Source organism: Streptomyces sp. RLA012 (genome assembly GCF_056270325.1).
Genome location: NZ_JBWDPA010000002.1, coordinates 9,044,743 through 9,160,085, shown reverse-complemented (window position 1 = coordinate 9,160,085; position 115,343 = coordinate 9,044,743). Strand labels below are relative to the sequence as shown.

Here is a 115,343-nt window from a genome sequence, read left to right as displayed (position 1 = left end):
CTCCTTGATTCCGGCGGCGATGCCGGAGGCGGTGAAGCCCTTGGCAGCGGTGACGCTCACGGTGCGACTCCGATCGTGGAAAGACCCGTTTCCTCGGGAAGCCCGAGGGCGATGTTCATGCTCTGCACGGCCCCGCCGGCCGTGCCCTTGGTCAGGTTGTCGATGGCACTGATCGCGATGATGCGGTGTGTCGCCCCGTCGTACGCGACCTGGACCTGAACGGCGTTGGAACCGTAGACGGACGCGGTGGCGGGCCACTGCCCCTCGGGCAGCAGATGGACGAAGGGCTCGTCCGCGAACGCCTTCTCGTACGCGGCCCGTACGGACTCGGCGGTGACCCCCGCCTTCGCCTTCGCGCTGCACGTGGCGAGGATGCCGCGGGGCATCGGGGCGAGCGTCGGGGTGAAGGAGACGGTGACGGGCTCACCCGCCGCGCCGCTCAGGTTCTGGATCATCTCGGGGGTGTGCCGGTGGACGCCGCCGACGCCGTACGGGGACATGGAACCCATGACCTCGCTGCCCAGCAGATGCGGCTTGGCGGCCTTGCCCGCGCCGGAGGTCCCGGACGCGGCGACGATCACGGCCTCGGGCTCGGCGAGCGCGGCCGCGTACGCCGGGAAGAGGGCGAGGGAGACGGCGGTCGGGTAGCAACCGGGCACCGCGATGCGCTTGGACCCCTCCAGCGCGGCGCGGCCGCCCGGCAGTTCGGGAAGGCCGTACGGCCAGGTGCCCGCGTGTGCGGAGCCGTAGTATTTCTCCCAGTCGGCCGGGTCCTTGAGCCGGAAGTCGGCGCCCATGTCGACGACGAGGACGTCCGGGCCGAGCTGCTCGGCGGCGGCGGCGGACTGGCCGTGGGGCAGTGCGAGGAACACGACGTCGTGGCCGGCGAGGACGTCCGGGGTGGTCTCCTGGAGGACACGGTCGGCCAGTGGCAGCAGGTGCGGCTGCAGTGCGCCGAGGCGCTGGCCCGCGTTGGAGTTGCCGGTCAGGACGCCGATCTCGACCTCGGGGTGCGCCAGGAGCAGACGCAGCGCTTCGCCGCCCGCGTACCCACTCGCTCCCGCCACTGCTGCGCGTACCGCCATGGAACCCTCCTCCTAGATGGCATGACTATACGTTTCCATGCACGTTTATGCAATCGACTGTCGACGATCACCTCGGCCGGGGTGCGCTCTCGGCGGGGGCCGCGGCGGCGGTGAGGTAACGGGTGAGCATGGCGACGAGTTCGTTCTCGAACCGGGGGAGATCGACCGGGTCCGGGGCGGCGACGAGGTGGTGGACGACGAGTTCGACGACGTCGACGACGAGCCGGGCGGCGATGTGCGTGTCGGCCACCCGGACCTCGGGGTGGCCGACGAGCAGCGCTTCGACGTAGGCGACGCACTCCCGCTCGAACTCCCGGACCATGGCGAGCGCCCCCGCCGTGTGTGGGCCCTGCTCCGCCGGCACCCGGAGCAACTCCGGGTGGTCCCGGTGGCATTCGACCACGGACCCCACGAGCAGACGCATCACCTCCTCCAGGGAGTCGGGAAGCTGTTCCTGGAAGAGGGACCGGGCGTGCGAGATGCCGATGCGAAGGTGGGAGGTCATCAGCTCGGCCAGGATCGCGTCCTTGTTCGGGAAGTACTGGTAGAGCGATCCGATCGAGATCCTCGCCCGCTCGGCGATCCGGTTGGTGGTGCCGACGGCATAGCCGTGGTCCGCGAAAACGTGAGCAGCGGCGGTGATGATGCGCTGCCGGGTCAGCTCGGCGCGCACCTGTCGTGGCTGTTTGCGCGGCTGCAGCCGTCGTCGTCGGGGCGGGCGACGAGTTCGGCGCGGCCGGGCTCGGCCGGTACCGGGACAGCGCGAGCTGGGTGGCACCGGGCGCCGGGCGCGAGCTGCCGCGGGGATGACCCGAGCAGGCGTACGGATACGCCGGGTGGGGCCGGGTCAGGAACGGGAGCCGCGGGGCTGAGCGGGGCGTGCCGTGTTCTACTCCGTGCTCTGCTGCGCGTTCTGCTCCTCGCGCTTCTCCTTGATGCGGGCCTCTTCCTTGCGGACCTCGGCCTGGGTGGCGCGCTCCCGGCGCAGCCACCCGGGGTCCTCCTGCTTCAGGGCGTCGATCTGCTCCGTGGTGAGGGCCTCGGTGACTCCGCCCCGGGCCAGCCCGGCGATGGAGATGCCCAGCCGCGCCGCGACCACGGGCCGGGGGTGCGGGCCGTTGCGCCGCAGCTCCTCCAGCCACGCGGGCGGGTCGGTCTGCAGGGCGTTCAGCTCGGCGCGCGAGACGACGCCCTCCTGGAACTCGGCGGGGGTGGCCTCAAGGTACACACCCAGCTTCTTCGCCGCGGTGGCGGGCTTCATGGTCTGGGTGGTCTGGTGCGACGTCATGTGCCAAGGGTATCGAGCGTGTGCGCGACCTCCGACCACGACCGATAGCCTGGCGAGGTGACAGGCTCGGAAGTACCCCCTTCGTTCCGGCTCGCCTATGTCCCGGGAGTGACGCCCACGAAGTGGGTGCGGATCTGGAACGAGCGGCGGCCCGACGTCCCCCTGACGCTGGTCGCGGTGTCCGCCGCCGAGGCGTTCGACACGCTGCGGGCGCGCGACGCGGACGCCGGATTCGTACGGCTGCCGGTGGACCGGGAGGATCTCAGCGCGATCCCCCTCTACACCGAGACGACGGTGGTCGTGGTTCCCAAGGACCACATCGTGGCGGCGGTCGACGAGGTCACCTCCGAGGACCTGGCCGACGAGATCGTCCTGCACCCCCTCGACGACACCCTCGACTGGGAGCGTCCGCCGGGAGAGCCCGCCTTCGAGCGCCCCGCCACCACGGCCGACGCCGTCGACCTGGTGGCGGCGGGCATCGGGCTCCTCGTCGTCCCGCAGTCCCTCGCCCGTCTGCACACCCGCAAGGACCTCACCTACCGGCCGGTCACCGACGCCCCGGAGTCACGCGTCGCGCTGTCCTGGCCACAGGACGCGACCACCGACCTGGTGGAGGACTTCATCGGGATCGTCCGCGGCCGGACCGTCAACAGCACACGGGGACGCTCGCAGGCCCCGGCGGCGGCCCCGGCTCCGTCGAAGGCCAAGCGTCCCGACGCGGGCGGCGGCGCACGGCGCAAACCCGCCGCCGGCAAGACGACCGGCAAGTCGGCGGGCAAGAACCCGCGCGGCGGCGGCTCCGGGGGTGCCAAGGGCGGCGCCAAGCGGGGCAAGCCCCGCCGCCGCTCCTGACCCGGGTCCGGACGCGTCGCCCGACAACCGTGCGACAGCCCGCCGCTTGCCCCGCGGACACAGCTCGACCGTAGATACGGCTTCTCCGTAGATACAGCTCGACCGCGGACACAGCTCGACCGTAAATACAGCTTCACCGTAGATACAGCTCGACCGTGGACACAGCTCGGTCGTGAACGCAGCTCGGCCGCGGACACAGCTTGACCTGGAGCGCGCTCCAGGTTCTACGGTTTCCTCATGACCAGCGGACAGCCCCTCCCGCAGGAGCCGACGCTCACGATCGCCCAGGTCGCCGAGCGCACCGGTCTCTCGCACGACACGCTCCGGTACTACGAGAAGGCCGGCCTGATCGAACGGGTCGGCCGGACCACCGGCAACCAACGGCGTTACGAGGCGGCCGACCTGGCCTGGCTGGAGTTCCTGCTCCGGCTGCGCGAGACGGGCATGCCGATCGCGGAGATGCAGCGGTACGCACGGCTGCGGGCACGAGGCGACACCACGGTCCCCGACCGGCTGACGATGCTCCGTGAGCACCGCGCCGACCTGGAGGACCGTATCCGCGCCCTGCGGCGCAACGCGGCCGCCCTCGACGACAAGATCGACCACTACGAACGGCTGCTCGACCAGCCGGGATCGGACGACCTCACATGACGCTCATGGACACCGCCACCACCCGCGAGGACCGCTTCGAACACGGCCTGGAGGTCCTCCAGCGCATCGACGGTGAAGCCGGCCGGCGGGTCATCGACTCGCTGTCCGACATCAACCCCGAACTGGGCCACCAGATCGTCGCCTGGGGCTTCGGCGAGATCTACTCCCGGCCCGGACTGGTCCCGCGCGACCGCCAGTTGGTGACGCTCGGCATGCTGACCGCCCTCGGCGGCTGCGAGCCCCAGCTCTACGTGCACATCAACGCCGCCCTCAATGTGGGCCTGACCCCCGAGGAGATCGTCGAGGCGCTGCTGCACTCGGCGGGATACTGCGGCATGCCGAAGGCGATCAATGCGACCCTTGTCGCGAAGAAGGTCTTCGCCGAGCGCGGGCTGCTGCCCGTCGAACAGCAGCCCGCGCCCCCGGCTACCTCTGTCTGATCCGCAGGAACGTCACCGAGTTCACCGCCTCAGCGCTCAATGCTTCGAACGGCAAGATGGGGAGGGGGTCGGAGCGCGTCCATGGGCCGCGCAGCATCGCATGGGACGGAGAGCGGGACGGTATGGGTGAGTTCTGGCCAGTGGTGGACGTGCTCTCGTATCTGGCGGGGAGCTGGCGGGTGGAGCGCGCGGTGCGGGATCAGGCCGGTGGTGCGGAGGGGCGGTTCACGGGGACGACGGTTTTCGGCCCACTGGAGGAATTCGGCCCGCTGGAGGAAACCGGATCTCCGCACGGCCTTCTGCACCAGGAATCCGGCACGTTCGTGTGGCAGGGCACACCTCGGCCCGCCGAACGGACCCTGCGGTTCCTGCCGGGGCCGACCCCGGCGACGGCCTTCGTCCAGTTCTCCGACGGCCGCCCCTTCCACGACCTGGACCTGACCACCGGCCGGCACATCGCCGACCACCCGTGCGCGGCGGACCTCTACCGGGGTGAGTTCACGGTGCACGGGGAAGGCAGCTGGCGCACGGTGTGGCGGGTGGGCGGACCCGCCAAGGACCTCGTCCTCACGACCGACTACACACGGCTGCCCTAGACGCGCTGCATCAGGGCTTCGAGGCGCAGGTTCCAGCGGCCGCTGCTCCCGGTCAGGGTGATCGTCGACAGGGGGCGCACATCGATGTTCCAGTACGCCGACGGCTGGGCCCGGAGCGCGTAGACGAGGGCGGCCCGTACCACCGAGGGTTCGGCCACCGCGACGATCCGGCCGCCGTCGTCGGCGGGCCGGGTGTCGAGCCAGCCGCCGACGCGGGAGACGAAGGACATCAGGGACTCGCCGCCGTGCGGGGCGGAGCGCGGGTCGGCGAGCCAGGCGTCGACCGCCGAGGGCTCGCGGGCCATCGCCTCGCCCAGTGTGAAGCCGCGCCACCGGCCCATGCCGCAGTCGCGCAGCGCGGGCTGGACCATCGGCGCGTAGCCGAGGGCGTCACCGGTGGCACGGCTGCGCGGGGTCGGTGAGCAGTAGCGCAGCTCGGCCGCCGCCAGCGGCACCAGCTCGGGGGCGGCGCGCTGCACGTCGTCCCAGCCGGCCTGGTCCAGCGGCCGGTCGTCCTCGAAGCGTTCGGCGAGCAGCGAGGAGCTGCGCGCGGCGGCGACGAACGTGACCCGAAGATGCATGCGGCGATCGTGGAGCCCGGGACTCCGCAGGTCAAGGGGTGTTACGCAAGGTATATAGGGTATATACGGCGTGCTGAAGCCGAGCTTCGCGTGGTCGCCGTGTGCGCCGTCCGTGGCGAGCAGGATGCGGCTGAAGGCGCGAGGCGGCGACGGGCTTCGGGGGCGCGGGAAACGGCGCGACCGGCCCCCGCCCACCCGCGGACGCAGAGCCGGGGCCGGAGCCGAGGCCGGGGCCAGGGCCGGAGCCAGTCAGCCCAATACCTCGTCGCACGCCCCCCGCAGACGTCGTACCCCCTCCGTGATCTCCTCCGTGCCCGCGACCGCCGCGAAACTCAACCGGAGGTGCGCGGCGGGGGGTTCGGCGCTGAAGTAGGGGCGGCCGGGAGTGACGGCCACACCGGCGCGGAGCGCGGCGGAGACCAGCGCGGACTCGTCGGTGCCGTCGGGCAGGCGCAACCACAGGTGGTAGCCGCCGGACGGGACGTGCGGCAGGTCGAGTTCGGGGAGCGTCACCCGCAGCGCGGTCGTCATCGTGTCCCGACGGTTCCTCAACTCGGCCGCGACGGCGCGCAGATGGCGGGGCCAGGCGGGCGAACCGACCAGTTCGAGGGCGGCCTCCTGCAGCGGGCGCGGCACGAACAGGGTGTCGACGACCTGGATGGCGCGCAGCCGCTCCAGGACCGGTCCGCGCGCGGCCAGCGCGCTCACCCGGAAGCTCGGCGAGGCCGCCTTGGTCAGGGAGTTGACGTGCACGACGACGCCGTCGGGGTCCTCGGCGGCCAGCGGGCGCGGCAGCGGGCCCGCGTCCTCGTGCACGAGACGGCGTGCGAAGTCGTCCTCGATCACGAACGCGCCCGCCTCCCGCGCGATCCGTAGCACCTCGCCCCGGCGTTCGGGGGCGAGCACGGCGCCGGTCGGGTTCTGGAAGAGCGGCTGGCAGACGAGGACCCGGGCGCCGGTGGCCCTGAAGGCGTCGGCGAGCAGGGCCGGTCTCACCCCGCCGGGGTCCACCGGCACCGGAACGGGACGCAGTCCGGCCGCGCGGGCGATGGCCACCATGCCGGGGTAGGTGGGCGACTCGACCAGGACCGGGGCTCCCGGCGGGGCGAGGGCCCTGAGCGCGGTGGTCAGCGCGGACTGGCCGCCCGCCGTGACGAGCACCTCCGCGGCGGTGATCGCGCCGCCGATCCCCCGCGCGAACCACTCGCGCAGCTCCGGGAGCCCGTCCATCGGCGGCCGGGACCAGACGCCGGGGCGGCGGCCCGCCCGGGACAGGGCCGCGCCCATGGCCCGCTCGGGCTGCAGCGAGGGGTGCAGATAGCCGCCGTTGAACTCGATGACGCCGGGCGGCGGGACGGCGAGCGCGACCAGGACTCCGGAGGCGTCCACCGTGCGCGGGACGAGTTCCGTCGCGGCGTCCGCGCTCAGCGCGACCTCCTGCCAGGAGGTGTCCCCGGCGGGCGCGGCGGCGGGACGCGGGCGGGCCCGGAACGCGCCGGCTCCCGGCCGGGTCACCACCAGCCCCTCGGCGGCCAGCTGCGCCAGCGCCCGCGACACGGTCACCGGGCTCACCCGGAACCGCTCGACGAGCTCACGGCTCGACGGCAGCTTTCCACCGGGTGAGTAGCGGTTCAGCTCTCGCCGCAGCTGATTCGCCAGATTTCCCACACTGCTACGCTCGTGCATGAGAGCAGAGAGTAGCGCTATCGACCAGACGGGGATAGCGGTCAACAGCACCCCCGGCCCGCACACACCCGAACTCCGCAGCCCCGACCGCAGCCCTGACCTCCGGACCGACCGCCGCACCCCCACGGACCGGCGCTCCGGCACCCTTCAGGCCGCCCTCGGCGTCGCCGTCTTCTCGCTCACCTTTCCCGCCACCGCCTGGGGCCTCGAAGGCTTCGGCCCGTGGTCCCTCGTCGCCCTGCGCTGTGTCCTCGCCGCCGTCATCGCGGGCGGCTGTCTGCTGGCGCTGCGGGTGCCCGTACCGGCCCGGCGGCACTGGGCCGGACTCGCCGTGATCGCCGCGGGCGTCGTGTTCGGCTTCCCGCTGCTGACGACGCTCGCGCTGCAGACGTCCACCACCGCCCACGCGGCCGTGGTCGTCGGACTGCTGCCGCTGACGACCGCGCTGCTGTCGGCGCTGCGGACCGGGGCGCGGCCCTCACGGTTGTTCTGGGGCGCCGCCCTCGCGGGCGCGGCCGCGGTGATCGCGTTCACCGTGCAGCAGAGCGGCGGGGCGCTGAGCAGCGCGGACGCCTATCTCTTCGGGGCGCTGCTGATCTGCGCGGCGGGCTACACGGAGGGCGGCCGACTGGCCCGGACCATGCCGGGGTGGCAGGTCATCGGCTGGGCGCTGGTGCTGTGTCTGCCGCTGTCGGTGCCCGGCGCGCTGGTCGCGCTGTCGTACGAGCCGGTCCACCTGTCGGCGCACAGTGTGGCGGGCCTGCTGTGGGTGGCGGCCGCATCGCAGTTCCTGGGTCTGGTCGTCTGGTACCGCGGCATGGCGGCGATCGGCATCCCGAAGGCCAGCCAGTTGCAGCTGGCACAGCCACTGCTCACACTGGTGTGGTCGGTACTGCTCCTCGGCGAGCAGCTCACACCGGCCGCGCCCCTGACGGCGGCGGCCGTGCTGATCTGCATAGCGCTCACCCAACGGGCGCGGGGCTGAGCAGCACGCAGGGGCCGGGCCAGCCGGCCGCACCAGCCGTAGAATTGTGGCCACGGACCGCTCTCCCCCAACGGACCGCTACTCCCGCAGATGACGAGGAGACCCTTCACATGCATGCAGACGTGGGCGACAAGCTCGTGCAGCACGGCAGGGTTGTCGGACAGCACGACAAGGTCGCAGAGATCACCGAAGTAATCGGCACCGAGGGCACTCCCCCGTACCGCGTCCGCTTCTCGGACGGGCACGAGGCGGTCTGCTCACCGGGCCCCGACTCCGAAATCCGCCACAAGGGCGAGGGCGAGGGGCGATAACTCAGCGCGCGGGTTCCGCCGACCGCTGATAGTGGTCGGCCACGACCCGCGCCATCGCACCGACGCGGTCGACTCCGACCTCCTTGGCCGAGAAGAAGACATGCCCGCGCACCTGCGGCTGGTCGCGGGCGAAGGCGAGGTGCCGGGAGAGTTCCGCCGGGTCCTGCCAGGCGGCGGTCTGCGCCGGATCACCGGCCTTGTAGAGCGCCTCCCCGACGTACAGCCGCACGTTCGTGCCCTCGGTGACCGCCGCCCACCAGGGCACGAGCTTCGCGTAGTCGGCGGCGGCGAAGCCGAGGTTCCAGTAGATCTGCGGGACGATGTAGTCCATCCAGTTCTCCCGGACCCACTTCCTGGTGTCGGCGTACAGATCGTCGTACGTCTGCACGGCGGCCGCGGTGTCCGAGCCGAGCGGGTCGGTCGTGGCGTTGCGCCACACCCCGAAAGGGCTGATCCCGAACCGCGCGGCGGGCCGGATCTGCCGGATGCGGGCGGCCGTCTCCCGCACCAGCCGGTCAATGTTGTCGCGCCGCCAGGCGGCCCTGCTCGGGAAGCCCGCGCCGTGCGCCCGGTACGCCGCGTCGTCGTCGAAGACCTCGCCCTCGACGGGGTAGGGGTAGAAGTAGTCGTCCCAGTGCACGCCGTCGATCGCGTACTTCCGCACCGCGTCGAGCATCGCGTCCTGAACGAACCGCCGGACCTCGGGCAGCCCCGGGTTGTAGTAGAGCTCCCCGCCGTACGGCACGACCCAGTCGGGGTGCTCGCGCGCCGGGTGCGTCGCCACCAGCCTGCCGGGATCGGAGTGGAGGGCGATCCGGTACGGGTTGAACCAGGCGTGCAGTTCCAGGCCGCGCGCGTGGGCCTCCGTGACCGCCGTGCCGAGCGGGTCCCAGCCGGGGTTCTCGCCCTGAACGCCGGTGAGGTACTGCGACCACGGCTCGTACGGCGAGGGCCACAGGGCGTCGGCCGTGGGGCGCACCTGGAAGAACACGGCGTTGAGGCGGCGGTGGACCGCCGTGTCGAGGTGGTCGAGGAGTTCGGCGCGCTGCCGGGCGGCCGTGAGACCGGTCCGCGAGGGCCAGTCGCGGTGGGAGGCGGTCGACAGCCACATGCCCCGCAGCTCCGTGGCCGCCCGCGACCCGCCGGGTCTGGCGGCACCCGCGGTTCCCGGGGCATCCGTGGCGTCGGCGTCGGTGGTGCCCGGTGCGGTCACCAGGTCCCCCACGGTCGCGAGACCCGACAGCGTCGCCAGCGCGGCCAGTGCGAACGCCCGCCGTGACGCCCGCCCCGCCCCCGTCATCCTCTCCACGACGCCACGCTCCTCAACGCTTCTCCACGCTCCGGATCCACCCGGTCACGGGCCGTCCCACGCCACAGCATGCCCGACCCGGCCGATCGATCATCGATACTTCGGAGTAACGTGCAGAGGACCGGCACGATCGGAGCAGGCACCGAACAACGGGGGTCCTGCCACAGTCGTAGATCAGCGAAGGGGACGATGTGACGGACACCGCGGGAGACATCACACGCGTCGGAGTGGTGGGCTGCGGCCAGATGGGAGCGGGCATCGCCGAGGTCTGCGCCCGCGCCGGGCTCGACGTCAAGGTCGCCGAGACCACCGGTGAGGCACTGGAGATCGGCCGTACCCGGCTGTTCAACTCCCTCTCCAAGGCTGCCGAGCGCGGAAAGATCTCCGCGGACGAGCTGACCGCCACCCAGGACCGGCTGAGCTTCACCACCGACCTCGGCGAGTTCGCCGACCGCGACCTGGTGATCGAGGCCGTCGTCGAGAACGAGCAGGTGAAGACCGAGATCTTCCAGGTGCTCGACCAGGTGGTGACCCGGCAGGACGCGATCCTCGCCTCCAACACCTCCTCGATCCCGCTGGTCCGGCTCGCCGTCGCCACCTCGCGCCCCGACCAGGTCGTCGGCATCCACTTCTTCAACCCGGCCCCGGTGCAGCAGCTCGTCGAGCTGATCCCGGCGCTGACCACCTCCGAGGGCACCCTCAGCCGGGCGCAGCTGTTCGCCGAGAAGGCTCTCGGCAAGCACGCGATCCGCGCCCAGGACCGCTCCGGGTTCGTGGTCAACGCGCTGCTGATCCCGTATCTGCTCTCCGCGATCCGGATGTTCGAGTCGGGCATCGCCAGCCGCGAGGACATCGACAACGGCATGGAGCTGGGCTGCGCCCACCCGATGGGCCCGCTCAAGCTCTCCGACCTGATCGGCCTGGACACGGTGGCCTCGGTCGCGTACTCGATGTACGAGGAGTACAAGGAGCCCCTGTACGCCGCTCCCCCGCTGCTCCAGCGCATGGTGGACGCGGGCCGACTGGGCCGGAAGACCGGCTCCGGCTTCTACTCGTACTAGCGATTGCGGCGACGTCGCCAAGTGGCGCTGTTCCAGGGCGAATTCACCCAGACCAGCGCCCACGGCGGCGCCGCCGTCGGGTGACTCTCGCGGCGCCCGCCAGGTCCCCATCCGCGCGTCCTCGCCCAGCCCACGTGGACTGCACGGGAACACGGCCTATTGGGCGGCATCGACCGACACCAAACCGACCCTGACCTGGGACTTTGCGTCTTTCGAAGCTGTCAGGGCCTTTCCCGCTTACTCAGTGAAATATCCCTGGAAAGTCCCCGGGACAGAGCTGAAAGTCCCTGAAAAGTCCCTGGGAAGTCCCTGGTTCGGAGCGGCCCGACCAGCGCTTGTGAGCCCCGCGCCGGTGTCGCGGGCAACTGGATTCGGACCCGAGACCTACGCATTACGAGTCAGCACATGATCTTCTTGGATCATCTCAACCTTACTCACACTGCGTGATACCAGCAGCCAGGGCGGTCAGGGCGGTGGTGGTCCGGTTCCAGTCTGCTGTGGCTGGAGTGGCTGCTGCGCCGTTGAGGGCGGCTGAGCGGCGGGTGACGGTGACAGCCGCTTCCAGCAGCAGACGGTGCAGTTCGCTGCCTCTTTGTGGGAAAGAGGGTGCAGCAGCCACGACGCCCAGCCTGTCGTGGGGCGCTTGGCTGCCGTCCGCGGTGCGGTATAGCTCGGTGGTGATGTGTTGCCATAGAGGTTCAGGTGGTCCCTCTCCGGTGCTGAGCGCGGCGAGGGCAAGCCGTAGGCGGGCTTCGTTGAATGTCAGGCGGTGGCGCTGTTCTTCCTGCTCGCGCTGTTGCCGGGCTTCTTCCTCCGTGCGGGTGTCCCACCGTGCGGTGGCGACCTTCAGGTCCGGGTAACGCTCGCGCAGTTCAAGAGCGGACGGCAGGTCCGGATCCGCTGGATCGGGCCACGCAGTCACCAGCAACGCGGCGTACTGGTGGGCGTCGGGGCTCAGCGTGGGCCACTGCAAAGTCCAGTACACCGAGTCATCAGGGGAGAACAGGGCGGGGCTGCCTGGCTGGGACAGGAGCCGGGTGACCTGGTGGTCATCACCGCGTTCCAGGACACGCTGGCCCAGTTCTCGGCGGATGCCCGGCCGGGTCAGGAGCACCTCGCCCACCGGTTGCGCAAGCTGGTGCCGGTCGTCGAAATCGGCACGTCCCGCCAGAGTGAGCAGGGCATCGGCGGCTTGGTCGAGCCGCCTGTTCCGTTGTGCAGAGTCGCTGTTGGTGTCGTCTTCGTCGAAGAGCGCGATCGCCTGGGCGAGGATGCGAACCGGCAGTCGCACGGACAACTGCGACTCGCCGGACAGGGTCAGGCCGGCCCGGGGGTGCCGCGAACCCAGAGTCCGTGTCGCCCACGCTACCGCTTCGTCGACGTCTTCGGGTCTCAGCAGGTTCGGAACCTTATGGATCAGGAGCCATGCGGAACGGACCTGCGTGGGGTCATCGGCAGGCGGGATCAGGTCCAGAAATTCTGGCAGCCGCAGATGCTGCGGCCACAACCGCTCCAGCGCGGCCGCCGCCAGGTCCGCGTCACCGCGCCAAGCCAGCGCCCTCAGCAAGGCCAGCCGCGCCGGGTCTTGTTCCAGGACCGGCAGCCTGCCCAGGTCCGCATCGTTGTGCTCGGCCAATGCCCTGAGGCGGGCCACATGGTCCGCGTCCAGTTCGTCGCCGAGTGCTTGGACGGCTAGGCGGCGCAGTTTCGGATCGATCCCCTGTGTCTCGGCCCCTGTCAGCAACTGGTCGTTGAGCTCGGGTAGTTGGCAGGCTCGCGCGATGCGGAGCACCGTGGAGAGCAGCGGAGGCGCAGCCGGGAGGGACAGATGAGGACGCAGCTGAGCGGACAGCCCTGGGTGCTTCAGGCGGTGCAGCACCCATCGGTCCAGTTGGACCGTGTCATCGCTGGACACTAGGTCGAGGAGCCGGTCCACTACGGCCTCGCGCTGCTGATCGCGGAGTGCGGTGAGGTCAGCCAGCAACAGCACTTCGGCATCGTGCCGCAGGACTTCGGCGAACAGCTCTGTATCGTCCACCACCCGCCATGCGGCCACCTCGCGGTGCCGTGCCACAACATGACGGGACGTTCCGTCACCGATCCATAGCAGCTGCCGCTGCGCGGCGTCGTGCATGTGGTGCCGTGCCAGGAACTGGGCAGCCAGGTACTGCTGGTAGCTGTCCTGGGCGAAGGCCCAGCGACGCAGTCCGACCTCGACCATCAGCCCGGAATCCACCAACGCCAGCAGTTCCTGCATCCCGCAGTGGTAGGAGACCCCCGCCGCTCCCGGCTCGTCACCGCCGTCAAGATCAGCCAGTGCCACGTCAGTCTCCATGGCAATCGGGGCGTCATGGATTGAACCGCCCCGTGTCGAATAGAGACTCGATTTCATGAAAGGGTCGAGTCATGGCACGACCTTCCCGTTACCCCCTTGAGCTCCGCCGTCGTGCGGTGTGCATGGTCTCCGAGGTGCGCGACGACCACCCGAACGAGACGGCCGCCTTGCAGGCGGTGGCCGAGAAGCTCGACATCGGCTCGCGCGAGACGCTGCGGAACTGGGTGAAGCAGCACGCGATCGACGCGGGCCAGAGTCCGGGGACGACGACGGAGGAGTCCGCCCAGCTCAAGGCGTTGAAGAAGGAGAACGCCGAACTCAAGCGGGCCAACGAGATCCTGAAGGCCGCGGCGAGTTTCTTCGCGGCCGAGCTCGACCGGCCACACACACGCTCGTAGCGTTCATCGAAGAGCACCGGGACCGCTTCGGCGGCGTCGAGCCGATCTGCAGGACGCTCACCGAGCACGACTGCAAGATCGCCCCTTCCACGTATTACGCCCACAAGAAACGCCTTGAAACTCCCTCCGCCCGTTCCGTGCGCGATGAGGAACTCAAAGAACGGATCCAGGAGGTCTACACGTCCAACTACCGTGTCTACGGGGCCCGGAAGATCTGGCGCGAGCTGAACCGGCAGGGACATACGGTGGCCCGCTGCACCATCGAGCGTCTCATGCGCGAACTCGGCATCACCGGCGCCGTCCGCGGCAAGAAGGTGATCACGACGATCACCGATCCGGCCGCCGGGCGGGCCCCGGACCTTCTCGACCGCGACTTCGTCGCCCGTGCCCCGAACCGCTGCTGGGTTGCCGACTTCACGCATGTCGCCGCCTGGAGCGGTGTCGTCTACGTCGCCTTCGTCGTGGACACCTTCTCCCGGCGCATCGTCGGCTGGTCCGCCTCCACCTCCAAGAAGACCCAACTCGTCCTGGATGCACTGGAGATGGCCCTGTGGCAGCGCGACCGCGAGGACCGCCGGCACACTCCGGGGCAGCTGATCCACCACTCCGATGCCGGGTCGCAATACACGTCGTTCCGCCTCGCCGAACACCTCGACGCGGCCGGCATCGCGGCGAGTATTGGATCAGTCGGGGACGCATACGACAACGCCCTGATGGAGTCCACGATCGGTCTGTACAAAACCGAGTTGATCAAACCCCAACGTCCCTGGAAGTCGCTCTCCCAGGTCGAGTTGGCCACCGCCGAGTGGGTCGACTGGTACAACCACCGGCGCCTCCACGGTGAGATAGGCCACGTTCCACCCGTCGAGTACGAGGCCAATCACTACATGGAATCCACGAAACCCCAGGTCACAACCACAATCTGAGATCTCTACCGAACCCGGGGCGGTTCAGGAGGCGCCGGGCGCCTTTGGCGTGAATGTCGTAATGAGGTCGCATGCCAGCCTCAGCACACCGTCGACGTCGGTGTTGTCAGGATCGGCGAGCCAGGCCAGGACGACTCCGTCGAAGAGAGAGACCACGAATTGCGCGACGACAGATGTGTCGGCGGGCAGTTTGGTGTCGGTAGCGGTCATCCAGGCGGACATGGCCTCGATCCCGAGGGATCGGTAGGAGGTGTACAGATCCGTGGCCACGTGGGCCATCCCCGGCTTCCGTAGTGCCCAGGTGGTCATCTCGTACGGCCTGATCTGGCGGCCGCGTTCGCTCTCTTCGATGACGCGGAAAGCCGCCCGAAGCTGGTCGAGGAGGCTCTTTCCGGCCTCGCTGGCCGTGGCGACGGAATTCTGGAGCTCGGCGATGTCGGCAGTGAGTACCTCTTGGAGGAGCTCGTCCTTGTCCGCGAACCAGTAGTGGACGAGGCTGCCAGGTACCTCTGCCTCTTCGCCGATCCGTCGAATGGTCGCTGCCGCAATACCCTCCCTGTTGATGACGCGGGAGGCGGCTTCGATCAGCTCGGCGCGCCGACCGCTGTCACGGCGTCGGCTCGGTTCACGTTTACTCGCCATAGCCCCATGCTCTCACATTTTGATCAATCGATCTGAACGCTTGACCTGAACGCTTGACCAAGCCAGACTCGTTTCAGCCCAAGGGGGAAAGATGCCATGGCGAGTGAGGCAGTTGGCAGCGACCGGAGAAGATCCCACGACGGGGCGAGACTGAGCCGCGGCTGGGTGGTGTTCCTCTTTGATCGCCGCTGCGGCGCCGATGGCCGCGATGGTGGGAAACGTCCCTCTAGCGATCCGCTACGGGAACGGAGCAGGGGTGCCTGCCGTCTACGTGATCGCTTCGGTGATGTTGTTGTGCTTCTCCGTCGGCTATGTCGCGATGAGCTGGCGGGTGGTGAGCACCGGCGCGTTCTGCACCTACATGGCCCGCTCTCTCGGCAGGCCGGCCGGTGTCGCCTCGGCCTACGTGGCGGTCATTTACTACACCGCTCTGACCATCGGCATGGTCGGCGTGTTCGGTTACCTCAGCGGCCTGGTCCTGGCCAGTTCCGGCATCGACCTGCCCTGGTATCTCAACAGCGCCGTCGCGCTCGTGCTGGTGGCCGACCTGTGGTGCTGCGTCATCGCACCGGTGATCTGCGCGGTCGGCCTGGCCGCCGCGTTCGTGCCGGCCCTGCTGAACTACCTGACACTGACCGATTCGGGCAACGCGGGTGGTCAATACCGACCCGTTGATACTGTGCGCTGCGGCGGTCGCGGGCGTCGTCACGTTGCTATTGCGCCGTCGGGCGACCTGTGCCGCTGGCACAGCCGGAGGTCCGTGCCCGCCGGCACATCACTACCGCGAGCGTGTGACCTATAAGCGAAGCTACTGCTTGGTGGGTGCCGGGCCTGCGGGCCTGGTTCTGGCCCGCAGGTTGCTCGTTGAAGGCGTTCGGTGGCATCACCGGGGCCGTCGAGACACCGAACGCTACGGAACATTCAAGAAACGTTTCTCTGAAGAAGCGCTCGCCAACCGCCCCGCGTTGCCGGCCCCGTCTCCAAGCCTCGGGCCTGCTGCAAGGCTGCTGATCTCCGCGTTCGGCGGCGGCCCGGTGGGCGGAGGAGTGGCCGATGCCCGGGAACAACGGTTACCGCCTGCTGCCTGCGATCTGATGCGGGTGAGCCGGCCATTCCCAAATCTAACGTTTTACACTTCAACACCCTGTAGGAGGAGTCGTGAAGTCGGTGCGTGCGGCGGTGCAAGCCCTGGATCCGCTCACCAAGGCCGGTCTGACGGCATGTCTGGGGGCAGGTCCGCAGGTCACTCTGACGGCGGTGGAGGAAGCCGAGGCCGTGGTGGTTGCGGTCAACTCGGTCGACGCCTCGGCGCTGGATCTGCTGCGTAGTCTGACTGCACCTGCGCAGGCGCGTTTCGTGCTGGTTGCGGACGGCGGCTGGCACGCCGATCCGGCCGCTGTGGCAGAGCATCGGGTGCGGGCGGTGCTGTGGCGAGCAGAGGCGGATGTCGCGGCGCTGGTACGCGCGGTGCGCGTCGTGGCGGTCGGGCAGGCGTGTCTGCCCCCGGTCGTCCAGGGCCGACTGCTGGATCAGCTCGAATACATCCAGCGTGAGGTCCTCAACCCCAAGGGCCTGACTGCCTCTGGGCTCAATTGCCGGGAGATAGACGTCCTGCGTCTGGTCTCGGAGGGAATGACCCTGTCCGAGATCGCCGACAGCCTGAGTTACTCCGAGCGGACCATCAAGAACATCGTGTCCGCCGCCATGATCCGCCTCGGCATGCGCAACCGCGTACAGGCAGTGTCGTACGCCATCCGTGCCGGGCTCATATGACCGGCGGCTTCGGCATCACCAAGTTGTACGCCGCCCCGGATGATTGCCTTGGGGCAACGCCAATCCCGGGCAGACAGAATCGGTCTTCGACGAGGTCGCCACCCTGCTGAACCTCAAGGCGGACCTGCTGTTCTTCCACACCGCCAGCACCTGCTTCGAGCTCGAGGAACCCGACGCCCCCATCGCCGGCGACGATGCGGGCCGCCCCGGCGAGAAGCTCCGCTCCGGATCAGCGGAGGTCAAGGCCGCCCTGTCTCGGCAGCCGCCGTTACACCGAGATTGCCGAGAACATGCGCGTCAAGGAAGTGCGGATCAGCGACACCGACCGGTGCGTCATCTGACACAACCCCGAATCGACCGAACGCGACAAGCACATGCTCGCCCAACTCATCACCTTCCTCCGGGAGTTGGTCGCCGACACCGGCAGGCTCAGCCACTTCAAGCGGGGCGAACTGCGCGGGAAGATCTCCGACAAGCCCGGCCTGAACCGCTACCTGCGCATGACCCAAGGCGGCAAGCTCCGCATCGACACCGCCAGGATCAAGACGGAGGAGGACCTCGACGGCAAGTACCTCCTGCGCTACTCAGACCAGAAACGCCCTCCAGGCGGCCAAACCCATGTCCACGCGAGTCAGATCCCAGATTCGTTCGGCACTCCAGGCCACCGAATTACGTCGAACTCGAGAGCAAGGCAGTTGACTTTTACCATCGGACTACGACCAACCCGACCTGCCGTCACCCCACGCCACCGCCGGAATTGACGAACTACCAGTAGCAAACCGCAGGTGGCCCTGCTGCCTGTGTGGACGCGGTAGGCTTGTCTGGATTGTTGGCAGGCCGCCCCAGATCCGCGTTCGGTATGGTCGCTCTCTCCACGGCCGGGGGCCGTTCTCCCGTGCATAGAGTCGGTGTGACGGCTAACCGACCAGAGAGCTACGGAAACACATGTGAGGTAGGTCACCTTTCGGGTGGCTGGTGGGAAGGCGCCCATGACTGAGCACCATAAGGCTCAAGTCACCGTCGCCATGGAGGCCGAGGCCGGACCGGGATGCGGCTGAGCAGGCCGGTGCCCGGCATGATGGTGCTGCCAGGCATTCGGGGGCTCGTGGCCTTGCGAGGCCATATGCAAGGAGGAACGCGCGTGTCACGCCAGGTACTTACGGTCAGCCCGGAGGGGCCCGACGGCTTTCGGACGATCGGTGAGGCCCTGACCAGGGCGCGCAGTGGCGCGGTCATCAGCGTGGCTCCCGGCACGTACGCGGAGAGCCTTACCATCACCACCGCGGTCACCATCGTGGCCGAACAGACCCGCGGCAGTGTGCAGATAGCCCCGCGTCGCGGCAGCGCGCTGGTACTCAAGGGCGACGCGGTCATGCTCACCGACCTGGTGTTCCGCGGACGTGACGAGAAACAGCCAGTCATCGACGTGCCGAGCGGGCAGGTGGCCATGCACGGCTGTGAGATCACCGGCTCCGCGTGGACGGCCCTGCTGGCCCGCGCAGGCGGTTCGCTCGCGCTGCGGGACTGCCGGGTCAGTAATCCGAGTGGTGCCGGAGTGGTGGTCACCTCCACGATGGAGAGTTCCGTCGAATCCTGCAGCATCGAGCACCTGGGCACCTCGGGGGTGGTCATCGGGGAACGGGGCCGGGTCACCCTGCGTGGCTGTACCGTCCGCGATGCCCGGGGCAATGGCGTACTCGCCAACGGAGAGGCCCAGGGGTCGGTCGAGGAATGCGACATCTCCTCGACCGACAAGCCCGCCGTCGCCCTGGAAGGAAACAGCACCACCCGGGTGCTGCGTACCGTGGTGCACGACACCAGTACAGGAATTCAGCTGGCCAGCCAGGCCAGGACGGAGCTCGAGGACGTGCGTGTCACCGGCACCACCGGCGCCGGCATCGTGGTCAGCGGCGGCAGTGACCCGGTGGTCCGCCGTTGCCGTACGGCACGCACCAAGAGCCATGGCCTCCTGATCACCGACCGCTCCCGGGGGACCTACGAGGACTGCTGGCTGGACGCGGCGGAGGCCTCCGCCCTGCGGGTGAGCGGACACTCCTCTCCCGTCCTGGTCGGCCTGACCGTCAGGGACTGCGCGACGAACGCGGTGTTGCTGGAGGACGAGTCGGCCGCCGAACTGGACCGGCTCGATGTCACCGACGCCCAGGGAACCGGCATTTCCATACGCACGGGCGCCAACCCGCTTGTCAGGCGTGCCCGCATCAACGCCCCGGGCGGCCACGGCGTGGAGATCGTGAAGGACGGCCGGGGCCGGCTGGAGGACTGCACCGTCGAGCGGGCCGGTCGATGCGGCATCAGGGCCGCGGATGACGCAAACGTCTACATCGGTGGCGGAGCGGTCCTCGCACCCGCCGAGAGCGGCTTGTCGATCGGCGCCGACGGCATCATGACGGTGCGAGACCTGGAGATCACCGAGGCCGAGGAGTCAGGTGTCACCGTCGAGGAGGGGGGCGAGATGACCGCCACCCGGCTCCGGGTGGCCGGTAGCGGCCGGCACGGGCTCCTGGTCGCCGACGGCGGACGTGGTTCGTTCAACTCCTGCGAGGTCAGCGATAGCGAGGGTGACGGCCTGCGCATCGAGTCCACCGAACCGGTCTCGGTGGCCAACTGCACCGTCCGGGACAACGGCGGCGGCGGACTCGTCCAGTCCCGGCCCGGTGAGCGGCTGGCCGTCGACGGACTGACCAGCACCGGCAACGGCAAGGGCGACGCCTGGGGACGCGGCGGGACCGGCGCCGGTCCCGCCGGCGAGGACGCACAGCTCAACCGCGAGGATGGGCCGCTGGCCGCCCTCGACGCCCTCATCGGCCTGGACAACGTCAAGCACCAGGTGCGTACGCTGGTCAACCTCACCCGTCTGGCCCAGCGCCGCGCCGAGCTCGGCATGCCCGTCCCGCCGATGGGCCGTCACCTGGTGTTCGCAGGCCCGCCAGGCACCGGCAAGACCACCGTGGCCCGGCTTTACGGGACGATCCTGGCCGAGCTCGGCGCACTGCGTTCGGGACACCTGGTCGAGGTCTCGCGGGCCGATCTGGTGGCGCAGGTCATCGGTGGTACCGCTATCAAGGCCACCGAGGCGTTCAACCGTGCTCTGGGGGGCGTGCTGTTCGTCGATGAGGCCTACACACTTCTCTCCGACGGCCGCGGTTCCGGCGCCGACTTCGGCAGGGAAGCCGTCGACACCCTTCTCAAGCTCATGGAGGACCACCGCGACGACGTGGTCGTGGTCGCGGCGGGCTACTCCGCCGAGATGCAAGCTTTTCTGGCGTCCAACCCCGGTCTGGCATCGCGTTTCTCCCGGACTGTGGAATTCGAGAACTACGCGGTGCCCGAACTCGTGGCGATCATCGAGAGCATGTGCGCCGCGCACCAGTACGTGCTCAACGAAACCACTCGCAAGGCCCTCGCCGTGCACTTCGAGCGTATGCCCAAGGACGCGGCCTTCGGCAACGGCCGTGCCGCTCGCCAGGTGTTCGAGCAGATGGTGGACCGCCAAGCGTCCCGGTTGGCCACGCTCACGGACATGACTGACCAGGACCTCCAGCTGCTGCTCCCCGAGGACGTCGGGGAGGAAGCCGCTCGTGAGGCCGTCGGCAGTCCGGACGGTGACCCGTTGGAGCGCCTGGGCGACCTGGTGGGCCTGGCAGCCGTCAAGCGCGACGTCACCGACCTCGTCAACCTGCTGTCCGTCACCCGTCAGCGGGAGGCCGCGGGGCTGCCCGCGCCGCGCATCAGCCATCACCTGGTCTTCACCGGTCCGCCGGGAACCGGAAAGACCACGGTGGCGCGGCTCTACGGCGAGCTGCTGGTCTCGCTGGGTGTGCTGCCGCGGGGTCAGCTTGTCGAAGTGGCCCGTGCCGACCTGGTCGGCCGGTACGTGGGCCACACCGCACAGCTCACCCGGGAAGTCTTCGACCGGGCCCTGGGAGGCGTGCTGTTCATCGACGAGGCCTACACCCTCACCCCGACGGGGCCGGGTTCCGGGTCGGACTTCGGGCAGGAGGCGGTGGACACCCTGCTGAAGCTCATGGAGGACCATCGGGACGAGGTGGTGGTCATCGTCGCCGGCTACACCGCGGAGATGGAGCGCTTCCTGTCCTCCAACCCAGGCCTTTCCTCGCGCTTCTCCCGGCGGGTGGAGTTCGCCGACTACTCCTCGGACGAACTGGTCACCATCGTGCGCCAGCACGCGGTCGGCGCCGGGTACGAGTGCGTGCCGGGCACGGGTCAGGTGCTGCGCACCTACTTCGAGTCGCTTCCGCGTGACCGGGCCTTCGGCAATGCGCGGCTCGCCCGGCAGGTCCTGGAAGGCATGATGACGCGTCAAGCTGGCCGACTGAGCTCGATGGCCGCCCCTGGGCTGGACGACCTGCGGCTGTTGCTTCCCGAGGACGCCCTGCCCGGGAAGAAGGCGGTGCACGAGTGACCCGACCGCAAGACGGCCCGCGCCTGCGCCCCGGCGGCCCGGGAGCGGGGCTCGTGGCGGTCACCACATACCCCTTCTTCTCCCGAGGTTGACATTATGCGCCGCTCCAGGCTCCGCCACGCATTGCTGGCCCTCGTTACCCTTCTCTGCGCGTCCATGGCGGTGACCAGGGCGGCGGCTGAGGCCGACGCCGCGTCCGGCGACACAGTACGACTGCCCGTGATGCCGTCCCGGCTGGCGGCCGGAGCCGCCTGCACCGGCGGCTCCGCCACGGTGGCCAAGGCCGTTTCCTGGGAGGAGCAGAACCTGCAGCTGACCCGGACCCGGCAGTTCGCTACCGGTGCCGGGGTGACCGTGGCCGTCGTCGACACCGGGGTCTCGCTCAAGGCACCCGCCCTGGTCGGCCGGGTCACCGCCGTGGGCAGGGCGGGCGAGGACTGCGTCGGCCACGGCACCTTCGTGGCCGGGCTGATCGCCGCCGCGCCCATGGACGGTGTCGGCTTCTCCGGAGCGGCCGGCCGGGCACACATCGTGGCTGTGCGGGGGACGGACGAGCGAGGTACGGCGACCGATACCTCGGTCGCGGACGGCATCCGGGCGGCGGTGAACGCCGGGGCCCAGGTCGTCGAGGTATCCCCGGCCCTGACCAAGAGTTCCTCCAACCTCCACGACGCGGTCTCCTATGCCGCCCGCCACGACGCCCTGATCGTGGCCGCCGCGGCTCCCGACACCCCGCGCGACGGCACGTCCTCCGCCCCGCCGCCCGGGGACTACTGGCCGGCGGCCGAAACCGGCGTCCTGTCCGTCGTCGACGTCGATGTGCAGGGTCGGCGCCCGCCGGCCGCGTACACGCCCCGGCACACCGACCTGGCCGCGCCGGGCGACGGCGTGCTGGGCATCGGTCCCAAGGGCCGGGGCCACTTCATTGGCTCCGGACCGTCTCTCGCCGCCGGTTACGCCGCCGCGGCAGCGGCCCTGGTACGGTCCGCCCACCCTGGGCTGTCCGCCGCCGAGACGGCACGCAGGCTGATCACCACCGCATATCCGGCGGACGTACCCCGGCTCGACCTGTACGGCGCGCTCACCTCGGTGCCGGGAGCATCTCCCGACCGGGCGGCGCCGGGCGACGGTTCCTGGCCAGCGCGTGTGGAGACGGATGAAGCCGGCGCCAGGGCGACGCGACGTGCTTTGGTGCTGGCGGGTGCCGGCGTCTGCCTGGTCCTGGTGATCGCCTGGGTCGCCGTGGTCGCCCCGAAGGGCCGCGCCCGCCGGTGGCGCCCGGTCGGAGACGAAGCCTCCACGCCGAGTTGACAGAGGCGATACCTGTCCTCCGCGGGTGAGTCGACCAGGCTCACTCCGCCGCCGGCGTATCCCGACGCGATATCGCCCTGCGCAGTGCTCCGAGCCCCGTGCCCGGTGAGGTACTCGAGGTTGTTTGCGCCCAATGCTTCAGTGCGGCGAGGCACAGCGTCACGGACCGCACATCGATAGGCGGGCCGGTGAAGACGTCTGCGTCACTGCCGAGTTCACGGTCAACCCCGCTCACCAGGTGCTTCAGCCCGGATCCACCGGCTTGATTCCCGGTTGATCGTTTCGGGGTCGCGCAGGCCGTGTCGGGGCTGAGTTGCGGATTCGGGCATGGGGTGGCCGCTGGTCTACCCAGCTCTTCCACTTTTTCCACAGGTCTCGGGCCCTTTCGGGCAGGTCGGTCAGGGAGTCAGAGGACGGGTGGTGCATGCACCGTGCTGAACAGCTGGGCGAAGTCCTCGCCCCAGGGCCAGCGTTCGGGCAGGTGCAGGGTGAGGCGGCGGGCGGATCGGGCCAGACGGGCGGGCACGTTGATCAGGTGGTCACGGATGGTGGCGGTGGTCGCCCTGGCATGGAATGTTCCGGCCAGGGCGCCGGCGGCGCGGGTCAGATTGTGTGCCAGGGCCGCCAGGGCGAGCCACGCGGCATTGGCCTGGAAATGCCCGGACGGCGCGTGGGCGAAGGCGCTGTTCTTGACATCGGCGATCACCTGCTCGACGACAGCGTGCCGACGGTGATCACGCTCGGCATCCCTCAAGGCGAGCGGGGAGTCGGTGAACGCGGCGTGGTAGCGCCAGGTGTTGAACAGGGTGCCCTGCCCGACGGGGACGGCGTCAGGGTTCAGGCGCTTGACGCGGCGCACGATCAGACGGGCGGTGACCTGCTGCTTCTTCGGCTTGGAAGTGAACGCGGTGTAGGGGACCTCGGCTATCTCTGCGTCGGAGATCCAGCACTGGCCCTCCTCGTCCCAGACAGCCTTGGGGTACTTGATCGGCGTCCAGGCGGTCTCGTCGATGTGGGCGATGGCGGCCTTGACGGAGGCGTTCATCCGCACGGTGACGGAGAAGCGGGCACCCAGAGCGCGGCAGGCGTTGATGACGTCGGCGCCGTAGAACGCGGAGTCCGCCCGCAGTACCAGCAGGCCGCTCGCGCCGCAGGCACGGGCGGTGCGGATGGTCTCGGCCACGAACGCTGCCGCCCCGCGCGCTGAGTTCGAGGGCCCTTTACGCAGCCTGGTGGCGGCGATCACGGGGGCGGACAGGGGTGTGGAGACGATGCCGAGCAACGCGTTCAGGCCCTTGACCTTGCTGTATCCGTAGCCTGCACCCTGTTTGGCGTAGCCGTAGGTGCGGCGGATGGTGTCGTCGATGTCCACGTAGGCGACCTGGTCCGCGCCGGTCAGCAACGGGGTGTGACGGGCCAGTTCGGGCAGGAACCGGCGGGCCACGGCATGCAGTTGCTTCACATGCCCGTGCGTGAAGGAGCGCAGGAACGACCCCAGCGTGGACGGGGCCCGCACCCCGGAGAACAGGCGGCCCATCGCGCCATGCCGCAGCCGGTCCATGTCCTCGATGCTGTCGGCGCCCGCGGCCATGCCGCCCACCAGCGACATCAGCTTCGCGGCGGGGAAGGCGCCGGTGCCGTCCTTCGAGACCGGCAGCCTGATGTGCTCCCCGGCCAACGCCGGCAGACCGCACCGCTCGGCCAGCCGCACCACCGGCTCCAGCCCGCCGTACGCGACCAGGTTCGGATCATCGAACGTGGAAGAGACCGCCGCCGCGGCATGGGAGGATTGCATCTCGGAAGTGCCTTGCCGATCGTGCCTGATGTGGTCCTAGAGAAACCCCATCATCGCAGGTCACAAGGCACTTCTTCGTTTCCGGAGAAACTATCCACAGGCATCAAGCCGGTGGATCCGGGTTCAGGAGTGCTTCGGTCGGTGCCGGATCCGGATTCTGGCGCCGTATCGGGCGGCGGCAGTGTCGTCATCACGCCCCCTGTCTGTTGGGAATGCTCCCGGAGGGCTGAGCGGGTCCCCGGCGCCCGTTGCCGGGTGACGGGAGGATGCCTGGCGCGGAGCAGTGTACGGAGAGGCGGAGTTCCAAGGACCAATGGCTCAGACGTCACTCACCTGTGAGAAGTCGTTGTCCCACCGGACGTGATGGTTAAGTTTCCGCTGTTCAGGCATGATCCCGACGTCGTTGCGGGAGGGTTCGGGCGATCAGTTCGTTCTCGACCATGCGGAGATGACCGGTGACATCGGTGAGGGGGCTGCTGGAAGAGCGCGAGACGGCTGCCCGGGTGCGGGCGGAGGAGCTTCGCGTGGAAGCCGATCGGGTTCTTGCCGAACTCAGGGAGGCGGAGGCGGTGTTGGAGCACCGGGTGATCGCTCGAATGGAGCTCGCCGAGGCCCTGGCCGCTCCAGCCGTAGCGGCGGAGGCGTCGATGGATGAGTCGCGACCGGTGTCGGCCGAGGCGTCCGCGGAAGCAGGAACGGCTCCGGTCGCGGGCTGGATCGTCGTCATTCCAAGACCGCGCGATGGTGTGATTACGGCGGTTTCAGGGCCCTGTGAGTTGACCGCTACCCTGCTCGATGGCCTGGCTCGCGCGGCGGAGTCGGGCGGTGGAGTCGTCGAGCTGCGCCAGCGCTTCGCTCTGCCCCTGCTGCTGGGAATCCTTGGCGAGTTCCTCGGCGTCGACGCCGAGGACCGGGACCGGTTGCACGGCATGCCCAACAGGGCGTGGCAACCGATATCGACGCGCAAAAGGGTCATCGCCGCCGAGCGTGAACTCTTGGCCCTCCTCGGGGAGATTGCCGCCGCCAAGGCCGAGTAACCCGGTGATGTTGGACAGCGCGGGCCCGATGTTGACTTGTACCGGCCGGTTCAACATCGCTTGCCCCAGCCCCGCGAGGCGACTCACCCGTGGCACACCATGATGCCGCCCCCCTTGATGCGGGTGCGGCGGGCGCCCGCGCGACCTGACACGCCTTGGCCTTGGCGGGTGCGGACGTCGGCCTGGTCCTGGCGATCGCCTGGGCCACCGCGCCCGCACCGTTGGGGTGTGCCCGCCGAGGGCACGCAAGAGCCGCGCCCGCCGATGGCGCCGGCCGGGACAAGGCGTGGCCGCCCCTGAGCCGACCGACGACCGGCCGGCCCTACTGAGGAAGTTTCATCGTGATTCGTGCAGGTCAACGGCCCTGGCGTGACGGGCGGTTGGGCTGCTCGCGCATGTCACGAGCGTGATCGCGTCGGGGAGATCATCTGTCGGCCCGCTTCGGGTCGTCTTCCTCGGATCTCCTGCACGCTGCGCACTGGTGCCCCTACCGTGCGTGCAGGGTCGCGACGGCGGCCCCGCGAAGGGAGGGGACATGGCCCAGAACCTGATGGTGTGGCTGATAGAGCGCCGGGTGGTGCTGGAAGAACGCGCCGCGCAGCTGCGCAAGCAGTTGACCGACACCGAGGCCGAAGTGGCCCGGCTCGGGGCCGCCGAGGTCGTCTACCAGCAGTACCAGGAGGATGCCGAGGCCGGGCACCCTGACGCCAGGGCCTGGCAGCAGGCCCTGGAAGAGGCCACCGGCGGCACGCCCGCGGCGCCCCCGCGGCCCGTGGGCACGCCCGGAGCCGCCGGCCAGCTGCTGATTCCCCACCACGGCCCCGACACCGGCACGGACGACCTGCCCGCCGAATACCAGAAGATCATGGAGATCGTCGCGGGCGGCGACAGCCCGCTGCAGGCCAAGGACGTGGCCCGCGAGCTGGGATTGGATGCGGTGCCGGCGAAGGTGGAGCCGGTGCGCGGGAAGCTGCGGAAGCCGACCGAGCGCGGCTGGATCACCCGCACCTCCGCCGGACGCTACCTGCCCCGGTAGCCCGCGACCGACCTGCCACAACGGCCGATTCGGGCCGCAACGCAAGCACCCCCGGCGGGTGTTGGTCCATGCGTGAACAAGAAGACCGGCCCCGCCGAGGGCGACACCGGCCTTGTCTACTCCGTCCGCCTGCCGCTGTCCAGCGCGACCGTCAACCGCGTGGCCGGCCTGATCCGCGCCCACCGCAGACAGATCCGCTCCCGGTGGCGCAAGCTCGACGCCGGGCAGATAGCGCTGATCGTGCTGGCCCACCTGCGCAACGACGAGCGCCTGGCCGACCTGGCCGGCGGGAACGCGGTCTCGGCCTCCACGGTGCGGCGCTGGGTGCTGGAGGTGCTCGGCCTGCCGGCCGCACGTGCCCCCCCGCCTGGACCGCGCGCTGGCCAAGGTGGCCAAGGACAGCGGCTGCGTGGTCCTGTTGGACGGGACGCTGATCCGTACCCGGCGGCGCAGTGGGCGGGCGAACCGGAAGAACTACTCAGGGAAGCACAAGGCGCATGGCCTGCTGTTTCTTGCCCTGACCGATGCGAAGGGGCGGATTTTGTGGATCTCCTCGGCCCGCCGCGGCGCCTGCAGCGAGATCACGGCGGCCCGCTACGAGAAGCTGTGCGCGCGACTGCGCAAGCTGGAGCTTGCAGCGGTGGCCGACCTGGGGTTCGTCGGTCTGGACGAGGGGGCCGAGGAGCAACCGGCGGTCATCACAGGGTTCAAGGCGAGCGGCGGCAAGCGCCTGTCGTCACCGAAGAAGATCGTGAACCGGCTGATCAGCAGCCTACGGGCGCCGGTCGAGCACGGCTTCGCGAGCCTGAAGACCTTCCGGATCCTGACCAAGGTGCGCATGCATCCGCGGCACGCGACCGCGCTGGTGCGGGCCCTGCTGGTGCTGACGCACCACCAGGTGGCTCCGTGACCGATGATCTCCCCGCAATGATCACCGTGATGAGCTGCGCGAGCACCCCAACCACTCGTCACACCAGGACCGTTGACCTGCATGAATCACGATGGAACTTCCTCAATGAATGGCCGCTCAGCCGGCGCTCCACTTCTGGTTGCTTTGGCCGTTGCAGTCCCACAGCTGCAACCGGGCGCCGTTGCCCGTCCGCTGGTCCGTCACGTCAACGCACTTGTCCGCCTGCGGGTTGACCAGATCGTGCCCGGAGGTCAGACGGAACTGCTGAGCGGGATTGCCAGTGCAGGGATGCAGCTGGATCACCGCGCCGTCAATGGTCCAGGCATTGGCGACGTCCATGCACAGACCCAGGGCACGCACAGTCCCGTCACTCATGAAGCGCCAGGTCTGCTGCGCGGATCCGTTGCAGTCCCAGATCTGCAGCGGCGTACCGTCACCCCCGGCGTTCGTCACATCGATGCAGCGGCCCGAGGCGTAACTCCGGATGGAGACGCCGGCGACCTTCTCGGAGCCGCCGGAGAATGTGTCTGGGGAGACGTTTGACGAGGGCTTCTGCGACCCCGACCCGCCGGTCGTCGTCTTCCCGGTAGCTGACGAGGCGCCACTGTGGCCGGCCGACTGCCTACCCGTGCCGCTCGTGGAGTGGTCCGCACCGGACCCGGAGTGCGCTCCCGGGTCCCCGGTGTCATGCGGAGTGGGAGAATGCTTGGCCGGACCGGTCGCTGCGGGCATGCCGCCGTGGGTCGGGGAAGCCGATCCGACGGCACCGTAGACGCTTCCGTCCCCTGGGGAACCCAGGACAGTCCCGGGCGTCGCACCGATCGGAGCCGCGTGGGCGTCATCACCGTCACCGCCCACCAGAAACGGTACGGCCATCAGGAGTGTTCCTACGATGGCCGCTCCGGCCAGCAGGCTCTTGTGCGGTCGCCCTGGCGGATCGGCCGGCGCGGCCTCGGCCATGGCCTCGGGTGCCTCTTCCGCCTCCTCCACGTCGGTGGCGGTGGCGCTCTCCGGCCCCGCCTCGCCCACGTCAGGGGCGGTGGCAGTGGCTCCTGCCGCGTCCGGCTGCTGCGCCGTTGTGGCGAGCGGGGATACGGGCTCCGGCCCGAGAACAGACTGTGTCGCGCCCTCGGCGGCCGACGGAGCCTGGGCCGTTCCGCCGACGACGACGGCCTCTTCCGCCTCCGGTGAACTCACTGCCTGTCCTGTGCGGGGCACCGTCGTGCCCGTGCCCGGTTCCGCGGCCTGGGCAAGTTCCTGCTGGGGGCCCTGAGCCCCTGATGATCTCATAGTGTCCTTTCCAACGGCCAAAGGGGGGAAAAAGGGTGACGAGATGGTGTTCGGGCGGTCCGGTGCCGGTCCCGCGACCGCTGTGGGAGGCCACAGGACCGGGCCGCCGCCTTGGGGGGGCGGGCTGGCGGCCGAAGGTTCACAGCGGGCGGGTCACGTCCCGCTGCGCCTGCCCGTGGCGGCATCGCCTGCCTCCACACGCTCCGTCCGCTCCACCGCCGGATCCGCCGAGGTGGTCCGCACGGGCCGAGATGTAGTGGCGGGGCCGGTGCGGTGGCCGGCTGCGGCGCAGCCATGCCGGAATGCGGTACAGCGACCGGGTCTTGCTGCGACCGCTCGCTGACCCACGCCTTCGCCTCGAACAACCCACCCTGCTGCAGCACCGCCTGCCGCAACGCCTCGTACCGCTGCCGAGGCGATCTGATCGGCGACCCGGGCAGCGTCCGCGATGCGGGCCGGATCTGCGGCACAAGTGTTGGTGTCAGGCATCGTGCCCCTCCTCCATGCCGTCGCCGATCTCGTCACGCAGCCGGTTCCTGGGGTGTCGACCAGGCGTGCTCTGCGGAACATCCGGGACACCAGGACCGAAGATCTCGGCCCAGTCGATGTCCACTCCCGTCAGTTCGGGTACCGCACCGCTCGGTTGTGTGAAGGGCTGGAGCGTCTCCATCACATGAGCGGACATCTGTGTCCGGGCACGTTCCGCCGCCTCGAGCACACTGGCGGCGAGTTCACCAGCCGCCATGGTCCGGTACTTGCCGTCCAGGAATCTGAGTGCCGTCAGCTCGCCCTGATGACCGACCGTGACCTCGACAGCCCGGTCCCTGGAGCGCACGGTGAACGAGGCCTGGCGCAGTTCCGCCTCGGCCCTGGCGACCCCTTCCTGGATCGCTTCGAGTTCGGCCACCGCCTGGGCCAGCCTCTCCTCGATCGACGCCAGGGGCGCCGCGGGCTCCTGAATCCTGTCGTTGCCGTCGCTCATCGTCCGATCACCGCCGGAGCTCCTCCATCGTCCGTGCCCCACACGTCCTCGTCCTCCTGCACCCAGCCGGACCTTTCGCGGTCGCCGGACTCGGTGGACTGGCCGCCTTGACTGCCCGGAGCGCCCATCGGGAGATAGGGCGTGGATGCGGTGACGGGCCGTCCGCCTCGGGTGAAGACCACGTCCTCTTCCTCGTCGGCCACCGCGGCACGCGACCTCGCCCTGCGCAGGGTGGCGCCGTCGCTGTCGCTCAGTACATTGCGGACGCGTTCGTTGTTCGATCCCCCTGCGCCGCCTCCGCCCATGCCACCCATGCCGCCCATGCCACCCATGCCACCGAATGCCATGGGGTTCAGCGGCACTCCGCCGCTGTTCTCACTCGCCGTCGAGGCGGCCGAGCTGGTGGTGGGTGCGCCGACCGCGCGTCCGGCGTAGGGAGTGCTGTCGTACTCCTCGAAGGAGCTGTCGGCGCTGTTCAGGCCGCTGCTGTCCGGGACGGCGGGGGCGGCTGCGAACCCGGCGGGGGTGAAGGTGGCAGGGGGAGCGCTGGAGAAGTCCGACAGGCTCGAGGCGGACGTGCCGCCGTTGAGCGGGGACCCGCTGTGAACGCCGCCTGCGCTACTGCTGCCGACGTCTGTGCCGTTGAGGTCGGTCTTGGCGACCGAGCCGTCCGGCTGCCTGGTGGTGACCGTCCCGTCGGACCCGATGGTCTGGACAGTCCCGTCCGGGAACGTCGTGGTCACCGAACCGTCCGGGTTCAGCAGCGACGTACTGCCGTCCGCATTGGTCACCGCCTCCCCCCGGCCGACGGTCCCGTCGCTGGTCGACCCGTCCGGCGACGTCGTCGTGACCGTCCCCGTCGATGGGTCCACCGTCGACGTCGACCCGTCCGGGAAGCTCGTCGTCAGCGAACCGTCGGAATTCAACATCGTCGAGCCGCCGCTCGGCGTGGTGAGCGAACCCGCCGACGGATTCAGCAGCGAAGAGGTGACCGAGCCGTCCGGCTGCTTGGTGGTGACCGTCCCGTCGGACCCGATGGTCTGGACAGTCCCGTCCGGGAACGTCGTGGTCACCGAACCGTCCGGGTTCAGCAGCGACGTACTGCCGTCCGCATTGGTCACCGCCTCCCCCCGGCCGACGGTCCCGTCGCTGGTCGACCCGTCCGGCGACGTCGTCGTGACCGTCCCCGTCGATGGGTCCACCGTCGACGTCGACCCGTCCGGGAAGCTCGTCGTCAGCGAACCGTCGGGATTCAGCGTCGTCGAGTCGCCGCTCGGCGTGGTGAGCGAACCCGCCGACGGATTCAGCAGCGAAGAGGTGACCGAGCCGTCCGGCTGCTTGGTGGTGACCGTCCCGTCGGACCCGATGGTCTGGACAGTCCCGTCCGGGAACGTCGTGGTCACCGAACCGTCCGGGTTCAGCAGCGACGTACTGCCGTCCGCATTGGTCACCGCCTCCCCCCGGCCGACGGTCCCGCTGCTGGTCTTGCCGTCCTTGGAGGTGGTGGTCAGTGCTCCGGTCGCCGGGTTGAGGAGGGCGAGGCTGCCGTCGGGATAGGTGGTGGCCAGTGCCCCGTCGGTGTTACGGGTCGTGGTACTGCCGTCCGGATTCGTGATGCTGTCGCCCAGGTTCGTGAGTCTGCCGCTGGTGTCGGCAGTGCCGGTGCCGTTGGCGGTCGTGCCGGCTTCGGAGCCGAACACGTTGGCGACGGCGCCGTTCAGCGCACTGGCTGCCAGAGCCCCGACATTGGGGACGGACCCGCCAGTGCCGGCGCCGAGAGCCCACTTGGTGCTGTCAAGGCTCTCCTGGCCGAGCCGGACCTGCTCCTCCTGCCAGGATTGGGACAGGGAAGTGGTGTTCTTTGTCTGCAGCGGCTCGTCGAACTCGCTTGCGGCGTCGAGCCATGCGTTGTTGAGACTCGAGAGCACAGCTTCGGCGGCCGGTATGAGGAGGGTCTCGACGTGGACGTTCCAGTTATTCACGGCAGTCTGGCCGATTTCCGTCCAGTTAGCCTCCTTCGTGAGGTCTCCGTATGTAGGGTGGACCTGCCGGAAGGCCGGGGTGACCGAGTAACCCTTGTGGCCCGGGTAATCTATTTTCATGACCTGCGTGACATTGTTCTCGAGGATCCAGCGGTGTAAGTCATTCAGCACTTCCAGGAGCGCCCGGTGTGGGTCGTGCAATTGATTTCCGGCCCAGATGAACCAAGCGTTGCGGAGTAGCCCGGCCTGTCGGTGGGCGTTCTGGTAGGCCCCGGCAAGGGCGTCACCAAACTTGGAACTGGGCGAGTATTCGCCGATCTTGTTGCTGGCTCGGAAGTTTTTCCCACCGAGTTGGTCCACATAGTTCTCGTAGTTCTTGTAGACCTGAACTATGAGGTTGCGGAAGACCCCGGCCGCCTGTCCCTTCCATGACACGTTCTCGTCGCCCAGCCACTGCACCCACTCCGCCAGCGTGTTGGTCCGGCCCTCGAAGTGCATTTTCGCCCGATCGAATGCCTCGGCCGTACGTTGGAACGAGCGGAGATCGACGGCGTGGGCGTTCGCCACGGACAGACCGTTGTGCTCGAACCCAATCGTGTGATCGTCTGCGAGCAGTGAGTCGAGTGCCGCCTTGGCTCCGGCGATGTACTGCCACACTGGGCGGTCGTCCCACTTGGCCTCCTTCAGCCTTTCCGCCTTTACACTACTTTCAAATTCACCGCCCGATAGCGTGCCGTAGGGTTCGAGGAGTTCCGCCCTGCCCTTTTCATTGTGGGCAACTCCAATGAACACGATCCTCGCCTGCCACATAAGCACTTCGCCGTGCTCGACCGCGTAGAAAGTTAGGTCGTAATCCTCGCCCCCACGCACCATCCAGCCGTTATCATGCTCTGTAACCGCCCTCATAGTTTGCCCGTGAATACCCATGCGGAAGAGCGGAATTCCGTCCTTGCTCTTGAGCTTTTCGAAGAGGCTCTTCCTAGCGGGCATGGGATATCCGGTGAAGCTAGTCACCGCCTCTGCCCACTTGTCATCATCGGGCTGGGTGCTTTCCATGGCAGCGCGCTCCGTTGGGGTAGGAAGGGCGGAGGGGAGCAGGCGACAGGAGTGGCTCGTACTCGCCTATTTCTTGGAGTCGCCCGATGAGGCCGGGCTGCCGCTCAGGTCGCTATCGACATCAGAGAAGATGTCCAGGAGTTTCTGGCCACCGATGGCGGCCAGGCTGTCGCCCTGGGTCTTCAGCAGCGTCTCGATAGTTTCCCTCAGATCGGCGTCTATGTGCTTGAACAGGGAGCCCATGGTGACCAGGACGTCGTCTATCCCCTTGGCGCCGCTCTCGATCCGTTTGGTCAGTTCCGCGCCGTGCACGCCGTCGTCGTTACCCAGCTTGCCGATGCGGAGGAACTGGTTCGGCAGACCCTGGGTGTCCGGCGTGGTGTACCCCTCGATGAGGCTCTTGAGGGCCCGCGGCCCCTGCGCAGGGGCGTCCTCACGGATGTCCTTCGTGTACCTGATGAACTCGTCGAGGTCCTCCTCTACGAAGCGCTTCAGGCCCTCGCTGTTGAGCCGAGTCAGATCTGTCATCGCTTGTTTCCTGATCTGCCGTGCACTGTGCGGCGGCCTGCCGGACGGCGCACGGCGAAGCGAAGGGTCCGGTCCGCCGCTCAGCGGCCGATCGCGACCTCGTTCCACATCTGGGACAGGGAGTTCTCGCTGTACTTGTAGTTTCCGTGGATGTCGTTCAGCAGGTTGGCGTGGGAGGTGAGCAGCTGCTCCATGTTGCCGACCGCTTGGTCCCAGGCGGTCTGCTTCTGGCGGTAGACGTCACCGTCGTTGCCGTACCAGGTCTTCTTGAGCTCGCTGAGTTCCGCCTCCAGGTTCGACAGGGTGGTGGCGATCGCCCTGGTCTGGCTGACCATGTCGTCGGCGGCGTTCTGCATGTGGGAGTAGGCGACGAAGATGTTGCCGTCGGTGAAGTTGTCGCTCATCACAGATCTCGTCTCGATCGTCGGTGCAGGAACGGGGGTTGGCCGGATCAGGACCCGGCAAGCTCATGGAAGACCGTGTCCGAGGCCCTGGACGCCTGGGCGACGGCGTCCCCCGCGGCAGTCTGCGTCCTCTGGTGCTGAGTCAGGCTCGCCGCGAGCTTGTCGATCATGTCCTGCAGGGTGCGCTGGATGACATCGCACTGCCCGTCCCACTTGATGAGCAGTTGTCCGAACTGGGCACCGTCACTGCCCTGGTAGCCCCGGGAGAGGTCGGCGCTGGTGTTGTCCACGTCCTGACGGGACTTCCTGATGCCGGTGAGAGCGGACTCCAAAGCCCGGATGCCGTTCTGGGTCGACTGTGCACTTGACCGCTGTCCATCGCCTGCCATGGGCCTGCTCCTTGATCGGTGGGGCACTGGGAGGATCACCAGAAGGCTAGGACCAACCCGGTTGAGAGCACTCAAACTTGAGGAACATCTGAGCCGTTGGTCCCTCGGACTCTGCCTCTTCGTCACCGTGCCGCTCGCGCCCAGCGCCCGCACCGGCACGCACGCCGCCGCGGACTCTCTGGACGCCACCTGTGTCACCGGCACAAGGGCGCCGCTCGGCAGCATTACGGTGCTGGTGCGGACCAGCCCAGCCGTCGACAGGGGCTCCGGCGACAAGAGTGGCGGCCGTGGTCCCCCGCGGAGCCGAGGGTCGAACAACAGGGCGCGTACACGCCCCGTCAGGCCGACCTCGCCGCGCCTGGCGACGGCGCGCACGACATCGGGCCCAAGGGCGGCAAGCCGCCTCCCTCCTACCCGGTCAGCCGGGCCAGGCTCTCCCCCACCCACGACGGGAAGAGGTCCGGATATCTGCGCGGCAGGTCACACGGTCCGCCGGGGTGAGTGGGAGATCACGCAGCGGCAATTCGGTGCTGGGTGCGAGATCCCAGGCGCGCCGGGCGAGGTGCGGCGTCGTTACGGCCGGCGTGTTCGCCCGTGGCGTGGTTTCGGCGACCATGGGCGACGTACCCCGGCCGCCGTCGGTGGCCACCGGCTCGGCCGGCAGGTATTCCCTACCTCTGCGGTACAGGACCAGTTCCGGCCTGTCCATCCGTCGCCGGAGCCGTGGATGCTGCTGAAGGTGCCGTCCTCGCCGGCCACGGTCACGTTCACGCCGTAGGAGGCCACCTGCACGACGGCCGTCCGCTCGGTCGCGTCGTTTCAGCCGCGGGTTGTGAGCAACTGCCCACGAATCAGGGTCCGTTCCTGCTGCTCGGTGAGTTCCGGGTCCTGCGGGAACCCGCCGTCAGCCCGCCGGCGGCGCAAGGACTCGATCGTCTCCTCGGAGAGTCCGACGCGGGCGGGTTCCTCGTACGTGAACGGCATCCCGGCCGTAACTTTCCCCTACGTTTTCAGCCGCTCATACTTCTCGCCGCATCAACGAAATTCGCCGGCATCGACCGCAATGCCGAAGGCAGGATCGGCACGAGGTTAATGGTTCAACGCTCAGTTGAGAGACATTTGAATAAACGTCCCTGGAAATCTGCCTGTTCGTACATCACTCCGTGCCGTACCCCCACTCTCACCCAGCCGCGGGCGACGAGGACTTGCTCCGTGCCCCCGGAGCCTTCCCGGTGGGCGACGAAGGTCCGTTCGGCCCTCCCGGAGCCTTCCCGCAGGCCGGGGGCGTGATCACAACGGTGCTCCGGCCCGCGGCGGCGTCTGGGTCCAGATCCGGTCCCGACCGCAGCATGGACAGCAGCGGCGAGGGCAGCGCCACCACGTCCGAGTCCGTGTACCCCAGCACCTTCAGTGCGTCATCGGAGGACACCCGGTACTTCACACCGTCCTCGGCCACGAAGTACATCGTGTCGCCCACCGCCGTACCGCCCGCACCCAGCGCCCGGACCAGCGCGGCACGGCCCGGCCGGACCACGACGGCGTCCACCGGCAGGCACGCCGCCGCCGACTCCCCGGGTGCTGCCTGTGTCACCGGGGCCAGAGCACCGCTCGGCACCATGACGGTGCTGATGCGGACCAGCCCGTCCACGGAGTGCACACGGGCACAGGCCGACACACCGTCTGGTACATCGGCCACCCGGGGCGGGGAGTCCGGCAGGCCCGCGTGGGCGGCGGACCGGCTATGGCCCCCGGGTGCCAGATGTGCCCCTAGGACGTCGGCGCTCAGCGGCTCGGCCTCGGGCGAGTGGCCGCCGTAGGCCTTCTCGCGGGTGACCGGGGCACCGAGGACGATGGCGGCCCCGGTGGCTGTGAGCGGTACGAAACCCTCCTCCTGGAGCAGGTAGTACTTCGGGACGGAGCCGGGCACCCGCAGCACGTAAACCCGGCCCACCGTGGCGCGTGCGCCGCCCAGCGACGGTCCGGCGGTACTCCGGCCCGGCACGGCGGGCGGGGAGAGGTCCGGACCGGGGGCCAGGGCGTCCAGGAACGCGGCGGACACTGGGATGGGTGTCACGGAGTCGTAGCCAAGGGAGACGGCCGCGCCGGAGGCCTTGTCGAGCCTGAGCCGGCTGCCCTGCCATACGAGGTACGTCGCCTTGTCCGGGCCCGTCACGACGAGCGTCTGGGCGTCGGTCACCGCCCGGCCGTCCACGGGGGCTCCGGCGACGAGAGTGGTGGCCGCGGTCTTTCCGGTGGCCGCGGTCCGCGCGGAAACGAGGGTCGAGCAGACGTGCCAGGCGCCGCTGTCCAGGTCTTTCGCCGTCGGTACGGAGTCCGGGGCCCCGGGGATGCCGACCGGGGCCCCGATGGGCGTGCCGTGCAGTGCCGCGGGGCTCACATCGGTGGTCTTCAGCTTCTTTCCGACGATCAGCAGGGCGGAGGCGTAGTTGCGGACCGGCCTGAGGCGGCCGTCGAGGAACAGGTAGCGGCCTCCGGTGTCCCTGTTGACGATCAGGGTGTCCGAGGTCCGCCACGAGGTGTTGCCGCCGGGCGAGATGAGCCCGTACACCGCCGCGCCCGCCGAGACGATCACCGCGAGGACGACGCCGATGACCGCGCCCCGGGTGGTACGGGCCAGCGGGCTCTCCGGGGCATCGGGGTCGGCGAGCAGCATGCCGGAGGTGAGCCTGCCCATGGTGAAAGTGTGGGCCTGGACCTGGTCACGCTTGGACTGCATGGGATCGTGTTCCCTTTCGGTTCTCTGTGCCGGTCAGCCGTTGATGGCCCGGAGGGCGCCGAAGACGCCGAGCACCCACAGCGTCAGCGGCAGCAGGCCGATCGCCAGTAGCGATTGCAGCAGTTCGGCCGCGCGGCCCCAGTACGGCAGCACCCGCCGGCCGGGCACCGTCCAGGAGGCGATGGCCAGCGCGGCGGCCAGCGCCAGCAGTCCCACGACGAACGCCGGGCGGTCGGCCGGGGACAGCCGGGCCGCGGTGCCGACGGCCAGCAGGAGCGCTCCCCACAGGCCAGGGACCACGAGGGCCAGACGCTGCCCCACGTTGACCATGCCGCGTCCGTGCAGCAGCAGGAGCAGCGACAGCGTGCCCGCGGTCAGCGCCTCGGGAAGGCCCGGCAGCCGGACGAGGGCCACCAGGCAGCCTGCGCAGATGGCGCCGGTCGCCGCGTACAAGGCCGTCATCCAGCCGGCGGCAAGCTCGGTTCGGGCGGCGACGTCGCTTCCGCTGTAGGGGTCGATTCCCTCCTGCAACTGCTGGGGGCTGCTGGGCAACGGGGGCATCCGCATGCCGGCGAGCTTGAAGGACAGGGCAGGTACCAGACCGCCGAAGACTACGGCCACGGCGGCCATCGCGGCGCCGGCGCTGGCCACCCGCACATCGAAGACGCTCATCAGGGCCCCGACGGAGGCGAAGGCTATCGCGACCGTGGTGGTGGCGACGAAGACCGGGGTGTACACGGCCGCTGCGGCCACCGCCAGCACGGCTCCTCCGGCGGCTGCCGCGCCCGCGGCCAGCAGTCGGGCGCCGAGGACGTGGTGGGCGTCGGGGCCGGAGACCGCGCCACCGGGCAGCAGCCAGCCGGCCAGTGCCATGCACGGCACCGCCAGGAAGCCGAGGGTCGCGCCGGCTGCCGCGTCCCCCACGGCCCGGCTGGCCGAGGCGGCCCCGGCCAGCAGCAGCAGTCCGGCGACGGCGGCCATCACCACGCGGGCAAGGACGGGGCCTCCCGGCCAGGCCAGCACCCCCAGCGCGGTCAGCACGCAGATTGCCACGGCGCTGCGGAGCAGGCGGCGGCCGGCCTGCGGATTCCAGCCGTGCAGCCGGTCGCGCGTGATGCCGGCGATCCCGTCGACCAGGTCGTCGAGCCGCACCTCGGGCAGCGCGTCGGCGGACGGGCGCAGGTAGAGGACCTGACCGTCCTTCAGGTCAAGTGACTCCAGGGTGCCTTCGTCGTCCAGGGGGCTCTCCCCCAGTCGTTGCAGCACCCAGCCACCGTGGTCCAGGCCGTTCTCCTCCAGTTCCTCGCCGGAGTAGCGCAGCAGGGTGGGCAGGAGGTCAGCGACCGGGACGTCGGCGGGTACCGCCAGGTCAATGGTCTTGTCAGGGGCACGGACGGTGAGGTGACACAGGGCCGCCACCGAGTTGTCAGTCATTGGAGAGGCCACACTTCCCGATATTTTCAGCCGCGAGCTTGGTTTTGGGACTTGAATGGATGCAGACTACTGATGTCCCCGAAGCCTTAGTGCACGCCCGGGGGATTTCTCGCTCTCGGCCCGACCCATGAGTCGTGCGCCATGGTTAGGAGCCCGTTTCTTGAGTGTCGTCCTATTCCGTCGCCCTGCCCGCAGGCGCGGGCCAGAAATGCCGGAGGGCGAATTGGCCCTCCAGGAGCCGCCAACTCTGCCGGAAACGGTGCCGGACAGTTCGGCGGTGTGGACCTATCTGCCGATGGGGATGATGTCCGGCTCCATGATGCTGGCGTTCATCCGGCCCGGCGGGAGCGGAGGTGCGCTGACCTACGTGGCGATGGGTGTGATGGTCCTCGCGTCGGTGGTCATGATGGTCGGTCAGGTGATGCGCAAGAGCGGCGAGCGCAAGCAGCGCCTGCGCGGCGAGCGCCGTGACTATCTGCGCTACCTGTCGCAGACCCGGCGCAAGGTTCACCGTACGGTGATCGAACAGCAGTTGGCACTCACCTGGCGTCATCCCGCACCTTGGACGCTGCGTTCGATGGTGCGGACGACACGGCTGTGGGAGCGGCGCACCAAGGACGACGACTTCGCCGAGGTGCGGGTGGCCGTCGGGGACCAGCAGCTGGCGACGCAGCTGTCCCCAGTGTCCGCCAAGCCCGTGGAGGACCTGGACCCCATGTGTGCGCACGCGCTGCGCCGGTTCATGCGGGCCTACAGCACGGTGCCCGATCAACCGATCGCGCTGTACCTGCGGTCCTGGGCCCGGGTACTGGTGCGGGGTGACGAGGCGGCAATCCGCGGCCTGGTGCGGGCCGCCCTGTGCCAACTGGCCATGTTCCATGCCCCGGAGGACCTGTGGATCGCGCTCTGCGTGAGCGACGAACGCCGGGCCGAGTGGGACTGGGTCAAATGGCTGCCGCACAACCTGCACCCGCACGAGCAGGACGGCGCCGGGCCCGCTCGCATGGCGGCGTCCGACCTGGGCGGCCTGCTGGACCTGCTCGGCGCGGAGTTCGCGGAGCGGCCGGGGTTCGACCCCGAGGCCACGTCCGGCCGTGACGAGCCGTTCACCGTGGTCGTGGTGGACGGAGGCCAGGTTCCCTCCGGGCACCGGCTCGACGGCGCGGGCCTGCGCAACGTGGTCGTGCTCGACCTATCGGAGGCCCTACGGTGGCGACCGGGGCGCACCACTTTGCGACTGGACGTGCAGCCGGACGGGGTGCGGCTGGTGCGCACCGACCACAGCCGCAAGGAACAGTCGACCCTACTCGGCCGACCCGACAGCCTGGGCCCGGCCGGCGCGCGGGCGCTGGCCAGGATGCTCGCGCCGTACCGGATGAGTCTGACCGCCGACGCCGCCGAGCCGCTGTCCACAGACGTGCAGTTGACGACCCTGCTGGGCATCTCCGACCTGCATCGTCACGAGCCGGACACGTTGTGGGGGCGTGGCACAGGCGCGGCACGGCTGCGGGTTCCGGTCGCGGTGGGTGCCGACGGGGCCCCGGTCCAGCTGGACATCAAGGAGGCTGCGCAGGGCGGCATGGGCCCGCACGGCATGCTGATCGGCGCGACCGGCTCGGGCAAGAGCGAGCTGCTGCGCACCCTCGTGGTGGCCCTCGCGCTGACGAACTCCTCGGAGACCCTGAACTTCGTCCTGGTGGACTTCAAGGGAGGGGCCACGTTCCTCGGCCTGGACGAACTGCCGCACACCTCCGCGGTGATCACCAACCTGGCGGACGAGGCGGCCCTGGTGGAGCGCATGCGCGATGCCCTCCACGGTGAGCTGATACGACGCCAGGAGCTGCTGCGTGCGGCCGGCAACTACTCCTCCGCGCTCGAGTACGAGAAGGCGCGTGCCTCGGGAACACCGCTGGCGCCGCTGCCGAGTTTGTTCATCGTGGTCGACGAGTTCAGCGAGCTGCTCGCGGCGCACCGGGATTTCATGGACCTGTTCGTGATGATCGGCCGGCTCGGCCGGTCCCTGGGTGTGCATCTACTGCTGGCCTCGCAGCGCCTGGACGAAGGGCGCATGCACCAACTGGAAAGCCATCTGTCGTACCGCATCGGACTGCGCACCTTCTCGGCCATGGAGAGCCGGGGGGTGCTCGGGGTCGCGGACGCCTACCAGCTGCCGTCCCAACCGGGCGCCGGTTTCCTGAAGAGCAGCGTGGAGGAGCTCACTCGGTTCCGTGCGGCGTACGTGTCGGGCGCGTACCGGTCGCGCCGGGGCGCGGTGGTCCAGGCGCGGGTCGCCAGCCAGGTGGTGCCGTGGACAGCGGACTACGTGGTGCCGCGCGCGCCGGTGCAGCAGCCCGAACCGGAGCCGGAGGAGGAGAACGCGGCCTCCCTGCTGTCGGTGGCCGTGGAGCGCCTGCGTGACGCCGGGCCGTCGGCCCTTCAGGTGTGGCTGCCGCCGCTCGACCTGCCGCCCACCCTTGACGGACTGCTGCCCAGCCTGTCCGAGGACCTGCGGCGCGGGCTGGTTTCCGTCGGCTGGCCGGGGCTCGGCGAGCTGAAGGTGCCAGTCGGTGTGGTGGACAAGCCGTTCGAACAACGCCGCGATCCGCTGGTGGTGGACCTCTCCGGCAGCGGTGGGCACGTCGCGGTCGCGGGCGGCTCGCAGAGCGGAAAGTCGACGGTGCTGCGCACCCTGATCTCCGCTCTCGCGCTCACCCACAGCCCCCGCGAAGTGCAGTTCTACTGCCTGGACCTGGGAGGCGGAACGCTGGCCGGGCTGGCCGGGCTGCCCCATGTCGGAGGCGTGGCGAACCGGCTCGACGGCGAGCGGATCAACCGTACGGTGGCCGAGGTGAACACCGTGCTCAACCAGCGTGAGCAGTTCTTCCTGGACCACAACATCGACTCCATGGCTACCTACCGCCGGCGCCGCGCGGCCGGCGAGTTCGAGGACGAACCCCACGGTGACGTGTTCCTGGTGGTCGACGGGTGGGGCACGCTGCGACAGGACTTCGACACGCTGATCCCCACCTTCAACCAGATGGCGGCCCGCGGCCTGAACTTCGGTATCCACCTGGTCGTCGCCACGGCGCGCTGGATGGAGCTGTCCAGCCAGGTGCGCGACCAGGTGGCGACCCGGCTGGAGCTGCGGCTGGGCGATGCCATGGACTCGGTGGTCGACGTCCGCAAGGCGAAAGCGGTGCCGCGCAGTCCGGGCCGCGGCCTGACGACGGACGGCAAGCTGCACTTCCTGGCGGCGCTGCCTCGTATCGACGGCCGGGAAAGCGCCGACGACCTCACCGAGGGAGTGGCCGCACTGGTGGAAAGGGTCGCCGGGTGCTGGTCCGGCCCGCCCGCGCCGCCTGTACGGACGCTGCCGTACCGGTTGCCGGTCTCGGAACTGCCGGAACCCGAACTGGCGGACGGGCTGAGAGTTCCGCTGGGTCTCGACGAGGAGACCCTGTCGCCGGTGTGGCACGACTTCGGCCGTACACCGCACCTGATAGGCGTCGGCGATACGGAGAGCGGCAAGACCAACCTGTTGCGGCTGGTCGCCTCGGCGATCACCGCCCGCTACAGCCCCAGCGAGGCCCGCATCCTGATGGTGGACTACCGCCGCACACTGGTCGAGGCGGTGCCGGAGGAGTACCGGCTCGGGCACGCGGTGTCGCTCGAGGCCCTGCGGGAGTTGCTGGGCGGCTCGGCCCGGGCCCTCAAGACCCGGGTGCCCGGACCGGACATCACCCCGGCCCGGATGCGCCTTGCGGACTGGTGGACAGGGCCCAGGCTGTTCGTGCTCGTCGACGACTACGACATGGTCGGCGGCGGCCTCGCCGTCAGCCACCCGTTTGAGCCGTTCTTCGACCATCTCGCCCTGGGGCACGAGGTGGGGCTGCATATGGTGGTGACGCGGTCCGCGACCGGTGCCCAGCGGGGCTTGAACGACCAGTTGCTCAGGCGCCTGGACGAGGTCAACACGCCAGGGCTGCTGATGTCCTGCCCGCCCTCCGAGGGGTACGTCTTCGGCAACATCAAGCCGCGCAACCTGCCGCCTGGCCGGGCGCAGTACATCGCCCGCCGCAAGGCCGTCCTTATGCAGACCGCGCTGCTGGACGAGCCGACCGAGTGAGGAAGTTCCATCGTGATTCATGCAGGTCAACGGTCCTGGTGTGACGAGTGGTTGGGGTGCTCGCGCAGCTCATCACGGTGATCATTGCGGGGAGATCATCGGTCACCGAGCCACCTGGTGGTGCGTCAGCACCAGCAGGGCCCGCACCAGCGCGGTCGCGTGCCGCGGATGCATGCGCACCTTGGTCAGGATCCGGAAGGTCTTCAGGCTCGCGAAGCCGTGCTCGACCGGCGCCCGTAGGCTGCTGATCAGCCGGTTCACGATCTTCTTCGGTGACGACAGGCGCTTGCCGCCGCTCGCCTTGAACCCTGTGATGACCGCCGGTTGCTCCTCGGCCCCCTCGTCCAGACCGACGAACCCCAGGTCGGCCACCGCTGCAAGCTCCAGCTTGCGCAGTCGCGCGCACAGCTTCTCGTAGCGGGCCGCCGTGATCTCGCTGCAGGCGCCGCGGCGGGCCGAGGAGATCCACAAAAGCCGCCCCTTCGCATCGGTCAGGGCAAGAAACAGCAGGCCATGCGCCTTGTGCTTCCCTGAGTAGTTCTTCCGGTTCGCCCGCCCACTGCGCCGCCGGGTACGGATCAGCGTCCCGTCCAACAGGACCACGCAGCCGCTGTCCTTGGCCACCTTGGCCAGCGCGCGGTCCAGGCGGGGGGCACGTGCGGCCGGCAGGCCGAGCACCTCCAGCACCCAGCGCCGCACCGTGGAGGCCGAGACCGCGTTCCCGCCGGCCAGGTCGGCCAGGCGCTCGTCGTTGCGCAGGTGGGCCAGCACGATCAGCGCTATCTGCCCGGCGTCGAGCTTGCGCCACCGGGAGCGGATCTGTCTGCGGTGGGCGCGGATCAGGCCGGCCACGCGGTTGACGGTCGCGCTGGACAGCGGCAGGCGGACGGAGTAGACAAGGCCGGTGTCGCCCTCGGCGGGGCCGGTCTTCTTGTTCACGCATGGACCAACACCCGCCGGGGGTGCTTGCGTTGCGGCCCGAATCGGCCGTTGTGGCAGGTCGGTCGCGGGCTACCGGGGCAGGTAGCGTCCGGCGGAGGTGCGGGTGATCCAGCCGCGCTCGGTCGGCTTCCGCAGCTTCCCGCGCACCGGCTCCACCTTCGCCGGCACCGCATCCAATCCCAGCTCGCGGGCCACGTCCTTGGCCTGCAGCGGGCTGTCGCCGCCCGCGACGATCTCCATGATCTTCTGGTATTCGGCGGGCAGGTCGTCCGTGCCGGTGTCGGGGCCGTGGTGGGGAGTCAGCAGCTGGCCGGCCGCTCCGGGCGTGCCCACGGGCCGCGGGGGCGCCGCGGGCGTGCCGCCGGTGGCCTCTTCCAGGGCCTGCTGCCAGGCCCTGGCGTCAGGGTGCCCGGCCTCGGCATCCTCCTGGTACTGCTGGTAGACGACCTCGGCGGCCCCGAGCCGGGCCACTTCGGCCTCGGTGTCGGTCAACTGCTTGCGCAGCTGCGCGGCGCGTTCTTCCAGCACCACCCGGCGCTCTATCAGCCACACCATCAGGTTCTGGGCCATGTCCCCTCCCTTCGCGGGGCCGCCGTCGCGACCCTGCACGCACGGTAGGGGCACCAGTGCGCAGCGTGCAGGAGATCCGAGGAAGACGACCCGAAGCGGGCCGACAGATGATCTCCCCGACGCGATCACGCTCGTGACATGCGCGAGCAGCCCAACCGCCCGTCACGCCAGGGCCGTTGACCTGCACGAATCACGATGAAACTTCCTCAACGGACCCCCGATCCTGCACCGATGGGCAACACGAGACCTGCTGGAGAGGGAGTCCACCGGTCCGCGTACCCGGCACGGGCCGTGTCAAGCCGGACCCCGGGCGACGGTGTTGTCAATGGTGATGAAGGTCTACTCGCCCGAGTTCAAGGCGGACGCCGTCGCGAGGAAAGCAGTGCCCCTGCGGGGGCGTCGTAATCCGCCGTAACCACCGCATCCGCATGTCTTTCTCTCCCAGTTTTCGACCGGCGGAAAGGAAGCGAACCAGGCTGCGTGAGTCATTCCGCTCGAGCACCCGAATCCCGTCGGCGAAAAGCTGTGTGCCCGGGCACCGGGGCGCTGGCCGGCGGGTCGCGGACCGGGTTGGTACTGCTCGGTCCGCAAATGCCGCCCAGTCGGCCTGCTCCGACGCGGCCGCCACTGCTCCGGCCGCACTGGCACCCGCTCGCCGGGCGGCTGCGTCGCCCTGGGCGGGGGGCACCCCTCGCTGGGCAGGGACCACGGTCATGAACGTGGGGGGGCCTGTGCGTGCTCCTCCCCGCCCGGCTGTGGCCGGGGCTTTTCGGGGCCGACGGGATCCTACGGCTGCTCCTCTCGGTGGCCCGTCCCCTCGGGCTCATGCGCCGGGTCGGTCTCGGACTCCGGGCGCGCCTGTTCGGTGGTGCGGTGCCGGCTGTGTTCGTCACCGCTCAGTCGCAGGAAGGCGGTGCGCACCGCTTCCGGGAAGAGTCCCGGGTTGCCGCGCAGCAGGGTCACCATGTCGTCCGGGCCGAGGCGGAGAGCCCTCAGCGGCAACTCGATGTCCTCGAGCGTCCAGGTGGCACTGATGCCGGACGAGTAGGCGAGTCCGGCCACATGTTCCCGGCGCACCGGGGTGTCCAGGAGTTCCCGGGAGGCGAGCAGCGCCGTGAGTTCCTGCCCGGCGTCAGCCGGCTCCTCTGCTTCGTCCACCTCATCAGAGGCGGCTTCGTCAGAGGACTCCGCAGACTCCGTGACATGCCCGGTCGAGGCCTGTTCAGCGGATGTGGTCGGTGGCGTACCACCGGGCATGGTGCTGTTGAGGACGCCTTCCTCTCGGCCCCCGTCACTCGGACGGATCGCCATGTCTTCTGTGGTTGCGGGGCGGGCCAGCAGGTACTCCTTGCCCCTGCGGTAAAGGGTCACCTCGCGCGCGCCCGGCCGGACGCGGGGAGTGTGGGTGTCGGCGGTGCTGTTCTCGGCGACGATGGTCACGTTGGCGCCGAGCAGGTCGGCCGCTTCGCGGGCCGCGGCCCGTTCGCTCGCGCTGTCCCCCGGGCGGGGGGTTTGCGTGGCCGTGGCGACGAGCGCACGTTCCTGGTCGGTGAGTCCTGGCAGGGCGGCGACGGCGGACCAGAATCCGTTGTCGTCACCGGTCGGCTCGACGAGCTCGTAGGAGGTGCCGTCCGGTCCGGCCAGCGACGTCAGCCTGGCTTCGGTGACGACAGGGCGCCAGGCCTCGGGGCTGGACGACCAGGGGGGCGTGTCGTACGCCGGCAACGGCGGCCGGACCTGTGCTGTCTTGCCACCACCCTCCGGGTCCGAAGTGCCGGGAACGGGAGCGGGCAGCGGGGGCCGGCGTCGCGCGTCGCCGGCCGGCAGAGCCAGCCGGTAGTGCCGGTCCTTCAACTCCAGCACGATGTGCCCGAGTTCACCGTCGCCGGTGTCCTCCTTCGTCTCGGACGGCACCGGCCGGAACTCCTGGAAGGCCCCGTCGTCGCCCACCAGGGTGATCCGCAGGCCGAAGGCGCGGGCAGCCAGCGCGGGCAGCAGGTCGGCCGTGCCGTGGTCCCAGCCGGCGTCGCCCGCGGTGTCTCCGGGACGGTTCAGCTGCGTTCGGGCGAGAGCGGCGCGCTGTCGGCCGGTCAGCCGGTTGTGCAGCGGCATCCGTCCGGAGTCCTCGAACTCACGGCGCTCAGGGGTGTTTTCGCCGAAGTCCGCGCCGCCGCGTTGCAGTTCGGCGTCGCTGAACGTGTCGCTGCTGTCGGGCGAGGTGAAGTCCAGAAGGTCGACGTTCCCGAACCGGCCGAACTCGTCGGTGAGCAGCTGCCGCAGGCCGGCGACGATGCTCTGCCGGTCCGTCAGAGGTATGCGCCCAGCGAGCTGGCCGGGGTCGGTGTGGTGCAGTCCTTCGGCAAGGGCGTGGAAGAAGGCATCGCCGTCGCGGGGGACGTCCTGGAGCATGTAGAGGTCGTCGCCGGGCGAGAGAAGGTGGCCGGGGATGCCGTGCGGCCGGGTGTAGCGGGCAGGCCCGCCAACGCCGGACTTCACCGCCGGCATCGGCTGGTGACGCACGGGCGGCGGTTCGGCGAGGCCCTGACGCTGTTCCGGCTGACCGGGCGCGGGTTCCTCGGCCGGCAGCTGGTGCCAGCGGGTGAGCCGGTCGGCGGCCGCCCGTACCCGGTGGTGTTCGGCTGCGGCTTTCTCGGCCCGGTCGAGCAGCGGCTGCAGGATCTGCCGCTTCAGCGTCGTCACCCGGTCGCTGCGGGTCAGCTCGGGCGTGCTCTCGGACGGGCTGCCCAGGGAGCGGCGCTTCGCCCAGTAGGCGTCGTCCGCGGCGGCCCAGGCCTTGGCCGCCGCGGTGACCTCGGACCAGGCGTCGGCGACGCGCCGCGGGAAGTTCGCGTCGTCGATCAGGCCCCAGTCCCGGGCGGTGCCCTCCTGCACCAGGACGATCAGCTGGGTCCGTGTCTCGACGGCCCGCGTGCGCACGATGCGGCCGAACGGGCTGCTGGGCGCGTCCACTTCGGCGACGCCGAGCCAGTCGGTCGGGACGGCGAGGACGAAGCTGCGGCCGGCCGGCTTGACGGTCAGCTGGGCGCCGTCCGCGTCGGAGCGTGCCCGGCGCTCGCTCGCGGCAGCGTTCGGACCGGCCAGGGAGGCAGAGGGAACGGCCGAGCCGAGCGAGCCGGCGTCCACCACCGGCTGCGCCCCGAACGCGGAGTCGAACCCGCCGCCGTGAGAGGTCGTGGTGCCCCGGGTCACGGTGTGCCGCTCACTGCTCTCCATGACGGTGTCCGGAACCACCGCGAGCAGTACGGCCCGGGTGAAGTGCGGCCGGGAGTAGAGCCGGTAGGCGCCGTGGGCGCGGCCCGCCTCGCTCAGCCCGGGGACCTGGTAGCCGTCGGGGCTGCCGCTCTCCTGGAAGAAGGCCGCCAGTGCCGCGTCCCCGACGGCGCTGTCCAGGGCCAGTGCCGCGCCGCTCCCGGGCCGGGTCAGCCCGGTACGGCGAGCCCGCGCCACGGCGTCCTGGAGTTCGGCACCGGTCAGTTCGTGCGGGCCGTCCCCGGCGGGGGCCAGCGAGGTGCCGTATGCCTGCGCGAGGGCCAGGACACCGGCGTCCCGCAGGGCGCCGAGGCCGACATTCCGGCGGACGTGGAAGCCGCTGGACGGGGCCCGGAACGGTCCGTGGGTGCCGTCCGGCAGCGGCAGGGAGCGCCAGGCTTCGATGTCCGCGCGGCTGACCTCGGGCTTCCGCCACAGCGTGACCGAGGGGTCGGGTCGCGGTACCGCGGGCGGCCCGAGCGGATCGTCCGGCAGGCCGCCGGTGCCCGGTCCGGGGACGGTCATGCTCAGCGGCACCTGCTCCCGCAGCGTGCCCACCTCGTTCTCCGAGTGCAGCCTGGTGCCGCCTGGGACGTCGAGGGTCAGCCGCAGCTGGTAGCGGGTGAGGTACTCGGCGTACGGCTCGTCCGCGTAGAAGGTCTGCCGCCTGGTGCGGGTGCGCGAGAGGCCGCGGGAGGTCTCCTCGGTACCGGTGACCGTCCCTTCGTAGGGCGCGCGGACGGCGGTCGGGTCGCCCGGCCGCGAGGTGGCGTCGGAGGGCAAGGTCGCCACTGCGTGCGCCAGGCTCACGCCGGCCGCCCGGAGCGTGCCTCGGGACGTGCTCTCCTGTTCGGTCACGGTCGCGATCCGGGTGTCCTCTATGACCGCTCCGTGTCCGATGCCGTCGAACCGCCTGTCCACCACCTCCAGTTCGACGTGCAGCAGGCCGGTCCGGCTACCGATCCGGATCCCCGCGACCCACCGCCCGGCCCGGGCGGGTGCCGAGGTGCCGGTGGAGGTCATCTGCTCGCGCAGTGCCCGTACGGCCCGCGGGGTGAGCAGGGAACGCGCCCGCTCCCGGCCCGCGTCGTCCACGCCCCACTCCCGCAGCTGCCGGTCGAAGTGGGTCTGCACCGCGGTGGTGTCGAGGGAGTTGACGGGATACGAGCTGATGGGGTGGTCGGGCCACCAGGTGCCCTGGGTGGTCCACTCGTTCGAGGCGTAGCGGGGCACCTCGCCCAGCCTGTCGTCCAGGAGCCCGAGCCGGTGCGCGGCCTTCTCGGGGACGTGTCCGAGATAGCCCCCCGGGACCGTGAGCCGCGTACCGGCCGGTCCCTCCGGGTAGAAGCGGGCCAGCACCAGGCGCAGCGGTCCCTCCAGACGCACGGAGGCGACGATGTCGTGCTGGGTGTCACCGGACACCAGGACCTTGAGGCCGCCGTCGTCGACATTGACGTCCGAGGTGACCGTGCGGGTGACGCTCGTGACGACGGCCGAGGAGTGGCCCCGGCGCAGCTGGAGGCCGGAGAGCGTGGTCAGTTCCGTTCCGCCCGGACGGGTGGTGGCGCTGCCGGCGAGACCCGCGGCCAGGCCGGAGCTCCTGGCCTCGGTCTCCGATCCCCCGATCCGCAGGTCGCTGCCTATGGCCAGCTCCGTGGCCATAGCGAAGGGATCGGACACCGCGCGCAGGTCGAGGACCCGCACCCGGTGCACCACGTCGCCGACCCGGTGGCGCAGGACACCTTCCGCGAACAGGGAGATCCGGGACCCGGCGCGCCCGGACCGCTGGTCGAACCCGGCGGTGACGGAGTGCGCCCCGAAGATGCGCACCATCGCGTCATGGAGTACGGCGCCGCTCCTGGCGAAGTGCCAGGCCGCGCCGGACTGTTGTGCCATCAGGTCCTCGGCGGCGCGGGCGAGCGCGGCGGGCGCGCCGACGGCGACGGTCTGGTGGGGCTGGTCGCCGAACTCGTCCGGCCCGTGGTCCTCGGCCGCCGCCGTGAGATCCCCGGTCAGCAGCGCATCCGCCTGCTCGCGGGTCAGGGGCTGCTCCGAGGGGGCCGCCGTCGCGGGGGGCGGGCCGGCCGGGGAGTGCACGTCCGGTACGGCCAGCACGACCCGGCCGCTGAACGGCTCGCCCGAGGCGCGTCGGACCAGGTCGGTGCTCTCCTGGGGCCCGGTTCCCAGCATGCCGAGGGAGAGGATCCTCGGTCCGGTGCGGTAGCGCCGGAACCCCTCGATGCCGGCGGTGAGTTCCAGCCGGTAGCCGAAGAGATGGGACGGGCCGGCGCTGGCGGCGAGCGGTTCGTGCGTGACGGTGGCGCCGTACTGCGTCTCCCGGCTCCTGGAGCGTGCGGACACGGGGCCCGCCGAGGCGTTGCCCACGCCGCCCTTCAGCCTCACGCCGAAGGCGGTGCTGCCGGTGTGCGTCACGGTCTGGGAGCCGACGACGCGCTCCGCGCCGGGTGCGGCGGCTCGCAGCCGGAGGTCGTTCTGGGTGCCGAGGTAGCGGCGTCCGGTCAGCCGGCCGCCGACCCGCAGTGTGAGGTGGGTGCCGCGGAACGTGCCGGGCGGGACGTCGAGCCCGATCGACAGTCCGGTGGTGGTGAGCACCTCGAGGTTGGCGGCGAGGCCGTGGTGCGAGAGGGCATTCGTCACGCGCAGGGTGTTCTCCAGCGCGGTGGCGTAGTGCTGTGGGCTCTGCCAGCGGGCGTCGGCCGGGTCACCGAAGTCCGCGAGCGGCGCCAGCGCCTCCGGGCACAGGTCGGCGACGGCGCGGATCACCCGGTCGGTGAACTCCCTCGGCAAGTCCTGGGGCCGGTCCCCGCCGCCGACCGTCGCGCCGTCGTCGTAGGTGAATGCCTCGGGCCTGGTCATCCCGAGCAGGGTGGGATGGTCGTCGGTCAGGTTGAACGGGGCGTAGGGCTCGTTGCCGCTGCGTGCGCGCAGGGTGGTGCCGTCGTCCCAGCCGGCGAGGCGCCGCGCCTCGGTGTGCGTCATCCGGTCCAGGCTCCAGGTGTCGAAGCGGATGACGTCGTCCGTACCGCTCCTGCGCACGTAGACGGTCTTGCGGACGCGGTAGAGCACGGTCGGGACGTTCTTCGCCCGGCCGACGATCTTGCGGCTTCCCGAGCCGCCGGATCCGCTGCCCTGGGTGTCGCTGCGTTCGCGGCTCCCGGTGAGCCCGAGCCTCACCCTGCCCAGCGGGCCGACTCCGAACTCGACGCCGGCGGTGAGGGACGCGCCCCACGAGGAGGTCCGCGACAGGGTCTGCTCGTTGCCTGCCGTCTGCTGCACGGTGCTGCGCATCTCGGCGGCCCGGCTCTCGTGGACCAGCTCGGCCTCGCCCGGCACGACCCGGTCCACGACGAAGGCCCCCAGCGGTGTCCCGTCGTCGTCGAACAGCACCTCCGTGGCGACGGCGCCCCTGGCCAGGCGGTCCGCCGTCCGGTGGAAGTTCTCGGTGCTGAAGAACTCGGAGAGGTACGCGTGGGCCGCGCTGCCGGGCCGCACCCCCAGCACTGCCGCGACCTGGTCCCGCAGCCGCCTGACCGGTCCGTAGCCCTCGGTGTGCACCAGCCGGTAGTCGGGCCGCGCGTCCAGCGTCATACGGGCCGGGACGCGGCCGGGGCCGGGGGGCGTGGTGAGACTGTCCGGCAGCCGGACCGCCAGCCCGTTGCGGACCGTGAAGCCGAAGGAGGCTTCGGAAGCGGCGGCTTCGCTGGGAGCGGCTTCTCCGGCACCGGGTTCGCGGGCGACCGTGGAGGCGTCGTCCTGTCCGGGGCGGGTCCCTGCGGGGCGTGTCCCGCCGAGGAGGGACACCTCGTAGCGCACGTCGTCCAGGTGCAGGTGCGAGCCCTCCGCCATGCGGGTCTCGACCTGGCTGAGGGTCTGGTCCTGCATGCCGTACTGGTACGAGCGGGTGACGCCCACGTTGGCGCTGACACCGCCGGTCCCGGCCAGCCCCCCGCCCGGCAGGAAGGCGACGCCCGCCCCGATCCCCCGCCTGGTGCTCGCCGTCCCGGCCGTGCCCGCGCCGGTCTGGCTGCGCTGGCCCGTGTCCACCTTGAGCGGCTGCTCCCGGACGTCTTTGAACCGCTCCCAGTTGCCGTGCGGCCGGGTCACGACGCGCAGCCTCACCCCGCCCGGGTCCTCGCCGAACGCCGGTGACTCGTAGCCGTCGCCGTGGAGGACCTGCGGGGTCGTCTCCAGGGCACGCCGCAGATCGGCCAGCGCCTCGTCGAGCCCGGGTACGGAGGACGGGTCGCCGTAGCGCCCGCCGAGCCGCTCGCCGATCTCCCGGACGACGAGGCCGCTGCCGCGCAGGGTGACCTGGCTGTGCCCGTAGCTGCGCTCCTCGGTGCCGCCGGTGCCGCCGGTGCCGTATCCGGTCAGGTACTCCGGCAGGCGGCTGCCGTCGGTGAAGCGCACCGGCCCGCCCTCGGACGAGGGGGGCGGCGCGGGCATCGAGACGTCGATGCGCACCGGCCGGTGGACGTCGAGCGCCGCCTGGGTGGAGGGGAAGAAGCGGTCCCGCGCGTCGCGGTCGATGGCTTCCGGCGCGAGGTCTGACAGTGAGCCGTCGCCCCTGCCGGACTGTTGGCCGTCTTCCGGCGCACCGTCCACTTCCTCCGGCCCCGAGGACTCGGAAAGCTCGGAGGACTCGAAAGGCTCGGAGAGGTCGGAGAGGTCGGAGAGGTCGGAGAGGTCGGACGAGCGGTCCCGCACCGCTCCGTCGCCCTCGTCAGGCTCGACGGCCGGCTCACCGTCCGGGTCCGGCCGCCGAGGGGTCGGGTAGACGTCGACGATGAGGCCGTTCTCGATGGTCAGCTGCAAGTCCATGGTGCCGAACCTGCCGTGCACGGTGGTCTCGCCGGGAGCGGGGGGCGACGAGGTGGTCAAAAACGCCATGTACGCGGCGTAGCGCAGGTCCTGGCGGGTCCACCCGCTGGGGAAGGTGTCGGTGCGCGGCGCCTCCGGAGCGAGCACACGGGCGAGTGCGGCGTTCACTTCGTCCTGCATCCACGTGACGACGCTGGCCGGCGGGTCACCGGCGTCCGTGGGATCGGGTTCGCGGAGCGTGCTGGGCCTGCCGAGCGGGTTCGTCAGGGCGAGGGCGTGCTCGATGACGGCCCGCCCCCGCGTCTCGTCGGTACCGCCGAGCGGCTCCCACTCGGTCGCGGTCGGCCCGTCCCCGCCCAGCTGCCGGGCGATCCAGGCGAGATCCTCGGGGTCCGGCCGTACGCCGAGGATCTCCGGCAGACGGCCCAGGATCCGCGTCCGGTCCGTCTCGGGGTCCGGCTGCAGCCGGACCCTGTAGTGCGCCGACTTGAGGCTGCGGGCGAGGGCCAGGGAGATACGCACCAACGGCGCCCCGTCCGCTCTCGCGACGTTGGCGTAGAGCCTGGTCACCGTCTCCTGCATGCTTCGCCAGATCTCGGGCACCCGGTCGACGGCCTCAGGCGCGGACTCCAGGTGGATCCGGGCGGTGAGGTCGAGTCCTCGCTGCCCGTCGGCGAACAGCACGTGCCGGACGTCGAAGCCGAAGCCCCGCCCCTCACGCGCGAAACTCACCGACCCGGACATCACCTCACCGATCGGGTGCTCCTGCGGCCAGGGGCCGACGGACCGTGTTCGTACGACGAGGGCGTGCTCGATGGCGGCCCGCCCCTGCGTCTCGTCGGTACCGCCAGGCGGTACCCAGTCGGTCGCGGCCGGCCCGTCCCCGCCCAGCTGCAGGGCGGCCCAGGTGAGATCCTCGAGGTCCGGCCGTATTCCCAGCAGCTCGCCTTCGAGGAGCCGGTCGAGGACTTCCGGGTCCACCGGGACGACGTGATGCGGCGCCTGGTCCCTCCCGACGCGGACCAGCCGGACCAGCGGTGCCCCGTACGCCTGGATGACGTCGCCGTAGCTCTCGCGCGCCATCGTCTCCAGGTACGCCCAGAGCTTGTCGGCGATCGGGTCGCCGGGCTGGGCCTCCAGATGGATGCGAGCCGTCAGGACGAGGCCTCGGTACCCGTCCGGGAACAGCACGTGCCGGACGTCGAAGCCGTAGTCCCGGCCCTCCCGGGTGAGCACCGCCGGCACGGGCGCGGTCTCACCTATCGGCCGCGCCAAGGGCCATAGCCTGTGCGGCTGCGCCGGGGTGGGCCGGAAGGCGACGGTCTGCCCGTCCCGGACCAGGCCCTCGATGCGCACCCCGTCGACCTCGCCGACCCAGTGGTAGGTGCGGCCGTCGTCCAGCAGGTGGACCGTGCCCGCGTCCTCGGCGGCGGCGTGCGCCTTGCGGACCGCGTCCAGCACCTTGTGCCGGGACCACGTGGCGGGAAACATGGTGTGCTCGGTGCCGTCCCGGTGCAGCCGCCAGCGGGAGGGAACGGCGGGTCGCATGTCGTCGAGGCCCACGGATCTCACGTTCGGATCAAGGAAGTAGACCGTGGCCCGGTAGGTGCCATTGTCGAACGCCGTCCCGGGGAAGATCCTCAGGCCGTGGAATTCCTCATGGTTCTTTCTGGGCGCGTGGTACACACCGGTCCGGGTGTGCCGATCGCCGAACCTCGCCACCTCCTGGGCCCGCAGCCCGATGCCCGGCCCCGTCCTCGAGACGGTGACCGGCGCTGGCAGGTACGCCGGAGGGAGGACGTCCGGCTGGTCGTCGGAGGGCCGGAAACCGGTGGACACCCCCTTCTCCAGCTCCCCGGTGATCCGCACCCCCCCATACTCGCCCTCCCACACGTAGACCTCGGCACGGCCCTGGACCGGAACAACCCTCCCCGTCCGCAGCGCATGCAGATACGCCTGCTCCGCCGCGTACACCGCATCGTCCGAGGTCCAGTACGCCGGGAACATCATCTGCCCCCGCGCCCCCGGACGCGCCCCCACCTCCAGCTCACCCGCGAGCGGATGCGACAACGTCAGCGAACCCCCGTCCCGGCGCCCGCCCACACCCTCCCCACCGGCGTACTCGGCGCGAAACGTCCCGTTGCGGTTCTCCGTTCCCTCCAGCACCTCCGGCCGCGGACGCGACGACATACCCTGCGGCAGAAGATGACCACCCACCCCCGACCGATCCCCGTACAACACGGCCCGCCGGGTGTCGACGGAGAAACGAGCACGGGTCGGCAACCCGTCCCGCCGGGGTGCGAGCGTGTCACGGCCCTCGAAGTTGCGTTGCCCGTCGAATCGCCCACCGCCCGGGTAGCGCCCCAGGACAGCCTCGATGGCCGAACTCAGCTGCCGCAGATGACGCGGCGGGATCCAGGCGCGTCCACGCGTTTCGGCCTCGTGCAATGGGTAGTCCATGTCGACGTTCACAAGGCCCCAGTCGTCCACGCGTGAGGGGCCGTCCATGAGGGCCTGGTCGTGATAGAGCGGGCGCACTACCCAACGTGAACCCTCGCCCTCTGACCGCTCGTCCTTTGGCGGCCGGCGTTCACGGTACTCGTCGTGGAAGCCGAGCAAGTGGCCCAACTCGTGGGCCAGTGTCGTGGCGTCGGTACTGAGTAACCATGCTTGGGAATTCACCCGCTTGTCCGACGCGTACAGACGGACGACGTGGGCTCGGACGTCCTCGGGGTCCGACACGAACTCCAGATCCACCCGGAGAAGGTCCCCGTTGGGCAGCCGAAATCCCTGGTTGTAGTGGGCCTCGACACCTTGCCTGGCGCGCTCGGCCACCTGGTCGAGGCGCTCCCCCTCGATGGGCTCCTGGGGCGCCAACCGCACCCGCACCAGCACGCGGGTGGCGAACTCCCCTGTCCGCAGTTCGTAGCGCCGCGCCTCGTAACGGCGCGGGGAACCCTGCACAAGGCCGTTCCACACGAAGCCTTCCCCGGCTCCCCACTTCAGCAGCTCCTCTTTCGGCGGCACCACCTCGCCGTGCCCAACCTCCACCGCGCCGACGAACACCGAAGGGTCGACGGGGGAGGGCGTCTGCGGAGTCCCGTCAGCCTCGTGCCGCTCCTGCGGCACAACTGACGCGTCCTCAGAATCCGACACCGACTCTGGAGCATCGCTCTCCCTGGGAGGCGATGTACTCGGCTTGCCGATACCAGCCAGCATGGCTTCCACATCGTCCGACCAGGACAGCCTCAGCGCGTAGGGCGACGCGTCCTCAGAATCCGACAGCGAATCCGAATCCAGGCTCCACTCGCTGGGTGGGGCGCTGGGGGTCTGCTGGGCCGCTGTGGTCTCCTGGGGAAGCGTTAGCCGGACCGAGTAGTGGTTTTGCTCCGAGTTCAGGATCAGATGGAGCGTGGGGGTGACCGTCGAGGGGTCGGTCATGCCCAGCGGCGGCAGGAGCAGCCTGTAGCCCCTGTCCGGGTGGCGGGCGTCTACCACTTCCAGCTCGATGGGCTCGTTGATGGCCCAGGCGATGACCGGGGAGATCAGGTCGCCGGCCTCGTTGTTCCACCGGCCGCTGGTCGCGATGGTGTCGAGGAGTTCGTCGATGTTCGTGCCGAAGGTTTGGGCGTGCTCGGTCACCCGGGCCAGGTTCTGTGGGTCCAGGATCCAGTTCGTCACCCGGTGGCGCAGCTCCAGGGCGGTCTCGGTGGTGGCCTCGAGGCCCAACCCCACGTTGACCGCGTGGAACAGGCAATCACCATCCCGCGGCACGTCGACCACCCGACCGTGTACTGCCTGGCCGGCGGGGGCAGGCTGCTGGCCGACGCCCACCTCGTCCGGATGTGACGGCGTACCCGGCGGCTGCTCCGTCGCAGACCCCTCCAGCCGCCGTCGCTTAGATTGGCGCGCCAGTAGCTTCGAGGGAGGCGGCTCATCGCCCGCCCCGGGCTTCTTCACCCATCCCTCTTCGCCGGCTTCGGGCTCGACGGCTTCCGGTGCGAGGCTCACGTGTGAGTCGTCGTCCGGGCCCGGTCGTTGGCCGCTCTCCGGCACGCCGTCCGCTTCCGCCGAGGAGTCACGTGGCACTGAGGACTCGGAAGGACCGGAGGACTCGGAGGCCCGGAACGGCTCGGAGGGGTCGGATACTCCGGCCGAGTGGTCCGGCACCGCTTGGTCGCCCTCGTCCGGCTCGGCGACCGGACCGCCGTCCGGGTCCGGCCTCCGCTCCGCCTCGGCGGGCGCGTCAGCGGCGGCCGGGGGCTCCGCAGACCGGGGGGTCGCGGTATCGGCGGCTTGCGCGTCGCTCTCCGGGAGCAACCCGAGATCGAATTCCGCAAGCCCCATGTCGAAGTCGTCGTCGAAGTCGGCCGGAGAGACCGTCGCGGGGACCGCGGGGGACGGATTTCGGTTTTCCTGCGACGCGCGGGTCGCGGCATCGCCCTCGGACTCCTCGCTCGACAGGTCCGACACATCCTCGCCGTCCCACGGTTCCGAGCCGACAAAGCCGTCCAGGAGGTCGATTACGGACTCAAGCCTGGAATCGGACTCGCCGTCCTTGAAGCCGGAGTCCGCCGGGTCGGGTTCGCGCAGCGTGGTGGGCCGGCTGAAGGGGTCCGCCAGACCGAGCAGGTCCAAGGCCCGCCGCACCGGTGTTCCCGGCTCCGGCCTCGTCCGGTTCGGGACCCAGCGCGCCGCAGTGGATCGCGTCGCGTCCCCGGCGGCCCGGTAATCGACCGCGGGCGCCAGATCGGCCCCTGCCGCGTCGCCATGCTGCGCCTCTTGTGCCCCGTCGCCGCCATCGGGGTCCGGGAAGGAGAGGAGGTCGCCGGTCTCGACGACAGCGCTCCCCTCCGCGTCGCCCGGAGGGGCCACCGGTGCCTGCCAGTCGGCGGTGAACCAGTCGTGCTGGGCAGCGCCGAGTCCCGGAAGCCCACCGGTCGCGGGCCGCTCGATGTCGAGTCGGCCGGGCTGCCAGTCGACCTCACTGGTCTCCGGATTCCACTGGCCGGTACGCCTTTCGTGGGAGTCGTAGACCGTGACCACAGCCTCTGCGGCGATGGCGTCGGTGAAGGCGACCTCCTGCTCCGCGCGGTACGGGCTCCGCTCTCCCGTCCGCTCGATGCTGGCGTTGATGTCGATCCCGATAGGGTCGATATTGCGCGACGCGTCGATCTGGTAGCGGTAGCGACGCTGCAGGAACCAGAGGTCAGAGTTGCGGGTCGTCGACACGAAAGGGCCTGCCCCCACGCCCTGCGCCCAGTCCCGGAGGGTGAGGAGGACGCCGGTGTCCCTGGCCCTGAAGCCCTGCTGGAAGACCTGCTCCGGCGGATCGTCCGTGAAGCGCCACAGGACCTCGTCGCCGTCGCTCAACGCCATGATGACAAGGTCGTCCGGGTGCACCAGGGCGGGGTCCACCGCGGGCGGCAGATCGAACGCGGACGGCTCGGGTGCGGACGGCTCGGGTGCGGTCGGGTCGGGCAGGGTGGTCCCGGCGCCGCGGTGAAGGTAGGGCGCGAGGACGTCCGCGATCTGCTGGAGATGGTCGGCGGTCAGGACGAAACGCTGCTCCTGGGGCGCCGTGAACGGGCCCATCAGGCTCGACTCGTCCTCTGCGAGTACCTGCTCTCCCCGCCCGCCGGGGGTGAGCAGCGCCTGCGGGTCGGCTTCATCGTCGAGGACGCCGAACCCGTGCACGATCTCGTGGACGTACGCCGCGGGGCGCACCTCGGTGAACCAGGTGTCCTGGCGCATGTTCCTGCCCTCGGGCCGGCCGCCCGACAGCCGGACCACGCTGTGCGCCTGCCGCTCCGACTTCACGAACTTCACGGCGACCTCGAGCCGCGGGCCGGTCCCCGCCCGGCTGACAACCGGGCCGGAGGCGAACGCCGGCAGCCGGTATGCCCGGCTGTTGACCAACCGGTCCAGACCGGACACCAGCCCACTCATCACAGCGGCCACCTGCTCCGCGTCCGCGTCCCCTGTCACGAGGTGCACCCGGCGCGTCAGACGTACCGTCTCCCCCGCCCGGTCGTTACGGAACAACTCCCAGACATAGCCGACCTGCGTACGCTCTCCCGAACCGGCCCGCCGCTGCACCCGGGGTCGCCCGTCGCCCTCCGCGACCAACTCGAACGGGTCCGTGAACGGGATCCACCGGTCGCTCTCCACCTGCCCGGAAGCCACCCGCACACCCCGCCCACCGGCGGCACCACCCTCCCCCTCACCCGCCACGAACCCGGCCAGAGGGACCGCCTCGCCCGTCGACGGCCCGTCCTCACCAGACGCCGGGACCGCCTCGCCCCTCACCCCGGTGTAGTCCACCGCAGGCGCAACATCAGCCCACCCCCCGTCACCGTCGCTCCCGCCCCCGCCCTCTTCCCCGATCCGGCCCCCCTCCGCAAGCAACCCGCCATCGGGTCCCGCAAGCCCCATCTCGACGTCGTCGAACTCGGGGTCGTAGCCGGCCAGAAGGTCCGCCTCGCCCGTCCCCGCGGCGTAGTCCACCGCAACGTCGGCCGTGGCGGTACGGCGCGTGAACAAGAACACCTCGTCGTCATCGTCCCCGTCGGCATCCGGTGTGTCCGGCCGCCACCCGGTGGCAGACGCCTCGCCTTCCGCGGGCTGGGCATCGATCGCGCGGCGCATGTCGGACAGCTCCTCGGCGCCGGGCCGGTCCCCCAGCCGCGGCCGCTTCGCCTCGGGCTCCTCCTGCTCCGTCCCGCCCGGCCCGCGCGCGGTGTGCCGGGCGTGCTGTCCGTCGCTCGTGCCGACGGTCCCGATGGACTGCTGGAGGAGCTCCCCCATCAGGAAGTCGGTCTCGTCCTCCGTGAAGAGCGGCGGGTCCGGCGACAGGGTTTCCGCACCGGACAGCCCCCGCTCGGACGACCTGTCCAGCTGCTGCGAATCGCCCGGGTGCCCCAGGCGGTAGTCGACCGCCGGCGCCGCATCAGGCCCGGTCTCAACATCCTCCCGGCCGCCGCTGCCAGCGCCCCGCCCGAAGGAACCGCGGTGGAGGTAGGGGCTCAGGGCATCCGCGATCTGCTGCAGATGATCGGCAGTGAGGACGAAAAACCGCTCATCAGGGGCCGTGAACAAACCCATCAGGGTCGATTCACCCCCGGCAAGCACCTGCTCGGCACGCTCCCCGGGAGTGAGCAGGACACGCGGGTCGGCCACATCGTCCCAGACCCCCAGGCCGTGGACCAGTTCATGGACGTAGGCGGCGGGGTGCACACCCGTGAACCAGGTGTCCTGCACCATGTTTTGCTTGGGGCCCGGCAGACCGTCGGAAACCGTGACCACCGTGTCCGCGTCCTCGGGATAGTCCACGAACTCCACCCCGACCTCCAGCCGCGGCCCAGGCAACTGAGGGCCAACGACCTGATCGGGCTGGAACGTCGGCAACCGGTACCCGCGCCGGTTGACCAATTCCTCCAGGGCCTGGGACGCACTCCGGCGGAGAGCCTCCACCCGAGCCGGATCCACGCCTTCCACGGGGACCAGGCGGACGCGGCGCGTCAGACGGATGGTCTCGTGCCCCGGCATGCCACCGCCGTACCATTCCCAGGAGAATCCGACCTCCGTCCGTTCACCCGACCGGACCTTCTCGCCGGAAGCAGTCGTCGTCATCCGCTCCACACGAGGCCGGGTGCCGTCCCCGCGAGCAGTGAACACAAACGCCTCGGCCTCCGCAGCCGACCGCCCCTCCCCAGCCGACGATCCCCTGCCGTGAACGGAACCGTACGGAATCCACCGATCGGAAACCACGCGGCCCGAACCCAACAGCGCCTGCCCCCCATCCACCCCTGAGTCACCCGACGCTTCACCCACAAACTCATGATCGTCCCGGTGCACCGACCCCTCGTCCACCGCAGACCGCATACCGGTGGACTCGGCTATCGGTATGCGAGTCACTCCGTCCCGCGACTGCAGCTGCCCCGCACCCCACTCAACCCGGCTGGCCTCCGGATTCCAGAAACCGGTACGGTCCTCGGCACTGTCGTAGACGCTGATGACAGCCTGTCGATCGATGGAGCCGGTGAATATGATCTCCGACTCGGCGTAGGTGTTCCGCCACGTCCGTGGGAGACGGCCAAGCGCCTTCTGTTTCGCGATGGTGAGATCGAGGTTTACGCCTGTGGGGTCAGAGTTACGGGACGAGTCGACCTCGTAGCGGTAGCGCTTGTTCCTGAACCACAGGCCAAAATCCCGGGTGGTCGCGACAAACGGCGCAGGCGCAGTCGTCGTCATCGCCCAATACCACAGCGGCACGATCTCCCCGGGGCCGCTGGAGTGAAATCCGTTTTGGAAGACCTCTTCCGGAAGATCATCCGAGAACCGCCACAACCGCTCCCCATCGACCGTGACCAGGGAGGGATGATCTTTGGGGTCCACCATGCCGAAGTTCACCGCAGGCCGCGCGTCCGGGTCCAACAATTCCCCGGCCTCCTCGACCCCCCTCCATGGAGTCCTCCCCCCGCTCCATGGATCTCGGCCCTCCCAGCTCGAACAGCGAAGCCGAACTGGCCGACGCCTCCGGGCGGAACGATCCGTCAACCCCGTCGATACTGCTCGTGTTCAGTCGGCTGGGCTCGGGCACTGTGGGAATCCGGTCCGGGGAATCCGACGACCGGTTCACGCCGCGGGCAGGAGCGGAAGCCGGGGTAATGGTCTGCGACAAGAGCTCAGAGGAAGAAGCGACGCCCTGGACCGGAACGGTCGCGGTCGCGTCCACCGTCTGGACCGGGGCTGCGGACTGCGGAACCGTAGCGGCAGCGCCTGCCTCCACACGGTCTGTCCGATCCACCGCCGGATCCGGCGAGAGCTCCTGAAGAAGATCCTGGCCAGAGTTGATGTGCTCCTGACCGCCGGTCGGACCGGTCGGGAGGGTGTCTTCCCTCTCGCCCTGATCGTCGTCCGATATGGGGTGGTCCCCAAACCCCGTCACGTCGGAGTCGTCGGTCGGGTCGGAGTTTTCGGTCGGGTCGTAGTCCGCGCGGGGTGCGACGGCGGAGGGTGGACGGTGGTCGGGGCCGCCTGGTTTCGGGACGCCGGCGTGGTTGTCGGGGTGGAGGTTGTGGTGGAGGTAGGGGGCGAGGACGTCGGAGATTTGCTGGAGGTGGTCGTCGGTGAGGACGAAATCCTGCTCCTCGAAGGGCGTGACCTTGTCGGTGAGCTCGTCCATCAGGCTGGACTCTCCCGGGGACAGATCCTGTTCGGCACGTCCGCCCGGGGTGAGCAGGACCTGGTTGCCGGGCTTGTCGTCCCGGATGCCGAAGCCGTGGAGGATTTCGTGGAGGTGTACAACCGCGGGGGAATCGGTGTACAGGGCGTTTTGATGCGTCTGGCCTTCCTCCGGCGTGCCCTCGTAGGGTTTGGGCTTGCCGTTGTGGACCTTGATTTCGGTGTGCGCGTCCTTCGGGGAGTCGACGAACTCCACGGCGAGCTGCAGGACAGGACCGGTTGCCACCCCGTCGGCGTCGTCGGCCCGACGCAGGCGGTCGTGCGGCTGGTTCACCCACCAGTCCAGTTCCTCGGCGAGGTTGTCCTTCAGCGCGGTCACCTGTTCGGGTGTTGCGTCCTGGACGTCGAGGTGGACCCGCCGGTATAGGTAGAGGGTTTCCTGCCCTTGGGGATCGTGGTGCAACTGCCAGGTGTAGCCGACCTCTGTCCACTCCGACGACTTCTCAGGCGCCCGCAGGGCAGGCCGCCACACCTGAACAGGCCGCCCGTCCACCTCCACCTCAACATCCTGTCCACCCTCCTTCGTGAACTTGAACGCGTTACGGAAGGGAACCCACCGCTCGGTCCGCACCTCACCCGAAGGCACCGGACGAATATCGACGATCCTGCCGCTCTCGACCGTCACGTCCAGCAGTACCCCGGCAAACCGCCCGGAGAAGGTCGCCGCATCGCGGCCTTCCGGGTCGCGTATGACAAGCGCTGGACGCTGCGCCACCTGGTACGCCGCGAAACGCAGATCCTCCGGGGACCAGTCGGTGGAGAAGGTGCCTTCCGGAAACCGGGTGCGCGGGGCGTCGGGTGCGAAGGCCCTCGCCAGTTCGTCGTGATACAGGCTCATCCCGGTGACGACAGGGGTGTCCGATGTGCCGGTGTCCGAGGGGTCGGGCTCCTGCAGGGTGGTCGGCAGGGCGAAGGGGTCCGTCAGGGTGAGGGCGCGTTCGAGGGCCGTTCGGCCCGTCACGGGATCCGTGCCGTGGGCCGGCCGCCATTCGGCCGCCGATGGGACGACGGCGCCCACCGACCGGGCCAGGGCTTTGAGGTCATCTGACGTCGGCCAGACGCCCAGAAGCCCCGGCAGGACGTCCCTGAGCTCCTGGTCGCTTGGTGCGTGGGGCCCGGCGTTGATGAGGTGGTGCGCCGTGTGTGGGCTGTTGGTGAAGGCCAGAGACAGGCGCACCAGCGGTGCCCCGTCCGCGCGGACGACAGGGCTGTAGATGTGGGCAACCGCCGCCCTCATGCGTTGCGACAGAGCGGTGACCGCGGCGGGGTCGGTGCCTGGCCCGGCGGCGAGGTGGACCCGGACTGTGAGGTCGAGGCCCCGCTGCCCGTTGGCGAACAGCACGTGCTGGACGTCGTAGCCGAAGATCCGCCCGCCAAGTGTGAAGCCCGCCGGTACGACGTCCGTCTCACCGACCGGACTGTGCTCGGGCCATCTGAGATGCGGCTGTACAGGGGTGGGCCGGTAGGCGACGTGCTGGCCGTCCCGGACCAGGCCCTCGACACGGACACCGGAGGCCTCACCGACCCAGTGATAGGTACGGCCATCCGGCATCCACCTGCGCACGCCTGCGTCGTGGGCCCGCTCGACGATCTTCAGCACCGTGTAGGTCGGCCAGTAGTCGGGGAACATGGTGTGGTCGTCCCCGTCCCGGTGCAGCCGCCAGCGGCTGGGGAAGTCGGCCAGCGGGTCCGTGACGCGCAGGGCAGGGTCCAGGAACCAGACGTTGGCCTGGTAGGTGCCGTTGTCGAACACCGTCCTAGGGATGATCTTCAGGCCGTAGTCGCGCTCCTTCTCCTCGCGGGTGCGCTCCTCCCCCTCGGGGGGCCGGTGGTGGGCGCCGGTGCGGGTACGGCGGACGCCCAACCGGGCGACGTCATCGACCCGCCGCCCGAAGCCCGGGCCGTTCTGGGGGTTCCGTGGTTTCTTCGGCGGCGGTACGTAGGCGGGGGCGATCAGACCGCGGGGTTCCCGGACCATCCAGCGCTGGTAGTCGTCCTGCTCGGACTGGTTGTTCGAGGGCCGGAAACCGGTGAACACCCCCTTCTCCAGCTCCCCCGTGATCCGCACCCCCCCATACTCGCCCTCCCACACGTAGACCTCGGCACGCCCCTGGACCGGAACGACCTTCCCCGTCCGCAGCCACTGCAGATACGCCTGCTTCGCCGCGTACACCGCATCGTCCTCGGACCAGTACGCCGGGAACATCATCTGCCCCCGCGCCCCCGGACGCGCCCCCACCTCCAGCTCACCCGCGAGCGGATGCGACAACGTCAGCGAACCCCCGTCCCGGCGCCCGCCCACACCCTCCCCACCGGCGTACTCGGCGCGAAACGTTCCGTTGCGGTTCTCCGTTCCCTCCAGCACCTCCGGCCGCGGACGCGACGACATACCCTGCGGCAGAAGATGACCACCCACCCCCGACCGATCCCCGTACAGCACGGCCCGCCGGGTGTCGACGGAGAAACGAGCACGGGTCGGCAACCCGTCCCGCCGGGGCTCCTTGCGGAAGAACGCGGTGGCGTCGCGGTCCTGTGGACGGGCAGCACGCAGCAGTATTGCCCCCTCGATCGCCGCACCGATCTGCCGCAGATGACGCGGCGGAATCCACCACCGCCCCGGGACCTGCGGGAATTGATCGCCGTCCGGGTGGAAGGGGTCTTGCTCCCTGTCCACCGCCGGGCGCCCCCAGTCGTCTACGAACATGGGGCCGTCCATCAAAGCCCCGTCCCCGGGCACCGGGCGCCGACCGAACCAGGGGCTGTCCCGGTACTCGTCATGCAACCCCAGCAGGTGCCCCAGCTCATGGGCCAGCACTTCGGTCACCGTATGGAGCGCCCAGTTCTCGTTGTTCTCGCGATCGAACTCGACATGTACGTGGACGGCGTGATGAGCGGTGTCAGGATGCCGGACGAACTCCAGGTCGAGCCGGAACAGGTCACCGTTGGGCAGCCGGGAGCCGTTGTTGAAGTAGCGGTCGACACCTTCCTGAGCACGCCGGGCGAGCAGGCCAAGCTCCTCCTCCGTGATGGGCACGCCGTGTTCCGGTTTTTGGGGGGCGAGGTATACCCGGATCACGGCACGGGTACCGAACCCTCCCTCCCGTAGCCGGTACCGCCGCGCTTCGAACCTCGTCAGGAAGGAGGCCCCCAGGAAGCTGGGGAGGGCGGACTCCGGCACCTCCGGCGGCAACACCTCGGCACGGGCGACCTCCACCCCGCCCGCGAATCCTTCTGTCGCGTTGGCGTCCCACTCATCCGGCTGCTCCCGGCCGACGGTCAGGTCTGCCGGGAGGGTGTCTTCCTCATCCGGCACGTCGGTGTCGCGGTTCCCCGGGTCCTCGTGCGCGGCTTCCGGCACGGGTCCGGACGACTCGGTGGGGAAGACGAGCGTGAACCGCGACTCCGGGCCCCGGGCCGGGACCCACCTGCCCAGCCAGTCCACAACAGAGCCCCAAAGACGCCCGGCCCAGGCACCCAACGCAGTGATCTGCTCCCAGAAGCCCCGCAAATACCCGGCAAGGCGACCCGTCGAGGACGACGCACCGGAATCTGCCATGTCGGAGTTTTCGGTCGGGTTGTGGGGTGCGCGGGGTGCGATGGCGGAGGGTGGCCGGTGGTCGGGGCCAGCTGGTTTCCGGACTCCGCCGCGGTTGTCGTGGTGGAGGTAGGGGGCGAGGACGTCGGAGATTTGCTGGCGGTGGTCGTCGGTGAGGACGAAAACGTGTTCGTCGGTGAGCGTGCGGGGGAAGTCGCCCATCAGGCTGAGCTGTCCCTGGTCCAGTACCTGTTCGGCGCGTCCGCCTGGGGTGAGCAGGACCTGGTTGCCGGGCTTGTCGTCCCGCAGGCCGAAGCCGTGGAGGATTTCGTGGAGGTGTACGACCGCGGGGGAATCGGTGTACAGGGCGTTTTGATGCGTCTGGCCTTCCTCCGGCGTGCCCTCATAGCCTTTGGGCTTGCCGTTGTGGACCTCGATTACGGTGTGCGCGTTCTCCTTTGAGTCGACGAACTCCACGGCGAGCTGCAGGACAGGACCGGTTGCCACCCCGTCGGCGTCGTCGGTCCGACGCAGGCGGTCGTGCGGCTGGTTCACCCACCGGTCCAGTGCCTGGGACAGGTTGTCCTTCAGCGCGGTCACCTGTTCGGGTGTTGCGTCCTGGACGTCGAGGTGGACCCGCCGGCGCAGGTGGAGGGTTTCCTGCCCTTGGGGATCGTGGTGCAACTGCCAGGTGTAGCCGACCTCTGTCCACTCCGACGACTTCTCAGGCGCCCGCAGGGCAGGCCGCCATACCTGAACAGGCTCCCCGTCGTCGCCCTCGACCTCGACATACTGTCCACCCTCCGCGGTGATCTCGAACGCGTTACGGAAGGGAATCGACCGCCAGGTCCGTACCTCGCCGGAACGTACCGGTTCGCCGGGAAGGGGTTCAGGGTCCGCCAGGGCGGGTCCGTCATCACTGGGCGGGCCGTCCCAGCCCATGAGCGCCGCCGCGACCTCGTCCACGCGCGACGAAAGGACCGCGTTCACCTCGTCCGAGCGCGCGGTGTGCTGCTGCCCGCTCTCCAAGGTTGGGGGTGACGGTTCCTGCACGCCATCGAACACCTCGCCCACGGTGGCGGGCCGGTCACCGGTGGCTGTGCCGTTCGCCTGGGGCGATGGCAGCGAGGCACCAGGCGCTGTGGTCGCCGGGGTGCTGCTCTGCGGAACACTGCTGCCCTGGGCGCCGGGCCGGATGCCGGGCTGGCTGCCGGTGGCCGAGGACCCGGTGGCCGAGAGCCCGGTGGCCAAGGACCCGGTGGCCGGGAGCCCGTTGGCCGGGGGCTGGTGGTCCTGGGCCTCGATGTCGTGGGCGTTGGTTTTGTTGCCGGAATGTCCGGTGTTCGAGGTGCTTACGGTGGTGGGTTGGTTACTGGTGGCTGTGCTGTTGGTGGGGGGCGATGACAGCGAGGCGCCAGGCGCTGTGGTGGCCGGGGTGCTGCTCTGCGGAACACTGCTGCCCTGGGCGCCAGGCCAGATGCCAGGCCGGATGCCGGGCTGGCTGTCGATGGCCGAGGTCCCGGTGGCCAGGAGTTCGGTGGCCAAGGACCCGGTGACCGAGGACCCGGTGACCGAGGACTCGGTGGCCAGGAGTTCGGTGGCCGGGGGCTGATGGTCCTGGGCTTCGGTGTTCTGGACGTTGGTCTTGTTGGCGGAGTGTCCTGTGTTCGAGGTGGCCGCGGTGGTGGGCTGGTTACTGGTGGCTGCGTTGTTTGTGTGGGGCGATGGCAGGGCGGTGCCAGGCGTGGTGGCCGCCGGGGTGGTGCTGTGCGGATCGCTGATGCCCTGGGTGCCGGGCTGACCACCGGCGGCGGCCAAGGACTCGGTGGCCGGGGGTTCGGTGGCCGGGGGTTGGTGGTCCTGGGCTTTGGTGTCGTGGGCGTTGGTGTTGTTGCCGGAGTGTCCTGTGTCCGAGGTGCCTACGGTGGTGGGTTGGTTACTGGTGGCTGTGCTGTTTGTGTGGGGCGGTGGCAGTGGGGCGCCAGGCGTTGTGGTTGCCGGGGTGCTGCTCTGCGGAACACTGCTGCCCTGGGTGTCGGGCTGGCTGCCGGGCTGACTACCAGTGGTGGCCGGGGACTCGGTGGCCGGGGGTTGGTGGTCCTTGGCTTCGGTGTTGTGGGCGTTGGTGTTGTTGCCGGAATGTCCTGTGCCCGGGGTGCTGGGGGTGCCCGGGGTTCTGGGGGTGGTGGTCGGTGTGTGGTGGCTGTCGGGGTCGTCCGCGAGGGCGGCCGGGGTCTCGGGGGAGCTGATCGTGGTGGGTGGTGGGTTGAACAGGGCGTTGTTGATTGCGAGGCCGCTGTTGTGGGCGCCGCCGGCGAGTACTTGGTGGGATTTGCCGCTGATGCCGGCGCCCAGGAAGGTGTCCCAGGTGGTCGCCCATTTCCCGGTCAACAGGCCGCCGCCGACCACCTCGGCCAGCGCTTCCGCACCACCCTCGGCGACGAAATGGTTGGCGTTCCGACCCGCCGTGTGGACTGCGGTACCGGCCGACGGCAGGTTCCCGGCGTCGGGCCGGCCCACCTCCTTGGCGACCTTGGACGTGACGTCCCCGGCAACGTTCTTGGCCACCGGGACCGGGAGGGCGGCCCCCTTGAAGATGCTGCCGAGCCTGGAGCCGGTGCCGGCGATGGCGGGCATGAAGGCGCCGGCCAGGGCGCCGAAGAGGGCCTCGCCTCCCAGCGCGCCCCAGTCGAAGCCGGTGAAGCTGCCCTCGCCCGAGGTGAAGGCGATCATGCCCAGCCGGACGATGAAAGCCTCGAGTGCCTCCTCGAAGGCCTCTCCGGCGATGTGCAGCAGGTGTGTATGCCGGATCAGCCAGTCCAGGACGGTCAGCACCGCGACCCGGCTGCGGGCCTTGGCGACGGCGGCGTTTCCGGCGCCCGAACCGCCGCTGAAGGCGGCCGCCGCCGTGATGAACGCCAACTGGATCATCAGCCGGATGGCTTCGGCGATGATCTGCCATTTGGACTCAAGGATGTTCCACGAGGTCTTCGCCCGTGCGTCGGCGATCTCGTCCACCTGCTGGGCGAACTGCTTCAGGTGGTTCGTCCCGCCGTCGTTCACGAGCAGGCCCATGGCGCGCCGGTAGTCGTTGCCGACCTGCGACGGCAGACCCTTGCTGGCGGTGACGATCGAGTCCTCGATGGCGTCGGACAGGCCGCGCAGATCGTGGGCCAGCCGCCGGTGGGGGCCGGCGCTGCTACGTGCCAGATCCTCGTCTGCCTGGATGAGCCGTTCGCCGATCAGGACGAACAGCATGTTGTTGACGCCGTTTGAAGCATGGATCGTCATGGTCGGGTCAGTGCCTGCCGCTGTGGGTGGTGGACGCGTTGCCCGCCGTGTGGATGGCCTCTATCTGGCTGGCCTGGGTGGCCAGAATGCTCGTCGCGTTGTCGCTGGTGCCCGCCGCGACGGCCACGACCGCCTCCGACAGCGTCCGGGTGGTACTCATCGCCATCTCGGTTTCTTTCTTCTCCTGCGGACTGACGGCCTTGAAGAAGCTGTCATCGACCCCGGGCCAACCACGCGTCGCGTCCACGTCGTTGACGAAGTCCGCCAGGATCTTCCGCGCGGCGGCGGCGATCCGCTCGATGGCCTCGGCACTGCGCTGCACCTGGCCCGCATCGGCGGTGTAGGAGTTACTGCTGTCAGACATGACTGTCCTCGTCCTCGTCCTCGGCGTCACTCAGGACGGTGCGGACCCGTTCGGGTGGTCGGCGACCCGTCGGCGTTGAGGGTGGTGGTACTGCCGTGGAGGTCGGTCAGACTACTGACCGTGGTGTCGGTCGTAGTCGTGGACACGGCGTCATGAGACCGGAGAGGTCGGTGGTCCCGCTGATGCCGTCCGTGGTGTCACTGTCGGTGAACAGGTCGCCGGAGCCGGATGTGCCGGTGGCCAATAAGTAGTTGAGGCCGGTGGTCTCCGTGGTCAGGGTGGCAGAGTCGGTGTCCGTCGTGGTGTCTACGCTCAGGGCGTCGTTCAGACCCTCACTGACCCCGCCCATCCCGTCGCCATATTGTTGACGCTCTGGCCCATCTTGTCGAGGGTTTCCTTGATGCTCTCGCCGGTCTCCTCGGTGAGCATCTCCTCGTACCGTAGAGGCCGTTGCTGAAGACTCGGTTTCTGTTTCCGCTGGCTGCTGTGCCTGCCATCAGGTGACGAAAGCGGGCCTGCGTACGGGGTCGGGGTCGTCGTAGTAGCGGTCGTAAACCCCGGTGAGGGCGGCGGAGACCGGGGGGTGCCCCTATGAGGAAGTTCCATCGTGATTCATGCAGGTCAACGGTCCTGGTGTGACGAGTGGTTGGGGTGCTCGCGCAGCTCATCACGGTGATCATTGCGGGGAGATCATCGGTCACGGAGCCACCTGGTGGTGCGTCAGCACCAGCAGGGCCCGCACCAGCGCGGTCGCGTGCCGCGGATGCATGCGCACCTTGGTCAGGATCCGGAAGGTCTTCAGGCTCGCGAAGCCGTGCTCGACCGGCGCCCGTAGGCTGCTGATCAGCCGGTTCACGATCTTCTTCGGTGACGACAGGCGCTTGCCGCCGCTCGCCTTGAACCCTGTGATGACCGCCGGTTGCTCTTCGGCCCCCTCGTCCAGACCGACGAACCCCAGGTCGGCCACCGCTGCAAGCTCCAGCTTGCGCAGTCGCGCGCACAGCTTCTCGTAGCGGGCCGCCGTGATCTCGCTGCAGGCGCCGCGGCGGGCCGAGGAGATCCACAAAAGCCGCCCCTTCGCATCGGTCAGGGCAAGAAACAGCAGGCCATGCGCCTTGTGCTTCCCTGAGTAGTTCTTCCGGTTCGCCCGCCCACTGCGCCGCCGGGTACGGATCAGCGTCCCGTCCAACAGGACCACGCAGCCGCTGTCCTTGGCCACCTTGGCCAGCGCGCGGTCCAGGCGGGGGCACGTGCGGCCGGCAGGCCGAGCACCTCCAGCACCCAGCGCCGCACCGTGGAGGCCGAGACCGCGTTCCCGCCGGCCAGGTCGGCCAGGCGCTCGTCGTTGCGCAGGTGGGCCAGCACGATCAGCGCTATCTGCCCGGCGTCGAGCTTGCGCCACCGGGAGCGGATCTGTCTGCGGTGGGCGCGGATCAGGCCGGCCACGCGGTTGACGGTCGCGCTGGACAGCGGCAGGCGGACGGAGTAGACAAGGCCGGTGTCGCCCTCGGCGGGGCCGGTCTTCTTGTTCACGCATGGACCAACACCCGCCGGGGGTGCTTGCGTTGCGGCCCGAATCGGCCGTTGTGGCAGGTCGGTCGCGGGCTACCGGGGCAGGTAGCGTCCGGCGGAGGTGCGGGTGATCCAGCCGCGCTCGGTCGGCTTCCGCAGCTTCCCGCGCACCGGCTCCACCTTCGCCGGCACCGCATCCAATCCCAGCTCGCGGGCCACGTCCTTGGCCTGCAGCGGGCTGTCGCCGCCCGCGACGATCTCCATGATCTTCTGGTATTCGGCGGGCAGGTCGTCCGTGCCGGTGTCGGGGCCGTGGTGGGGAATCAGCAGCTGGCCGGCGGCTCCGGGCGTGCCCACGGGCCGCGGGGGCGCCGCGGGCGTGCCGCCGGTGGCCTCTTCCAGGGCCTGCTGCCAGGCCCTGGCGTCAGGGTGCCCGGCCTCGGCATCCTCCTGGTACTGCTGGTAGACGACCTCGGCGGCCCCGAGCCGGGCCACTTCGGCCTCGGTGTCGGTCAACTGCTTGCGCAGCTGCGCGGCGCGTTCTTCCAGCACCACCCGGCGCTCTATCAGCCACACCATCAGGTTCTGGGCCATGTCCCCTCCCTTCGCGGGGCCGCCGTCGCGACCCTGCACGCACGGTAGGGGCACCAGTGCGCAGCGTGCAGGAGATCCGAGGAAGACGACCCGAAGCGGGCCGACAGATGATCTCCCCGACGCGATCACGCTCGTGACATGCGCGAGCAGCCCAACCGCCCGTCACGCCAGGGCCGTTGACCTGCACGAATCACGATGAAACTTCCTCACTGAGAACGCATCAGCCCTGCCCCGCAGGGGCACTGCTTTCCTCGCGACGGCGTCCGCCTTGAACTCGGGCGAGTAGACCTTCATCACCATTGACAACACCGTCGCCCGGGGTCCGGCTTGACACGGCCCGTGCCGGGTACGCGGACCGGTGGACTCCCTCTCCAGCAGGTCTCGTGTTGCCCATCGGTGCAGGATCGGGGGTCCGTTGGGGACGGCGTGAAGTCAGCGCCGCTCGGCGAAGCAGACCAGGGTCCATGATGGTGACGTGGTGGCGCTGCCCTCGCCGCTGTCGTCCATGCTGCAACCGCCTGACGGCGCCGGATGTGGCGGTGCCCCGTCCTGATCGCTCTGCCTGTCTGTGAGACGGCGCCCGCGGATCGTGGTCGCTAGCGTTCGTCCCGGTGGCGGGTGGGGGGTTCCGTGCGGGAGGCCGGGCGGACGGGGGCGCCTGATACCCATCAATTCGGAGCTCAGTTCTTCCTCAAGCGGGAGCGTTCTCATGTCAACCGGCTTTAGAGTCTTGCTGATTCTCGTGAGCGGCCCGTCTGTCAAGTGGTCGCCTGACCCGCGCCCTTCCATCCGCCGGCCTGACCTGACGAGCCGAGGCCTTGCATGTCCGGCGACCTGACAGATGGTTACGTCTGCGTCGGCTACGGCCACATAACAACGCCTCCGACGGCATGGTCCAGCAGGCTGGGAAGGATGGGGGTGTTGGGGGGGAGGCGGGCGTGGGTTTGTCGAAGGGCGAACGGGTCTGCAGCGTTGTGGCCAGGAGCGGCGGTGCGGCCCTGCGGGCAGGGTGAGATGACCGTGCTCGGATTCGTGGACGGCGGGTACCGCACGATGGCCGACGGTGTACTTGCCGCCGGTGTGCTGGAGGCGGCGCGGGGCGCGCGAACGTGGATGTTCTGGCGCGTGGTGGAGATGTTCCGGTTTTTCGCCCAGCCGGGCATGGCGGTGTCCGCGCTGGCGGGTGTGGACTTCGATGGGGCCGAGATCTTCGGTCCCGCCGTGCTGGATGAACCGCAGAACGCAGCCGGACACAGTGCCAGGAGCCGGTTGCGCGACGAGATCAACGACGACGCCGAGGACGAGGACGAGGACAGTCATGTCTGACAGCAGTAACTCCTACACCGCCGATGCGGGCCAGGTGCAGCGCAGTGCCGAGGCCATCGAGCGGATCGCCGCCGCCGCGCGGAAGATCCTGGCGGACTTCGTCAACGACGTGGACGCGACGCGTGGTTGGCCCGGGGTCGATGACAGCTTCTTCAAGGCCGTCAGTCCGCAGGAGAAGAAAGAAACCGAGATGGCGATGAGTACCACCCGGACGCTGTCGGAGGCGGTCGTGGCCGTCGCGGCGGGCACCAGCGACAACGCGACGAGCATTCTGGCCACCCAGGCCAGCCAGATAGAGGCCATCCACACGGCGGGCAACGCGTCCACCACCCACAGCGGCAGGCACTGACCCGACCATGACGATCCATGCTTCAAACGGCGTCAACAACATGCTGTTCGTCCTGATCGGCGAACGGCTCATCCAGGCAGACGAGGATCTGGCACGTAGCAGCGCAGGCCCCCACCGGCGGCTGGCCCACGATCTGCGCGGCCTGTCCGACGCCATCGAGGACTCGATCGTCACCGCCAGCAAGGGTCTGCCGTCGCAGGTCGGCAACGACTACCGGCGCGCCATGGGCCTGCTCGTGAACGACGGCGGGACGAACCACCTGAAGCAGTTCGCCCAGCAGGTGGACGAGATCGCCGACGCACGGGCGAAGACCTCGTGGAACATCCTTGAGTCCAAATGGCAGATCATCGCCGAAGCCATCCGGCTGATGATCCAGTTGGCGTTCATCACGGCGGCGGCCGCCTTCAGCGGCGGTTCGGGCGCCGGAAACGCCGCCGTCGCCAAGGCCCGCAGCCGGGTCGCGGTGCTGACCGTCCTGGACTGGCTGATCCGGCATACACACCTGCTGCACATCGCCGGAGAGGCCTTCGAGGAGGCACTCGAGGCTTTCATCGTCCGGCTGGGCATGATCGCCTTCACCTCGGGCGAGGGCAGCTTCACCGGCTTCGACTGGGGCGCGCTGGGAGGCGAGGCCCTCTTCGGCGCCCTGGCCGGCGCCTTCATGCCCGCCATCGCCGGCACCGGCTCCAGGCTCGGCAGCATCTTCAAGGGGGCCGCCCTCCCGGTCCCGGTGGCCAAGAACGTTGCCGGGGACGTCACGTCCAAGGTCGCCAAGGAGGTGGGCCGCCCGACGCCGGGAACCTGCCGTCGGCCGGTACCGCAGTCCACACGGCGGGTCGGAACGCCAACCATTTCGTCGCCGAGGGTGGTGCGGAAGCGCTGGCCGAGGTGGTCGGCGGCGGCCTGTTGACCGGGAAATGGGCGACCACCTGGGACACCTTCCTGGGCGCCGGCATCAGCGGCAAATCCCACCAAGTACTCGCCGGCGGCGCCCACAACAGCGGCCTCGCAATCAGCAACGCCCTGTTCAACCCACCACCCACCACGATCAGCTCCCCCGAGACCCCGGCCGCCCTCGCGGACGACCCCGACAGCCACCACACACCGACCACCACCCCCAGAACCCCGGGCACCCCCAGCACCCCGGGCACAGGACATTCCGGCAACAACACCAACGCCCACAACACCGAAGCCAAGGACCACCAACCCCCGGCCACCGAGTCCCCGGCCACCACTGGTAGTCAGCCCGGCAGCCAGCCCGACACCCAGGGCAGCAGTGTTCCGCAGAGCAGCACCCCGGCAACCACAACGCCTGGCGCCCCCCTGCCACCGCCCCACACAAACAGCACAGCCACCAGTAACCAACCCACCACCGTAGGCACCTCGGACACAGGACACTCCGGCAACAACACCAACGCCCACGACACCAAAGCCCAGGACCACCAACCCCCGGCCACCGAACCCCCGGCCACCGAGTCCTTGGCCGCCGCCGGTGGTCAGCCCGGCACCCAGGGCATCAGCGATCCGCACAGCACCACCCCGGCGGCCACCACGCCTGGCACCGCCCTGCCATCGCCCCACACAAACAACGCAGCCACCAGTAACCAGCCCACCACCGCGGCCACCTCGAACACAGGACACTCCGCCAACAAGACCAACGTCCAGAACACCGAAGCCCAGGACCATCAGCCCCCGGCCACCGAACTCCTGGCCACCGAGTCCTCGGTCACCGGGTCCTCGGTCACCGGGTCCTTGGCCACCGAACTCCTGGCCACCGGGACCTCGGCCATCGACAGCCAGCCCGGCATCCGGCCTGGCATCTGGCCTGGCGCCCAGGGCAGCAGTGTTCCGCAGAGCAGCACCCCGGCCACCACAGCGCCTGGCGCCTCGCTGTCATCGCCCCCCACCAACAGCACAGCCACCAGTAACCAACCCACCACCGTAAGCACCTCGAACACCGGACATTCCGGCAACAAAACCAACGCCCACGACATCGAGGCCCAGGACCACCAGCCCCCGGCCAACGGGCTCCCGGCCACCGGGTCCTTGGCCACCGGGCTCTCGGCCACCGGGTCCTCGGCCACCGGCAGCCAGCCCGGCATCCGGCCCGGCGCCCAGGGCAGCAGTGTTCCGCAGAGCAGCACCCCGGCGACCACAGCGCCTGGTGCCTCGCTGCCATCGCCCCAGGCGAACGGCACAGCCACCGGTGACCGGCCCGCCACCGTGGGCGAGGTGTTCGATGGCGTGCAGGAACCGTCACCCCCAACCTTGGAGAGCGGGCAGCAGCACACCGCGCGCTCGGACGAGGTGAACGCGGTCCTTTCGTCGCGCGTGGACGAGGTCGCGGCGGCGCTCATGGGCTGGGACGGCCCGCCCAGTGATGACGGACCCGCCCTGGCGGACCCTGAACCCCTTCCCGGCGAACCGGTACGTTCCGGCGAGGTACGGACCTGGCGGTCGATTCCCTTCCGTAACGCGTTCGAGATCACCGCGGAGGGTGGACAGTATGTCGAGGTCGAGGGCGACGACGGGGAGCCTGTTCAGGTATGGCGGCCTGCCCTGCGGGCGCCTGAGAAGTCGTCGGAGTGGACAGAGGTCGGCTACACCTGGCAGTTGCACCACGATCCCCAAGGGCAGGAAACCCTCCACCTGCGCCGGCGGGTCCACCTCGACGTCCAGGACGCAACACCCGAACAGGTGACCGCGCTGAAGGACAACCTGTCCCAGGCACTGGACCGGTGGGTGAACCAGCCGCACGACCGCCTGCGTCGGACCGACGACGCCGACGGGGTGGCAACCGGTCCTGTCCTGCAGCTCGCCGTGGAGTTCGTCGACTCAAAGGAGAACGCGCACACCGTAATCGAGGTCCACAACGGCAAGCCCAAAGGCTATGAGGGCACGCCGGAGGAAGGCCAGACGCATCAAAACGCCCTGTACACCGATTCCCCCGCGGTCGTACACCTCCACGAAATCCTCCACGGCTTCGGCCTGCGGGACGACAAGCCCGGCAACCAGGTCCTGCTCACCCCAGGCGGACGCGCCGAACAGGTACTGGACCAGGGACAGCTCAGCCTGATGGGCGACTTCCCCCGCACGCTCACCGACGAACACGTTTTCGTCCTCACCGACGACCACCGCCAGCAAATCTCCGACGTCCTCGCCCCCTACCTCCACCACGACAACCGCGGCGGAGTCCGGAAACCAGCTGGCCCCGACCACCGGCCACCCTCCGCCATCGCACCCCGCGCACCCCACAACCCGACCGACGACTCCGACACGGAGGTCGACTTCGACATGGAGCTCGCGGGATCCGACGTCGCGCTGCCCCCGGAGGGGAACACCAGAGCCCCCAATGGCGTCACGGACTACGACGAACTTCAGATCCATGAGGCCTTGGCCCTCATAGCCGAGCCGGGCTCGCCGGACACACAGCCGCACCTCGAACCCCCGGCCCAGGCCCCGGCCAGCCAGACGACCGGCACCGACATCGCGGAGGGCCGGAACGAGGACGCCGTACAGAGCGTGGCACCACCCACACCAACCGTCGCGGACGACGAGGACAAGGAGGACGACGCGGAGGTACCCGAGGAATGGTTCGACCCAGAACTCTTTCCCAGCCAGGCGGCCCCGGAGGCGCTGCCCGCGCAGGACCCGGACCATACTCGGAATGGCCCCATGGACCCAACCGCCGAGCCTGCGATCGAGCCCGACGGTACGACGCCCGCAACTCCTAAACCCGGCCGCCAATACGTCTGGGCTCCGCTGTCCTTCCTGCACGAGAAGGGGCACAGGGACGAGTTCCTGGCCGCTCAGCTCAAGAAGGCAGACGGCACACTGTATCCCCGGACCAGGGTGAATGTCTGGCGGTGGGGCAAGACGACGGCGCCCAAGGAGATCGCCGACCAGATCCACAAACTAGCCGCCGACGCCGGCTACACGGGCGGAGTGGTCAATACGCCGCCGGACCGGAACCTGCGGACGCAGGACGCCGGCGTCTACGTCTGGGCTCCGCTGTCCTTCCTGCACGAGAAGGGGCACACGGACAAGTTCCTGGCCGCTCAGCTCAAGAAGGCAGACGGCACACTGGTTCCCCGGAACACGGTGGCTGCCTGGCGAGGGGGCAAGTATACGGCGCCCAAGGAGATCGCCGACCAGATCCACAAACTAGCCGCCGACGCCGGCTACACGGGCGGAGTGGTCAATACGCCGCCGCTCCAAGACCTGCGGACGCAGGACGCCGGCGTCTACGTCTGGGCTCCGCTGTCCTTCCTGCACGAGAAGGGGCACACGGACAAGTTCCTGGCCGCTCAGCTCAAGAAGCCAGACGGCACACTGGTTCCCCGGACCACGGTGGCTGCCTGGCGGTGGGGCAAGACGACGGCGCCCAAGGAGATCGCCGACCAGATCCACAAACTAGCCGCCGACGCCGGCTACACGGGCGGAGTGGTCAATACGCCGCCGCTCCAAGACCTGCGGACGCAGGACGCCGGCGTCTACGTCTGGGCTCCGCTGTCCTTCCTGTACGAGAAGGGGCACACGGACAAGTTCCTGGCCGCTCAGCTCAAGAAGGCAGACGGCACACTGGTTCCCCGGAACACGGTGGCTGCCTGGCGAGGGGGCAAGTATACGGCGCCCAAGGAGATCGCCGACCAGATCCACAAACTAGCCGCCGACGCCGGCTACACGGGCGGAGTGGTCAATACGCCGCCGCTCCAAGACCTGCGGACGCAGGACGCCGGCGTCTACGTCTGGGCTCCGCTGTCCTTCCTGCACGAGAAGGGGCACACGGACAAGTTCCTGGCCGCTCAGCTCAAGAAGCCAGACGGCACACTGGTTCCCCGGACCACGGTGGCTGCCTGGCGAGTGGGCAGGTATACGGCGCCCAAGGAGATCGCCGACCAGATCCACAAACTAGCCGCCGACGCCGGCTACACGGGCGGAGTGGTCAATACGCCGCCGGACCGGAACCTGCGGACACACAGACCCGGCAACGGCGAATACGTCTGGGCTCCGCTGTCCTTCCTGTACGAGAAGGGGCACACGGACGAGTTCCTGGCCGCTCAGCTCAAGAAGGCAGACGGCACACTGGTTCCCCGGAACACGGTGAATGCCCGCCGAGGGGGCAAGTCGACGGCGCCCAAGGAGATCGCCGACCAGATCCACAAACTAGCCCGCGATAACGGATACAACGAAGATCGCGGGGCGTTCAATGTGCCGCCGCCCCGGAACCTGCGGGCGCGTGGCCGCCGCGACGTCGGGGTTTCGTTGAGGTCCCTGAAGCGGATGGGGTACACGGACCAGGAGGTGGCCGCTCGGCTTCAGACATCAGAGGAGGACGAACCTGTCGGCGGGAATGAGGTGACTGCCTGGCGACGGAGCAGAAAGAGGCCTCGTGCGTACATCGCCGAGCAGATCGACAAGCTAGTCGCTGAGGCCCGCGAAAAGGACAGGAGGGCCGGGGAGCCGCAGGCTGGTACCACCGCTGAACAGCCGGCGGCTAAGCGACGGCGGCTGGAGGGGTCTGCGACGGAGCAGCCGCCGGGTACGCCGTCACATCCGGACGAGGTGGGCGTCGGCCAGCAGCCTGCCCCCGCCGGCCAGGCAGTACACGGTCGGGTGGTCGACGTGCCGCGGGATGGTGATTGCCTGTTCCACGCGGTCAACGTGGGGTTGGGCCTCGAGGCCACCACCGAGACCGCCCTGGAGCTGCGCCACCGGGTGACGAACTGGATCCTGGACCCACAGAACCTGGCCCGGGTGACCGAGCACGCCCAAACCTTCGGCACGAACATCGACGAACTCCTCGACACCATCGCGACCAGCGGCCGGTGGAACAACGAGGCCGACGACCTGATCTCCCCGGTCATCGCCTGGGCCATCGACAAGCCCATCGAGCTGGAAGTGGTAGACGCCCGCCACCCGGACAGGGGCTACAGGCTGCTCCTGCCGCCGCTGGGCATGACCGACCCCTCGACGGTCACCCCCACGCTCCATCTGATCCTGAACTCGGAGCAAAACCACTACAAGGTCCGGCTTCCCGAAGAGGCCACAGAACAGGCATTGGACTCTGCGGCCCCCGCGCTTCTCGACTCACTGCTGCCCGATGACGACATGGAAACCGACACACTGCCCGCCACGGACCACAGGCCGGCCGCCACGCAGGTACCCGCCACCACGTCACAGCCGGACGGGTCGGACGTGGACATGGAGGGAGACCAGGGTGTCTCCCAGAGCCAGAGCCACGGCAGAGCGCTTCCCCCTTGGCTGAACGACTTCATGGACGACGCGCTCGCTGGCCTGCAGCCATCGTCGCCCCCGACCAGTTCCTCTCGTTCGACCGGTTCGACCGGTTCGACTCGCTCTCAGGAGGATGGTGATCCTCGGTCCGCCAGCCCGGTGACCACAACCACCGACGCCGATCCGTCCTCCGCCCTCGCGCCCCGCACACCCCACAACCCGACCGACAACTCCGACATGATCGACGACTTCGACGTGATGGGGTTTGGGGAGTACCTCATACCGGACGACAGTCAGGGCGAGCGGGAAGACACCCCCCCGACCGGCCTAACCGGCGGCCAGGAGCACACCGACCCTGAACAGAATCTCTTTGAGGAATTCCAGGAGCTCGGCCTTCCGCCTTCGACCCGCGTGGAGGGCGGGGGCGGGGATATCCCGGCGCAACTGGACGGCAGCGACCCGAACCAGACGCCCCACAGTGCCTCCCAGGGCCTGACGGACCAGACGCCGAACGGGGACAACCCAGCCCCCAGTGAGAGCGGGCAGCAGCACACCGCGCACTCGAACGAGGTCCTTTCGTCGCGCGTGGACGAGGTCGCGGCGGCGCTCATGGGCTGGGACGGCCCGCCCAGTGATGACGGACCCGCCCTGGCGGACCCTGAACCCCTTCCCGGCGAACCGGTACGTTCCGGCGAGGTACGGACCTGGCGGTCGATTCCCTTCCGTAACGCGTTCGAGATCACCGCGGAGGGTGGACAGTATGTCGAGGTCGAGGGCGACGACGGGGAGCCTGTTCAGGCATGGCGGCCTGCCCTGCGGGCGCCTGAGAAGTCGTCGGAGTGGACAGAGGTCGGCTACACCTGGCAGTTGCACCACGATCCCCAAGGGCAGGAAACCCTCCACCTGCGCCGGCGGGTCCACCTCGACGTCCAGGACGCAACACCCGAACAGGTGACCGCGCTGAAGGACAACCTGTCCCAGGCACTGGACCGGTGGGTGAACCAGCCGCACGACCGCCTGCGTCGGACCGACGACGCCGACGGGGTGGCAACCGGTCCTGTCCTGCAGCTCGCCGTGGAGTTCGTCGACTCAAAGGAGAACGCGCACACCGTAATCGAGGTCCACAACGGCAAGCCCAAAGGCTATGAGGGCACGCCGGAGGAAGGCCAGACGCATCAAAACGCCCTGTACACCGATTCCCCCGCGGTCGTACACCTCCACGAAATCCTCCACGGCTTCGGCCTGCGGGACGACAAGCCCGGCAACCAGGTCCTGCTCACCCCAGGCGGACGCGCCGAACAGGTACTGGACCAGGGACAGCTCAGCCTGATGGGCGACTTCCCCCGCACGCTCACCGACGAACACGTTTTCGTCCTCACCGACGACCACCGCCAGCAAATCTCCGACGTCCTCGCCCCCTACCTCCACCACGACAACCGCGGCGGAGTCCGGAAACCAGCTGGCCCCGACCACCGGCCACCCTCCGCCATCGCACCCCGCGCACCCCACAACCCGACCGAAAACTCCGACACGGACCTCGACTTCGACACGGAGGTCGACTTCGACACGGAGGTCGACTTCGACACGGAGCTCGACTTCGACATGGAGCTCGACTTCGACATGGAGCTCGCGGGATCCGACGTCGCGCTGCCCCCGGAGGGGAACACCAGAGCCCCCAATGGCGTCACGGACTACGACGAACTTCAGATCCATGAGGCCTTGGCCCTCATAGCCGAGCCGGGCTCGCCGGACACACAGCCGCACCTCGAACCCCCGGCCCAGGCCCCGGCCAGCCAGACGACCGGCACCGACATCGCGGAGGGCCGGAACGAGGACGCCGTACAGAGCGTGGCACCACCCACACCAACCGTCGCGGACGACGAGGACAAGGAGGACGACGCGGAGGTACCCGAGGAATGGTTCGACCCAGAACTCTTTCCCAGCCAGGCGGCCCCGGAGGCGCTGCCCGCGCAGGACCCGGACCATACTCGGAATGGCCCCATGGACCCAACCGCCGAGCCTGCGATCGAGCCCGACGGTACGACGCCCGCAACTCCTAAACCCGGCCGCCAATACGTCTGGGCTCCGCTGTCCTTCCTGCACGAGAAGGGGCACACGGACAAGTTCCTGGCCGCTCAGCTCAACAAGGCAGACGACACACTGTATCCCCGGAACACGGTGAATGTCTGGCGGTGGGGCAGGTATACGGCGCCCAAGGAGATCGCCGACCAGATCCACAAACTAGCCGCCGACGCCGGCTACACGGGCGGAGTGGTCAATACGCCGCGGGACCGGAACCTGCGGACACAGCGGACACACAGACCCGGCAACGGCGAATACGTCTGGGCTCCGCTGTCCTTCCTGCACGAGAAGGGGCACACGGACAAGTTCCTGGCCGCTCAGCTCAAGAAGGCAGACGGCACACTGGTTCTCCGGAACACGGTGGCTGCCTGGCGGTGGGGCAAGTTGACGGCGCCCAAGGAGATCGCCGACCAGATCCACGAACTAGCCGCCGACGCCGGCTACACGGGCGGAGTGGTCAATACGCCGCCGGACCGGAACCTGCGGACACAGCGGACACACAGACCCGGCAACGGCGAATACGTCTGGGCTCCGCTGTCCTTCCTGCACGAGAAGGGGCACACGGACAAGTTCCTGGCCGCTCAGCTCAAGAAGCCAGACGGCACACTGGTTCCCCGGCCCACGGTGAATGCCTGCCGGTGGGGCAAGTTGACGGCGCCCAAGGAGATCGCCGACCAGATCCACAAACTAGCCGCCGACGCCGGCTACACGGGCGGAGTGGTCAATACGCCGCCGGACCGGAACCTGCGGACACACAGACCCGGCAACGGCGAATACGTCTGGGCTCCGCTGTCCTTCCTGTACGAGAAGGGGCACACGGACGAGTTCCTGGCCGCTCAGCTCAAGAAGGCAGACGGCACACTGGTTCCCCGGAACACGGTGAATGCCCGCCGAGGGGGCAAGTCGACGGCGCCCAAGGAGATCGCCGACCAGATCCACAAACTAGCCCGCGATAACGGATACAACGAAGATCGCGGGGCGTTCAATGTGCCGCCGCCCCGGAACCTGCGGGCGCGTGGCCGCCGCGACGTCGGGGTTTCGTTGAGGTCCCTGAAGCGGATGGGGTACACGGACCAGGAGGTGGCCGCTCGGCTTCAGACATCAGAGGAGGACGAACCTGTCGGCGGGAATGAGGTGACTGCCTGGCGACGGAGCAGAAAGAGGCCTCGTGCGTACATCGCCGAGCAGATCGACAAGCTAGTCGCTGAGGCCCGCGAAAAGGACAGGAGGGCCGGGGAGCCGCAGGCTGGTACCACCGCTGAACAGCCGGCGGCTAAGCGACGGCGGCTGGAGGGGTCTGCGACGGAGCAGCCGCCGGGTACGCCGTCACATCCGGACGAGGTGGGCGTCGGCCAGCAGCCTGCCCCCGCCGGCCAGGCAGTACACGGTCGGGTGGTCGACGTGCCGCGGGATGGTGATTGCCTGTTCCACGCGGTCAACGTGGGGTTGGGCCTCGAGGCCACCACCGAGACCGCCCTGGAGCTGCGCCACCGGGTGACGAACTGGATCCTGGACCCACAGAACCTGGCCCGGGTGACCGAGCACGCCCAAACCTTCGGCACGAACATCGACGAACTCCTCGACACCATCGCGACCAGCGGCCGGTGGAACAACGAGGCCGACGACCTGATCTCCCCGGTCATCGCCTGGGCCATCGACAAGCCCATCGAGCTGGAAGTGGTAGACGCCCGCCACCCGGACAGGGGCTACAGGCTGCTCCTGCCGCCGCTGGGCATGACCGACCCCTCGACGGTCACCCCCACGCTCCATCTGATCCTGAACTCGGAGCAAAACCACTACAAGGTCCGGCTTCCCGAAGAGGCCACAGAACAGGCATTGGACTCTGCGGCCCCCGCGCTTCTCGACTCACTGCTGCCCGATGACGACATGGAAACCGACACACTGCCCGCCACGGACCACAGGCCGGCCGCCACGCAGGTACCCGCCACCACGTCACAGCCGGACGGGTCGGACGTGGACATGGAGGGAGACCAGGGTGTCTCCCAGAGCCAGAGCCACGGCAGAGCGCTTCCCCTTGGCTGAACGACTTCATGGACGACGCGCTCGCTGGCCTGCAGCCATCGTCGCCCCCGACCAGTTCCTCTCGTTCGACCGGTTCGACCGGTTCGACTCGCTCTCAGGAGGATGGTGATCCTCGGTCCGCCAGCCCGGTGACCACAACCACCGACGCCGATCCGTCCTCCGCCCTCGCGCCCCGCACACCCCACAACCCGACCGACAACTCCGACATGATCGACGACTTCGACGTGATGGGGTTTGGGGAGTACCTCATACCGGACGACAGTCAGGGCGAGCGGGAAGACACCCCCCCGACCGGCCTAACCGGCGGCCAGGAGCACACCGACCCTGAACAGAATCTCTTTGAGGAATTCCAGGAGCTCGGCCTTCCGCCTTCGACCCGCGTGGAGGGCGGGGGCGGGGATATCCCGGCGCAACTGGACGGCAGCGACCCGAACCAGACGCCCCACAGTGCCTCCCAGGGCCTGACGGACCAGACGCCGAACGGGGACAACCCAGCCCCCAGTGAGAGCGGGCAGCAGCACACCGCGCACTCGAACGAGGTCCTTTCGTCGCGCGTGGACGAGGTCGCGGCGGCGCTCATGGGCTGGGACGGCCCGCCCAGTGATGACGGACCCGCCCTGGCGGACCCTGAACCCCTTCCCGGCGAACCGGTACGTTCCGGCGAGGTACGGACCTGGCGGTCGATTCCCTTCCGTAACGCGTTCGAGATCACCGCGGAGGGTGGACAGTATGTCGAGGTCGAGGGCGACGACGGGGAGCCTGTTCAGGCATGGCGGCCTGCCCTGCGGGCGCCTGAGAAGTCGTCGGAGTGGACAGAGGTCGGCTACACCTGGCAGTTGCACCACGATCCCCAAGGGCAGGAAACCCTCCACCTGCGCCGGCGGGTCCACCTCGACGTCCAGGACGCAACACCCGAACAGGTGACCGCGCTGAAGGACAACCTGTCCCAGGCACTGGACCGGTGGGTGAACCAGCCGCACGACCGCCTGCGTCGGACCGACGACGCCGACGGGGTGGCAACCGGTCCTGTCCTGCAGCTCGCCGTGGAGTTCGTCGACTCAAAGGAGAACGCGCACACCGTAATCGAGGTCCACAACGGCAAGCCCAAAGGCTATGAGGGCACGCCGGAGGAAGGCCAGACGCATCAAAACGCCCTGTACACCGATTCCCCCGCGGTCGTACACCTCCACGAAATCCTCCACGGCTTCGACCCGCGGGACGACGAGGTCCTTTCGTCGCGCGTGGACGAGGTCGCGGCGGCGCTCATGGGCTGGGACGGCCCGCCCAGTGATGACGGACCCGCCCTGGCGGACCCTGAACCCCTTCCCGGCGAACCGGTACGTTCCGGCGAGGTACGGACCTGGCGGTCGATTCCCTTCCGTAACGCGTTCGAGATCACCGCGGAGGGTGGACAGTATGTCGAGGTCGAGGGCGACGACGGGGAGCCTGTTCAGGCATGGCGGCCTGCCCTGCGGGCGCCTGAGAAGTCGTCGGAGTGGACAGAGGTCGGCTACACCTGGCAGTTGCACCACGATCCCCAAGGGCAGGAAACCCTCCACCTGCGCCGGCGGGTCCACCTCGACGTCCAGGACGCAACACCCGAACAGGTGACCGCGCTGAAGCACAACCTGTCCCAGGCACTGGACCGGTGGGTGAACCAGCCGCACGACCGCCTGCGTCGGACCGACGACCCCGACGGGGTGGCAACCGGTCCTGTCCTGCAGCTCGCCGTGGAGTTCGTCGACTCAAAGGAGAACGCGCACACCGTAATCGAGGTCCACAACGGCAAGCCCAAAGGCTATGAGGGCACGCCGGAGGAAGGCCAGACGCATCAAAACGCCCTGTACACCGATTCCCCCGCGGTCGTACACCTCCACGAAATCCTCCACGGCTTCGGCCCGCGGGACGACCAACCCGGCAACCACGTCCTGCTCACCCCAGGCGGACGCGCCGAACAGGTACTGGACCAGGGACAGCTCAGCCTGATGGGCGACTTCCCCCGCACGCTCACCGACGAACACGTTTTCGTCCTCACCGACGACCACCGCCAGCAAATCTCCGACGTCCTCGCCCCCTACCTCCACCACGACAACCGCGGCGGAGTCCGGAAACCAGGCGGCCCCGACCACCGGCCACCCTCCGCCATCGCACCCCGCGCACCCCACAACCCGACCGACGACTCCGACACGGACCTCGACTTCGACACGGAGGTCGACTTCGACATGGAGGTCGACTTCGACATGGAGCTCGCGGGATCCGACGTCGCGCTGCCCCCGGAGGGGAACACCAGAGCCCCCAATGGCGTCACGGACTACGACGAACTTCAGATCCATGAGGCCTTGGCCCTCATAGCCGAGCCGGGCTCGCCGGACACACAGCCGCACCTCGAACCCCCGGCCCAGGCCCCTGCCAGCCAGACGACCGGCACCGACATCGCGGAGGGCCGGAACGAGGACGCCGTACAGAGCGTGGCACCACCCACACCAACCGTCGCGGACGACGAGGACAAGGAGGACGACGCGGAGGTACCCGAGGAATGGTTCGACCCAGAACTCTTTCCCAGCCAGGCGGCCCCGGAGGCGCTGCCCGCGCAGGACCCGGACCATACTCGGAATGGCCCCATGGACCCAACCGCCGAGCCTGCGATCGAGCCCGACGGTACGACGCCCGCAACTCCTAAACCCGGCCGCCAATACGTCTGGGCTCCGCTGTCCTTCCTGCACGAGAAGGGGCACAGGGACGAGTTCCTGGCCGCTCAGCTCAACAAGGCAGACGGCACACTGTATCCCCGGACCAGGGTGAATGTCTGGCGGTGGGGCAAGACGACGGCGCCCAAGGAGATCGCCGACCAGATCCACAAACTAGCCGCCGACGCCGGCTACACGGGCGGAGTGGTCAATACGCCGCCGGACCGGAACCTGCGGACGCAGGACGTCTACGTCTGGGCTCCGCTGTCCTTCCTGTACGAGAAGGGGCACACGGACAAGTTCCTGGCCGCTCAGCTCAAGAAGCCACACGGCACACTGGTTGCCCGGAACACGGTGAATGTCTGGCGGTGGGGCAAGACGAGGGCGCCCAAGGAGATCGCCGACCAGATCCACAAACTAGCCGCCGACGCCGGCTACACGGGCGGAGTGGTCAATACGCCGCGGGACCGGAACCTGCGGACACAGCGGACACACAGACCCGGCAACGGCGAATACGTCTGGGCTCCGCTGTCCTTCCTGTACGAGAAGGGGCACACGGACAAGTTCCTGGCCGCTCAGCTCAAGAAGCCAGACGGCACACTGGTTCCCCGGCCCACGGTGGCTGCCTGGCGAGTGGGCAGGTATAGGGCGACGCCCAAGGAGATCGCCGACCAGATCCACAAACTAGCCGCCGACGCCGGCTACACGGGCGGAGTGGTCAATACGCCGCCGCTCCAAGACCTGCGGACGCAGGACGCCGGCGTCTACGTCTGGGCTCCGCTGTCCTTCCTGCACGAGAAGGGGCACACGGACAAGTTCCTGGCCGCTCAGCTCAAGAAGCCACACGGCACACTGGTTGCCCGGAACACGGTGAATGCCTGTCGGTGGGGCAAGACGACGGCGCCCAAGGAGATCGCCGACCAGATCCACAAACTAGCCGCCGACGCCGGCTACACGGGCGGAGTGGTCAATACGCCGCCGGACCGGAACCTGCGGACACACAGACCCGGCAACGGCGAATACGTCTGGGCTCCGCTGTCCTTCCTGTACGAGAAGGGGCACACGGACGAGTTCCTGGCCGCTCAGCTCAAGAAGGCAGACGGCACACTGGTTGCCCGGAACACGGTGAATCTCTGGCGGTGGGGCAAGACGGCGCCGCTCAAGGAGATCGCCGACCAGATCCACAAACTAGCCCGCGATAACGGATACAACGAAGATCGCGGGGCGTTCAATGTGCCGCCGCCCCGGAACCTGCGGGCGCGTGGCCGCCGCGACGTCGGGGTTTCGTTGAGGTCCCTGAAGCGGATGGGGTACACGGACCAGGAGGTGGCCGCTCGGCTTCAGACATCAGAGGAGGACGAACCTGTCGGCGGGAATGAGGTGACTGCCTGGCGACGGAGCAGAAAGAGGCCTCGTGCGTACATCGCCGAGCAGATCGACAAGCTAGTCGCTGAGGCCCGCGAAAAGGACAGGAGGGCCGGGGAGCCGCAGGCTGGTACCACCGCTGAACAGCCGGCGGCTAAGCGACGGCGGCTGGAGGGGTCTGCGACGGAGCAGCCGCCGGGTACGCCGTCACATCCGGACGAGGTGGGCGTCGGCCAGCAGCCTGCCCCCGCCGGCCAGGCAGTACACGGTCGGGTGGTCGACGTGCCGCGGGATGGTGATTGCCTGTTCCACGCGGTCAACGTGGGGTTGGGCCTCGAGGCCACCACCGAGACCGCCCTGGAGCTGCGCCACCGGGTGACGAACTGGATCCTGGACCCACAGAACCTGGCCCGGGTGACCGAGCACGCCCAAACCTTCGGCACGAACATCGACGAACTCCTCGATACCATCGCGACCAGCGGCCGGTGGAACAACGAGGCCGACGACCTGATCTCCCCGGTCATCGCCTGGGCCATCGACAAGCCCATCGAGCTGGAAGTGGTAGACGCCCGCCACCCGGACAGGGGCTACAGGCTGCTCCTGCCGCCGCTGGGCATGACCGACCCCTCGACGGTCACCCCCACGCTCCATCTGATCCTGAACTCGGAGCAAAACCACTACAAGGTCCGGCTTCCCGAAGAGGCCACAGAACAGGCATTGGACTCTGCGGCCCCCGCGCTTCTCGACTCACTGCTGCCCGATGACGACATGGAAACCGACACACTGCCCGCCACGGACCACAGGCCGGCCGCCACGCAGGTACCCGCCACCACGTCACAGCCGGACGGGTCGGACGTGGACATGGAGGGAGACCAGGGTGTCTCCCAGAGCCTGACGGACCAGACGCCGAACGGGGACAACCCAGCCCCCAGTGAGAGCGGGCAGCAGCACACCGGGCGCTCGGACGAGGTGTTTCGGACGCTCATGACCGGTAAGAGCGGGCCGCTGTGAGGGTGGAGAACGCCGTTGACGAACGGGGTCCAGCAGAAGGACGCCATGCCACCACCTTGCCGTCCCTAAGCTTGGCGCTTATGCAGCTTTGCGGCTTGTGATGGCTGCCGCGAGGTTTGGTGCGTCTTTGAACTTGAGCGGTGCGCGTCTGGTGCGCGCTGACCGTCCGTCACGCCTTGTGATGGGTGGGGTGGTTGTTGGCCCTGGATGCAGGACGCCCGTGGTCCTGGGTGATCATTTCTGTTCTCGACGCAGAAGGATCACTGGGGAGCCACGGGCTTGGTCAACGATACGACGTTGCTGCTGGACCTCGACGGGGTGTCCGTCATGCGGGTCGAGCGGTGCGAGGACGGTGGGCGCCGGGTCCACCTGGCCACGGCAGACGACTCGGCCAGGGCCTGCCCGGTCTGCGGGGTCTTCGCGTCCCGGGTGAAAGGCTCGGCGACCACCCGGCCCCGTGATTTCCCGTACGTTGTCCCGGCTGCCCGCGTGTGCCGACGGCCCGCTCCCCCGGTGCGGGTCTTGTGGACCACACCGTTGATGATCTCGCGGTCCTCGACGCGGGATGGCCCGTCACAGCCGGCGGTATCAGGAAAGCGAGTAACCTCCGCTTCTAACCGGTGAGTTCACGTTGACGCACACGCCACCGTGATCCACCATCCGTCCGTCGCCCGGTGATTTCAGTGGTTGAACTGGAACCAGTTGATGTTACCGAGGTCGGTGCCGCCACCTCCGCCGGCCACCACATACAGCTTGTGCACGCCGGTGGCGGACCTGGTCAGGTTCACCGTTTGATTCGTCCAGGACTGCCAGCCACCGGTGTTGCTGATGGGCACGGTGGCCAGCAAAGGACCTGTCGGGCTGTCGAGGTGGTACTCGAACGACCCGCTCACACCGGAAGCGGAGGCTGTCCTGGTGAGGACACTGGTGGGCGACGACGAACCGAAGTCCACGTCGTAGTAGCCGACGTAGTCGCCCGCGGCGATCCAGCCGACGTCCTGGCCGCAGCCTGTGTCGCTGCAGTGCTCCAGGCCGGTCCCTTGCTGATCGTCGTAGTAGGAAGCACCGATGACGTTGTACGGGCTCTGAGTCGCTGGAAACCGGTCACCCGCCCCGTAGGCGAACAGCGGTGTCTTGCCGTCGCCGACGTTGATGGGCTGCTGGTCCGCGCTCTGCATCCAGGTCACCGGCAGCGTGCCCGTGGGGTTGTAGTCCCCCAAGAGCACATCCGCGACCCCGGCACCCTCGGTCCCCGGAAGCCATGCTTCGACGAGGGCGTCCCACTTGGGCAGTTCGCTCGCGATGTCGAGCGGCCGTCCCGAGACCATGACCACGACCACCGGCACGCCCGAAGCCTCCAGGGTGGCGAGGGTGGACAGGTCCTCGTTGTCCAGGGCCATCGAGCCGGGCCGGTCGCCCTTGTACTCCGCGTACGGGGTCTCTCCCACCACGGCGATGGCGGCGTTGTAACTGCCGTCGATACCGCTCCCGTAGCGGTCATAGGTGACCGTGGTGGACGGTGACACCGTATTGCGGATGCCTTGCAGGATCGTCGTACCCGGGGTGACGTTGCCGCTCTGGCCCTGCCACGACATGGTCCAGCCGCCGCTCTGCTGGCCGATGTCGTCGGCGCTCTTGCCTGCGACGAAGATCTTGCCCGCGGTCTTCGGCAGCGGCAGGATGCCCCACTTGTTCTTCAGCATGACCTGGGACTCCCTCACCGCCTGACGAGCGATCGCACGGTGGGCCGAACTGCCCACCGTGCCGGTGTAGTTGCGGTCGGTATAGGGGTGTTCGAACAGACCGAGTTCGAACTTCTTGGTGAGAATCCGGCGGTTGGCGTCGTCGATGCGGGACATCGGCACCCGGCCGGCCTGGACCTCGCTCTTGAGGGTGGAGACGAACAACTTCCACTGGTCCGGGACCATGACCATGTCGATGCCTGCGTTGATCGCGGTGTCGACCTCGTCGGCGGTGAAGCCGGTCTGCCCGTCGATCTGGTCGATGCCGTCCCAGTCCGAGATGGCGATGCCCGAGAAATCCAGCTCACCCTTGAGTACATCGGTGATGAGGTAGTGGTTGGCGTGCATCTTCACGCCGTTCCAACTGCTGTACGAGATCATGACCGAGCCGACGTTCTTGGCGACGGCCTCGCGGAACGGCGCCAGGTGGGTGGCCCGCAGTTCCGTCTCGCTCAGTGCGGTGTCGCCCTCGTCCACGCCGTCCGTGGTGCCGCCGTCACCGACGAAGTGCTTGGCGGTGGCCATGACCGAGCCGGAATCGGAGAGCTTGGAGCCCTGCAACCCGGTGATCATCCTGGTCATCGACGTGGCGATGTCGGGGGTCTCGCCGAACGACTCATACGTCCTGCCCCACCGGTCGTTGCGCACCACGCACACGCACGGGGAGAAGTCCCAGTCGATCCCTGTACCGGAGACCTCCTCCGCGGTGGCCCGGCCGATGCTCTGTGCCAGGGCGGGATCACGGGTGGCGCCGAGGCCGATGTTGTGCGGGAAGATCGTCGCTCCGTACACGTTGTTGTGGCCGTGTACCGCATCCACGCCGTACATCATGGGAATGCCAAGCGGAGTGGCCAGCGCCGCGCCCTGGAACGAGTCGTACATGTCGGCCCAGGCTGTCGCGGTGTTGGGTGAGGGCGCCGAGCCTCCGCCGGACAGGAGCGAGCCGAGGCGGTAGTCGGTGATGTCGGCGTTGGTGACCGACTTACGCTCGGCCTGGGTCATCTGGCCGATCTTCTCGTCCAGGGACATCCGGCTGAGCAGGTCCTCGACCCGGACGGACACCGGCTGGCTCGGGTCCTCGTATGGCGGCACCGCAGCCGCAGCCGCAGCCGGGCCGGCGGTCAGAGTAGGGATCACAAGCATCAACGACGCGGCCACCAACAGCCTGCCGCGCCACCGAGCGACGCTGGGCAGTTGCATACGCTCTCCTAGGGTGAACTGCCGGGGAAACCATGGCTGAGAGAACCGGGGAGCCGATCAGTGAGCCTGGCCGCCCCGGCCGGGACCGCTGGACCGGTCACCGTCTATGGGGACGAATTGCGGGACGTGCTGGAGAAGGTGCCGGGTGAGCAGCTCACTGCGGGGATAAGGCGGTGCGGCGCTGTTGGGGCTCCGCGGACAAACTGATCCTGCGGACCGTGAGTGAGCTCAGCGAACTCGCGCCGCGAGGACGGCTTCACGCGAGAGACGGCTGGGGATGACGGCTGACATGCTCTTGCGTCATGCCCCGTCCACTGGTTGGGCCACTCGGCGCCCGCAGCCGCTCGGCATACCGATCGCGGGACCTTCCCCTGTTTTCTCCGGGGAAGCCGGCCTCCCCGGGTCATGGGGTGAGATCCCGGGGCGGCCGACCGGCCGCCCCGGGACGGGGGGATTTGCCTGGGGCGGCCGGACGACCAACACCGTACGATGCCCACCAAGGTCTTTTGAGCAGTCAGTCCGCCAAAAGGGCCGAATAGGAAGGCGGATCAGCCCGTCCGGACACGAACAACGCCGGGCCCGCGGAAAGACCCACGCCCAAGCCCTCCTACACCTCGCCTGAACCGTTCCGGGTTCGGTAGAGACTCTAGATTGTGGCTGTGACCTGCAATGCCGGTGATTTAGTGCATCGGTGCAGGTGGGCGCCATACGGATGGTGATTTTGGGTGCGTAGGCCCCTGGGGCGCATGCAGAGATTCGCCCCGATCTGATGATGCGCCAGATGATCTCGGGACATGGCAACGGGGCTCCCGGTAGGACAGAAGATCGACCAAGATCCGACTGTCTGCAAGGGAGTCCCGTTGGGCGCTCAGTCTGCCATCACTGCTGCCTCAATCGTCATGCCGACGCCCCGTCCGATGTCTCCTCGAAGTCCCCGTAGGCGGTTGGAGCCGCAGTTCGGCGACCGGATCCGGCTCGGCGTACTCACTGAGGAGATCACCCCCGAAGTGGTCGACGAGGTACTGGAGTTGACCGGAAGGGCAGAGTGCCGTCGCAGGCTTCTGCCAGCCCGCGCGGTGGTCTACTTCGTCCTGGCCCTGTGCTTGTTCAGCAGCTCCGACAGTGCCGGGCCACCGGGATACCGGGTGGTCCTGCGAGCCCTGACCGAGAAACTGCGGCACCTGCCCGGCGGCCTCGTCCAGCGCCTGCCCACCAGTTCGGCCCTCACCAGAGCCCGCCAGCGCCTGGGCGACAAGCCGTTCCAGGCGCTCTTCGAACGCCGGTGCGGCGCCCAGGCGACACCCGCGACCCCGGGAGCGTTCGCCTTCGGCCTGCGGCTGGTCGCCTGGGACGGCACCGCGCTGGACGTGCCGGACACCCCGGGGAATGCCGCCGCGTTCGGATTCACCGGCCGCGACGGCACCAACAAGAGCGGAAACCCTCAGGTCAGGCTTATGGCCCTGATCGAATGCGGCACCCACGCCATCATCGACGCGGCCTTCGACTCGATCGCCAGATTCAGCGAGCACAAGCTCGCCCGCCGCCTGCTCGCCTCCCTGCGGCCCGGCATGCTGCTGCTGGCCGACCGCAACTTCGCCGGCCATGAACTGTGGGGCCTGGTCGAGGCGACCGGCTGCCACCTCGCCTGGCGGATCAAGAAGAACCTCGTCCTGCCACCCCTGTGGGTTCTGCCCGACGGCTCGTACGTGTCCGTCATGCCCACCCCCGCCGAGGGCCAGCGCCTGGGCAACGCCCGCTTCCACGGCCGCACCCCGACGGGACTGCCCGAAGGACACCTCGTGCGCATCATCGACTACACCGTGACCGTCCGGTCCCAGGACAGGCCGGCCCAGGTGGAGAAGTTCCGCCTGGCGACCAGCCTGCTCGACCACCGGCAGGCGCCCGCACGGCAGTTGGCCCAGCTCTACCACCAACGCTGGGAGATCGAGAACGGCTTCGCCGAACTCAAAAACCGGCTGCGCGGCGCCGGCTTCATCCTGCGCTCCAAGACCCCCGAGCTCATCTGCCAGGAGATCTACGCACTCCTCACCGTCTACCAGGCACTATGCGCGCTCAAAGTCCACGCAGCCGAACAGGGCGAGGTCGATCCCGACCGGATCTCCTTCACCACGACGGTGCAGCTCGCCCGGCTCACGACCGCCGGACAGACCGCAGCGAACCCGCAGACCCTGTGCGCCGCCCGACTCGAAGCAGTCCAGGAACTCCTCAACGACCTCCTGCCCTCACGCCGTGACCGCCGCTGCCAACGACTGAAGAAGCCACCGAGGAACACCTTCGAAGCCAAACGCCGGGACGAACCCCGCCCTCCGAGCCAAGTCAGCTACTCACTCAAAGTCACAGGGAACCCAGGACACCTATCCTCACCTGCGAAAACACCCTAAATCACCGGCATTGCTGTGACCTGCTGTTTTTGCGTGTTCTGGTAGTGGGTGGTTTCGTATTCGGCGGGTGGGACGTGGCCGATCTCACCGTGGAGTCGACGGTGGTTGTACCAATCGACGTACTCAGCGGTGGCCAACTCGACGTTGCTCAGGGCTTTCCAGGGCCGCTGCGGCTTGATGAGCTCGGTTTTGTAGAGCCCGATGGTCGATTCCATCAGGGCGTTGTCGAGGGCGTCCCCGACGGTGCCGATGGACGCGGCGATCTGTTCGGCGGCCAGGTGGGTGGCGAGCCGGAAGCTGGTGTACTGCGATCCGGCATCGGAGTGGTGGATCAACTCCCTTGCGGTGACGGGGTTTCCGGCCCGGTCACGCTGCCACAGCCCCATTTCCAGTGCGGACAGCACCAGCGGGGTCTGCTTGTTCGTCGCTGCGGACCAGCCGACGATCCGGCGGGAGAAGGTGTCGACGACGAAGGCGACGTAGACAGTGCCGGACCAGGTGGCCACGTAGGTGAAGTCCGCGACCCATACCCGGTTCGGAGCACTGGCCACGAACTGCCTGCTGAGCCGGTCCGGAGCCCGCTCGGCGTCCCTGTCCGCCACTTGGGTGGTGACGACCTTCTTGCCGCGCACCGCCCCGACCAGGCCCTCGGCCTTCATCAGCCGCTCGACGGTGCACCGGGCCACCTGATGGCCCTGGCGCTTGAGCTCGGCCCAGATCTTGCGGGCTCCGTAGACGCTGTAGTTGTCCTGGTAGATGCTGACGATCAGCGGCGCCAGTTCCGCGTCTCGCAGGGCACGGGCCGACGTGGGACGTTTCTTGTACGCGTAATAGGTGGACGGGTGGATGCTGCAGTCGTGCTCGGTGAGCGTCCTGCAGATCGGCTCGACTCCGCCGAAGCGGTCCCGGTGCTCGTCGATGAACGCTACGAGCGTGTGTGTGGCCGGTCGAGCTCGGCCGCGAAGAAACTCGCTGCGGCCTTCAGGATCTCGTTCGCCCGCTTCAGCTCGGCGACCTCTTTCTTGAGCGCTTTGAGCTGGGCGGATTCCTCGGTCGTGGTCCCGGTCCGGGCACCGGCGTCGACCTCGGCCTGACGCACCCAGTTCCGCAGGGACTCCGGCCCGATGTCGAGCTTCGCTCCGATCGACCGGATCGCCGCGGACTCCGTCTTGTACTGATCACGCGTCTCCAGGACCAGACGCACGGCCCGCTCCTTGAGCTCCTTCGGGTATTGCTTCGCCATAACGGACTCGATCCTTCCAAAAGATCGAGCCTCGATCAAACCCGGAACGGTTCACTCTTCACAGCGGCCGTTCCTTCACGCGACGTTGCTCGACACCTCGAAGCGTGAAGAACGGCCGTCCTGCTGTCTCAGGAAGAAACCAAGATCAGCAGGTCGGGTGACCCGGCGAGGTTAAACAAAAAGCTACGACTCTGCAGCGGAATCGGATCCCCATGGTCCCCAGGCCGGCGACCGGCGAGTCCTGCGCGGAGGCTGCTGGAACCTCGGAGCGCGTTATGCCCGGTCCGCGTGCCGCAACGCGCACATCCCTTCGAACCGCAACTACTACATCACCTTCCGGCTGGCCCTGACCGTCCCCGAACCCGACCCCGCATGGGTGGGCGGGCCCAATCCACTTCCCTGGAGCGGCTGATGTCCAGTCATCGCGGTCCGCTCTCCTCGACGGCCATCGGCGGTCTGATCATGGCTGCCGGGCTCGTCGGAATCGTGGTCGGCCACATCTCTGCCAAGGGCTGGAGCTGGTCGGGTCTGGTCAGCGATATCGGCACTTCGGTGGGCGCGGAGCTCGTCGCTGTCGCTGTCACCGTCCTGATGATCGACCGCCTGGCCGAACGGCGTGAGTCCCTCAGGCTGCGCCAGCAACTTGTACGCGAAGCAAGCAGCACGGACCACGGCCTCGCCCTCCGAGCGGTCCTCGAACTGGACGTCCGCGGCTGGCTCGCCGAAGGGGCGCTCGTCGAAGCACGTCTGCGGGACGCAAACCTCCACGACATCGTGCTCGAGGGCCAGGACCTCCACGGAGCCGACCTGGTCGGCGCAAACCTCCGCAAGGCCAACCTCTCGCGGGCCAACCTGACCGACTGCAACTGCAACAATGCCGATCTGTCCGAGGCCGTGATCGAGATGACCGACTTCACCAGGACCCGTCTCCAGGACGCCCAGCTCCATCATGCAGACATGGCCCAGGCGATCCTGCGGGCCGCCGACCTGGCCGGGGCCAACCTGGCCCACTCCGACCTCACCGAGGCGGACCTGCGGGGAGCAGTGCTGCGCGGCGCCGATCTGACCGGCTGCCTCCTGGACAACATCCGCATGGACTCGACCACCACCTGGGACGAGACGACACGCTGGCCCGCCGGCTTCTCGCCACAGGCCGTCGTCGGCGCGCCGACGTGAGCGTGTTCCGGCTCCGTCCACCACGATGTGCCCGATCGCAAAACAAGGAGGAACCCATGCAGTTCATGCTCATCGCCTACGACGGCACGGACGAAGGCGCCCTGGACCGACGCCTGGCCGCACGTGAAGCGCACATCGCGCTGGGCGACGAGCTCGTCGCTGAAGGCCACATGCTCTTCGGTACCGCCATCCTCGACGACAAGGACCGGATGATCGGGTCCATGATCGTCCTGGAGTACCCGTCGAGGGCCGAACTGGACGCCTGGCTCGAGATCGAGCCATATGTCGTCGGGGACGTCTGGCGGACCATCGAGGTAAAGCCGGTGCGCGTCGGCCCGTCCTTCGTCGGGCTGCACAAGTAGCGCCGATTTTCGGTGAGCAGCGGGTGTCGGGCCGTCAACGCTTGTGGGCGATCACGAGATACCGGCCCCGCGTTCCCGGCATTCCGGGGGCGACGGCAGCGTCCGACCAGCGCCCGTAGTCCGCGTCCGGATCGCCGTACGCACCTCCGCCTGCGCGGAGAACACGTGGACCGACCGGCGGCCACATCACGGCAATTCCGCGGCTATCAGTCCGCTGCCGCTTCACCCGTCGCTGACGCTCACGGCAGTTCGCCTACGGCAGACGCCCACGACTTGAGACCTGCGCGGACACCATGCCAACGTACGGGTGCTGGCAAAACCGCAGCTCAACGAGAGGATGATCCAGCGCCTTGGACTGCTACGCCCGAGATCAACAGTCACACCTCAGCACCCCCTGAGGCAGCCAATACGCGCGCTACCAGAATTTTCCGGTTTCACCAAGCCCAGACTTCTCCGGATCGTGATGGCATCAACGTTTCTGACCCTGGAGACCGGAGATGCACGACCAGATCGCATCCACGCATGAAGCCGCGTTCTTGAACCTGAACAAGGCCGCCGAATACCTTGGCATTTCACCGAACACCCTGTATGTCTGGCGTCACCGACGGCAAGGTCCGCCGAGCTTCCGCATGGGCCGCCGCGTCATGTACAGGATCTCGGCGCTCAATGAGTGGGTCATAGCGCAGGAGCAGGCGGATTCACGTTCCAACGATGCTCTCAATCCTCTCACCCAGAAGCCGATGAAGCGCGCAGTACGCACTCCTTGAAGGCTACCCACGAGCCGGAAGACGGTGCGTCGATCTTTCGGATTCCCGGCACGCGACTTCCCACCATGCCATACGACCATACGCAACTGAGTTCATAGGAGAACATTCCCTTGGCGGGGTACATAGAAGACCGCTGGCTCAAGAAGAAGCCCAACAAGGACACCGGTAAGCGGGAGCGAACTGCCCTGTGGGGCCAGGGCAAGCGCTACCGGGTAAAGGGCATCCTGGGCGTCCGGGACCGCTCGTTCGACACGAGCGAGGACGCGAAGCAGTGGCTCGCCAAGGCGCAGACCGACACCACACGTGGCGAATTCGTCGACCCCCGAGACGGGGCGATCCCCCTCGCCCCGTACATCGAGAAGCACTGGTGGCCGAGCCGATCAGACGAACCGTCGACCGCCGCCCCTATGCGCAGCAAGATCTGGAACCACATCATCCCGTTCCTGGGTGCAACGGCGCTCCGGGACATCGACGCTGCCGTGCTGCGCGTCTGGAAGGCCCAGCTGCTGACACGGGTCGAGGCGTCCACGGCCCAGGTGATCTGGATCCACCTTTCCACGATCCTCGAAGCCGCTGTAGACGACGGCCGCCTGGTCAAGAACCCCTGCAAGGCCAGCCGGACTGTCAAGGCGCCCAAACCCGCGAAAAGGAAGGCCAAGGCATGGGCCGGGCCGACCGTGGATGCCGTCCGGGCGGCCCTCCAGGATCGATACCGCATCGCGGTGGACCTCGGTGTCGGCCTCGGCCTGCGCCAAGGCGAGGCGTTCGGACTCGGCGAGGAGGACCTGGACTTCGATGCCGGTGTCATACGCGTCCGCCGACAGCTGCAGTGGGACTTCAAAGGAAGGCCGTACTTCTGCCTGCCCAAGGGCGGCAAGACGCGAGACGTTCCCCTCTCCCTCAACCTCGCCAAGCGTGTCCAGGACCACCTGCGCCGCTTCCCTTCAATCTCCTGCACCCTCCCGTGGCGCAACCCTGAGCCGCCGACGACCGAGCTGGAAGCGCGACAGCGTAAACCGATCAGCGTCCGGCTGGTCCTGAGCTCCCCGCAGGCCAATCGAATCAACTACTCGATGTGGAGCAAGCGAAGCTGGCGGCCCGCACTCGCGGCGGCCGGTGTCGTGAAGAAGGTCGGCGAGAAAGCTGAGACGTACGGAGGTCGCAGCCGTCGGTACCCCGTCTACGAACTCTCCCGCGGGGACATGTTCCACGTCCTCCGGCACACGTACGCGAGTACCCAGCTCGAGGCCGGCGAGTCGATCGTGAGCGTGTCGGAGTGGCTCGGGCATGCCTCGCCGCAGACCACGCTGACGCACTACGCTCACTTCATGCCCGGGGCGGGCAAGCGGGGCCTCGCCGCCATGGACGAGTGGTTCGATCAAGATCCACAACCGAATGTCCCTGAGAAGTCCCTGGGCGCCCCACAGGCCCGAAGCAGGCCATGAAACCGCAGGTGGCAGCGGTAATCGCGTACACTGACAACGTGTACGAGGAGTACAAGGAGCCCCTGTACGCCGCTCCCCCGCTGCTCCCCCGCTGCTCCCCCGCTGCTCCCCCGCTGCTCCAGCGCATGGTGGACGCGGGCCGGCTCGGCCGGAAGTCGGGCTCGGGCTTCTACACCTACGCCTGATTCCACACAACTGCCCGATTCCGTACGGCCGCCCGATTCCGTACGTCCGCCCCATTTCGTACGGTCGCCTGGTCGCATACGGTGAGACTCAGGCGCACGCGGGCCCGGCACCCCTTTCGGTGCCGGGCCCGCTTCATTCACACGCCGTGTGCGTGCCGGGCTCGCATATGCCCCTCGCACACGCTCCCCACGCGTCCACCAGGCGAGTTGACTTTCCGTGCGCATCCAAGGGATGTGACGACTACGGAAAGGAGCGGACACGTGACCGCCGACCCGGAGCATCCCGTGGTCCAAGGAGAACTCGCAGAGTTACGCCGTCGCCTCGACGTGGCCTACGCACGCGTCGAGGGAGGCCATGCCCTGCTCAGCCACCGCGCCGAACAGACCGCCAAGGAGGTCGACGACCTGAGCGCACGGGTCGTCGCCCTGGAACACACCCGCTGGCCACTGCCCGCGATCGCGGCCCTCACGGCCGTGGGCGCGCTCGCCGTGGCGGTCTGGCAGGCCCTCGGACACTAGCGTTCCGGACGCCGTGGGGGATCCGATCGATCAGGGCAACGCGTCCTGCCCGAGCCTGAGGTGATGCAGGAGGAGTAGCGCGGCAGCCATGTTGGCGGCCGGGACCTCGCCGCGAGCGACCAGGTCGGGAACGACCTTGAGGGGAACCCATTCCCGACGGTCGGACTCGAAGTCGTCCACGGGGTGTCCGATGTACGCGCCTTCGTCGGCCCAGTAGATGTGGTGCCGGGCGTCGGTGAGCCCGTTGGAGGGCTCGACGCTCATCAGATGGCGCAGGGGTCCCGGTCGCCAGCCGGTCTCCTCCTCCAGTTCGCGTGCCGCCGCGACGGCGATGTCCTCGCCGTCCTCGACGACACCCGCGGCGAGTTCCCAGCCCCAGCTGTCGGTGATGAAGCGGTGCCGCCACAGGAGCAGCACCTCATTGGCCTCGTTCACCACCGTGGCCACGGCCACCGGCCGCAGCCGTATCAAAAAGTGATCGAGGTGCCGACCGTCCGGCAGCTCAACATCTGCGAGATTGACGCTGAACCAGCGGTTTGCGTACACAGTTTGTTCGTTCTGTTTCGTCCACTGCACGGTTCTGCCACCTTCCGCCGAGTAGATGGCAATATCGCAGCAGGAGCGAGGTGACAGCAGGCGCACAGCAGCGCACAGCGGACCGTACGACGGCGGACTCGGTGTTCTAGAGCGGTACGCGCAGTGCTCCGTCGATGAGTTCGGCGGCCTCGGCCGTGCCCGCACAGCCGCTGCGCACCAGGTGTTCGCGTACCGCCCGGAGTCTGTCGCGCAGTCGCTGGGACTCCATTCCCCGTGCCTGCTCGGCCATTTGGACCGCGGTGGCCACCGCCTTGTCCGCGTTGCCCTGGCGCAGCTCGATCTGACTGAGCATGGCGAGCCGGTGCACGCGCCCCCGGTCGTGCGCCGGGGTGTCCACGGCCGCCACGGCGTGCGCCGCCGCGGCCACCAGGTCGCCGAGGCTGAGCAGGGCTTCCGCCACCTGCACGTTGACCAGGCCCGGCTGGACATAGCCGGTCTCGTCGGGCTCGTAACCGCGCCGGATGCGCTCGGCGGCCTGTTCGGCCCGCCGGATGCAGGACAGCGCGCTGCTGCCGTCGCCGAGGTGCGCGTACGCCTTGGCCTGCATCGCGTAGAGGTCGGAGGCGAGCGCCGGAGTGATGTGCCGTCCGGCGGCGCGCAGCGCGGCCTCCGCGAAGGCCACGGCCTGCCGGTGCTCGCACATGAACAGCGCCTGGTTGACGAGCAGGGCTATGACATACGCCCCCAGCCCTCTGTCCCCGCTGGCCTTCGCCAGTCTCAGCGCCTGGTGGAAATAGCGCTGGGCGAGGCCGTGCGCGTCGGAGTCGTACGCGCAGATGCCCGCGATGGCGACCAACCCGCCCGTCGCGCGGTGGAGTTGGCGGCCGGTGGCGTCGGTGTAGCTGCCACGCAGCAGGGGCGCGGTCTCCGCGTTGAGGAAGCCGACGATCCGGGTGCGGGTCGCGACGCCGCCCGCCTTGCGGTACATCTGCTCGTAGTGGGCACGGGCCGCGCGCAGCATCTCGATGTCGGCCATGCTCACGTGCTGGCGTCCGCCGCGCGAGACGTCCACGTCCTCGGGCGGGTTCTCCCACTCCCACACGGGCATCACGGCGGGCGTGCCGGTGACGGCCGGTGCGCCGAGGAGGTGCGGGCGCTGCTGTTCGTCGGAGCGCCACAGCGCGGTGGCGCGCTCCACGAAGCCGGAGAGCGAGGTGCCGTGCGGGGCGGACGGCTCGCCGGGCACACCGAGGCCGATGTCGTCGAGTGTGACGGGCCGGTGCAGGCGTCCCGCGAGCACTTCGCAGATCAGGTCGGGAACCTGGCCGCGCGGGCGCTGACCCTTCAACCACCGCGCCACGGCCGTATGTTCGTATCTCAGCGCGAGGCCGCGCGCCCTCCCCGCCTGGTTGACGTGCGCGGCGAGTCCGCTGTGCGAGATACCGGCCTCGTCGAGTATCGCGTCGAGCAGAGTGTTGGGCTGCATGCGGGCCCCCGGGTGGCGCGGTGGCGACAGTGCGGTCAGAGTAATCCGTCCCTGTTGCTTATGGGTCCCCCTTCACACGGGGTGTGAACGGAATGCCCGTATCCGTACGGTGTGCACGCTGTCGCAGAGCGTTTCGGGCCTGTTGACTGAAATGCCTCGCAAGAGGCCGGCCGGGCCGCCGGCTCCCCCTCACACAGTGCGGCGGCCCGAATCCGCGCCGTCCGCCCAGCCGCCTGCCCGACACTCCGTGGCGGGGCGGACGGCTCCGCCGGTTCGCCCCGCCGGCTCGCTCCGCCGAATGTGCCGGGTCACTGTGGCTTGTTCGTCGGGTGCGGGTGCTTCGTGGCTGGGCGCGCAGTTCCCCGCGCCCCTAAAAAGCCTTGCGCTCGCGTGACCTGATGCGCTGGGGGCTGGCCCTGCTGCGTCGGGATGCAGTTGCGGTCGTTGCGGAGGATCAGGACGGCGACGTCGTCCGCCGGTCTGCCGCCGGTATGGCGCAGCAGGCGGGTGAAGACGGTTCTGAGCACGCTCTGCGGGGAGACGGGCTGGGTGCGGACGGCCTCGGCCAGGGTGGCGGGCAGCGGGAAGAACCGGCCCTGGGCGTCGCGGGCGTCCTCGACTCCGTCGGTGTGCAGGAACAGGGCCTCGCCGGGGAGGAGTTGACCGCAGCGGGCGGGCTCCAGCTCGGCCGGGAGCGGGAACGCGCCGAGCGGCGGCAGCGGTTCGACGCGGGCGAGCGGTTCGACGCGGCCGGCGCTGAGCAGATACGGCGACGGGTGACCGCAGTTGAGGGCGTACACCTCGCCGTCGCGACGGATCTCCAGGAGCAGTACGGTGACGAACTCCTCGGCGACCGAGCTGTCGGGATCAGGACCGGACGAGGGATGCTCGGCCCGGCTCCGCTCACCCAGGTGCCGGGCGAGGGCGCGTTCCAGCCGCCGGAGCACACGGCCGAGGTCGGCCTCGTCGTGCACGGCCTCGCGGAAGCTGCCCAGGACGGCCGCGACGGTTGCGATGGCGCCGAGGCCGTGTCCGCGGACGTCGCCCATGACGATCCGTACACCGTGCTCGGTGGCGATCACCTCGTACAGATCACCGCCGATGTTGGCGCCGCGGTCCGCGGAGAGCTGGGCCGCGGCGACGTTCAGCCCGTCGATGCGCGGGGGCAGCGGCCGCAGCAGCACGCTCTGGGCGGCGCCCGCGACCTTGCGGATCTGCTGTAGCTCCCGCAGCAGCGTCGCTCTGACGTGCAGGATCAGTCCCGTGCCGACCGCGAAGAAGACGGCACTGGTGACGATCCGCGCCTCCAGCCCGTCCCGCTGGGCGAGTGGGCAGCTCATTTTGTACGTGATCGCGATCGCCCCCCAGACCGTGGGCAGCCCCAGGCTCAGCACGCGCCGCAGCGGCCACCGCTCGGCCCTGCGGACGGTCTGGTCGAGGCCGCCCCGCAGACCACCTCGGTGAATCGCCCTGGTGAGTCGCACTCGGGGTCTGCCCCGGCGCACCGCCCGGACGAGCCCGGCCCGCAGACCGTTCCCCCGGCGCCGCGCCGGGAGGCCCGTCCGGGCCGGCCCCCGCGAATTCGTCCGGGGCCTCGCCCTACGGGGAGCCCCAGCCTTGATACGGATCATGCCGATTGGCCCCCCCATTGGCCTGACAGCGCGGACAGCCTCCGAGAGGCCGGTCCGATTCTGTCGACCGCATGCTCCGATCGAGCCGGATCACCCCGACTTGCCACCCGAAAGAGTGACTCACCTTCGGATCCATGCATTTATGCAGGTGGGCGCCGGGGTGAGCGCCCCTGGAAGGGGAGCGGGGAACTGCGCGCCCAGCCACGAGCGACTCGCGGCCAACAAACGACCCACAGTTCCCCGGACATTCCCCGCCGGAGCTAGCCCCGGAGCACCGCCCCCGTACGCTCGCCCGCGAGGGCCACCGCCGCGTCACGCGCCGCGGAGGCCTCGTCGACGGTCAGCGTGCGATCGGCGGCACGGAAGCGCAGCGCGTACGCCAGGGACTTCTTGTCCTCGCCCAGCTGCTCGCTCTCGTACACGTCGAAGAGCCGGATGGACTCCAGCAGTTCACCGGCACCGTCGCGCAGCGCGGCCTCGACGTCCGCGTGTGGGACGTCACGGGAGACGACCAGCGCGACGTCCTGCGTGGCGACCGGGAACGTCGAGATCTTCGGGCCCTTGGGGACACCCGCGCTCGCCTGCTCCAGCGCGTCCAGGTCCAGCTCCATCGCGCAGCTGCGATCGGGCAGACCCAGGGACTTCACCACTCGGGGGTGCAGCTCACCGGCGTACCCGATGACCTGCTCCGCGCCGTCGAGGACGACGGCGAGCTCGGCGCAGCGGCCCGGGTGCCAGGGCCCGTACTGGCCGGAGCGGACGAGGAGTTCGGTCCCCGCCTCGCGGGCCAGCGAGCGCGCGGCCTCGATGGCGTCGGCCCAGTCGGCCGGGCGGCCCTTGCCCCACCAGCCGGCCTGCTCGCGGGCGCCCGCGAGGACGACGGCGGCGTGCCGGGGCTGGACGGGGAGCGCAGCCGTGAGGGACGCGATCTCCTCGTCGGTGGGACGGCGGTCGACGGGCAGCCGGCCCGCGACGCGCAGCTCGTTCTGCGGCTGGAAGACGAGCCCGGTCTCGAAGAGCGCCAGGTCGTGGCTGCCGCGCCCGTCGTTGCGGCGCAAGGCCTGGAGCAGGCCCGGCAGCAGCGTCGTACGGAGCGCGGGCTCCTCGTCGGAGAGCGGGTTGACCAGCTTGACGACCTTGCGCTTCGGGTCGTCGGCGGCCAGGCCGAACTGGTCGAGGACGTGCTCGCCGATGAACGGGTAGTTCAGCGCCTCGACGTAACCGGCGCCGGCCAGCACGCGGCCGATCCGGCGGTGCAGCCGCTGCCGGTCGGTGAGGCCCAGGCCCGCGGGGGGCTTGGGGAGCGTGGAGGGCAGGTTCTCGTAGCCCTCCAGACGGATGACCTCTTCGGCCAGGTCGTTCGGGTCGGTCAGGTCGGGCCGCCAGGACGGCACGGTGACGATCAGCTCGTCCTGCCCGTAGACGTCGCAGCCGACCTGCTGGAGGCGGCGGACGACGGTCTCGCGGCCGTAGTCGACACCGGCCACCTTGTCCGCGTGGTTCGCCGGGATGGTGATGGTGTGCGGCGCGGAGGGCGCGATGACCTCGGTGACCCCGGCGTCGGCGGTGCCGCCGGCGAGGAGCACGAGGAGGTCGACGGTCCGCTGGGCGGCGGCCGAGGCGGCCTGCGGGTCGACGCCGCGCTCGAAGCGCTTGGACGCCTCGGAGGCCAGCTTGTGGCGGCGGGCCGTGCGGGCGATGGAGAGCGCGTCGAAGTGCGCGGCCTCGATGACGACCTCGGTGGTGGTGCCCTCGGTGTCGTCGATCTCCGTGTCGGCGCCGCCCATGACGCCCGCGAGGCCGATGGGGCCGCGGTCGTCGGTGATGACCAGGTCCTCGGCGTCCAGCGTGCGAGTGACGCCGTCGAGGGTGGTGATCTTCTCGCCCTGCGCGGCCCGGCGCACACCGATCGCGCCCTGGACGCGGGTGCGGTCGTACGCGTGCAGGGGCTGGCCGACCTCCAGCATCACGTAGTTGGTGATGTCGACGGCGAGCGAGATCGGGCGCATGCCCGCCTTCTGCAGGCGGCGGCGCAGCCAGATCGGGGAGTGTGCCTCGGGGTCGAGACCGGTCACCGTACGCGCGGTGAAGCGGTCGCAGCCCATCGGATCGGAGACCTGCACCGGGTAGCCGAAGGCGTTCGGGGCGGGTACGTCGAGCAGCGCCGGGTCGCGCAGCGGCAGGCCGTAGGCGATGGCGGCCTCGCGGGCCACGCCGCGGATCGACAGGGCGTAGCCACGGTCGGGCGTGACGGCGATGTCGAGGACCTCGTCGACGAGCTGGAGCAGCTCGATGGCGTCGGTGCCGACCTCGTGCTCGGGCGGCAGCACGATGATGCCGCCGCTGCCGTCGTCGCCCATGCCCAGCTCGTCGCCGGAGCAGATCATGCCGTGCGAGGTGTGGCCGTACGTCTCGCGCGCGGCGATCGCGAAGTTGCCGGGCAGAACCGCGCCCGGCAGGACCACGACGACCTTGTCGCCGACGGCGAAGTTGCGGGCGCCGCAGACGATCTCCTGGGGCTCACCGGTGCCGTTGGCCTGGCCGACGTCGACCGTGCAGAAGCGGATGGGCTTCTTGAAGCCCTCCAGCTCCTCGATGGTCAGCACCTGGCCGACGACCAGGGGGCCCTTGAGGTCGGCGCCGAGCTGCTCGACGGTCTCGACCTCAAGACCGACCGAAATGAGCTTGGCCTGGACGTCGCGCCCGGTCTCCGTCGCCGGCAGGTCGACGTACTCCCGCAGCCAAGAAAGCGGGACCCGCATCAGATCTCCATCCCGAACGGCCGGGTGAACCGGACGTCACCCTCGACCATGTCTCGCATGTCTTCGACGTTGTGGCGGAACATCAGCATCCGCTCGATGCCGAACCCGAAGGCGAATCCGCTGTACTTCTCCGGGTCGACGCCGCAGGCGACCAGCACCCGGGGGTTGACCATGCCGCAGCCGCCCAGCTCGATCCAGCCCTCGGAGGAGCAGGTCCGGCAGGGGCGGTCGGGGTTGCCGACGGACTCGCCCTTGCAGACGTAGCAGAGCATGTCCATCTCGGCGGACGGCTCGGTGAAGGGGAAGTAGTTCGGCCGCAGCCGGGTCTTCATCTCCGGGCCGAAGAGCGACTGGACCATGTGGTCGAGGGTGCCCTTGAGGTCGGCCATGGTCAGGCCCTCGTCGATGGCGAGGAGCTCGATCTGGTGGAAGACCGGGGTGTGCGTGGCGTCCAGCTCGTCCGTGCGGTACACACGGCCGGGGCAGACGATGTAGACGGGCGGCTCGCGGTCGAGCATGGCGCGGGCCTGCACGGGCGAGGTGTGGGTGCGCAGCACCACGCCGGACTCACCATGGCCCGCGGCGGAGCCGCTGTCGGACTCCGTCTTCGGGCCCTCGACGAAGAAGGTGTCCTGCATCTGCCGGGCCGGGTGGTCGGGCGTGAAGTTCAGGGCGTCGAAGTTGAACCACTCCGCCTCGACCTCGGGGCCCTCGGCGACCTCGTATCCCATGGACACGAAGACGTCCGCGACCCGCTCCATGAACGTGGTCAGCGGGTGGCGGGCGCCGGCCGGTACGCGGTCGTACGGCAGCGTGACGTCCACCGCCTCCTCGACCAGCACCCGGGCGTCACGCTCGGCCTCCAGCTCGGTCTGGCGGGCGGCGAGGGCCTTGTTCACGGCGCCACGGGCCTGGCCGACCAGCTTGCCGGCGGCCGCCTTGGCATGCGGGGGCAGGGCGCCGATCTCGCGGTTGGCGAGGGCCAGCGGCGAGGTGCCGCCGGTGTGGGCGACCTTGGCCTCCTGGAGCGCGTCGAGGTCACCGGCGGCGGCGAAGGCGGCGAGCGCCTCGTCCCGCATGCGCTCGATCTCTTCCGGTTTCAAGGCCTCGACCTCTACAGGGTCGTACGACTTATTCGGTGCCGACATCTCTTCCCGTGCTTCCGGTTGGCTGGCGGATGGTCCCCGTCCCGACTCGGGGGACGCATCGTCCCTGAAACGGGGACGCAAAGGTGCCAAAAGCCGAGTCTAACGGGGTGGGAGCCCGCCCCGGACCGGGTGTCCGAGCGGGGCTCCGGAAACGACCGCGCCCGTGGGGCCGCTTCGGCGTTACAGCAGATACGCCGGGGTGCCCACGGGCAACGTAAATCGGAACTCGGCACCGCCGCCGGGGGCGCGGCCGACCGTGATGGTGCCACCGTGGGCCTCGACGATGCCCTTGACGATGTACAGACCGAGGCCCGTGCCGCCGCGCTTGCTGCCCCGCCAGAAGCGGGTGAAGACGCGGTTCATGGACTCCTCCGGAATGCCGGTGCCCTCGTCGCTCACGGTGACCGACGTGGCATCGTACGCCGCCTCTTCCCGGTCCTCCCGCTCGTGCGGGGACACCGAGGGCGTGACGTCGATGGTGACAGTTCCCTCGCCGTGCCGCACCGCGTTTTCGAGCAGGTTGCTCAGTACCTGGTCGATCTTGTCGGGATCGGCCCAGAGCGGCGGCAGGGGCTGCTCGATGCGCAGCAGGAAGCGGTCGGCGGGCTGGCCCGAGGTGACGTACGCCTGGATGTGGCGCCCGACGGCCGCGCCGATGTCGACGGGCTGGCGGCGCACTTCGAGGCGGCCGGAATCGATGCGGGAGATGTCGAGCAGCTCGGCGATGAGCCGGGTGACCCGGTTGGCGTCGGCGTCGACGGTCTCCAGCATGAGTTTCTTCTGGTCGTCGGTGAAGCGTTCCCATTTGGCGAGCAGGGTGGCCGTGAAGCCCTTGACGGAGGTGAGCGGGGAGCGCAGTTCGTGGGCGACCGTGGCGATCAGCTCGGCGTGGCTGCGTTCGGTGCGGCGGCGGGCCTCGGTGTCGCGCAGCGAGACGACGACACGGCGGACGGGCCCGGTGGGCCGGGTGCGCACATAGCGTGCGGTGACGAGCACCTCCCGCCCTCCGGGCAGCAGCAGGTTCCGCTCGGGCTGTCCGACCCGGATCGCGAGCCCGCCGTACGGGTCGGTCAGCTGCCACCAGCGGCGGCCTTCCAAGTCCTCCAACGGGAGCGCCGCCTCCAGATGGCGTCCGAGGGCGTCGGCGGCGGAGACGGCGGTGATACGGGCGGCGGCGGCGTTGAAGCAGATCACCCGGCCGTCCTCGTCGGCGACGACCAGCCCGTCGGGCAGGTCGTCGGGCTCGACACCCGGTTCGGTTCCGCGATCGGCGCCCTGATCAGCACCGAGTCGGCCGTCCTGGCCGTCGCGTTGATCGTCGCTCCGGGACGCGGGCGTGTCGCGCACGTCCCGTGCGCGCGGTGCGCTCTTCGCACCGCTCGTGCCGACACCCATCCCCGTACCCCACCTCTCGTCTGGCGCAGTGGGCCCCCGAGCCCGTCACCCTACTAGCTGTCGGTGACGGAGCGGCACCCTGCGGAGGCGCGCTGTGCACGGGCGGACGCGTAGAGACATACGGCGGCGGCCGTCGCGAGGTTCAGACTCTCGGCCTTTCCGTGGATCGGTACGCGCACGACGGCATCGGCCAGCGCGCGCGTCTCCTCCGGGAGCCCCCAGGCCTCGTTCCCGAACACCCAGGCGGTGGGCCCGCCCATGGTCCCCTTGTCCAGCTCGTCGTCGAGGTCGTCCTCGCCCGCGCCGTCGGCCGCGAGGATCCGTACACCTGCGCCCTTGAGGCCCTCCACGGCTGTCTCCACGGGCACCCCGACGGCCACCGGCAGGTGAAAGAGGGAACCGACCGAGGCCCGTACGGCCTTGGGGTTGTACAGGTCGACGGACGCGTCGGTCAGTACGACGGCCTCGGCGCCGGCGGCGTCCGCGCACCGCAGCACGGTGCCGGCGTTCCCGGGGTCGCGGACGTGCGCGAGTACGGCGACCAGCCTGGGCCGGGCCGCGAGGATCTCTTCGAACGGGGTGTCCAGGAACCGGCAGACCCCGACGAGCCCCTGCGGAGTGACGGTGGTGGAGATGTCGGCGATCACGTCCTCCTCCGCGAGGTGCACCCGGGCCCCGGCGGCCCGGGCGTCCCCGACGATGTCGGCGTAGCGCTCGGCGGCCTCCACGGTCGCGAACAGTTCGAGGAGTGTGGCGGCCCCGTCGACGCGGTGTGCCGCCGCCTCGCGCACGGCCTGCGGTCCCTCGGCGAGGAACAGCCGCTCCTTGCCCCGGAAGTTCCGCCTGGCCAGCCGCCGCGCGGCCAGGACGCGGGGCGAGCGCGGGGAGATCAGCTCGGGGGCGGCGGGCATGGGGTCACCTCAGGGGTTTGCGGAAGGTCGATTTACGTCGATTTACGGAGGGGGCGATACGTACCCGCCGTCGACATCTGCGTCTGCTTCCGCGGGCTGCGGCGAATGTTTTCGGCCTGGGGTGATGGGACCACCGCCGCCTGACGGACCCCGAGGCTCGGTCCGACAGGGCTTCGACCAGCCCACGTCGACCGGGACGGCGTCCCGGCGACGCGCCGGGACGCGGCCCGCCGGTGCCGGATCGGTCGACCCCGGCCCGGCGGAGCCCGAACGCACCGGGACCCGCAAGCCGTGAGGCAAGCGGGTCCACAGCGGCGTACGGCTCAGGCGAGCGCGAGCGTCACGCGGCCTTCGGCGCGTTGACGTCCGACGGCAGCGCCTTCTGCGCGACCTCGACGAGCGCGGCGAACGCACCGGCGTCGTTCACGGCCAGCTCGGCCAGGATCTTGCGGTCGACCTCGACGTTCGCGGCCTTCAGACCCTGGATGAAGCGGTTGTACGTGATGCCGTTGGCGCGGGCAGCGGCGTTGATGCGCTGGATCCACAGCTGACGGAAGTCACCCTTGCGCTTCTTGCGGTCGTTGTAGTTGTAGACCAGCGAGTGGGTGACCTGCTCCTTGGCCTTGCGGTACAGACGCGAACGCTGACCGCGGTAGCCCGAGGCGGCTTCGAGGATCGCCCGGCGCTTCTTGTGGGCGTTGACTGCCCGCTTGACGCGTGCCACTTGTTAACTCCTTGTAGCGGGGCCGTGGTTGTCGTCACATGGCCCGAAATCGATTGGGTCCCGGTCGGAGGTCAGGCGCGCCCTGCGCGCCCGACGTCACTTGCCGAGAAGCTTCTTGATCTTCTTGGCGTCGCCCGGGGCCATCTCGGCATTGCCGGTGAGACGACGCGTCAGACGGGACGACTTGTGCTCGAGCAGGTGGCGCTTGCCGGCGCGCTCACGGAGCACCTTGCCGGAGCCGGTGACCTTGAAGCGCTTGCTGGCACCGCTGTGCGACTTATTCTTCGGCATAGCGCCGTTCTCTCCTCGTCAGTGGCGTTCCGATGCCCGGTCGTTAAACCGGGCACGGTGGAACGTCATGTATGTATCGGTTGACATCCCTGGACTCACGTCCCGGGGATTCCACGGACTGTCGTCCCGGACCCCCCGGAGCCCTCACCCTGGGATCAGGCCTCGGCGGAAGCCTCGGCCGGGGCCTCGGCGGTCTCGGCCTCGGTGGTCTCGCCCTCGGCGAGTTCACCCTCGGCGAGCTCACCGTCGGCGGCGTTCTGCGAGCGACCGGGGTTGGCCTTCGCTTCGGCCTTACGAGCCGCCTGGGCCTCACGGGCCTCGGCCATCGCCTCGGTCTTCTTCTTGTGCGGACCGAGAACCATGATCATGTTTCGGCCGTCCTGCTTCGGGTTCGACTCGATGAACCCGAGGTCCTCGACGTCCGACGCGAGACGCTGCAGCAGTCGGTAGCCGAGTTCCGGCCGGGACTGCTCACGACCGCGGAACATGATCGTGATCTTGACCTTGTCGCCCTGCTTGAGGAACCGGACGACGTGACCCTTTTTGGTGTCGTAGTCGTGCGGGTCGATCTTCGGCCGGAGCTTCATTTCCTTGATGACCGTGTGCGCCTGGTTCTTGCGCGCCTCACGGGCCTTCATGGCCGACTCGTACTTGAACTTGCCGTAGTCCATGAGCTTGCAGACCGGCGGACGCGCGCTCGCCGCCACCTCAACCAGGTCGAGGTCGTACTCCTGCGCAAGCTCCAGCGCCTTGGCAAGCGGAACAATCCCGACCTGCTCGCCGCTGGGACCGACAAGTCGCACCTCGGGAACGCGAATCCGGTCGTTGATGCGGGGCTCGGTGCTGATGGATCCTCCTCGGTAGCACCACACGGCGGTCTGGCGGACAGCCGCGTATGTCTCTGATGACATGTGGACCAACCCCCGCGGGGCATGAAAAATGCCCCGGACGGTACACAGGCGGGGCTCCAAGGAATACCGGAACACCGCCGCGGTGAACCGCGGGGCGCACATTCGGGCGACTCCACCGTCCGTACGGAACGGTGGTGGCCGCCTGACCGGGAGACCCGCCATCCCTGAGGACGGTCGGGTGGGAGATCGGAGCCTCCACTTGTGGGCCGAACACACTGACATACGTCTGGGCGCATCCGGCCGGTCGTTACACAAGGTTAGCAGCTCCCCCGGGCACGCGCTAACCGAGCGCCTTCCGGCTCCCGCGAACGGGGGCCCGTGTGCCGGGCCCTATCGTGTGGGACATGAGTGACACCCCTCCCCAGAATCCCGACTTCGACAGCATGACCCGCGACATCGCCGAGGTCCCCGCGGTCGAGGTCCTCGTGACGGTCGCCGTCAACCTGATGAGCGCCGCCGCCGTGAAGCTCGGTCTGACCGAGGAGGGCGACAAGTACAAGGACCTCGACGAGGCGCGCAAGCTGATCCACGCGCTCGCCGGGCTGCTCGACGCGAGCACGACCGAGATCAGCTCCTTCCACGCGTCCCCGCTGCGCGACGGCCTGAAGTCGCTGCAGCTGGCGTTCCGCGAGGCGTCGATCGTCCCGGACGAGCCGGGCCAGGGCCCGGGCGAGAAGTACACGGGCCCGGTCTACGGCTAGGGCCTGATCCGCCGGAGAGGCCTTGGTTCCTCTTCCTCTTCCGCTCCCGCTTTCTACTGACGTACGTACAAGGGCTCGCCCGGTGGCGTCGTCCCGGCCGGCAGCAGTGCCAGGTCGAGGCCGCGTACCAGGCGGGCCCTCAGTGTCTCGTCGGCGGCGAGCCGCTCGGCGAGCGCGCGGGCGGCCTCGGCCGGGGCCGCGGACGGGTCCAGTACGAGCGCGAGGGTGCCGTCCGCCTGGCCGGGCCCCAGGTGGGCGCGGAGTACGGCAGGCTCGGCGGCCACGGCGGCGCGTACCGCCCCGACCACGGCGGGATCGGCGAGCGGGTCCGCCGTCGTGCGCCCCTCGGCGAGGGCGAGCAGCGCCGAGCCGCTCAGCTCGTACGGCACCGGACCGGCCAGGTCGAGGACGACCGTGTCGGCCTTCTCGTGCGCGGCGGCCTGCAGGGCCTGGTGCAGGGGTACGGCCACGGGGCGGGCCGCCGGGTCCCAGCGGGCCAGCGACTCGGTGGAGGTGAAGGCGGGCAGGGCCGTGCGGTGGCCCGCCTTCAGGGTCGGCACCGCCATGTCGCTGGTCTTCTCGTGGCGCAGTCCGTTCTCGTCCTGCTCCACCTCGCCGAGCACGGCCACGACGGGCACGAGAAGCCGGGCGCCGCTGAGCGCCTCCAGGACCGGCCCCACGGCGGTGCGGTCCTCGGCCCAGGCCGCGAGTGCCGCGCTCAGCCGGGGATCGGCGGAGCCGTCGTCGTCGGGGAAGCCGGAGTCGGGAATGTTCTTGTTCGCCACGGTCCCCGACCCTATCGGGGGAATGCTGCTGCGGTTGTGCGGGTCCCGAAACCTGGCGTTGACGGCTTTCACGGGATTCTCAGCGTTCGCTGACCCACCTCTAACATGCGTCTAACGCCGGGCACAGGCGTGACCCCGAGCATCGCGGAATGGCCCCTCACAGAGCTCGTCGGCGTCACAACCGCCCCTCCGGACGAAGGACCCTTGCCTACATCGTGGTGGCTTCCACCGTCCTCGTGGGCGGTACGGCGGCCGGTGCCGTGTACGTGAAGGCACAGGCGCACGACCGCGACGGCCTCGTATCCTCCTCCTCGGCATCGCCGGACACATCGACCCCGACGCCGTCCCCGGCGTCGGCGGCCGCGAGCGAGGAGGCATCGGTGGAACCTGTGACGGAGGCCTCGGCGGAGCGGGCCGCGCGGCTGGGCAAGGCGATGGACGCCGTGACCGTCGAGGACAGCACCCAGGTCTCGGTCGCGGTGCTCGACGTCGCCTCCGGCGAGAGCGCCGCGTACGGCAAGGGGACCTTCGACACGGCGAGCATCGTCAAGGTCGACATCCTGGCGACGCTGCTGCTCCAGGCACAGGACGCGGACCGGCATCTGACGGCGACGGAGAAGACGTACGCCACCGCGATGATCACGAACAGCGACAACGCGTCCGCGTCCGCGCTGTGGGACATCATCGGGCAGGCGGGCGGCCTCGACGCCGCGAACAAGCGGTTCGGGCTGACCGGTACGTCCGGCGGGGACGGTGCGCTGTGGGGGCTGACCCAGACCACGGCCGCCGACCAGCTGACCCTGCTCCAGCAGGTGTTCGGGGACGACTCCGAACTCAGCGAGGCCTCGCGGACGTATCTCCAGGGGCTGATGGGCGAGATCGCCGCCGATCAGCACTGGGGGGTGTCGGCGGCGGCCGACGGCACCGCGTGGGCGCTGAAGAACGGGTGGCTGGCGCGGAGTACGACCGGGCTGTGGGACATCAACAGCATCGGGCAGGTCACTGTCGACGGGGACGACTACCTGGTCGCGGCGTTGTCCGACGGCAACTCGACGAAGGCGAAGGGGATTTCGGTGGTGGAGGCGGCGGCGAGGGCGGCGGTGGCCGCGTTCGGCTCCGCGTGAGTCCGGGGGAGGCCGGGGGTCCGGGGGTCCGGGGGTCCGTAAGGGTGCGGGGTGTTCGGTTGGGTGCGGGTTCGTCGTGGCTGGTCGCGCAGTTCCCCGCGCCCCTGTCGGGGCGCCTCTGGCCGAGCCCCTCTTACAGGGTCTCGCCTGACACGTCCTGACCCGAGAACCTGCGGCCTCGCCACAGGAGTACCGACGTGGCCAGCAGGAGCACACCCGCGCCGCCGGCCACCGGGCCCAGCCAGCCGGACGGCTGGTCGTCCTCCTCGGGGGCGTCCGGGCCCGTGCCGAAGTACTTCTGACCGTACGCGGCCGCGCGCGTGTTCTCCGGCTTGAGGCGGGCGCCCGCCGCGATGGCGGCCGCGGGGTCGACGAAGCCGAAGCCGCGGGAGTCGTCGCGGCCGCCGCTGGGGGTGTCGCGGGCGGTGTCCTCCAGGAGCTTCTTGATCTGCGCCGGGGACAGGCCCGGGTGGGCCGCCTTGACGAGCGCGACCGCGCCGGAGACGAACGCGGAGGCGGCGCTGGTGCCCCAGCCCTCGTAGTACCTGTCGTCCGGATCGGCGATGACCACGTCCACGCCGGGGGCGCTGACCGTGGCGTACCAGCGGCGGGTGGAGAACGAGGCGCGGGTCCCGTTGCTGTCGACGGCCGTCGCGGCGATCACGCCCGGGTACGCCGCCGGGTAGGAAATGTGGTCGCCCTTCTCGCCGCCGTTGCCCGCCGAGGCGACGACGACGGCGCCCTTCTTCAGGGCGTACTGGACGGCGGCGTCCTCGGACGGCTCCGGGTGGGCGGACTTGGAGTCGTCGCCGAGGGAGAGGTTGATGACGTCGGCGCCGTGGTCGGTGGCCCAGCGGATGCCCTCGGCGAGGGCGTTGCCCCGGGTGTTGCGGGCCCTCGTACGGGCGGTGTCGCCGTCTTCGAGGATGACGCGGACGGGGAGGATCTTCGCCTCCGGGGCGATGCCGAGGACTCCGTCGCCGTTGCCGACGCCGTGTCCGTGGCCGGCGATGATCCCCGCCATGGCGGTGCCGTGCCGGGCCCAGGCGCGGTCACCGCGCTGCGCCCCGAAGCCGACCATGTCCTTTCCCGGCAGGACGTTGCCGACCAGGTCCGGGTGCTGGTCGTCGACGCCCGTGTCGAGGACCGCGACGGTGATGCCCTGCCCCTTCGTGGTCCGCCATGCCTGCTGGGTGTGCATCGCGTCGAGGGCCCACTGCTGGGCGCGTATGCCGTCGGCGTGCGCGGCGGTGGACGGGAGCAGGGCGAGGGAGGCGGCCAGCAGCACGCTGAGGACCCCGGCCCGGTGAGGGGCCCTGGGAGTGGCTCTGCGAGTCGTTCTGCGGGTTGCCTCGCGGGGGACCCTGCGGGTGGCCTTGCGGGTCATGACGGCTTCTCCGTGGCCGAGCCGACGGTCTTGCGGAGGCTTCGCTCGACGCGGTCGGCGAGGCCCTGCGCGTCGTTGCCCAGGCCCGCCTGGGCCGGGGTCGTGGTCGAACCCGGCTTGATGGCGTCCTCGGCGGGCTGCGGGGCGGTGACGACACGGCCGTCGGCGAAGCCGGAGACGGCGAAGACGACGACGGGGGCGTCGGTGAGGACCGACACCGTCCAGGACGCGCGCTGGGCGTCGCCGAACCCGGCGGCGACGGTGTCCTTGGCGGCGTACGCACGGGGCATCAGGTCGCTGCGCCGGTCGAGACCGTCCCGCTGGAAGCGGGCCTTCAGGGAGGTCATCACCGCCGCGTCCGCGTTGGTGAACAGCAGGCCCACGGTGGTGACCTGGCTGTGGGTCGCGTCCGTGTAGGTGGCGCGCAGCAGCCGCAGACAGCCGACCGGGGCGAGGACCTTGCGCAGGAGCGGGTCGAAGGCGTTGGCGCAGCCGCTGTCGGGGGCGACGGCGATCCGGGTCCAGGTGCGGTCGGCGCCGCCGGGGCCCGCGCCCTGGCCCTGCACGGTGGGCGGGAAGAGCTGGTCCACGGGGACGCTGTGCCACAGGCTCCCGGCCGCCACGAAGGCAGTGCGCGCGCTGTCCGCGTCCGGGTCGTTTCCGGTCAGCCAACTCCCGGTCACGGCACCGCCGATGAGGCCGAGGCCCAGTACGGCAGAGGCCGCGGCCGTCACGGCCCGGTGCCGGGTGCGCGCGCCGACGGGGCGCGGGCGGGCGGTGTCGCCGTCGTACGACCTGTACGCGTCGTAGGACTCGTAGATCTCGGGCTCCGCGAACGACACGAAGGGGCGTCCCGTGCCGGG

72 protein-coding genes and 2 pseudogenes (2 of these 74 only partly in view) are annotated in these 115,343 nt (G+C 69.4%); 31 read left to right on the top strand and 43 right to left on the bottom strand.

What is annotated here, in order from left to right; all coding sequences use genetic code 11:
- From argJ to RV986_RS41665, 4 genes are all read right to left on the bottom strand, one after another.
- Positions 1–60 carry the beginning of a bifunctional glutamate N-acetyltransferase/amino-acid acetyltransferase ArgJ gene (argJ, locus tag RV986_RS41680; RefSeq protein WP_475922358.1) on the bottom strand. The gene continues 1,092 nt to the left of window position 1, outside the view, so only the first 60 of its 1,152 coding nucleotides appear in the window; its start codon is at positions 58–60; its stop codon lies beyond the left edge, outside the window.
- Entirely contained in the window at positions 57–1,085 is a 1,029-nt protein-coding gene (argC, locus tag RV986_RS41675) for an N-acetyl-gamma-glutamyl-phosphate reductase (RefSeq protein ID WP_475922357.1), read from the bottom strand. Before argC ends, argJ begins: the two co-directional genes overlap by 4 nt.
- Positions 1,086–1,152: 67 nt before the next feature.
- Positions 1,153–1,758, bottom strand: coding sequence for a TetR/AcrR family transcriptional regulator (locus RV986_RS41670; protein WP_475922356.1), 606 nt, complete (start codon positions 1,756–1,758; stop codon positions 1,153–1,155).
- A gap of 216 nt (positions 1,759–1,974) precedes the next feature.
- The gene (locus tag RV986_RS41665; RefSeq protein ID WP_475922355.1) at positions 1,975–2,373 is read right to left on the bottom strand and encodes a DUF5997 family protein; all 399 of its coding nucleotides are present in this window, start codon (positions 2,371–2,373) and stop codon (positions 1,975–1,977) included.
- Positions 2,374–2,430: 57 nt separating this feature from the next.
- Between RV986_RS41665 and RV986_RS41660 the strand changes: the two genes are divergently transcribed.
- The 4 genes from RV986_RS41660 to RV986_RS41645 all read left to right on the top strand — a co-directional run bounded on the left by RV986_RS41660 (position 2,431) and on the right by RV986_RS41645 (position 4,912).
- On the top strand, positions 2,431–3,225 hold the full coding sequence (locus RV986_RS41660) for a LysR family substrate-binding domain-containing protein (protein WP_475922354.1): 795 nt from the start codon (positions 2,431–2,433) through the stop codon (positions 3,223–3,225).
- A gap of 237 nt (positions 3,226–3,462) precedes the next feature.
- The gene (locus RV986_RS41655) at positions 3,463–3,876 is read left to right on the top strand and encodes a MerR family transcriptional regulator (protein ID WP_475922353.1); all 414 of its coding nucleotides are present in this window, start codon (positions 3,463–3,465) and stop codon (positions 3,874–3,876) included.
- A 5-nt stretch (positions 3,877–3,881) separates the two neighbouring features.
- Positions 3,882–4,316 carry a carboxymuconolactone decarboxylase family protein gene (locus tag RV986_RS41650; RefSeq protein ID WP_475924625.1) on the top strand — a complete coding sequence of 145 codons (435 nt, stop codon included), beginning with the start codon at positions 3,882–3,884 and terminating at the stop codon, positions 4,314–4,316.
- Positions 4,317–4,438: 122 nt separating this feature from the next.
- On the top strand, positions 4,439–4,912 hold the full coding sequence (locus RV986_RS41645; RefSeq protein ID WP_475922352.1) for a DUF6314 family protein: 474 nt from the start codon (positions 4,439–4,441) through the stop codon (positions 4,910–4,912).
- Here RV986_RS41645 and RV986_RS41640 read toward each other — a convergent pair.
- Positions 4,909–5,493, bottom strand: a complete 585-nt coding sequence (locus RV986_RS41640; protein WP_475922351.1) for a histidine phosphatase family protein — start codon at positions 5,491–5,493, stop codon at positions 4,909–4,911. The genes RV986_RS41645 and RV986_RS41640 overlap by 4 nt on opposite strands.
- 249 nt (positions 5,494–5,742) lie before the next feature.
- Positions 5,743–7,179 carry an aminotransferase-like domain-containing protein gene (locus tag RV986_RS41635; protein ID WP_475922350.1) on the bottom strand — a complete coding sequence of 479 codons (1,437 nt, stop codon included), beginning with the start codon at positions 7,177–7,179 and terminating at the stop codon, positions 5,743–5,745.
- Here RV986_RS41635 and RV986_RS41630 point away from each other — a divergent pair.
- A complete protein-coding gene (locus RV986_RS41630; protein ID WP_475922349.1) occupies positions 7,178–8,164 on the top strand; it encodes a DMT family transporter in 987 nt (328 codons plus the stop codon). The two genes, RV986_RS41635 and RV986_RS41630, sit on opposite strands and share 2 nt — an antisense overlap.
- Before the next feature lie 110 nt (positions 8,165–8,274).
- Entirely contained in the window at positions 8,275–8,475 is a 201-nt protein-coding gene (locus tag RV986_RS41625) for a DUF1918 domain-containing protein (RefSeq protein WP_475922348.1), read from the top strand.
- A gap of 1 nt (position 8,476) precedes the next feature.
- Here the strand turns inward: RV986_RS41625 and RV986_RS41620 are convergent, their stop codons facing one another.
- Entirely contained in the window at positions 8,477–9,775 is a 1,299-nt protein-coding gene (locus RV986_RS41620) for a glycoside hydrolase family 10-like protein (RefSeq protein WP_475924624.1), read from the bottom strand.
- A gap of 200 nt (positions 9,776–9,975) precedes the next feature.
- Between RV986_RS41620 and RV986_RS41615 the strand changes: the two genes are divergently transcribed.
- Entirely contained in the window at positions 9,976–10,845 is an 870-nt protein-coding gene (locus tag RV986_RS41615; protein ID WP_475922347.1) for a 3-hydroxybutyryl-CoA dehydrogenase, read from the top strand.
- A 430-nt stretch (positions 10,846–11,275) separates the two neighbouring features.
- Here RV986_RS41615 and RV986_RS41610 read toward each other — a convergent pair whose 3' ends face one another.
- A complete protein-coding gene (locus RV986_RS41610; protein ID WP_475922346.1) occupies positions 11,276–13,168 on the bottom strand; it encodes an NACHT domain-containing protein in 1,893 nt (630 codons plus the stop codon).
- Positions 13,169–13,251: 83 nt separating this feature from the next.
- On the opposite strand from RV986_RS41610, the gene RV986_RS41605 reads away from it, so the two are divergent.
- Positions 13,252–14,504, top strand: a protein-coding gene (locus RV986_RS41605) for an IS3 family transposase (protein ID WP_475922345.1) whose coding sequence is annotated in 2 segments (ribosomal slippage) — positions 13,252–13,534 and positions 13,534–14,504 — 1,254 coding nt in all. Because the reading frame shifts where the segments join, the coding sequence is not laid out codon by codon here.
- A 24-nt stretch (positions 14,505–14,528) separates the two neighbouring features.
- Here the strand turns inward: RV986_RS41605 and RV986_RS41600 are convergent.
- A complete protein-coding gene (locus RV986_RS41600; protein ID WP_475922344.1) occupies positions 14,529–15,146 on the bottom strand; it encodes a TetR/AcrR family transcriptional regulator in 618 nt (205 codons plus the stop codon).
- Between the two features lie 256 nt (positions 15,147–15,402).
- On the opposite strand from RV986_RS41600, the gene RV986_RS41595 reads away from it, so the two are divergent.
- The 5 genes and pseudogenes from RV986_RS41595 to RV986_RS41575 all read left to right on the top strand — a co-directional run bounded on the left by RV986_RS41595 (position 15,403) and on the right by RV986_RS41575 (position 22,674).
- The gene (locus RV986_RS41595) at positions 15,403–15,948 is read left to right on the top strand and encodes a hypothetical protein (RefSeq protein WP_475922343.1); all 546 of its coding nucleotides are present in this window, start codon (positions 15,403–15,405) and stop codon (positions 15,946–15,948) included.
- 356 nt (positions 15,949–16,304) lie between these two features.
- A complete protein-coding gene (locus RV986_RS41590; protein ID WP_475922342.1) occupies positions 16,305–16,919 on the top strand; it encodes a helix-turn-helix transcriptional regulator in 615 nt (204 codons plus the stop codon).
- A gap of 82 nt (positions 16,920–17,001) precedes the next feature.
- Positions 17,002–17,509 (top strand): annotated as a pseudogene (locus RV986_RS41585) (IS1634 family transposase); the annotation flags it as partial.
- 551 nt (positions 17,510–18,060) lie between these two features.
- On the top strand, positions 18,061–21,363 hold the full coding sequence (locus tag RV986_RS41580; RefSeq protein WP_475922341.1) for a right-handed parallel beta-helix repeat-containing protein: 3,303 nt from the start codon (positions 18,061–18,063) through the stop codon (positions 21,361–21,363).
- Between the two features lie 156 nt (positions 21,364–21,519).
- Complete coding sequence (locus RV986_RS41575) at positions 21,520–22,674, top strand: S8 family serine peptidase (RefSeq protein WP_475922340.1); 1,155 nt, start codon at positions 21,520–21,522, stop codon at positions 22,672–22,674.
- Between the two features lie 406 nt (positions 22,675–23,080).
- On the opposite strand, the gene RV986_RS41570 is transcribed toward RV986_RS41575, so the two are convergent.
- Positions 23,081–24,469 (bottom strand): IS1380 family transposase, encoded by a 1,389-nt coding sequence (locus tag RV986_RS41570; protein WP_475916098.1) that lies wholly within the window; start codon positions 24,467–24,469, stop codon positions 23,081–23,083.
- Positions 24,470–24,924: 455 nt separating this feature from the next.
- Between RV986_RS41570 and RV986_RS41565 the strand changes: the two genes are divergently transcribed.
- The 3 genes from RV986_RS41565 to RV986_RS41555 all read left to right on the top strand — a co-directional run bounded on the left by RV986_RS41565 (position 24,925) and on the right by RV986_RS41555 (position 27,452).
- A complete protein-coding gene (locus RV986_RS41565) occupies positions 24,925–25,506 on the top strand; it encodes a hypothetical protein (RefSeq protein ID WP_475922339.1) in 582 nt (193 codons plus the stop codon).
- Positions 25,507–26,041: 535 nt separating this feature from the next.
- Entirely contained in the window at positions 26,042–26,542 is a 501-nt protein-coding gene (locus tag RV986_RS41560) for a hypothetical protein (RefSeq protein ID WP_475922320.1), read from the top strand.
- A gap of 388 nt (positions 26,543–26,930) precedes the next feature.
- Complete coding sequence (locus RV986_RS41555; RefSeq protein ID WP_475922338.1) at positions 26,931–27,452, top strand: transposase family protein; 522 nt, start codon at positions 26,931–26,933, stop codon at positions 27,450–27,452.
- 117 nt (positions 27,453–27,569) lie between these two features.
- On the opposite strand, the gene RV986_RS41550 is transcribed toward RV986_RS41555, so the two are convergent.
- From RV986_RS41550 to eccD, 9 genes are all read right to left on the bottom strand, one after another.
- Positions 27,570–28,649, bottom strand: a complete 1,080-nt coding sequence (locus RV986_RS41550) for a ricin-type beta-trefoil lectin domain protein (RefSeq protein WP_475922337.1) — start codon at positions 28,647–28,649, stop codon at positions 27,570–27,572.
- A 574-nt stretch (positions 28,650–29,223) separates the two neighbouring features.
- On the bottom strand, positions 29,224–29,724 hold the full coding sequence (locus RV986_RS41545) for a YbaB/EbfC family nucleoid-associated protein (RefSeq protein WP_475922336.1): 501 nt from the start codon (positions 29,722–29,724) through the stop codon (positions 29,224–29,226).
- On the bottom strand, positions 29,721–32,762 hold the full coding sequence (locus tag RV986_RS41540; protein ID WP_475922335.1) for an AAWKG family protein: 3,042 nt from the start codon (positions 32,760–32,762) through the stop codon (positions 29,721–29,723). The genes RV986_RS41545 and RV986_RS41540 overlap by 4 nt, the downstream gene beginning before the upstream one ends.
- A 66-nt stretch (positions 32,763–32,828) precedes the next feature.
- The gene (locus tag RV986_RS41535) at positions 32,829–33,290 is read right to left on the bottom strand and encodes a type VII secretion system-associated protein (protein WP_475922334.1); all 462 of its coding nucleotides are present in this window, start codon (positions 33,288–33,290) and stop codon (positions 32,829–32,831) included.
- A gap of 80 nt (positions 33,291–33,370) precedes the next feature.
- A complete protein-coding gene (locus RV986_RS41530; protein ID WP_475922333.1) occupies positions 33,371–33,694 on the bottom strand; it encodes a WXG100 family type VII secretion target in 324 nt (107 codons plus the stop codon).
- A gap of 47 nt (positions 33,695–33,741) precedes the next feature.
- Positions 33,742–34,083, bottom strand: a complete 342-nt coding sequence (locus tag RV986_RS41525; protein WP_475922332.1) for a hypothetical protein — start codon at positions 34,081–34,083, stop codon at positions 33,742–33,744.
- 819 nt (positions 34,084–34,902) lie between these two features.
- Entirely contained in the window at positions 34,903–35,067 is a 165-nt protein-coding gene (locus RV986_RS41520; protein ID WP_475922331.1) for a hypothetical protein, read from the bottom strand.
- Positions 35,068–35,263: 196 nt separating this feature from the next.
- Positions 35,264–36,820 (bottom strand): type VII secretion protein EccB, encoded by a 1,557-nt coding sequence (gene eccB, locus RV986_RS41515; RefSeq protein WP_475922330.1) that lies wholly within the window; start codon positions 36,818–36,820, stop codon positions 35,264–35,266.
- A 33-nt stretch (positions 36,821–36,853) separates the two neighbouring features.
- Positions 36,854–38,254: a type VII secretion integral membrane protein EccD gene (eccD, locus tag RV986_RS41510; protein WP_475922329.1), complete on the bottom strand. Its 1,401-nt coding sequence runs from the start codon at positions 38,252–38,254 to the stop codon at positions 36,854–36,856.
- Positions 38,255–38,462: 208 nt separating this feature from the next.
- Here eccD and eccCa point away from each other — a divergent pair, with 208 nt between their 5' ends.
- Positions 38,463–42,380 (top strand): type VII secretion protein EccCa, encoded by a 3,918-nt coding sequence (gene eccCa, locus RV986_RS41505; RefSeq protein ID WP_475922328.1) that lies wholly within the window; start codon positions 38,463–38,465, stop codon positions 42,378–42,380.
- Between the two features lie 102 nt (positions 42,381–42,482).
- Here eccCa and RV986_RS41500 read toward each other — a convergent pair whose 3' ends face one another.
- The 9 genes from RV986_RS41500 to RV986_RS41460 form a co-directional block, all read right to left on the bottom strand.
- A complete protein-coding gene (locus RV986_RS41500) occupies positions 42,483–43,319 on the bottom strand; it encodes a transposase family protein (protein ID WP_475922327.1) in 837 nt (278 codons plus the stop codon).
- A gap of 72 nt (positions 43,320–43,391) precedes the next feature.
- On the bottom strand, positions 43,392–43,892 hold the full coding sequence (locus RV986_RS41495) for a hypothetical protein (RefSeq protein WP_475922326.1): 501 nt from the start codon (positions 43,890–43,892) through the stop codon (positions 43,392–43,394).
- 786 nt (positions 43,893–44,678) lie between these two features.
- Complete coding sequence (locus tag RV986_RS41490) at positions 44,679–59,636, bottom strand: EndoU domain-containing protein (protein ID WP_475922325.1); 14,958 nt, start codon at positions 59,634–59,636, stop codon at positions 44,679–44,681.
- 697 nt (positions 59,637–60,333) lie between these two features.
- Complete coding sequence (locus RV986_RS41485; RefSeq protein WP_475922324.1) at positions 60,334–68,076, bottom strand: EndoU domain-containing protein; 7,743 nt, start codon at positions 68,074–68,076, stop codon at positions 60,334–60,336.
- Between the two features lie 7 nt (positions 68,077–68,083).
- The gene (locus tag RV986_RS41480; protein ID WP_475922318.1) at positions 68,084–68,440 is read right to left on the bottom strand and encodes a hypothetical protein; all 357 of its coding nucleotides are present in this window, start codon (positions 68,438–68,440) and stop codon (positions 68,084–68,086) included.
- A 106-nt stretch (positions 68,441–68,546) separates the two neighbouring features.
- A complete protein-coding gene (locus tag RV986_RS41475) occupies positions 68,547–68,789 on the bottom strand; it encodes a hypothetical protein (RefSeq protein WP_475922323.1) in 243 nt (80 codons plus the stop codon).
- 348 nt (positions 68,790–69,137) lie between these two features.
- On the bottom strand, positions 69,138–69,659 hold the full coding sequence (locus RV986_RS41470; protein WP_475922322.1) for a transposase family protein: 522 nt from the start codon (positions 69,657–69,659) through the stop codon (positions 69,138–69,140).
- Positions 69,614–69,973: a transposase family protein gene (locus RV986_RS41465; RefSeq protein WP_475922321.1), complete on the bottom strand. Its 360-nt coding sequence runs from the start codon at positions 69,971–69,973 to the stop codon at positions 69,614–69,616. The genes RV986_RS41470 and RV986_RS41465 overlap by 46 nt, the downstream gene beginning before the upstream one ends.
- Positions 69,974–70,045: 72 nt before the next feature.
- Positions 70,046–70,546 carry a hypothetical protein gene (locus RV986_RS41460; RefSeq protein ID WP_475922320.1) on the bottom strand — a complete coding sequence of 167 codons (501 nt, stop codon included), beginning with the start codon at positions 70,544–70,546 and terminating at the stop codon, positions 70,046–70,048.
- Positions 70,547–71,560: 1,014 nt separating this feature from the next.
- On the opposite strand from RV986_RS41460, the gene RV986_RS41455 reads away from it, so the two are divergent.
- The 5 genes from RV986_RS41455 (at position 71,561) to RV986_RS41435 (ending at position 87,646) form a co-directional block, all read left to right on the top strand.
- On the top strand, positions 71,561–71,872 hold the full coding sequence (locus tag RV986_RS41455; protein ID WP_475922319.1) for a hypothetical protein: 312 nt from the start codon (positions 71,561–71,563) through the stop codon (positions 71,870–71,872).
- Entirely contained in the window at positions 71,865–72,221 is a 357-nt protein-coding gene (locus tag RV986_RS41450) for a hypothetical protein (RefSeq protein WP_475922318.1), read from the top strand. The genes RV986_RS41455 and RV986_RS41450 overlap by 8 nt, the downstream gene beginning before the upstream one ends.
- 7 nt (positions 72,222–72,228) lie before the next feature.
- Positions 72,229–73,131: a hypothetical protein gene (locus RV986_RS41445; protein WP_475922317.1), complete on the top strand. Its 903-nt coding sequence runs from the start codon at positions 72,229–72,231 to the stop codon at positions 73,129–73,131.
- Positions 73,128–82,583 (top strand): hypothetical protein, encoded by a 9,456-nt coding sequence (locus RV986_RS41440; protein WP_475922316.1) that lies wholly within the window; start codon positions 73,128–73,130, stop codon positions 82,581–82,583. The genes RV986_RS41445 and RV986_RS41440 overlap by 4 nt, the downstream gene beginning before the upstream one ends.
- Before the next feature lie 128 nt (positions 82,584–82,711).
- The gene (locus tag RV986_RS41435; protein ID WP_475922315.1) at positions 82,712–87,646 is read left to right on the top strand and encodes an OTU domain-containing protein; all 4,935 of its coding nucleotides are present in this window, start codon (positions 82,712–82,714) and stop codon (positions 87,644–87,646) included.
- 680 nt (positions 87,647–88,326) lie between these two features.
- Here RV986_RS41435 and RV986_RS41430 read toward each other — a convergent pair.
- Positions 88,327–90,588: a glycoside hydrolase family 3 N-terminal domain-containing protein gene (locus tag RV986_RS41430; protein ID WP_475922314.1), complete on the bottom strand. Its 2,262-nt coding sequence runs from the start codon at positions 90,586–90,588 to the stop codon at positions 88,327–88,329.
- A 944-nt stretch (positions 90,589–91,532) separates the two neighbouring features.
- On the opposite strand from RV986_RS41430, the gene RV986_RS41425 reads away from it, so the two are divergent.
- Positions 91,533–92,990 carry an IS4 family transposase gene (locus RV986_RS41425; protein ID WP_475922313.1) on the top strand — a complete coding sequence of 486 codons (1,458 nt, stop codon included), beginning with the start codon at positions 91,533–91,535 and terminating at the stop codon, positions 92,988–92,990.
- Here the strand turns inward: RV986_RS41425 and RV986_RS41420 are convergent.
- Positions 92,987–94,233 (bottom strand): IS3 family transposase gene (locus RV986_RS41420; RefSeq protein WP_475922312.1). Its coding sequence is split into 2 segments (ribosomal slippage): positions 92,987–93,960 and positions 93,960–94,233, totalling 1,248 coding nucleotides; the frame shifts between segments, so codons are not numbered across the junction. The two genes, RV986_RS41425 and RV986_RS41420, sit on opposite strands and share 4 nt — an antisense overlap.
- A gap of 411 nt (positions 94,234–94,644) precedes the next feature.
- Between RV986_RS41420 and RV986_RS41415 the strand changes: the two genes are divergently transcribed.
- The 6 genes and pseudogenes from RV986_RS41415 (at position 94,645) to RV986_RS41390 (ending at position 98,687) form a co-directional block, all read left to right on the top strand.
- Positions 94,645–95,409, top strand: a complete 765-nt coding sequence (locus RV986_RS41415) for a pentapeptide repeat-containing protein (protein ID WP_475922311.1) — start codon at positions 94,645–94,647, stop codon at positions 95,407–95,409.
- A 56-nt stretch (positions 95,410–95,465) separates the two neighbouring features.
- On the top strand, positions 95,466–95,771 hold the full coding sequence (locus tag RV986_RS41410; RefSeq protein WP_475922310.1) for a YciI family protein: 306 nt from the start codon (positions 95,466–95,468) through the stop codon (positions 95,769–95,771).
- A 497-nt stretch (positions 95,772–96,268) separates the two neighbouring features.
- The gene (locus tag RV986_RS41405; RefSeq protein ID WP_261686963.1) at positions 96,269–96,538 is read left to right on the top strand and encodes a helix-turn-helix transcriptional regulator; all 270 of its coding nucleotides are present in this window, start codon (positions 96,269–96,271) and stop codon (positions 96,536–96,538) included.
- 110 nt (positions 96,539–96,648) lie between these two features.
- A complete protein-coding gene (locus RV986_RS41400) occupies positions 96,649–97,983 on the top strand; it encodes a tyrosine-type recombinase/integrase (protein WP_475922309.1) in 1,335 nt (444 codons plus the stop codon).
- A gap of 17 nt (positions 97,984–98,000) precedes the next feature.
- A pseudogene (locus RV986_RS41395) lies at positions 98,001–98,168 on the top strand (3-hydroxyacyl-CoA dehydrogenase family protein); the annotation flags it as partial.
- Positions 98,169–98,429: 261 nt separating this feature from the next.
- Complete coding sequence (locus tag RV986_RS41390) at positions 98,430–98,687, top strand: hypothetical protein (RefSeq protein ID WP_475922308.1); 258 nt, start codon at positions 98,430–98,432, stop codon at positions 98,685–98,687.
- A gap of 30 nt (positions 98,688–98,717) precedes the next feature.
- Here the strand turns inward: RV986_RS41390 and RV986_RS41385 are convergent, their stop codons facing one another.
- From RV986_RS41385 to infC, 10 genes are all read right to left on the bottom strand, one after another.
- Complete coding sequence (locus RV986_RS41385) at positions 98,718–99,263, bottom strand: NUDIX hydrolase (protein WP_475922307.1); 546 nt, start codon at positions 99,261–99,263, stop codon at positions 98,718–98,720.
- Positions 99,264–99,369: 106 nt separating this feature from the next.
- Positions 99,370–100,710 (bottom strand): transcriptional regulator, encoded by a 1,341-nt coding sequence (locus RV986_RS41380; protein WP_475922306.1) that lies wholly within the window; start codon positions 100,708–100,710, stop codon positions 99,370–99,372.
- Between the two features lie 308 nt (positions 100,711–101,018).
- On the bottom strand, positions 101,019–102,050 hold the full coding sequence (locus RV986_RS41375) for a PP2C family protein-serine/threonine phosphatase (RefSeq protein WP_475924623.1): 1,032 nt from the start codon (positions 102,048–102,050) through the stop codon (positions 101,019–101,021).
- Between the two features lie 551 nt (positions 102,051–102,601).
- Positions 102,602–105,103, bottom strand: a complete 2,502-nt coding sequence (gene pheT, locus RV986_RS41370; protein ID WP_475922305.1) for a phenylalanine--tRNA ligase subunit beta — start codon at positions 105,101–105,103, stop codon at positions 102,602–102,604.
- Complete coding sequence (pheS, locus tag RV986_RS41365) at positions 105,103–106,251, bottom strand: phenylalanine--tRNA ligase subunit alpha (protein WP_475922304.1); 1,149 nt, start codon at positions 106,249–106,251, stop codon at positions 105,103–105,105. Before pheS ends, pheT begins: the two co-directional genes overlap by 1 nt.
- A 180-nt stretch (positions 106,252–106,431) precedes the next feature.
- A complete protein-coding gene (locus RV986_RS41360; RefSeq protein ID WP_475922303.1) occupies positions 106,432–107,646 on the bottom strand; it encodes a sensor histidine kinase in 1,215 nt (404 codons plus the stop codon).
- A gap of 53 nt (positions 107,647–107,699) precedes the next feature.
- Positions 107,700–108,557 carry a TrmH family RNA methyltransferase gene (locus tag RV986_RS41355; RefSeq protein WP_475922302.1) on the bottom strand — a complete coding sequence of 286 codons (858 nt, stop codon included), beginning with the start codon at positions 108,555–108,557 and terminating at the stop codon, positions 107,700–107,702.
- Positions 108,558–108,897: 340 nt separating this feature from the next.
- Positions 108,898–109,281 (bottom strand): 50S ribosomal protein L20, encoded by a 384-nt coding sequence (gene rplT, locus RV986_RS41350; RefSeq protein ID WP_007495403.1) that lies wholly within the window; start codon positions 109,279–109,281, stop codon positions 108,898–108,900.
- A 96-nt stretch (positions 109,282–109,377) separates the two neighbouring features.
- Positions 109,378–109,572: a 50S ribosomal protein L35 gene (rpmI, locus tag RV986_RS41345; protein ID WP_007829094.1), complete on the bottom strand. Its 195-nt coding sequence runs from the start codon at positions 109,570–109,572 to the stop codon at positions 109,378–109,380.
- A gap of 155 nt (positions 109,573–109,727) precedes the next feature.
- Entirely contained in the window at positions 109,728–110,444 is a 717-nt protein-coding gene (gene infC, locus RV986_RS41340) for a translation initiation factor IF-3 (RefSeq protein WP_475924622.1), read from the bottom strand.
- A gap of 383 nt (positions 110,445–110,827) precedes the next feature.
- Between infC and RV986_RS41335 the strand changes: the two genes are divergently transcribed.
- Positions 110,828–111,184 carry a DUF1844 domain-containing protein gene (locus RV986_RS41335; protein WP_475922301.1) on the top strand — a complete coding sequence of 119 codons (357 nt, stop codon included), beginning with the start codon at positions 110,828–110,830 and terminating at the stop codon, positions 111,182–111,184.
- Between the two features lie 53 nt (positions 111,185–111,237).
- On the opposite strand, the gene RV986_RS41330 is transcribed toward RV986_RS41335, so the two are convergent.
- Positions 111,238–111,969: an SseB family protein gene (locus RV986_RS41330; protein WP_475922300.1), complete on the bottom strand. Its 732-nt coding sequence runs from the start codon at positions 111,967–111,969 to the stop codon at positions 111,238–111,240.
- Between the two features lie 149 nt (positions 111,970–112,118).
- Here RV986_RS41330 and RV986_RS41325 point away from each other — a divergent pair, with 149 nt between their 5' ends.
- The gene (locus RV986_RS41325) at positions 112,119–113,093 is read left to right on the top strand and encodes a serine hydrolase (RefSeq protein ID WP_475922299.1); all 975 of its coding nucleotides are present in this window, start codon (positions 112,119–112,121) and stop codon (positions 113,091–113,093) included.
- A gap of 133 nt (positions 113,094–113,226) precedes the next feature.
- Here the strand turns inward: RV986_RS41325 and mycP are convergent, their stop codons facing one another.
- Together mycP and RV986_RS41315 are read right to left on the bottom strand one after the other, a co-directional pair.
- The gene (gene mycP, locus RV986_RS41320) at positions 113,227–114,480 is read right to left on the bottom strand and encodes a type VII secretion-associated serine protease mycosin (RefSeq protein ID WP_475922298.1); all 1,254 of its coding nucleotides are present in this window, start codon (positions 114,478–114,480) and stop codon (positions 113,227–113,229) included.
- On the bottom strand, positions 114,477–115,343 hold the 3' portion of the coding sequence (locus RV986_RS41315) for a hypothetical protein (RefSeq protein WP_475922297.1). The gene runs 729 nt beyond the window's last position; only the last 867 of its 1,596 coding nucleotides appear in the window; its start codon lies beyond the right edge, outside the window; the stop codon is at positions 114,477–114,479. Before RV986_RS41315 ends, mycP begins: the two co-directional genes overlap by 4 nt.

Excerpts from the sequence above, each read along its gene's own strand:
- RV986_RS41640 (WP_475922351.1), bottom strand. The coding sequence starts at position 5,493 with ATGCATCTTCGGGTCACGTTCGTCGCCGCCGCGCGCAGCTCCTCGCTG.
- RV986_RS41375 (WP_475924623.1), bottom strand. The coding sequence starts at position 102,050 with ATGAGCTGCCCACTCGCCCAGCGGGACGGGCTGGAGGCGCGGATCGTC.
- RV986_RS41540 (WP_475922335.1), bottom strand. The coding sequence starts at position 32,762 with ATGGAAAGCACCCAGCCCGATGATGACAAGTGGGCAGAGGCGGTGACT.
- RV986_RS41380 (WP_475922306.1), bottom strand. The coding sequence starts at position 100,710 with ATGCAGCCCAACACTCTGCTCGACGCGATACTCGACGAGGCCGGTATC.
- pheS (WP_475922304.1), bottom strand. The coding sequence starts at position 106,251 with ATGTCGGCACCGAATAAGTCGTACGACCCTGTAGAGGTCGAGGCCTTG.
- RV986_RS41355 (WP_475922302.1), bottom strand. The coding sequence starts at position 108,557 with ATGCCCGCCGCCCCCGAGCTGATCTCCCCGCGCTCGCCCCGCGTCCTG.
- RV986_RS41520 (WP_475922331.1), bottom strand. The coding sequence starts at position 35,067 with ATGCCGTTCACGTACGAGGAACCCGCCCGCGTCGGACTCTCCGAGGAG.
- RV986_RS41430 (WP_475922314.1), bottom strand. The coding sequence starts at position 90,588 with ATGCAACTGCCCAGCGTCGCTCGGTGGCGCGGCAGGCTGTTGGTGGCC.
- pheT (WP_475922305.1), bottom strand. The coding sequence starts at position 105,103 with ATGCGGGTCCCGCTTTCTTGGCTGCGGGAGTACGTCGACCTGCCGGCG.
- eccCa (WP_475922328.1), top strand. The coding sequence starts at position 38,463 with ATGCCGGAGGGCGAATTGGCCCTCCAGGAGCCGCCAACTCTGCCGGAA.
- RV986_RS41625 (WP_475922348.1), top strand. The coding sequence starts at position 8,275 with ATGCATGCAGACGTGGGCGACAAGCTCGTGCAGCACGGCAGGGTTGTC.
- RV986_RS41645 (WP_475922352.1), top strand. The coding sequence starts at position 4,439 with ATGGGTGAGTTCTGGCCAGTGGTGGACGTGCTCTCGTATCTGGCGGGG.
- RV986_RS41650 (WP_475924625.1), top strand. The coding sequence starts at position 3,882 with ATGGACACCGCCACCACCCGCGAGGACCGCTTCGAACACGGCCTGGAG.
- RV986_RS41630 (WP_475922349.1), top strand. The coding sequence starts at position 7,178 with ATGAGAGCAGAGAGTAGCGCTATCGACCAGACGGGGATAGCGGTCAAC.
- RV986_RS41560 (WP_475922320.1), top strand. The coding sequence starts at position 26,042 with ATGGCCCAGAACCTGATGGTGTGGCTGATAGAGCGCCGGGTGGTGCTG.
- RV986_RS41655 (WP_475922353.1), top strand. The coding sequence starts at position 3,463 with ATGACCAGCGGACAGCCCCTCCCGCAGGAGCCGACGCTCACGATCGCC.
- RV986_RS41415 (WP_475922311.1), top strand. The coding sequence starts at position 94,645 with ATGTCCAGTCATCGCGGTCCGCTCTCCTCGACGGCCATCGGCGGTCTG.
- RV986_RS41635 (WP_475922350.1), bottom strand. The coding sequence starts at position 7,179 with ATGCACGAGCGTAGCAGTGTGGGAAATCTGGCGAATCAGCTGCGGCGA.
- RV986_RS41360 (WP_475922303.1), bottom strand. The coding sequence starts at position 107,646 with ATGGGTGTCGGCACGAGCGGTGCGAAGAGCGCACCGCGCGCACGGGAC.
- RV986_RS41335 (WP_475922301.1), top strand. The coding sequence starts at position 110,828 with ATGAGTGACACCCCTCCCCAGAATCCCGACTTCGACAGCATGACCCGC.
- RV986_RS41455 (WP_475922319.1), top strand. The coding sequence starts at position 71,561 with ATGACCGTGCTCGGATTCGTGGACGGCGGGTACCGCACGATGGCCGAC.
- RV986_RS41575 (WP_475922340.1), top strand. The coding sequence starts at position 21,520 with ATGGCGGTGACCAGGGCGGCGGCTGAGGCCGACGCCGCGTCCGGCGAC.
- eccD (WP_475922329.1), bottom strand. The coding sequence starts at position 38,254 with ATGACTGACAACTCGGTGGCGGCCCTGTGTCACCTCACCGTCCGTGCC.
- RV986_RS41325 (WP_475922299.1), top strand. The coding sequence starts at position 112,119 with ATGGCCCCTCACAGAGCTCGTCGGCGTCACAACCGCCCCTCCGGACGA.
- RV986_RS41490 (WP_475922325.1), bottom strand. The coding sequence starts at position 59,636 with ATGACGACGACTGCTTCCGGCGAGAAGGTCCGGTCGGGTGAACGGACG.
- eccB (WP_475922330.1), bottom strand. The coding sequence starts at position 36,820 with ATGCAGTCCAAGCGTGACCAGGTCCAGGCCCACACTTTCACCATGGGC.
- RV986_RS41600 (WP_475922344.1), bottom strand. The coding sequence starts at position 15,146 with ATGGCGAGTAAACGTGAACCGAGCCGACGCCGTGACAGCGGTCGGCGC.
- RV986_RS41530 (WP_475922333.1), bottom strand. The coding sequence starts at position 33,694 with ATGAGCGACAACTTCACCGACGGCAACATCTTCGTCGCCTACTCCCAC.
- RV986_RS41665 (WP_475922355.1), bottom strand. The coding sequence starts at position 2,373 with ATGACGTCGCACCAGACCACCCAGACCATGAAGCCCGCCACCGCGGCG.
- mycP (WP_475922298.1), bottom strand. The coding sequence starts at position 114,480 with ATGACCCGCAAGGCCACCCGCAGGGTCCCCCGCGAGGCAACCCGCAGA.
- rpmI (WP_007829094.1), bottom strand. The coding sequence starts at position 109,572 with ATGCCGAAGAATAAGTCGCACAGCGGTGCCAGCAAGCGCTTCAAGGTC.
- RV986_RS41445 (WP_475922317.1), top strand. The coding sequence starts at position 72,229 with ATGACGATCCATGCTTCAAACGGCGTCAACAACATGCTGTTCGTCCTG.
- RV986_RS41570 (WP_475916098.1), bottom strand. The coding sequence starts at position 24,469 with ATGCAATCCTCCCATGCCGCGGCGGCGGTCTCTTCCACGTTCGATGAT.
- RV986_RS41410 (WP_475922310.1), top strand. The coding sequence starts at position 95,466 with ATGCAGTTCATGCTCATCGCCTACGACGGCACGGACGAAGGCGCCCTG.
- RV986_RS41405 (WP_261686963.1), top strand. The coding sequence starts at position 96,269 with ATGCACGACCAGATCGCATCCACGCATGAAGCCGCGTTCTTGAACCTG.
- RV986_RS41460 (WP_475922320.1), bottom strand. The coding sequence starts at position 70,546 with ATGGCCCAGAACCTGATGGTGTGGCTGATAGAGCGCCGGGTGGTGCTG.
- RV986_RS41620 (WP_475924624.1), bottom strand. The coding sequence starts at position 9,775 with ATGACGGGGGCGGGGCGGGCGTCACGGCGGGCGTTCGCACTGGCCGCG.
- RV986_RS41495 (WP_475922326.1), bottom strand. The coding sequence starts at position 43,892 with ATGGCCCAGAACCTGATGGTGTGGCTGATAGAGCGCCGGGTGGTGCTG.
- RV986_RS41545 (WP_475922336.1), bottom strand. The coding sequence starts at position 29,724 with ATGAGCGACGGCAACGACAGGATTCAGGAGCCCGCGGCGCCCCTGGCG.
- RV986_RS41525 (WP_475922332.1), bottom strand. The coding sequence starts at position 34,083 with ATGGCAGGCGATGGACAGCGGTCAAGTGCACAGTCGACCCAGAACGGC.
- RV986_RS41475 (WP_475922323.1), bottom strand. The coding sequence starts at position 68,789 with ATGGGCGGGGTCAGTGAGGGTCTGAACGACGCCCTGAGCGTAGACACC.
- RV986_RS41450 (WP_475922318.1), top strand. The coding sequence starts at position 71,865 with ATGTCTGACAGCAGTAACTCCTACACCGCCGATGCGGGCCAGGTGCAG.
- RV986_RS41485 (WP_475922324.1), bottom strand. The coding sequence starts at position 68,076 with ATGACGATCCATGCTTCAAACGGCGTCAACAACATGCTGTTCGTCCTG.
- RV986_RS41535 (WP_475922334.1), bottom strand. The coding sequence starts at position 33,290 with ATGACAGATCTGACTCGGCTCAACAGCGAGGGCCTGAAGCGCTTCGTA.
- argC (WP_475922357.1), bottom strand. The coding sequence starts at position 1,085 with ATGGCGGTACGCGCAGCAGTGGCGGGAGCGAGTGGGTACGCGGGCGGC.
- RV986_RS41480 (WP_475922318.1), bottom strand. The coding sequence starts at position 68,440 with ATGTCTGACAGCAGTAACTCCTACACCGCCGATGCGGGCCAGGTGCAG.